Genomic DNA, 113,677 nt, shown 5'->3' on the forward strand with positions numbered 1-113,677 from the left:
AGGGCGAAGCCGCGTGCGAACGGATCGTCATCCGAGATCCTGAGCCGCTCCGTTCCGTAGACCCAGCCGCTCCCCGTGATTCTCGGCAGGACCGCCCTTCGTCCTCCCACTTCGGTTTCGCCAATAGCCTCCGCGAGAAATTCACCGCCGATGATGGAGCGCGACGTACGTCGGTCCCCCACCGATATCTCCCCACGGGTGAGAAGCGTAGCGAGGTTGGCGGAGCTTCCCGTGCCGCAGGGGGAGCGGTCGACTCTGCCCGGCCGCAAAGTCGTGCATGTCCGGATTGCGCCGTCCGGCTCCCTTTTCCTGAACATGACGTAGGCGATCTCGTCGATTCCTGAGAGCGTCGGATGCTCCACCTGGATCTGTTCTGCGAGCAGCGACTTCAGTTCAATCCCCGCCTCCGCCAGCTCGCGTGCATGCCCGGGCGCAATGTCGAGTTCGATCTGCTCGACGTCGACAATCGCATAATAGACGCCGCCAAATGCCACATCGACCTTGATGCGGCCCCACCGTGGCGTGTCGACCATCTTGTCCAGGAACTCCGCAAAGCTGGGTACATTGTCGAGACTGACCGAGAGGCAGCGGCCGCCGCGGCATGCCGCGCGCGCGATGATGAGCCCGGCCGGAGTATCGAGCCTCATCACCGTTTCCGGCTCCCGCATCGCAACTTTTCCACTCTCCAGCAGGGCTGTGACCACGCAGACGCAGTTGCTGCCCGACATCGGATGCGCCCGGTCGGCCTGCAGCACGATAAACCCCGCGTCGGCGTCCGCTCGCGTAGGTGCGATCAGCAGGTTGACGGACATCGCAACGTTGGCGCGCGGTTCGAAGGTGACGAAGCGGCGAAGGCTGTCATCGATGGTGTTGATGTGGTTCATCTTGTCGAGCATGGTCGCGCCGGGGATTTCGGGCGCGCCACCGACGATCACCTTGCCGACCTCGCCCTGGCAATGAACCTGAATGAGATCGATCGAGCGCGCCCAGTTCATTGAGCCGCCTCTGAAGGTTTCAGGTACCAGCCCCACGGCTCCTCGCTCACGAATTTGGTGATCTGTTTCGTCTCGAGATAGTTTTCCAGGCCCCAGTAACCCAGCTCGCGGCCAATGCCTGACTCCTTGTAGCCGCCCCATGGAGCTTCGGTGAATGTCGGCTGCGAGCAATTGATCCAGACGATCCCGGCGCGGAAGGCGACGGCTACCCGCTCGGCCCTGACGTCATCCTTCGACATGACGGCGGCGGCAAGCCCGAAGCGGGACTCATTTGCAAGCTCGATGGCTTCGTTCTCGTCAGAGAAAGGCCTGATGCACAGGACCGGGCCAAAAATCTCCTCGCGCCAGGCATCGCTGTCCAGGGGCACGTCAGTCAGGACAGTCGGCTCGAGAAAGTAACCCCTCTCGAAACCATCAGGACGGCGCCCGCCGCAGGCGACCGTCGCGCCGGCCGATCTGGCCGCCTCAATTGCCCCGAGGACCTGTTCGTATTGGCGCTTTGAAACGAGAGGCCCAAGAAGGATTCCATCCTCAACGCCATTGCCGATGGTGATCTTCTGCGTCTCCTCGACAACCCGCCGCAAGAGCTCCCCATAGATGCCATCCTGCACGAGAACGCGCGATGTCGCCGAGCAGACTTGTCCCTGATTCCAGAAAATGCCGAACATGATCCATTCGACTGCCTCGTCTATGTCCGCATCGTCGAAAACCACGAAGGGCGACTTGCCGCCCAGCTCGAGGCTGACGCGTTTAATGTCGCGGGCAGCGGCCGCCATGATCTTCGAGCCGACAGGACCGGATCCCGTAAAGGCGAGCTTGGCGACGCCCTTGTGATCGACGATTGCCTGTCCCGCCACCGAGCCGGAACCTGTAACGACGTTCAGCACGCCCGGCGGCAACTTTGCTCCGTCTGCGATGGCCGCAAGTTCCAATGCTGTCAGCGAGGTCAGCTCGGCCGGCTTCAGCACGACGGTGCAACCGGCGGCCAGCGCCGGCGCGACCTTCCATGCCGCCATCAGCAGTGGATAGTTCCAGGGGATGATCGCGCCGGCGACGCCAATCGGTTCCTTGACGGCCCTGGATGTGAAGCGCGCATCCGACAGCTCGATCGCCTCTCCCGGATCGTTGTCTCGCTGGTCGGCGAGCCCCGCATAATAGTCGAAGCAGCCAGCCGCATCCGCGATGTCCCATTCGGCCTCCGGTAAAGGCTTGCCGTTGTCGATGACCTCCAGACGTGCGATTTCCTGTTGCCTGGCTCGGATTCCGCCAGCGATCGCCCGAAGATAGGTGGCTCGTTGCGCTCCGGAGAGCTTCGGCCAGCCATCCTTGTCGAAAGCCCGGCGCGCCGCCGCAACGGCTGCGTCGACGTCTTCGGCGGTGGCGGCGGGCAGCTTGTGAATCACATCCTCAGTGGCGGGGTTGATGACGTCGAAGGTTCCGCCTTTGATCGGTGAAACCCACCTGCCGTCGATATAGAGTTCGCTGCGCATTTCGGCTCCTGTTCTTCGTTTCACCGCATCGTTTGTCAGAAGCGGTTCACACGGTACGGCTTGAGATCGATGGGTGGCTCTACGCCTGCGACGAGATCCCCGATCAGGCGCGCGGTGGTCGCCGCATAGGTCAGTCCCAGATGGCCGTGACCGGTGGCGTAAAGGACACCTCGGCGCTTCGCCGACGGTCCGATAACGGGAACGGTATCCGGCATTGCCGGGCGGTGTCCCATCCATTCGGAGGCATCATCCGCGCGAAGGTCGGGGAGCGCTTCCTTCGCGCGCTTCACCAGCACCTTTGCCCGCCGAAAATCCGGGGGCGCATCGAGACCTGCCATCTCCACGGTTCCGCCGACCCGAATGCCTCCCGCGGTCGGTGTGGCCATGAAAGCCCGCGCCGGCCAAATGATGGAGTGGCGCATCGACACACCCGGAGACATGATCTGGGTGTGGTAGCCGCGCTCGGTTTCCAGCGGAATCGGTTCGCCGAGGAGGCGTGAGAGCCTTCCGGTATAGGCCCCGGCGCAAAGCACGGTCGTGGCTGCGGCCATGCGCCGGCCGTCCTTCAGCCGGACTGCGGTGACGCTGCCATTGCCTTCCTCGAAGCCGACGACCTCACCCGTTTCGACCTTTCCTCCAAGCGCCTGGAATTTCTCGGCCAGCGCTACGACCAAGCGGTAGGGGTCGGCGACCGAACGGTTGTCCGGAAAAAGAACGGCACGACCAATCTTCGTGGTGAGCGCCGGCTCCAGATCGCGAATGGCCTCGCCTGCAAGGATGTCGTGCCGGAACCCGAAACGCTCGAGAACCTCTATATGCTCCCGGTCCGCCTTGAACTCGGCTTCGTCGGCATAGAGGCTGAGGCATCCCTCCGTGCTGAGCAGGCCGGAGAGCCCAGCGGCTTTCAGCAGGGGGTCGAGATCTTCGTATACCCGCCGGCAGAGAACCGCACCTGCGGCCTCGAGCGCTTTTACGCGAGACGGTCGGCTCGCTTCGAGGAAACGAAGGAACCAGGGAGTGAGCCTCGGCAGGTAGGAGGGCCGGATCCGCACCGGACCCTCGGGATCGAGCAGCCATTTCGGCATTTGCGCCCAGACCGATGTCCGGGACGCGGGCATGAACTCGGTGACCGCAATGCTGGCCATGTTGCCATAGGACGCGCCCTTGCCCGGCGCGTCCCTGTCGATCAGGACGACGGCGAATCCGCGCCGCTGCAATTCGAAAGCTGTGGCAACGCCGACAATGCCGGCCCCGATCACGGCGATATGAGACACGACATGCCCTCGCAGCGGGTGTACAGCGGGATATTCCGGGAACCCTTCCGGTTACCGGCTCAGGACCGGCGCCATTGCCGCCTTGAACTCGGCCTTTTCCTCGTTTGTCAGAGGCCCAAGCGGGGCACGGCACTCGCCGACCGGCGTGCCCTGGAGTTCGCAGCCATACTTGATCTTCTGCACGAACTTGCCGCTCTCCAGGATGTTCATCGCCCGGTAGAGAACAGCCATCTGCTCACGCGCTCTGTCGAGTTCACCGGACCGGAACGTGCGGTCCAGATCGCAGCAGGCCTTGGCCATGCAATTCGCCGGGCCGCATATCCAGCAGTCGGCGCCCCAGAACATGAAGTCGAGCGCAATATCGTCCGATCCGGAAATAAGGTCGATGCGTCCCTTGTAACGGGAGTAAATGTCGACGGCGCGCTGCAGAACGCCCGAGCTTTCCTTGATGCCGATCACGCGTGGATGGTCGGCTAGTGCATCCATCAGCTCGAAGGAAATCTCGACCCCGTCCTTGGGAGGATAGTTGTAGAGAACGAGGCTGACGTCCACGGCATCGAGCACGGCGCGATAGTGTTTCAGCAATTCGTCCTGCGTCGGGCGAGTATAGAACGGCGTCGCCAGCAACACGATATCGTATCCGATTTCCTTGGCGCGCGCCGTGTTTTCGATCACTTCGCGGGTCGCCGGCGCGTTGGTGCCCGCAATGAGCACTTCATCCTCACTAGCGAAATCCTTGACGAACCTCAGCACGTCTTCCCGCTCCTGGTTGGACATCGAGAAATATTCCCCGGTCGAACCGCAGGGCACCCAGCCGGTCACGCCTGCCGCTCGCAGGCTCAGCATGTGCTTCTCGAACGCCGGGAAATCGACCTTGCCGCCCGCATCGAACGGGGTGACGAGAGCAGGCATCACGCCTTTAAGTTTCATGGGAAGTCTCCATTTGCAGAATTCGGTTGGCGTCATATCGCGAGTTTCGCGAGGATGCGGCGTTCGATCAGCGAGACCGCACGCGTGAGCGGGAATGCGATGATGAAGTAGATCAGCGCGACGATGGTGAGGACTTCGACGGGCTGTGCGGTGTTGTTCGAAATGTTCTGGCCGACAAACATCAGGTCGGCCATGCCGACAGCGGACACCAGAGCGCTTTCCTTGAAGAGGCTGACGCAGTTCGACAGAAGCGTCGGAATGGCGCGCAGAACAGCCTGAGGAAGTATCACGTTCGTGACCTGAATGCGGCGCGGCAGGCCGAGTGCGATACAGGCGTCCAGCTGCTCGGGACCCACGGATTTCAACGAGGCCCTGAAAGTCTCGCTGGTGATCGCACCCATGTAGAGCGTCAGGGCGATCACGCCAGACGCCAGGTTGGACAGTTCTATCCCAAGGATCAGCGGCAGGCAGAAGAATATCCAGAAGAGCTGGATCAGGACCGGTGTGCCCCGGAAGAAGTCGACGTAAACGCCGGAGATAGTCCGCAGCATTACGCTTCGCGATGTGCGGGCGAGGCCCACTAGAAAGCCGAGTGTGCAGCCCAGGATCACGCAGATCAGCGTAAGCTTGAGCGTCATCCAAAGACCAAGAAGCAGCGCATCCTGAAACCGAAGAATGATGGAAAAATCCAGAGCCATGATACCTTCCTCAGCTCATCAGAAGCTGGCGTCGGCGCTCGAGATAGCCAACGATCTGCGTCACCGGGAAAGAGACGGCGAAATAGATGAGTGCGACCACCGTGAAAGTTTCGATAGGCCTGTATGTCTCGGTGGCAAGCGTCTTGCCCTGATACATTAGGTCCTGAACGGCTACGATGGCGACCAAAGCGCTCTGCTGGAAAATACCGATCCCATTCGTCAGCAGCACCGGTATCGACGCGCGGAAGGCCGTCGGCAGCACGATGTAGAGAATTCGCTGGAACGGGTTGAGACCCAGAGCGATTCCGGCGTCGATCTGCTCCCGAAACACGGCCTGAATGGAAGCGCGGTAGGCCTCGGCGTTGAACGCCATAAGGTTGAAACCAAGCGCCAGGATGCCCATCGTCATTGACCCGAGGAAGACATTGAACAGCATCGGCACGCAGTAGAAGAACCAGACGATCTGCACGATGGCAGGGGTGCATCGGAAGAACTCGACGAACAGCATCGCCGGCAGCCGGATCACGGCAATGGGGCTCATGATCAGCAAAGCCAGCAGGAAGCCGCCGACGATGCCTATGATGTTTGCCGCAGCGGTGAGTTCGAGGGTGACCATCAGCCCCTCCCACAGGGGAGCGAAGGAAATAGACTGGAAATCGAACGAATAGTTCATCTCCGTCCCCTACTGCCGGATGTGGAAGACGCGGTCGATGAAATCCCTGGTTCGCTCTTCCTTTGGAGAGCCGAGCACCTGCTCTGGCGGGCCGTCTTCGACAACGACGCCACCGGCACAGAAAATCACACGCGAGGCGATGTTCTTCGCGAACCACATGTCGTGGGTGACGATCATCATCGGCATTTTCTGCGCTGCAAGCTGAAGGATGACTTGCTCCACCTCGGCAACGAGTTCCGGATCGAGAGCCGAAGTCACTTCGTCGAAGAGCATCAACTTCGGATCGAGCATCAGCGCGCGGGCGATCGCCACGCGCTGCTTCTGGCCGCCGGAAAGCTGTGCTGGATAAGCCTTTGCCTTCGCGGCCAGTCCAAACCGGGTGAGTAGGCCCACGGCCCGCTCCGTAGCGTCCGACTTCCGCTCTTTGCGAACCTTGCAGGGCGCCAAGATCAGGTTTTCCACGACGTTCAGATGCGGAAACAGCGTGTAGTGCTGGAACACCATGCCGATGGACCGGCGCACTTCGGTGTCGATGTTTGTCTTCTTGTCGAGGCCATCCGACGAAATGTAAGGCTTGCCGCCGAACGTGATCGATCCGCGGTCGATTTTCTCCAGACCCATCATGACGCGGAGCAGCGTGCTCTTGCCGCCGCCGCTCGGCCCGATCACGACCAACCGCTCGCCGGGCTGCATTTCGATATCGAGTCCTTTGAGGACTTGCATCGCAGGCCCGTAGCTTTTGTGAAGGCTCTGCATTCTCACAAGCGGTGGAGTGATGGGAGCTGTCATTGACCAATCCTGAGAGCGAAAGTCAGAAGCGGAAAGGGCCGGGCCGGATCAATGCCCGGCCCAACCTGGTTTACTGGGCTCCTTTGAGCACTTCATCGACGGCCTTGCGGATCAGCGCGTCGACTTCGCCTGTGGCGACCTTCTCCTCGAGGAAGATGTTGACGACCTCAACGTCCGCTGCAGTCAGCTGATGAGGCAAGCCGAAGGCTACGCCTTGCTTTGCCAGCGCCGGCGTCGGGTTCATCGCAACCGCCCAGTCAGGATTGGATTGAGTGAAAAGCTGGTTGGTGTCTGATGCATCCACCAGGATATCGGCGCGCCTCGAAACGACAGCCAGACGGGTCTCGTCGTTGCCTGGCAGGCGCAGGATCGTCGCATTCTTCACCGCGGCCGAGATCGCCTTGTCCTGCGCAGTCCCGGACATCACGGCAAGCGTCACTCCCTCCTTGTCGATGTCAGCGACGGAAGCAGCACCCGCCGGTATCTTCGGGTTTTCTTTGTTGTAGGCTAGCGAGATCTGGTACTCCATTGCCGGAATGGAGAACTGCACGGCCATGGCACGCGCAGGCGTCCGGTTAAGCGCCAGCGAAAGATCCCATTTCCCGGCCTGAAGGCCAGCGACAATGTTGTCCCAGGTCGTGTCAACGAATTCCGGCTTCACCTTCAGGGCATCGGCAAATCCGCGGCAGAGATCGGCGAAGAAGCCCGAGTATTCCCCGGTGGCTGGATCGCGCATCACGTAAGGTGGAGCGACCGCCGCACCACAGCGCAGCACACCCGCCTTCTGGACGCCCTGCCAATAGCTGCCGCCGGTCTGGGCGAAAGCTGAAGTCGTTGCAACACCTGTAAGCAAGGCAAGCGCAGACAGCGCCCGCATGACGGGCGAAAGCATTTTCGAAAGCATCGTCATTCCCTTTTTTCAAGCGCAATGCGCGTGGTTCCACTCGTCGGCTTGGAGCCGCTCTTGTTCTTTTTTGTGTCGTCTACGTGTCGACAATAGAATTTATGTCGTCTACGTGTCGACAAAGTCAAGCGGAAAAATTACATTGCCGGTAGGCGGCGTGTGGCCCTATGTGTTCCCTCAGGTAGCGAAAGGGACCTAAGTGTCTGATCTGGAAGTGAGGCGAGCCAGGGGAACTGGCTGGAAGAGCGTCTACGAGACGCTCCGGAACGAAATTCTTTCCCTGGCTCTGCAGCCGGGGCAGCTTCTTGATGAGACGACCCTTGCAGAGCGGTTCGACATGTCCCGCTCCCCTGTCAGGGAGGCGTTGATCCGCCTGTCTGGCGAAGACCTCGTCGTCACGCTCTCAAACCGGAGCACGATCGTTGCGCCAATTGAGATCGCCACCTTCCCAAAGTATGTGGAGGCTCTGGATCTCGCGCAACGCATGAACACGCGCCTGGCAGCCGCATTGCGTACCGATGCCGATCTCAAGATTATCGCGCGGCGTCAGAAGGAGTTTGAAGCCGCCGTTCGGACTGGCAATCATCTCCAGATGTCCGAGGCCAACAAACAATTTCATATGGCAGTCGCCCATGCAGGCAAGAACCCATTCCTGGCGTCATTCTATGAGCGGCTGCTGAACCAGGGGCAGCGCATGCTGCACCTGCATTTCGAGTATCTGGAGCGGACGCATGAAGGCTATCTGCTGACCGACGAGCATCAGCTGATGCTCGAGGCCATCAAGGCGAAAGATGTAGAGCGGGCGGATGAACTGGCCCACGCCCACACGCGCCAGTTCCAGGACAACTTCATAAACTTCATGCGGGAAAACTACACGACGGACGTCACACTAGGGTCGCTTCAGGCGGCACAGTGATCTGGATTCGCGTATGAAATTTGGTTTCGTTGGAACCGGTGCGATCACCGAAGCGATGGTGACGGGATTCCTCGGCTCGAAGTTGGAACTATCCCAAGTCATTGTTTCGCCAAGAAGCGCCGAAACCGCCGCCCGTCTCGCTGCCCATCTCTCGTTAGTTCAGATTGCAAATGACAACCAGGCCGTCGTTGACGCCTCGGACGTACTCTTCCTCGCCGTTCGGCCACAGGTTGCTGAAGAGGTCATCAAGGCGCTTCGCTTCCGTCAGGGCCAGGCCATCGTGAGTGTCATCGCGGCAACCGACCGCAGCACAATCGGGAGCTGGATTGATCAGGATGTTGAACTCACCCTGGCGATCCCGTTGCCGTTCGTCGCTGATGGCGAAGTAGTAACCGCGATCTACCCGCCTAGTTCTCGGATGGCTTTCATCTTTTCCGCAACTGGCGGCACAATCCAGTGAAACGAAAGAAGAATACGACCTTCTTGCCGTCGCAAGTTCATGTCCGCCTCTCGAGCGGCGGTCACGGCGGCAGGTCAACCAGGTCACATGCTCAAGCTGCCGTCAAAAGCGCTGATGAAAATGTCGACTTCGTTTCGCGACCAGATCAGCGGCGGACGCAGCTTGAGAGTATTGGACGTCCCCTTCCCTATAAGGATGTTCCTGGCAAGCATGTCCTCGACAAGTCGATGGATTTGTTTCACTGCCGGTTCCTTTGTGAGACGATCAGTCACAAGTTCCACGCCGGTCATCATTCCCAGTCCGCGTATGTCGCCGATAATGGCGTGCCGTTCAGCCAGACGCCGGAGCTCCTGCCGGAGATAATCTCCGATGACGGCGCTCCGATCGATTAGGTTTTCTCGCTCGATGACATCAAGTACGGCCATACCGGCCGCGCATGCGACGGTATTGCCGCCAAAGGTGCTGAACAGAAGCGGATATGTGCCATTGAGAAACCGCTTCATCAGGGCCGAGCTGAGAATAACAACGCCGAGAGGGTGGCCGTTTCCGACCGGTTTGCCCATCGTTATGAAGTCGACATTGTCGTCCTTTAGCCCATTTGCCCTGAACCCCCAGAATGTCCCCATGCGGCCGCAGCCGGCCTGTACCTCGTCCGCAATGACGAAGCCGCCCGCGGAGCGAACCTTCTGCGCAACGAGGTTGAAATAGTTTTCAGGCGCCTGCAAAACCCCGCTCGAGCACAGGGCGGTGTCTACCATGAATGCTGCGGGCCTGTGGCCTCTTTCACTCAAGGTGGCTATCGCCCTGTCGGCGTCGGCTGCGTACCTTTCAGCGGCTTGCGGGTCGCTGGCGTAAGGCCCCCTGTACATATCCGGTGCCATCAAGGCTTCAATCTGTTTGGGATGCTCTTCTGCAGGAAGATGACGCCAGCTTTCATTGGAGAGCGCCGTCGTGAGTTCGGTGCATCCATGGTAGGCCTGATCGATGATCAAGCCGCCATCATGTTTGCTGAGCGACATGGCTATCTGCATCGCCAGGTCGTTGGCTTCGCTGCCCGAGTTGACGAAGATGCAGTTGTCAAGGTGATCGGGCAGGTCGGCAGTCAGACGCGCTGCGTACTCGACGGTCACGTCGCACATGTAGCGCGTATTGGTGTTCAGCGCGCTGGCCTGGCGGTAGATCGCTTTCGCCACATGCGGATGGCAATGACCAATCTGGGGGACGTTGTTGTAAACATCCAGATAGGCGGTGCCATCGGCGGCATACATCCAGGCGCCGTCAGCGCGTGTGATGTGCAGCGGCTTCTTGTAAAAATGCCATATCGGTCCCAGGTGGGCTTCTCGCTCATGCCTGAGCAAGTCATAGTCATCCGCGAGGCGCTCGCCATCGTTGCCCATAGCGCCATAGACCGGAAACCGGCACGCCTGACGAAGCCTGCGGACCGCCTGCGCGCGCCCCTGACCGCTCAGCAACGTCATCATTCGAGGATAGTGACTGGCGTCCTGGATGTGGCGGATCCCGGATTCATCCGTGGCTTCTCTCGCTTCCAGGATGACAGTGGCCATCGCGAGACGCAGGAGCATCGCATCGAAAATGAGATCAATCTCATTTTCTTCGAGCGGGTACGTCGAATCGAAGCCCGACGTAACGTCGCAAAGGTAAGCGATCGGATCGTCATCATATCTTGAGAATGTTTCGGAAGCAGTGACAATGTCGGCGACAATCGAATTATAGCCCATATCGCCGAAGTCGATGATACCCACCGGCAAGGTACTATTCCGGGGATCGACCAGGATGTTGCCGCCATGGGAATCCTGATGCACGAGTTGCCGGCGCGTCTTCAGCAATTGAGGAAGGGTAAACCGCTCGGCGCGGTCGAAAATTTCCCCGCACAACTGCCGACGCTTTGCGTCAGAAATCTTTTCTATCTGCGGGCGCACGGCCAAGGCGCGCGAAATGTCCCAGAGATGCACATTGCTGCAGGCATAAGGGTGGAAGAAGTCCCTGAGCGCATGGGCAAGCCGCCCCACCATCGCGCCGATATTGTAGCGGGCCTCGGCGGAAAACGCTCCCTCAACCTGCTCCATGACTTCCCCCGAAAGAAAAGTCAGCACACGGATCATATGTCGTGCGCCGAGCCCGTGCTCGATCCATTCATAGGCAGCGCCCGCGCGGGAAGGGACGACGCGGGGCACGGGAAGAGCCGGATCCCGCTCAAAGATATGGTGGAGCGCCTTGACCTGCATATCGACGACGCCTGCAGGCTCGCTTGCATTCGATATCTTGACGACGACGTTTCGACCAGCGACGCCCTCGATACGCCACGATAGATCGCGCTCGGAAGCCAGTTGCTTGTATGACCCCTCAATCCCGTAACGACGCGCGACCACCAGCCTTGCCGCTTCCAGCGAAAAATTGGGAAGATTGCGAAGAAGCAGAGCATCGGTGCTCATTCTGTACCCCCGAGGTCAACATCAGAACACTCGCCGCGGGAAGTCGGCCAGGTCGCTGCTGCAGATTGAGCGGGGAAGTCGGCAGGCGCATTTTGCCCTGAGCTTCTCCCAGCGATGCCAGAGCCTACCGCTCTGCCGGCTTGATAAGAATAACATTCAGAAAACCGATACATTGATCTTTACAAATGTATCCGGTGTGCCTTGGTAATCGCGTCGCGGACATAGGCAACGTTTGCCGCCTGTTCGCCAGCGCGTGTGGCGACCTCAATGTCGGCGAAATAGGCCTCATCGGCTATGGCAAGTCGGCGCAGACGCCCCTGCTGTTCGAACAAGCCTGCAAAGTGTATAGGCAGGACTCCCAAGTAGGCGCCGGACAGAACCATCAAAAGCTGCGCCTCAATATCAAATGTCACGCGGTTGGCGGCCAGGTTGTCGAAACGCTGGCGTCGCATACCGTACCAGTAACCTCTGTGAACCCACGGGTAGCCGTGGCATTCGGCGCGGGTAATCGTCTCTTGCTTTCGGTGAAACAACGGATGCGCCGACCCGCAAAAGACAGCATGTTCTTCCCGGTAGATAATCTCGTATCTCAGGCTTGCAACTTTGATATCGGAACCGCCTATTCCGATATCTATCTCGTTTTCAGCTACCGCCTTCGTTATATCGTTAGGCCGCATGATCTTGAGATTTAGTTCGATTTCCGGTGCGGTTTCGGAAAGCTCGGCAATTGCGTCAGAAAGCCGAAAATTTGGATCGGTCGCCATGCAGTCGACAATACCGACGCTGACCTTTCCCGCCAAGGCGCTTCTCAGGCACGAAAGCCGGGCAGAGTTGGCGTCCAGCATCTGGGTGATTTCTGTCCCTATTTCGTAAACCCGGCGCCCCTCTTCGGTGAGCGAAAAACCGCGACGCCCCCGTTCGCATAATTTCACGCCAAGCCGTCGCTCAAGCGCGGTCAAATGGTTGGAGATCGTTGGCTGGCTGAGCGAAAGCTCCATCTGCGCTGCAGATATGCCGCCATTGCGAACCACGCTTTCAAAGACACGAAACAAGTGGAGATCAGAACCGGATATCTTCATGAATGCAAATTGCACCAAATGCGCTGGACGGCAAATTCGTGGCGATACGCGTGGGGCGAAATCTGGGCCCGCACGCCACGGTCTCGAAGTTTCAGATCGCCACGACGGAGGATTGGAAGAACCGTCCGAGCGTTTGTCGAGATCATGTCAAACCTGACTACCGATGAGAGGGCAGGTCGCAAACGGATCGGTGCGAGTGCTCCGTAATTAGATGCTTACAGGATCTTTTCTGACCGCCCGTCGAGGTATTGACCCTGGATCCAGACAGTGATTGGATACGTGGATACAAAAATGTTTTTGGCGCCACATGCCCGCAGCCTTTTCCGCAGAGCCGCCACGAACATCCGCCACCGCAGAGGAGGAGGCATACCGCCATATACAGCGGGCGCTTCGTCTCGGTCGCTACAAGCCGGGCGAGCGGCTCATCCCCGAGGACATAGCCGCCGAGATCGGCATGAGCCGGATGCCGGTGCGGGAAGCATTTCGCCGCTTGGCCTCTGACGGGCTCGTTGTCCTGCGCCCCAATCGGGGATGTGTAGTCGCGGGCCTCACGGTTGACGAGCTCTACGAGACCTTCGAGATGCGTTCCGTTCTCGAAGGCCTCGCCGTTAGACTGGCGATGCCGCGTATCGACGAGGATGAGCTCGACGAACTCGATCGCCTGCTCGATCGCATGGAGCGCGCGGGCAAGAGCGGCAGCAGCGACTGGGTGGTCCGCCATCAGGAGTTTCACGGCCGCATCTGTGCGCTCAGCCAAAGGCCGAAACTCATCCACCAGATCTCAGCACTGCACGCGGTGATCGAACCCTACATGCGCATCTGGTTCGATGACGTCGATAAGCCGCTTTCCGCGCGAGAAGAACATGCGGCGGTGATCGCCGCGTTGCGCTCGGGCGATGCCGGTCATGCGGAGCAGATGATGCAGGATCATATTCTCGGCACGGCGCCGATGCTTGCCGAGTTCGTGACTCCGAGTCGGTGACGAACGCCAGCCGGACGAAAATAGCCTCGAACCGGCAGTGAGACCGGTTGCAGGCCGCGGGAACAGCTAGATCAGCCTACGAAAAGGGGAAAGCACATGAAAATTCGACATTGGGCCGCAATCACGGCAGCATTCAGCATGCTTGGCTTCGCCGGGACCACGCTCGCGCAGGAAGCTCCGAAGGCCATCACCATTGCCACCGAGGGCGCTTATGCTCCCTGGAATTTCACGACTGCCGACGGCAAACTCGACGGCCTTGAAGTCGAACTCGCCAACGATCTTTGTACCCGGATGAAGGTTCAGTGCACAATCATCGCACAGGACTGGGAGGGTCTCATCCCCTCGCTGAAGGTCGGCAAGTTTGATGTGATCATGGCCAGCATGTTCATCACGCCGAAGCGGCTTGAAACCATCGACTTCACCCAACCCTATGCTGTCGACCCATCGGGCTTCGCGGTGGCAAAAGACAGCGAACTCGGCAAACAGGGTGGTTCGACCGAGAAGTTCAAAGTGGAGGACGAGGCAACGTCCGCCGCCGCGATCGAGAAGCTGAAGCATCTGCTCAAGGGCAAGGTGGTCGGTGTCCAGGCAGCCACCATCAATCTCGAATTCGTCAAGAAATACTTCGCCGACACGGTGGAAATCAGGGAATACAAGACGACGGAGCAGCATGACCTCGACCTGGCGGCAGGCCGCATCGATGCAATATTCACTCAGCAGACGGCGCTTGCCGCAACACTGGCAAAGCCGGAATTCTCCAGTTTCACGCTCGCAGGCCCCGGCTTCGTCGGCGGCCTGTTCGGCCTCGGAACCGGCGCGGGCCTGCGCAAGGAAGACACCGAGCTCAAGGAGATGCTGAACGCCGCCATCGATGCGGCCATCGCCGACGGCACCATCAAGCGCATTTCTGAGAAATGGGTGAAGACGGATGTGACGCCGGTCAAGTAAGCGCGGGCGGACCCGCCCGATGCGGTCGGACATTGGCCGGTCGCATCGGGCGACGCGCTGAGGGCTTGGCTTCATATGATGGATGTCGCGCATATCTTGGGCTTCGGACATGGCGGCTGGGGCGCCGCTCTGCTTCTCGCTTCGGGCGTGACGCTATCACTGTCCGTCTTCGGCTTCCTTCTTGGTGCCGCTTTCGGGGCACTGGCTGCCGCCGGACGGCTCTCGTCCAGAAGCATCCGATCCTGGCTCGCCAACGCCTACGGCGTGGTGTTCCGGGGGATACCCGATCTTCTCACGATTTATCTGCTCTATTACGGTGGTAGCATCGCTCTGACGCAGATCGGCAAATTCCTCGGCAGCACCGGCTTCATCGGACTGCCGGCGTTTGCGACGGGCGTCCTGGCGATCGGAATCATTTCCGGCGCCTATCAGGCCGAGGTGTATCGCGGCGCCTACCAGGCGGTCGATCGCGGCCAGTTCGACGCGTGCATGGCGCTTGGTCTATCCAGCCTTCAATCGCTGCGTCTCGTCATTGTGCCGCAGTTGATGCGTCACGCTCTTCCGGGACTCGGCAATGTCTGGCAGCTGGTACTCAAGGATTCAGCATTGATTTCGGTGATCGGTCTCGTCGAACTGATGCGACAGGGACAGATCGGTGCCGGATCGACCAGAGAACCCTTCGTCTTCTACATCGCGGCGGGCGCGCTCTATTTCGTGATCGCCGCCGTGACCGGCTTGTTTTTCCGTTACAGCGAGGCCCGAGCGTGGCGGGGCATGGTCCACGCATGATAGACTTCGCCTTCTTTCTCGAGATCATCCCCACTCTCTTGTCCGGCCTGCCGATGACCGTGCAGCTTGCAGCGGCCTCGATCAGCATCGGCTTCGTCATGGCGTTGCTACTCGCACTCGCCCAACAAGGAAATCACCGGTTCGTAAGTTGGCCCATCCGGACCTTCGTCGCGGTCTTTCGCGGAACACCGCTGCTCGTGCAGATTTTTCTCATCTATTACGGCCTCGGCCAGTTCCGTCCGTCGCTCCAGGACATGGGTCTCTGGTGGCTGTTCCGCGAGCCCTACTGGTGCGCCATCATTGCGCTCAGCCTCAACACCGCAGCCTATGGCAGCGAGATCCTGCGGGGGGCGATCAAGGGCGTGCCGCACGGTCTGGTTGAAGCGGCCACCGCCTTCGGGATGTCGCGGGCTCTCACGCTGCGCCTGGTCGTGCTGCCTCTGGCCCTGCGCCAAGCGATCCCGAGCTACAGCAACGAGATCATCCTCATGATCAAGGGTACGTCGCTTGCATCGATCATCACGCTGATGGAGGTCACCGGCATCGCCCAGGGGCTGATCTCGCAAACCTATCGTGCCGTCGAGGTCTTCGTGGCTGCGGGTGCCATCTACCTTGCGATCAATTTCACAATCATCTCGGCGCTGAACGCGCTTGAAATCTGGCTCACACCCTACCGGGCGCGGGCCTGAGGCGTGCCTTGCGGCAATTACGCGGAGAGGGAAGGAAAATGCGCAACTTCGAAAAGCCGACGCGATCCGTTGCCGTGTCGCGCCATGCCATGGCGGCGACCTCGCACCCTTCCGCAACCCTCACGGCACTGCAGATCATGGAGGCAGGCGGCAATGCCATGGACGCCGCCATTGCCGCTTGCGCGGTGCAGTGCGTCGTGGAGCCCGGTTCGACAGGCATCGGCGGCGACTGTTTCGCGCTCTACGCGCCCAATGGCTCCGACAAGGTCATCGCCTATAACGGATCCGGCCGCACGCCGGCGGCTCTCACTGCCGACTGGTTCAATCAGCGAGGACTGACGGAGGTGCCACGCCAGTCGCCCGCGGCGGTAACGATTCCCGGGGCGATCGACGCGTGGACACGCCTACACGCCGATCACGGCCACCTCCCCTTTGCCGACGTGCTCGCGCCCGCGATACAGTTCGCCGAGGAGGGTTACGCGATCGCCCCCCGCGTTCACCGCGACTGGGCCCTTGAACAAGAACTGCTCGCGGCCGACGCGACGGCCGCCCGAATCTTTCTTCCAGGCGGACGGGCGCCAAAGATCGGCGAGGTTCACCGTCAGCCGGAGCTGGCGGATACGCTAAAGCGTATTGCTGCCGAGGGACGCGGCGCATTCTACGAGGGGCCGGTCGCCGAGGACATGGTGTCCTATCTAAACTCGCTCGGCGGGCTCCACACGATGGAAGACTTCGCGAGTGCGCGCGGAGAATATGTCACACCGGTCACCACCGATTTTCGCGGATACACGATCCATGAATGTCCACCGAACGGCCAGGGCATCATCGCTCTCCTGATCCTCAACATCCTGAGCCGCTTCGAAGCCAAGGGGGATCCACAATCTCCCGACCGGCTGCATATCGAGATCGAGGCGACACGCCTTGCCTATGCCGCGCGCGACGCATGGCTAGCCGATCCGGACAAGTCGGACGTGCCGGTGGACGAACTGCTGTCGGACGCACTGGCCGACCGACTTGCGGCGATGATCGATCTACGCCAAGCGCTGGTCGACCTGCCGTCTTTCGATATGCCGCGTCATCGCGACACCGTCTACATTTCCGTGGTCGACCGCGATCGGAACGCTGTGAGTTTCATCAACTCGATCTTCGACAGTTTTGGCAGCGGCCTCGTTGCACCGCGTTCCGGCATAATCCTGCACAATCGCGGCCAGAGTTTCTCGCTCAAACCTGGCCACCCCAACAGGATCGGGCCATCGAAACGGCCGCTTCATACCATCATCCCCGGCATGGTGACGCGTAACGGCAGGGTGGAGATGCCGTTCGGTGTGATGGGCGGCTACTATCAGGCCCTCGGCCATGCGCATGCGATCTCCAAGGTCCTCGACTACGGAATGGACCTCCAAGAGGCGATCGATTTGCCGCGCGTGATGCCGACCTCCCACGGAACCGCAGTAGAGGCAGAGCACACGATTGATGGCTCGACCAAAGCAGAGCTCGAACGGCGCGGCTTCACCTTCTCTCCAGCGGAAGATCCGCTCGGTGGCGCTCAGGCTATCCGCATCGACTGGGAAAACGGCACCCTGACCGGTGCATCGGAAGCGAGAAAAGACGGCATTGCACTGGGGTTCTAACAGGCATCGCCCCCGCAGAGGCGAAATGGCCCCAGGCTACTAGAAGGAATTGGCATGGCGCGCGCAATCCTCGTGATCGATGTCCAGAAGGTCTATACCGACCCAGCTTCGCCCTTGCATTGTGTTGGCAATGCCGAAGCGATTGCCAACATCAATGCGATCACGTCCGCGGCGGAGGCCACGGGTGATGACCGGTTTGGGTCGGGAGCAGAGTGTCGCCTTTTGGGAGAGAAAACTAACAAGCTGCCATTCCGCAGTCGACCCGCCTTCGGAGCCGCAGATGGCATGCCTGCGTTGCTGGCGGAGCTATTGCCCTGCGCGCCTTCGCCCCCGCGGAAAGAGGAGCCGCACGCATGAGCACCGTCCTATCGGAAAATCCTGACATCGTCCTGATCGGCGCCGGCGACGCGGACCGCACCGCAGGCGCGACACCTTCCCTCAAGCGGGACGAAACCCGCCCTTCCGCCGCCAGCGACACCGAAGAATCATCAAAACAGTCGCCGTCTTCAACCTAGTTAGCAACGAGATGGTTGCCCATCTCGGTGCATTTGTTTGCTGTATGCGATTGTGCCGATTTTCTCCGCCGCACCTTTGTTCAGGTGGCTCGAACACTGTCTTAGTTGTGACCTCCGAGCGTGTTTACATTCGCGCAGAAGTCCGTGTACGGCTGCTGAACTTGACCTGCGCATTCACCCTTCATTTGTGCCTGCTTTTCAGCCGGCATGGCAAAGAAGACGGCCTTGAATTCCTCCATGGGCTTCATTGTTTTCATGCTGGAATCGGTGAAGAATGGCTCCATGGTGTCCGGCTCATCCAGTGCGCCGGCCGACGCCTAACTACCAAAAATGGAAAGAGCAAATGTTACGCCGAGACAGATAGCTTTGATGTTCATTGGACATGTTCCCTCTGAGTTAACCGGTATCCCCAACGACAACCACGTTGGCAGCTATAAAATATACATCGATCTGGCCAACGTATTTCCTGTAGGCACCGGTTTTTGCTTGTTTGGATGTGTGGGGCGTTTGGCTTGAGCTCAAGCGACAATATGCGTCCTCGAAGATCGGAGGCGATCTGTGGGACTGCGGGCTGCGAGCGATTGAGTTTCGAGCTTTCCAGGTTATGCATGATTTTCCTTCCAGCGCTCCCCACCTAACTCAAATCAACTGCATTGCGCTATTAATATATTAGTGTGTCATGGAGTTGCGTATCCCTCAGCGGACTTTTGAGACGACTGGCGGCCTGATTAGTGGGAGGCTCTGGTCATCTGGCTTTTGCATCTATGTTTAGATGGGGTATTCGGCTTTGCCTTACGTCTATCGAGAACGGTGTTTGAGGTGATGCGCTTCAATCTGATGATAAAACGTGGTCTGGGTGAACAGGCCACAAGCATCAGGAAGGAAGCGCACTCGCAGGACGTATGATGGCCAAGGCTGGTCATGCTCCTATCCCGCGCGGAATTCTGGATGCTCGCCAGGCCACCGCCGTGGTGAACCGATACGCCCGAGAACATAGCGCAGCGGCGAAAGATCGAGCTCGCCGCGATGGAAGCGGCATCGCGAGAGAACGCGCGCTCCGACACACGCCGGTCCAGGTCTCGGCCCAGAAGATCGGCTAGGACATCGCCCCGCATGATCCGAATCCGGGGCACTTGCGTCCCATTCCCGCTCGCACCGACGCTCAGAGCCCGCAATTATAACGCGTGTGCACCAGAATCTGGGAGTGAGGCGGTTCGGCCGTCGATCCGTTGAGGTTGTCGCGTATCCACCTGACGGCGGCCGTCAGCTCACCGGCGAAGTCGTGCGAGATAACGTAGTCCATCACGCCTGACTCCAACAGCGCGCGGGAGTTGTTCGTCAGTTCGTGCCCCACAAAGACCGTTTCGCCGGCTTTTCCAACGGTTTCAAGCGCCTTGGCCACGCCGCGGTTCGCGCCCGCGACGTTGTAGATGGCGGCGGGATGATCGTTGGACTCAAAGAAACGGATGAGCTGCTCGCATGTGGTCTCCGGCCTGTCGTCCGAAATTACCCTTTCCTCGATCTTTAGGTAGGGGAAATCCGAGCGCAGAACCCTGCGGAAACCCATCTCCCGCTCTTGCTGGCATCGAAACGGCACGCTCATCACGATCAGGATGTTGTTTCGCTCCTTCGGCAAACCGTTCCCGATCAGCAGGGCAGCGACGCTTCCCGCCGCGTACTGATCGTTGCCGACATAGGTGCTCCGGCGAGAACTCGGCAGGTCCGTCGTGAGGCAGACGACGGGCATCCCGACCGAGCGCAGTTTGCGGATTGCCCGATTGATCGCCGGATGTTCCCGCGCCACGACGACGACGCCGTCGGCTTCGCTTCCGTCGTGTTCGATCCGACGGCCGAATGCGCTGGGCTCAAGCTGGCTCGTCGTCACGTAGTGCGCCTCGATCGAGGCGCCGGGAACCGACCGGTTGACCTCGGCGGTCGCCGCGGCCATCGCGGCATTGAAGGTCTCGCCGGATTCGCAAAACAGGCGCACCGAAAGCGGCGACTCGATTTCCGACCGTTCCTGCGACAGCTTGTCGAGCGCGCCAAGCACGCGCTGCCGCGTCTTTTCCCGAACGCCGTGGCGGTTGTTGAGGACGCGATCGACCGTGGCAGGCCCCACATTCGCGAGCGCCGCGATTTCGCGGACGGTTGGCCCCTTCCAAGTTCCCGACGCCCTTCGAATCGTCATTTTCTGCCTCCGATCGTGATGTCTATTACATCATCCGCTACCGCCACAGCGCCTGTAAAGCCTTATCATGAAAGGCGTCTGCGTCCTTCCGTGTTGCTCGACGGTTAATGAGGCAAATCACATCACAAATGTACCATTGATGTCCTTGAGTGATGCGATTTCAATCCAAATAATACCGTTGCTCATGGAGGAGCTAGCGGAGGAGAATCAAATGAACCTTACGTGTAAGGTGCTTGCCACCACCCTTTTGGCCGCCACTGCGCTCAGCAGCGTGGCGGTCGCCCAGGACCAGAAGCAATACCGCTTCGTGATGGTTTCCCATATCGGATCCAACGACCCGAACATGGGCTGGCTGACGAAGTCGATGGAGGAGTTCGAGAAGAAGTATCCGAACGTCAAGACCGAGTACATCTCGACCAACAACTACTCGGTCCAGGAGCATGTCCGTCTTCTCGAGCAGGCAATCTCGACCGGTCCTGACGGCATCGCCGTTCCGATCGTGAGTTCCGATGCTTTCGAGGGTCCGCTGCGCAAGGCGATCGACGCCGGTATTCCGGTGGTTGCCTTCAACATTCCGGATGCGCGTCCCGACGGCGAGCGCATTCCCTACCTGACCTATGTCGGCGGCGACGAATATCTGACTGGTAAGAAGCTCGGCGAATACGCGCTCGCCAAGGTCGAGGCTGGTGAGATCTCGAAGCCGACGCGTGTCGTTTGCGCCAGCCACGACTCCGCCCACCAGGGTCTCAAGGCCCGGTGTGCCGGGATGAGGGACGCGATGGAAAAGGCGGGCGCCAAGGTCGATGAGCTCTTCATCGGCGCGGAGCCCGCGACTGCCCGCAACACGTTGCAGTCGTTCCTGCAGGCCAATACCGACACGAACTACATCTTCACCGTTGCCGGCTGGTCATCGCCCTGGGCTTGGGGCGTCGCCAAGGACATGGGTCTCGACCCCGACGTTGATGGCAAGGGCGTGACAGTGCTGACCGTCGACGAAGGGCCGGTTTCTATCGAGGGCGTTCGCGCCGGCCATCTTCTCGCGACCAACAGCCAGGGCTTCTGGCTGCAGGGCTATGCGCCGATGGAATGGCTCTACTGGAACAAGGAGTTCGGCTATGCGCCGCAGTCGGACATCCTGACCGGGCCGGTCATCATCAACAAGGACAACGCCGACAACTGGGCCACGCTGGTCCGCGGCGTGTTCGGCGACAAGGCCTACGACGAGCAGAACACCTGGTAAGGCGTTCCTCCCGAGGCGGGACGGTCGAGCAACGAGGGAAGCTCGGCTGTCCCGCTCTCCTTAGCGAGGCTTGAGCCTCTATCCTGGCGCTCTGCAATGACTGTAAAACAGCTTACTCACACCCAGGGCCTCGGCGCGATCATCGGCGTCGTGATCATGCTTGCCGCGTTCACGATGATCGACTTCTCGGGCTGGTGGACCAGGCAGACCATCGCCAACGTCGTTCAGTTCACCGCCATCCTGGGCTTTGTGGCGATGGGGCAAGCACTGGTGATCATGTGCAAGGAGATCGATCTGTCGGTCGGCTCGGTCTACGGCCTGGCCGGAGTCGCCTTCATTACGCTGGAGCCGACGCTTGGCGTACCCGGTTCGCTGCTGGCGGCACTTGTCATCGCCGCTCTCGCAGGACTTATCCAGGCGATCGCGGTGGTGAAAGGACAGTTGCCCTCGATGATCGTCACGCTCGGCGGTCTCTTTACCGCCCGCGGCATCATCTATGTCTGGACGGGCGGCTCGGTGCACAATTTCTCCGAGGCTGCCCGCAATCATCCGGTGACCCGGCTGCTGGGAGGCGAGCTTTTCGGCATCGAGGCGGCCATCTTCTGGCTGATCGCCGTCGGCCTCGCGCTCAATCTGCTGCTCTGGGCCACGCCTTTCGGCAACCAATTGCTGGCGACGGGCGGCAGCAAGGAAAGCGCGGAATCTCGTGGGGTTCGCAGCGATCGGGTGAAGGTCGCGGCCTTCGTTCTCTGCGCGCTGCTCGCGGGATTTGCCGGCGTCCTGACCTTGTGCGACCGACCGCAGACGCACGTCACATTGGGCGAGCTGATGGAGCTGGAAGCCATTTCTGCTGCGGTGATTGGCGGCTGTCTGCTCGCCGGCGGACGTGGTTCTCTCGTGGGTGCCGTGCTCGGCGCCTTCATCGTCGTGAGCTTCCGCTACGAACTTATAGCGCTCGGGGCGCCGTCCTCCTGGTACATCACCTTCGTCGGCGTCGTGCTCATCGTAGCGGTCATCTTCAACCAGATCCTGGCCCGCCGCCTCGGGCACAGCGTTTGACGCGGGAGCAAGCTCACATGACAAACGGTCACCCCCTCATCCAGGTCAAGAATCTCGATCTTTACTTCGGCGCTTTCCATGCGCTCAAGAACGTATCGGTCGATTTCCATGCAGGCGAACTCGTCGGACTGGTCGGCGACAACGGCGCGGGAAAGACGACCCTGATCCGTGTACTGTGCGGCATGCATACCCCGACATCGGGCGAGGTCTATTTCGACGGACAGCGCGTCGAAAAGTTCCATCCCAAGCTCGCAATCGATCAAGGCATCGAGACGATCCAGCAGTCGGTGGGTCTGTGCGACAACCTCTCGATCGCGCGAAACTTCTACCTCGGCCGAGAGCCGGTCCGGCGCATACTCGGCATTCCATTTCTCGATTTCACGACGATGCGGGACAAGTCGACACGCGTGATCCGTCAGTTCGGACTCCGCGACAACGTCTCCGCAGACGATGAAGTCGAACGCCTGTCGGGCGGTGAACGCCAGTCGGTCAAGATCGGCCGCGCGGTCGAGTTCAGGAATCGGGTCGTCATCATGGACGAGCCGACCAACCATCTTTCAGTACGCGAACGCGAGCACGTCAACGAACTGGCCGTGCAGCTCAAGAAGCAGGGCTTGCTCGTGATTTACATCACCCACGACATCTTCCAGGTGCACAAGCTCGCCGACCGCATCGTCATCATGGAGAACGGCGAGAAGATCGAGGATGCCTCGACCAGCAAGATGACCGCCGAACAGCTCGAGGAGGTCATCCGTCAGGGCGGCCGCGTGGTCGAGAGGCGGGAAGCACTCTCATGAGCCTTGCCGCGATAAAACCGGTGGTGAGGCGGCACGCAGAGATCGGCATCCTGTTGATCGCCGTCGCACTGGTCGCATTCTTTTCAGCTACTTCCGATGGGCGGTGGGCGAACGCCTACAACTTCGCCACCATCCTCCAGGTAACCGCGACGCTCGGCCTGATGACGCTCGGCGTCGCACTGGTCATCGGCACGGGCGAGATCGACATTTCGGTCGGCTCCACCTTCGGCATGGGTGCACTCGTCTATCTCTGGCTCGCGTCGCGGATCGATCCCTCAGCTGCGGCGTTGGCGGCCGTCGCCGTCGGCGCCGCCATCGGCCTGCTTAACGGGCTGCTCGTCACCCGAACCGGCACGCCGTCGCTCATCATCACGCTCGGCACGCTCATGATCTTCCGCGGCATCGCCATCGCGCTTACCGAAGGATTTTCGTTCTCCATTCCCTACGCGGCGCGCAAGGGCTGGAGCTTTGAGATTCTGGGTGGCGGCGAATTCCTCGGTTTCAACACCGCTCTCTACTGGCTGATCCTGATTCTGGTGGTTTTGACCGTGGTGCTCACCGCCATGCCTTTCGGGAATAGGCTGCTTGCGGTCGGCGGGTCGGCGGCCAGCGCACATTCGCGGGGGATCCGTGTCGGTCGGATCAAGCTTTCTGCCTTTGTCATCTGCGGCGCGCTGGCCGCCTTCGCCGGCACCCTGGAAGCGGGCAAGCTCGGCTTCGCCGATGGCTCGATGGGAAGGCTCATGGAACTGCAGGCGATTGCATCCTGCGTTCTGGGTGGGTGCTTACTGGCCGGGGGGCGGGTTTCGCTGATCGGAGCGCTGCTTGGAGCCTTCGTTCTCTCATCGATTCAGTCCTACCTCGTGGTGGTGGGCGTGGCGCCGCAGTGGTTCCTGCTCTTCCTGGGGATCATCGTCGTGCTCGCAGCCTACGGAGATCAATCGCTCCGGCAGTGGGCGCTCAAGAAATAGAGGATTGCAGATGTCGATCAGGCTGGCGATCGTCGGCGCAGGTGTAATGGGCGCCGACCATGCCCGGATTGTCGCCGAGAACCTTCCGGGCGCGAAGCTGCAGGTGATCTGCGACGCCTCGCCGGAACGCGCACGGAAGGTCGCTGACGACTGCGGTGCGGTCGATGTCGCAACCGATTCCCTCGATACCATCAGGCGGAGCGATGTCGACGCCGTGCTAATCGCGAGTCCGGACGAAACCCACGCCCCCCTGTCGCTCGCTGCGATCGAAGCCGGCAAGCCCGCGCTGTGCGAGAAACCGCTGTCGCAAAGCACCAGGGAATGTCTCGCCGTGATCGAGGCCGAGACCGGCCGCGGGCGACGGTTCGTGCAGTTGGGTTTCATGCGCCGCTTCGACCCCTCCTATGCCGAGATGAAGGCCGCGCTCGACGCAGGTGCGCTGGGACGGGCGATCATGATGCACAACTTCCATCGCAACGTCGAAGCGCCGGCGAACTTCACCGGACAGATGGCCATCACCAACTCGGCTCCGCACGAATTCGACGTCGCGCGTTTTGTGCTCGGCGCCGACTACCGTTCGATCTCCGTCTTCCAGCCCTCGGTCGTGGACGCGTCGAAGACGGGCGCCCCAGTTTTCATGGTGCTCGAAACGACGACCGGCCAGCTCGTCAACGTCGAGATCAACAACAACGCCGCCTATGGCTACGACGTGCGGGGCGAGCTGGTCGGCGAGAAGGGCTCGGTCTTCCTCAACGGACCGATACACGCCCGCTACCACCTGTCCATGCAGTCGTTCGAACGCTATGCCGCTGACTGGCGGCCGCGTTTCGCCGAGGCCTACAGACTCCAGAACAGAGCATTCCTGGAATTCGTCCGTTCGGGAGTATTCCCTTCGGTCGCAGCGGACGCGTGGGACGGTTATTGCGCGGCGCTGGCCGCCGAATCCGGGCTCGCAGCGCTCGCTGCCGGCAGCCGGATCGCAATTGCGATGCAGGTCAAACCTGCCCTGTACCGACGATCGAAACAGCCATGAAAGACGCAATCTCCGCGACGCGGCCGGCTATCGCCTCTAGCTCTGGAACGGCCTCGGCCGCTTGCGTTCCGCCTTCGGATCTGACGGCGCTGAAACAACGGTTGATCGGCAATTCGCGCGCGTTGTCCAAGGTGGTCACCCGAATAGCCCGTTTCGCGCTGGAGAACCCAGCCGAGATTGCAATGAGTAATGGTCGCAAGATCGCAAATCTTCTTGCCGTTTCACCCAGTTCGGTGACGCGCTTCGCGACAGCGTTAGGCTTCCAGAACTATGCGGAGCTTCGCAGATTTTTCCAGCGAGAAGTTATTAAAGCCAGGCAAGCCAGGAACTGATCATGAAATTGGGTTTTGTATCCGACTCCCTTGCGCAATTGAGTTTTGAGGAAGTGCTCGACGTTGCTGCCGAACTCGGCCTAGACGGTGTTGAAGTCAACACAGGTAATTGGTCGTCGGCGCCGCATTTCGATCTCGAACGGATGAAGGCCAGTCCTCAAGCCCGAACGGCTTTCTTGAGGGCCTTCGCCGACCGTGGATTGGAGATCGTCGCGCTGAACGCCAACGGGAACCAGCTGCATCCCGTTTCGGGCGGCACCCAGTCAGCCTGCCTCGAGGAGACGATCCGCATTGCCGGCGAGATTGGCGTGAAGAAGGTTTGCCTCATGTCTGGCCTGCCAGGCGGCGCACCGGGCGAGAAGGCGCCGAACTGGATCGTCTCGTCGTGGCCGCCAGAGACGCAGTCGATCCTGAAATGGCAGTGGGAGGACGTGCTCCTGCCGTACTGGCATGGGCTTGCGAAACTGGCGAAGGCTAGTGGCGTCGATCAACTCGCCATCGAGCTGCATGGCAACCAGCTGGTCTACAACGTGCCGTCGCTGCTTCGCCTGCGCGCTGAGATCGGCCCGGTCGTGGGGGCAAACCTCGATCCGAGCCATCTGTTCTGGATGGGCGCCGATCCGATCGCGGCAGTCAATGCGCTGGGAGATGCGATCTTTCACGTGCATGCCAAGGACACGTTCCTCAACGCTCCGAAACAGGCAACGACCAGCCTCTTGGAGAACGGTTCGCTGATGGATATTCCGGCTCGTTCCTGGAGCTACATCACCCTGGGCTTCGGCCACGGCGAGGAGTGGTGGCGCTCCTTCTGCTACCGGCTGCGAATGGCCGGCTATGACGACTGGCTCTCGATTGAACACGAGGATGTCATGTTGTCCCGGCTCGAAGGGGTAAAGAAATCGGTTGAGCTATTAAGGATTGTGATGCCGATCGAGGTGAGCGACTACGCGCCGCCGGCTATCTAACTAGCCGTGATATGCAAATCAACCCCGTCTCCGTTCGCGAATGATTGCCGTTGTTTCCTGGACTCGAGATGTTGCGGGTCTGCGACCGGCCCAAATTCCACCATATCAACGTCGACGCCGCGGAAATCGCAGCTGGCGCAACCGCGGCCAATCGATGCCTTGGCATAGAATGAAAAGTCGCAGTGTCGTTGCAGCAGGGTAAGGTGGAAGAACTCTATACGCCGAGCGCGCAACTAACCTATTGATTCTGAATAGATTTTGGCGCACCAGACAGAATTCTAACCTGTGACCTCTGCCTTCGGAGCGCAAAGCTCAAAGCCGGTGCATAAGGCAGATGACCGGTCGCTCGGAAAGGCGTTTATCTCCAGGAGCTCGGTTCATACCTCGATAGGCGGCGCGAAAGTCCAGCTGCTGAAGTACGCGCCTTCCGAAGTAGCTGGCGCTCCCGTGGCTTCGTTGCCCCTGGAGTTCAGCAAGATGCTACCTACCATTCGCCATTCGTGCCCCCTTCCCCGAATGCGCCCGGTTTTTGCCCAAAGCGATCCGGACGAGTACTACGACAGTACAACCTAGAGGAATTGATTGTACTAAGTTGTTGAATATACGTTACTTTTCGCGACGTCCGTCCAGTCCATCATAGGTGCAATGCAAATCGCCTGTCTAAGTATTTCATTCCGTTGCACTTTTTTGCTCTCAGTGGGCCCAATTCCCCACTGGATCGACTGATAAGGTAATTGCCATATCATATCCAAGAGCACGCTGAACAGCGACACAAACGTCTCCGACGCGGAACTAGAGCCCGCATTTGGCCACCTGAGTGTGCACGGTCACCCGAGGCGGTATCCCGCTGAACGGCGCACGTTCGATCGCGACCGGATTACGTTGGGGAACGGTCGGCGGGGCTTCACGCGTCTCACCGCGCATCACCAAGGTTTGGTTTGCCGTGTCGGCGCTTCGAGTATGTCCCGTCTAGTGCAACGGATGCGTTCGAGGCGGCATGCCCTCATTGATGACCAGTGTGGCTTTGGGCCAAAGGACCGCCCGATTGGTCAGCTTTGCGCCTAAAATCGGTCTTGGAGTTCCGCCGTCGCCCGCGAACACGAAGGATGGGCCTTGGCCAGGGGTGGCGTGCCTATCGAGCGATAATCGGACGCGGGCCGAACTGACTACGACCCTGATCTATTCGGCTCGGCTCAGCACACTGTGCGAGCGCTACAGGTCGGTTTCGGCTCAGGAGGGGCGAAAGAAGCAGTACTGCGGAAGATCGTGCTGGGTTTGCGGTAGACCGGAGGGCCCTTCTGCCCGAACGACCATGTATCGCGGCACATTCTGCCAAACGCCTGCGGCTATGCTCGGCTAACACGGCAGATTGACAGGAACCAAGGACATGGATCGCTTCCGGCCGAAATACGTGACTTTTGATTGCCACGGCACGCTGATCAATTTCCAAATGGCGGGAGCCGCTCGGGATCTGTTCGGTCATCTTCTGGATGGGCCGCGCATGGACGAATTCATCAGAAACTTCCAGGCCTACCGCCTCGATGAGGTGTTGCAGGACTGGAAGCCCTATGCCGATGTCGTTCACAACGCACTGGAGCGCACGTGCCGCCGCAACAACGTCGCATTCCGTGCCGAAGACGCTGAAACGATCTACAACCGCATCCCGACCTGGGGACCGCATCAGGACGTTCCCGAGGGCTTGGCTAAACTAGCCAAGGAAATTCCGCTGGTTATCCTTTCGAACTCCATGATGGCCCAAATTCCGTCGAACGTGGCAAAACTCGGCGCGCCATTTCATGCCGTCTACACCGCTGAACAGGCGGGGGCTTACAAGCCGCACTTCAAGGCGTTCGAATATATGTTCGACATACTGGGATGCGGCCCGGAGGACATAACTCACGTTTCCTCGTCTTTCCGCCACGACCTGATGTCTGCCTATGACCTAGGGATCATGAGCAAGGTCTGGGTTAATCGCGGCCATGAGCCGGCCAACCCTTATTACGAGTACACCGAAATCCGCGATGTGACGGAGCTACCGGGCGTTTTCGGGATCTGAGGGCGAGGATGGGGCGCGGGTTTATTGGCTGGACCGCTCCACCTCTCCCATGAAGAACACCATATTCAGCAGGCGAGGATCTTTCGAGTTCGGTGCTTGTAGTCATCTGGTCTCCGATGAAGAAGCAGGTCAGCCCAATGGCTCCATGGCTGCGGGACGCGACCATCTGCCTTGCGCGGCAGCCTCAACCGAAGCCTATTTTCGCACTGCCGCCGCAATCCTGGCCATGCGGCCGGCTTCCGCGGAACCGGACATGTCGGCGGCATTGCTTAAGCGTCACTACGGATTGGCGGGATCGATCGCGACATTATCCTCCGAGGTCGAGCGCACCGTTGAGGTCAACCTGTCGCACGGCCGCCGACTGATCCTGAAGACGTCGACAAGACCGGAGGCGGTCGACAGCTTTCGTTTCCAAAGCGCCACCTTGGCGGGATTGCAAGGGGCCGCGGGCTTCGTTGCACCCGAAGTGCTCCGCACCAGCAGCGGCGCGTTGATGTTTGAGGAAGAAGGGGTATGCGGGTACTTGCAGACCCGGATCGAAGGCGTTCCGCTGCACAAGGCGGTGCCCACTCCGGACCTGCTTTTTCGAACTGGCAGCGCTCTGGCCCGGCTGGACTTGGCCCTTGCGCAAGTCAATGTGCCCGCGGCCCTCCGCCCCGTTCTTTGGCATGTCGGGTGCTGGTCGCGGTTGATGGAACTAGCGCAATACCTCCCGTCCGGGAGCATTGCCGACAGCGTTCGCGTCGCGATGGCGGACTATGTGGAGTTTGTTGAGCCACAAATCTCGAACGTGGCGTGGCAGGTCACCCATAATGATCCCAGCCCATTCAATATGATGACGACTGCCCAGGGAACGGGTTTCATCGATTTTGGCGATGGCTGCTGGAGCCCCAGGATCCAGGATCTGGCGATCGCGGCAAGTCACGCCGTGACGGATCCGGACCTTTCCTTTGGGTGGGGCCGAACATCTTATCGCCGGCTATGCCTCGGTCATGCAATTTCGGCGCTGGAAGCAAGACTGCTCGTCGGATTGATGCGGGCGCGACAAAGCGCTTTGATCCTGGTCAATTACTGGCGCTCCCACCTTTTTCCGGTCGACGCCCAGTACATCAAAAAGAACGTCGCGCGTGCCGAGCATGGCCTCTCCATCCTGACGCCACTTGGTGTCGCATCGGGCGAGGCGGCAGTCCAGGCGGCAATGTCGTCGTCCTGCTGCAACGCCATATCGGTTCGCCCGACAGGGCACGGTCGCCGAACCGCGAATTGATCAAGATACTCGTTCAGATAGGCAGCTGCACATGTCCACCGATCTCATGCCGAATCGCTACAGACCTGGCGAAACCGATCTTGACAGGCGCGAGTCCGAGCTAATTGCTCGCCGTGACGACGTTCTGGGGGCCTCTTATCGGCTCCAGTACCGCCGGCCCGTGCACTTCGTTCGCGGCGAAGGCATGTGGCTCTACGATCCCGACGGGCGGGCCTATCTTGACTTCTATAATAACGTGCCGTCTCTCGGCCATTGCCACCCGGAAGTAAACGCCGCAATGGCTGAGCAGGCGGGCCGGATAAGTGCCAACACGCGCTATCTCGAGCCAAAACTTGTCGACTATGCCGAGCGATTGGTCGATACTTTCGCAAACGAGCTCGACCGGGTGGTCTTTACTTGCACGGGGAGTGAATCCAACGATCTGGCCCTGCGTATCGCGCGATTTGCGAGCGGCAAGGAAGGCGTGATCGTTTCCTCCTATGCGTATCACGGCACGAGTGCGGCTACCGCCGCGGTTTCGCCGAACTTGGGCGACGCCGTCAAGCTCAGCCCGTTCGTGCGCATGGTATCCCTACCCGAGCCGGCGGGCGTGCCGGAGGCCCAGGCTGCGGACTTTTTCGAGGCACAGATTCGATCAGCCATCACGGATCTGAACCGTCGTGGCATAGGCGTTGCGGCCCTGCTCATCGACAGTATTTTTTCCAGCGATGGCGTATGGGCAGATCCTCCTGGTTTTATTGCCGGCGGAGCTACGGTGGTGCGGGAGGCAGGTGGCCTCGTCATTGCCGACGAAGTTCAACCGGGCTTCGGGCGAACTGGCTCCCATATGTGGGGCTTCGAGCGGCACCGGATCGTTCCGGATCTTGTTACCCTCGGCAAGCCGATGGGCAACGGATTTCCAATTGGCGCCGTCGTTGGTCGCAGGGCCCCGATGGAGCAGTTTGGCGCCACCGCGCGCTACTCGAACACGTTCGCCGGAAACACCGTTGGAATAGCGACCGCGGACGCCGTGCTAACGATCCTGCAGCGTGACCAAATTCCCCAAAAGGCGCTTGCCATGAGCCAGCGCCTCCGAGCCGGACTGGAAAAGATCGCAAAGCAGCATCATGGAGTTCGTGCGATCCGAAACGCCGGTCTTTTCTTTGGCATCGACATGGGGCCTGAGGACGCACCGGCTGCGGGCCGGCGCGCAATGGCTTTGGATGTGGTCAACGCGATGCGGGATGACGGCGTACTTATCAGCACGACAGGGGCCAATGAGGATGCACTTAAAGTGCGCCCTCCGCTCGTCTGCCAAGCCGAGCATGTGGACCTCTTCCTTGCATCCATGGAGCAAGCGCTCATCAAGGTCGCAGGCTAGACCGCATACCGCAATGTGCGGAAGCGCTCACCGAAGGCAGCCTGTTGGAATAGATGGCGCCACTGGCGCGCGTCCCTGCGCCTGGCGAGAAGACGCCTAGAAATAGCCGAGGATCGATTTGACCTCGAGATACTCCAGCATGCCCTCGAGACCGTACTCGCGTCCGTTTCCGGATTGCTTGAAGCCGCCGAACGGCGCGTGGGGGTCCCACGTCGGGTAGTTGAGATGCACCTGCCCGGCGCGGAGTTGCGACGCGACGTCCTTGACGACGTCCATGTCTTTGCCCTGCACATGCGCCCCGAGGCCATAGACGGTGTCGTTGGCGATGGTGACGGCCTCCTCTACTGTCTCGTAAGGAATGACGCAAAGAACCGGGCCGAAGATCTCCTCCTGGGCAATACGCATGCCGGTGCGCACCTCGGAAAAAATCGTCGGTTTGACGTAGAATCCGGCATTCAGACCGCCGGGACGGCCCTGTCCGCCGGCGACGACCTTCGCGCCTTCCGAAATGCCGACGCCGATCATCGTCTGAATCCGGTCGAACTGGGCGCCGTTGGCGATTGCGCCATGGGTGGTGGTCGCCGCGAGAGGATCACCGACAACGATATCGTCCGCGGCGCGCCTGGCAATCGACTCGATCTCGGAAAGCTGCGCGCGCGGCACGATCATACGCGTCGGCGCACTGCACGACTGGCCGAGATTGCGGAAGGCGGCGGCGATGCCCAGCGAGACGGCGCGATCGAGATCGGCGTCCGGGAGGATCACATTCGGCGACTTGCCGCCGAGCTCCTGCGCGACGCGCTTGACCGTCGGCGCTGCCGCCTGGGCCACCGCGATGCCCGCGCGGGTGGAGCCGGTAATCGAGATCATGTCGACGTCCGGATGGGAGGCGAGAGCCGCACCGACGCAAGGGCCGTCGCCATTGACGAGGTTGAAGACACCGGCCGGGAAGCCGGCTTCTTCGATCGCCTCGGCGAACATGAGGGCGCTCAACGGAGAAAGCTCGCTCGGCTTCAGCACGACCGTGCAGCCTGCGGCGAGCGCCGGCGCGACCTTGGCGGTGATCTGGTAGAGTGGCCAGTTCCACGGTGTGATCAGCGCGCAGACCCCGATCGGTTCGCGAGTGACGGCGGTGTGACCGCGCTGCTCGACGAAGGGGAAGGCCGTCAGGACCTCGCGAGCGACCCGCACATGGGCGATCGCCAGCGGCACCTGCGCGGTGCGCGCATATGCGATCGCCGCGCCCATTTCGAGGGTCAGGCATTGCGCAAGCAGCTCGGTGCGAGCCTCGAGCAGCGCCTGCAGGCGATCGAGCAAATCCGCGCGGTATTCCGGCTCGGTCCGGATCCAGGTGGCGAATGCCCGGCGGGCCGCGGAAACGGCCGCGTCCACGTCCTCGCCATTTCCGAGCGGAAATTGCGTCACCACTTCTTCCGTCGCCGGATTCGTGACGGCGGCCTGGCCAGTGCCCCTGGGCGCGCGCCATTCGCCGTCGATGAAGAATGTGCCGAGGCGGCCGTTGCGAGACAGGTGCTCGAGGGGCGTGGTCATGTCACGAGGTCCTTCATCCGATAGTAGGCGCCGAGGATTGGCAGGAACCAGGGACGCCCGAAATATCCGGGGATCGCCGGCCAGTCGAAATCCTTCAGGGGTTGAGATTGGGCGCCCGTCCATGACCTCGGCCATGATCGAAACCCATCAGCGTCGACATATGCGCGCCGTGCCCGCTATAGCTCATCGAGTAGTAGATACCGTTGCGCACTCCGGCGCGGGGCAGGCGGTCGCGCGTCATGTCGACAAGCCGCCCCAGCAGTAGTCCACCCCGGTGCCGGCCAGTTCGGGGTAGACGTCAACCATCGTCGCCTTCAGGATCCGGCCGCTCTTCTGGTCGGACTGGGGATTGGAACCCGCGAAGCGCGCCCGGCCGCCGAACAGCAGGCGGTTGTCCGGCGTCAGCCGCCAGTAGACGACGAGGTTGCGCGTGTCGACGACATTGCGACGGCCCGGCATGAGGCGCTCGATTTTCGAAGGGGACAGCGGTTCCGTCACGATCAGGAACGCGCCGACCGGCACGATGCGACGGCGGATCCATCCGAGCGGACCGACCTGGGAGATGCCGCTCGCCAGCAGGACCGGGCGCGCGACGATCCTGCCCTTGGAGGTCTCGACCTCATGCCCGTCGGCGACCTTGCGCAGAGCCGTGATGGGTGCGTGTTCCTGGATCGCCGCGCCGCGCCGCGCCGCCGCGATTGCTAGGCCGCGTACGAAACGACCGACATGCATGTTGGCGCTCTTGGGAAAAAGCAGCCCCCCGTGGTAACGGTCGGTGCCAACCTCGCTGCGCAGGTCGGCGCGGGCTATCATCCGCTTTTCGGGATCGACATTGGCCGCCAAGACTTCCTGGCTGCGCGCCAGCATGTTGTAGTGCTTGGGCTTGGCGGCAAGCTTAAGCTTGCCGACCCGGGCGAAGCTGCAGTCGATCCGTTCTTCCTGCACCAGCCGCTCGACCATGTCGACGCCGGCATCGAAGGCCTTGTACATCGCGTTGGCGGCATCCTTGCCGTACTTGCCGGCCATGACCCCGTAGTTCTGGGCAAAGCCGTTGTTGCACATGCCACCATTGCGGCCGGATGCGGCGTTGCCGATCGTTTGGGCCTCGAGCAGGGCGACCCGGGCCCCCTTTTTGGCAAGGGCCAGCGCTGCGGAGGATCCGGTCAGGCCGCCACCCACCACGGTCACGTCGTAATGGCCTTCGAGGGGCTTGGGCGAACCTCGATCGAACGGCTGGGACGTATCAAGCCAGTAGGACGTCAGTTTCATCTTTACACCACCTGAGCGTCAGCTTGCATCGACGCCATGCAAAGCGTGGAGATCGGAACTTCTACCAGCCGCGGATCCGCTCCCACCGCGCGTCGATCTCCGGACTTCCTCCGTTGACGACGCTGTAGAAATCGTGCTGGCCGGCCATCGCGCAGGCGTGGTTTGGCAGGATCCGCACCCGGGCACCGACCCGAAGGTCTGGCATGCTCTTGGGGGAGCCGCTGCGGATCGCCAGGATGCCGTGTTCCTGGCTGGCCTGTGACACGATCACGTCTTCGAGCACGCGACCCGCCTCGTCGCATACCAGGCCGTAACCCTGATCTACCCGCTGGCTCGCGGTGCCGCGATCGCGCGAGAGCGCCATCCACCCCGCGTCGACAAGCACCCAGCCCTTCTCTGGCTTAACGCCGATCACCGTGGCCAGCACTGAAATCGCGATGTCGTCGACGGCACAGACCCCGACTCCGTGCTGGACGAGGTCGAAGAACATGTAGACACCGGCGCGCAGTTCGGTGACGCCATCGAAATTCTCGGCGAAGTGTGCGGTGGGCGTCGAGCCGAGGCTGACGATCGGGCAGGCATGGCCTCGAGCGCGCAGAATTTCGGCGGCTCGCACGGTGGCCGAACGCTCGTTCTCGGCTGCCCTCACCAGAGCATCGGGCGTGCTCAAACGATAGGACTCGCCCGCATGGGCGAGGACGCCGACGAGGTGGGCGCCCGCCGCGACCACCCGGTCGGCGACCTCGATGAGCTTGGGATCGTCCGGCTTCAGTCCACCGCGATGGTCGGCGCAATCCAGTTCGATGAACACGGATGGAGTAACGCCCGTGGCCTTGCGCACATCGGCCAGGGCATCGGCCTGTTCTACGGTATCAAGCAGCAGCTTCAGGGCGACGCCGGTGCGGCGGCAGAGCTCCGAGGCACGCCGAGCCGAGGCCGGCGACAGACCGACCGCATAGGTCATGTCGCGATAGCCGTGGTCAGCGAAATATTCCGCCTCGGCGATGGTAGAGACCGTGATCGGGCCGGGTTCTGTGGGGAAGACCTGTCGGGCGACGTCAATGCTCTTGGCCGTCTTCATGTGCGGGCGCAACACAACGCCAAGCTTCCTGGCGTGGTCGGCGAGACGGTTTATGTTGCGCTCGAGCTTCCCGCGATCCAGCAGCAGCGACGGTGTGACAAGGCCATCGATCTTTTGGACCGGTTCCAGCGATTTCGCGTTCGTTTCCATGTTCTCGATGTTCCTCAACACTAACCGAAGGACTGGTTCGCCAGGGCGTACATGCAGGCCGCACCGTCGGGCATTGGTCGCCGCCCCTTGACCATGGCGGTGGCTCCGCCGACCCTGACAAGGCCCAGGCTTTCCAGCCAGTCGCCCAATCCATGCTCGGCATAGACGTCGATGCGCACGAACTGGCCGTGGAGCCTCGAAAGCTGGTCTAGGATCAGGCGTTGCGCGTCTTCGGCGCTTTCCGCGGCCACTGGGCCGACAACGTAGCCGCGCCCGAACTTCCTGGCGATCGCGTAACCGGTGACCCGTCCACGGCGGTCGATCACCACCACGTCGCCCACATCGGCAAGCGCAGCGACCATCGGCCCGCGAGGCATTCCGGTGGCCCGTTCGTCGAAGGCGCGGAGTGCCGGCAGGTCTGATACCGTCGCCGGCCTGATGTCGGCGCAGGCCTTCGCGGGTACGGGGACGTTCAGTTGGCCCTGGTGCTGAAGCACGGTGCCCCAAACGGTGAAGCCGCGTCGCCTGTAGAGCGTCAGCCCATCTTCGGTCGAATTGAGCAGCACGTTGCGACCTTCCGTCGCCTCAAGCAACGCGTTGAAGAGCCGCGAGCCATTGCCGCCGCCTTGCGCGCAGCGGGTGACGATGATCATCCCGGCCGAGGCATAGGCCTGCCCGTAGTTCCACCACATTGCCGACCCGATCACCTCGCCTGAGCGCTCAAGGACAAGGCCCTCGCCCACCCTGGCAGCAAACTCCCAGTCCTCGCTGCGGTAAGGCCAGCCCATTTCCTGCGACAGCTTCAGCGCGCCCGGCACATGGCTGATCTCGAACGCGGTCAGCTCGGTCGGATCGCCGACGATGTCATTGTTAAGCCCAACGGCCATGCGCAAGACGCCTTCGATTTACCCAGAGATCGAACCTCAAGGTGGCGTCCGGCGCACAGATTTCGCTGCTGTTTTGCCCGTTCAGATCAGCGAGACTATTCGTTTTGAGCCATTCCTCGGCATACCAAACTGCGCAAAGCGGGCGAAGTATATCCGGCGCCTCGTATCGCCTCGCTTTCATCGTTTGGCGATCCGTGTTGCGCCCGCACGGTTCACAACGGACGCGATCCAAGCCCCCGCAATCGCACAGTCGCAACACGCCCCAACGATGAACAGCTTGTTGCTCAGGAGGTATTCGGGATGATCTACATCAGCGAAGAGGAGTCAGCCGCCCTGGTCACCCATGAACTGGCTTTCGACGCCGTGCGGAGAGCTCTCGTTGCTGCCGCTTCGAAACAGAGCCTGGTCTTTCCCGCGGTTCTCGGGCGTGCACGGGAGGCGACCAATACCTTCTCAATCAAATCCGGTTCGTCGGACGAGCTGACCGGAGTCAAGATCGGCTCCTTCTGGTCGGGCAATCCCGCGCGCGGCCTGCCCCGCCACAACTCCACCGTCGTCCTGCTCGACCAGGAAACCGGACGCCTCGGCGCCGTGATCGAGGCGGGCAAGGTCAATGCCTATCGAACAGCCGCCGCCGACGCGGTGGCGGCCGACCTTCTTGCCCGGAAGGACGCCAAGGTGCTGGCGATATTCGGCGCCGGCAACCAGGCGGGTTTCGAGGTCGCGGCGCTGGCTCGCATCCGTCCGGTCGAGACGGTATTGGTCGTGGCCGGACCTTCACCGCGACGCGACGCTTTTGTCGAGCGTATCCGCGCCAAAGACCTCGCGGCGCGCGCCGTCTCGGCCGAAGACGCCGTGCGTCAGGCGGACATCGTGGTCACTGCAACCCCCTCGCGCGAGCCACTGTTTCAGGCCCATTGGGTGCGTGACGGCGCGCACGTCGTCAGCATGGGATCGGATGCGCCCGGCCAGCAGGAATTGCCGACAGAATTGCTCTCGAAGGCAAGCCTCTTCTGCGACTTGCCTTCACAGTCCGTCCAGATCGGCGACTTTCAGCACGTGCGCGACGAAATCGACGCCGGCATGCTCGCCCTAACGGCAATCGGCGACGTCATTGAATACCGGGCGCCGGGACGCCGCTCCGACGAAGAGATCACCGTCTTCGACAGCTCCGGCATCGCCCTGCAGGATCTCTACATGGCCGAGGCGCTGATCCGCGCTAAGGCATCCCACCGCTGATCTGGCGCACGAGGGATTTGACCGACATCTACTGCATACCTGCTTAGCCAAACCAAATCTTGCATTCTGCTTCCAGCCATCGAGCAAGATCGTGGGCTTTCCCAGACAGTTCCGTTTCTCCTGTCCCATATGAGCCCGTAGTGGCTTCCGTCGGGATCGAAGCCGACCGGTGCGATGAGCCGCTCTTTATCTATGTCGTCGGTTGCGAGGACTGTCGGACTGAGGGCAACGCCCAACCCCGCCGATGCGGCTTCAACGATCAGAAAGTGATGGTCGTAGAAGCGAATTTCCGTTGGGGCGCGGCACCGAGGGGTGGAGGGTTGGTGCGCGTAGGCCTGACTTCCGGCTGATCTTCAGATAGCGGCGATGTCCAGCTTCGAGCCGTCGACCAGACGCGACAGGCGGAACGGTGTAGGATCGACGCAAGGCGTGTCGTTTACGACAAACTCTGCGGCCAGATAGCCAAGCCCCGGGCCCAAACCGAAGCCGTGGCCCGAGCAGCCCGCCGCGAGGACGAGGCCTTTCACCCCGTCCACCTGCGACACCACAGGCACTGCGTCCGGCGTGCAATCGACGAAGCCGCCCCAGGCGCTATCGATCTCTATATCGCCGAGTTGGGGGAAGGTCTTCCGGACACTCTCCACCACTTGGCTTACCAGCCATTTCAAGGGTGGAGGATCCAGCACGCGATTCTGTTCGAAGATCCGATCGTTGCTGGTCAGCAGCGCCGGCATGGAATCCGGTCCCGAAAGGAACGATTGGCCGATGCCGAGCCTGACGTTCTTCAGGCGACGCAAGAACTGCGGCATGAATTCCCGGCTGTAGCGGATGGCCTGGGGCGTGATTTCGAGGTTCGCCTTGCCGCTGATCGCAAGCGTATAGCTGCCGTCCAGTCGGCGCGTGATCGTGCAGTAGGGCGTGGAGACCGCCTCGCCTATGTTGATTGTCGGGGTGGAACGCAGCGCGGTCTGCCGGATGCTCGCTTGGGGGAAACTGATCCCGAGCGGCCTAAGGAAGCGCGAGGACCAGGCGCCAGCGGCGCACAGCACCGCGCTGGTTCTGATGTAGCCCTTCTCCGTGTGCACGCCCGCAATCTTGCCATTGGCCAAGTCGAGCGCCCGCGCGGCGCATTCCTGGTGGATCGTGGCGCCCAGAGCTCTGGCCCCATCGGCGATAGCCGGCGCGGCGAGCGCAGGTTCGGCCTTACCGTCCCGGTCCGAATAGGTCCCGCCGACCCATTTGTCGCGCGCTTCGGGGACGCGCTCGGCCACTTCCGCCCGGCTCAGCACGCGGGTGTCGACTTCGTACTCCCTGGCGACCTCGCGCCACCTTTCCCAGCCGGCGAGCACAGCCTCGTCGTGGGTTGCATAGACGAGACCGCAGCGTCGAAATCCAAGGTCCCGATTGATATCGCGCGTGAGCTCGTCCCACAGTCGCATGGAGATCACCGAGAGCGGCAGTTCGCGCCGATCGCGGTTCTGCTGGCGGCACCAACCCCAGTTTCGGCTCGATTGTTCACAGGCGACGTGGCCCTTCTCGAGCAGAGCCACAGAGAGGCCACGCTTCGCCAAGAAATAGGCGGCCGTAGAGCCGAGGATGCCGCCGCCGACGATGACGACGTCGACCTCGGACGGGAGACGCTCATCGCTGTAAATGCGTTCGACTCGGGGCGACATGTTCCAACCAACCTCGGCTGCCAAGAATGCGGAAGCAAAGTTCCGATCAGCCCTTCATCGCATCGTGCGTTAGAAAGAATGTGCCGAAATCATCCAGGACTTCGCCAGATATGCGGGTTTTTGATCGCTTGATCGATACGAGCTGCTCAAGCCCAATCCGAGTGCCAGTTCCGCGCAGGGCGGCACCTGCTCGCGAGTCCGTCGGATCGCTTGAGGGTCTTGAGCCTGCGAGCGAAGTTGTGAGCGGCAACGAAGTCGGCGAGGTGTGACCTGAAGAGGCAGGCGCGAAGCAAAAGTCCGACTTGGCCAGGTCGAACGAGGCGGCAACCCTGCCGAGAAACGCAAGCTCGATCGCGCAGTGATTACCGTCAAGGAACTCGGCACCCTGGATGTCAGCATCAAGCGCGGCAGATCGATCGCCTCCTGGAGGTCGATTCCGTAATCGAGAACCTTGGAGATGGACATGGCAGAGCGCCTTATAGTAGCCACCATCACGCCGAATGATATTTCCACCCTGCGCCGGTCCTCAGGTTCCAGGGTTTCGCTTTGCCCGAACACACGAAATTGGCAAGCGCGTCAGCGCCGCTATGACCTGCGGCGTCTTGCTCGCCTCCGGCGACCCGTGGACGAAGCGGCGCCCAAGGACGTCCAGCCTGCGATAGCCGACCTTGTCAAGATTTGTATCAAGTGACCCGGCCGCAACCTATTGGAGGAGCGGCTTCCAGACGTGGGTGTGGTTCCGCTCCACAAGAATAATGTCGAAATCCTTGCGGCCGAGCCGTGCGCCGAGCCGGCGAACAAGCTCAAGACCTCCAGCTCCACCGCCAACGACGACTAAGTGTTTTCATTTCCTTACCCAGTCCGCAGTGGAATGCCTCAACGCGACTACCCGCCTGTCGGTGGCGGGCACGATCAAGCTTTGGATTCGACAGCCCCAAATCAGCGTCATCGTCGCCCTCAGCTTGGGTAGATCGCGCTACTCTGCCTGCTATTCATACCATCGCTGGCAACCTTGGAGGCCGCCTCGCCCTCACCAGTCCATTACCACCTTGCCGGAATTGCCGATGCGCATGGCGTCGAAGCCAGCCTGGTAGTCGTCGATGCCAATGCGGTGGGTGATCACGCCGCTCACGTCGAGCGGCCCCTGCACCAGCGCGATCATCTTATACCAGGTCTCGAACATCTCGCGGCCGTAGATGCCTTTCAAGGTCAGCATCTTGAAGATGACCTTGTTCCAGTCGATCTCGAAGCCGGTCGGCGCGATGCCGAGGATGGCGATCTTGCCGCCATTGTTCATGGTGTCGATCATGTCGCGGAAGGCATGCGCCGAGCCGGACATTTCGAGGCCGACGTCAAAGCCCTCGGTCATCCCCTCCTCGCGCATGACGTCGCGCAGCTTCTCCTTGGAAGCGTCGACGACGTGATGGATGCCCATCTTGCGGGCAAGGTCGAGGCGGACCGGATTGATGTCGGTGATGACGACTTTGCGGGCGCCGACGCACTGAGCGACCAGGGCGCCCATGATGCCGATGGGGCCGGCGCCGGTGACCAGGACGTCCTCGCCGACGAGATCGAACGAGAGCGCGGTATGCACGGCATTGCCAAGCGGATCGAAGATCGCGGCAACCTCGTCCGGGATGTCGTCGGGGATCGGCACGACATTGTGCTGAGGGATGGCGAGGTATTCGCCGAATGCGCCCGGCCGGTTGACCCCGACGCCCAGCGTATTGCGGCACAGATGCCCCCTGCCCGCGCGGCAGTTGCGGCAGTAGCCGCAGACGATGTGGCCTTCGCCCGAGACGCGCTGGCCGACCTTGTATTCGCTCACCGCCGCGCAGACGGCGGCGACCGTGCCGACGAACTCGTGGCCGGTCACCATGGGTACCGGCACGGTCTTCTGCGCCCATTGGTCCCAGTTGTAGATGTGCACGTCGGTGCCGCAGATCGCCGACTTCTTCACCTTGACCAGCACGTCGTTGGGACCGATCTCGGGGATCGGCACGTGCTCCATCCAGATTCCGGGCTCAGCCTTTGCCTTAACAAGGGCACGCATCATATTGGACTACTATTCCTCAGGAAATAACGCCGAGTTCCTTGCCTACCTCGCCGAACGCTATCACCGCGCGATCAATGTCGGCGGTGGAATGCGCCGCCGACATCTGGGTGCGGATGCGCGCCTGGCCCTTCGGGACCACCGGGAACGAGAAGCCGATGACGTAGATGCCCCGCTTGAGCATCCGCTCGGCCATCTGCTGCGCTAGGGTCGCATCGCCCAGCATGACCGGGATGATCGGGTGGTCGGCGCCGGCAAGCGTGAAGCCGAGTTTCGTCATTGACGAGCGGAAGCGTCCGGCGTTCGTGTAGAGCTTTTGTCGCAGCGCGTCGCCCTTCTCGACGATGTCGAACACCTTCAGCGAGGCGGCCGCGATGGCCGGCATCAGCGTGTTGGAGAACAGATAGGGCCGCGAGCGCTGGCGCAGCCAGTCGACGACCGGCCTGCTCGCCGCCGTGTAGCCGCCGGAGGCTCCGCCCAGCGCCTTGCCGAGCGTGCCGGTGATGATATCCACCCTGCCCTCGACACCGCAATGCTCGGCCGAGCCGCGGCCGTGCTCCCCGACGAAGCCTACGGCGTGGCTGTCGTCGACCATCACCATCGCGTCGTACTCTTGCGCCAGATCGCAGACGCCCCGCAGATTGGCGATAATGCCGTCCATCGAGAATACGCCGTCGGTGGCGATCAGGCGGAAGCGGGCGTCCTTGGCGTCCTCCAGTCGGGCGCGCAGTTCGACCATGTCGTTGTTGGCGTAGCGGTAGCGCCGCGCCTTCGAGAGCCGTACGCCGTCGATGATCGAGGCGTGATTGAGCGCGTCGGAGATGATCGCGTCTTCCTCACCGAGCAGCGTCTCGAACAGCCCGCCATTGGCGTCGAAACAGGATCCGTAGAGGATCGTGTCCTCCATGCCGAGGAAACCCGAGATCCGCGCCTCGAGCTGCGTGTGCTCCTCCTGCGTGCCGCAGATGAAACGCACCGAGGCCATGCCATAGCCATAGCGGTCGAGGCCTGCCTTGGCGGCATCCCGCAGTTCCTCGCTGTCGGCGAGCCCCAGATAGTTGTTGGCGCAGAAGTTCAGCACAGCCTCGCCGCCGACCTCGATCTGCGCCGACTGCGTCGACGTGATCACGCGCTCCGACTTGTAGAGGCCTTCCGCTTCGATCTGTGAAAGAAGCTCGCCAAGGTGACTTTCTAGAGTTGACGCCATGATATCACTGCCATTGTTGTGGTCTTGCTCAAGCGATCTCTCCTCGAAGCACTCGCAAGATGCGCTCGAAGTGGCTGGGATCGTGCGCGTTGAGGAGCGCACCTTCGCGAGGCAGGTGCAGATCCCAGAGACGCGATAACCAAAAACGAAATGCTCCCGCCCGCTGCATTGCGGGAAGCAATGCGCATTCGGCCGGAGTAAGCGCGCGGACGGACTTATAGCCGCCGAGGAAAGCGGCGGCCCGCTCGTTGTTTTGACGGCCGGTGCAGTCATCGACGCACCAGTCGTTGAGGCACACGGCGATGTCGAACAGCAAGGCGTCGCATCCCGCGAAGTAGAAATCGAAGACGCCCGTCAGGTGCTCGCCATGAAACAGGACGTTGTCGCGAAACAGATCCGCGTGCACCGGCCCTTTGGGGAGTTGCTCGTAGGTGAAGGACGCCGCGATCTCCTTCTGGAAGGCCAGCTCACTTGAGAGCAGCGAGCGTTGTGCGTCGGAAATGCAGCGGCTGACCACCGGCGCCGCCTCGTCCCACCATTCGAGGCCGCGCGGATTGGGCTGGTGTCGCGGGTAGTCGCTCCCGGCGACGTGGATGCGCGCCAGCATCTCGCCGACCGCGCGACAATGCGGCTCTGCCGGCACCATCACGCTCTCGCCAGAAAGCCTGTTGACGACCACAGCGGGCCGGCCTTTCAGCACGTGAAGGATTTCGCCATTGCGGTTGGCAACAGGATCAGGGACCGGCAATCGCCGCGCCGCAAGGTGCTTCATGAAATGGAGGTAGAATGGCAATTGCTCGAATGTGAGCCGCTCGAACAATGTCAGCACATACGCGCCGGCTTCGGTATCTACGAAGTAGTTCGTGTTCTCGATGCCGGTCGAGATGCCGCGAACGGAATGCGGCCCGCCCAGACCCAGCGCTCGCGAGAACGCTGCGACTTCGTCAACGGACAGCTCTGTATAGACAGCCATGGCGAGAATCGGTCCCGATACGCGTTTCTTCAGCCGGCGGCACGCTGCACGATTTCGGCGATGTAGCTCGTCACGGTTTGTGCATCGGCGGGAAGGACTTTGAACCGTTTCGGCAAATCCTCTATGCCATCGAACTGCCGCGGTCGATCCGGCTCGCGGTCCAATGCCTCCCTGATCGTTCCCGCAAATTTGACCGGCAGGGCCGTCTCCAGCACGAGCATTGGGGTCTCCGGAACGGAGTGCTTGCGCGCGACCTTCACCCCATCTGCCGTATGCGGATCGATCAGCGTGCTGGAACGCTGCCAGGTGTCACGGATCGTCTCCAACCGGTCGGCGTGGGTGCTCTTGCCGCTGCGGAAGCCGAAACGATCTGCCGCGTTCGCGAAGGCGGGATCACTACTGAGATTGAAAAACCCTTGTTCCCTGAGTTGGCCGTCGAACAGGGAACTCGTCCGACCTGCATCGCGCCCGATCATGTCAAACACGAAACGCTCGAAATTCGAGGCCTTAGAGATGTCCATGGAAGGGCTTGAGGTTTCATGGGTATCCGCGCGGCCCCGCACGCGATACAGACCGGTGCGGAAGAACTCATCGAGCACGTCGTTCTCGTTGGTCGCGACGATCAGACGGGATATCGGAAGCCCCATCATGCGCGCGACATGACCGGCGCAGACGTTCCCGAAATTGCCCGAGGGAACGGCGAAGTCGACCTTTGACGAATTCTCTTCCGTCACCTGAAAAAAGGCCGAGAAGTAATACACCACCTGAGCCACGAGTCGGGCCCAGTTGATCGAATTGACGGTGCCGATCCGGTGGCGCCGCTTGAAGTCAGCATCGCCGGACACGGCTTTGACGATGTCCTGGCAATCGTCGAACACCCCTTCGATGGCGAGGTTGTGGATGTTCTCGTCCTGCAGGCTGAACATCTGGGCCTGCTGAAAAGCGCTCATGCGCCCATGCGGCGACATCATGAAGACGCGAATGCCCGTCTTGCCGCGCATCGCATGTTCCGCCGCGCTGCCCGTATCGCCACTGGTGGCGCCGAGGATGTTCAGTTCCTCACCCTGGCGGGCCAGTTCATATTCAAGAAGATTACCAAGCAACTGCATGGCCATGTCCTTGAACGCGAGCGTTGGGCCATTCGACAGTTCCGCGACGTGAAGACCCGTTTCAAGCGCGCGCACCGGCACGATCCGGTCAGTCCTGAAAACCTCGGGCGTGTAGGTGCTCGCGCAAATGGCCTTGAGATCGGCGGGCGGAATATCGTCGATGTAGAGCGACAGGATTTCGAAGGCGAGGTCCGGGTAGGACAGGCCCCGCCACCGATCCAGCATGGCGTCATCCACAAGCGGGTAGGTCTCGGGCACATAGAGCCCGCCATCCGGCGCCAGACCTTCAAGCAGGATCTCGCACAACTTCCTGCGTTCGGGATGACCGCGCGTGGAGATGTAGTACATGTGATACTCTTCCTTGTAGCCGCGACACTCAGCCGTCGCCGCCGCGCCGCGTGGTCAATGGGCAGCCGGGCTTTAGGCGTCAGCGGCGGGCACGCCACCAGGCGATCTTGTCCTGCAGCGCATAGCCCTTGATGATCGCCGGCAAGAACCAGGGATCGCCGCTATAGAAAGGGATGGAAGCTGGCGGTCGGAAGTCGAAAGCCGTGCCGGCGTCTTGCGCGCGACCCATCAGCTTGTAGGCGGCACGCGTGCCGACCCACGGTGCCCAGACCACGCCCGAACCGCAAAAGCCGGTGGCATAGACGATGTCATCCTTTTCAAAGATGCGGGGCAGCATGTCGCGGTTCATGGCCACGTTGCCGAACCAGCTGTACGAAAGGCGAACCTTCTCCAGCTCCGGGAAAATTTCTATCAGACCGTTACGCAGGCGGAGCGTCGGGGCTGTCGGATCGCTGTTGCCGCGGGAGCTGTCTCGCCCACCGAGCAGAATGCGCCTTCCGTTGGGTGAAGGACGATAGTAGAAGCCCAGCTCCCGGTTCTCGCCCATCATCATCAGCTTGGGCATCAGCCGCGCCATCAATTCAGGCGGAAGCTCCTCGGTGACGATGATCCGGCTGCGGACGGGAACCAGGCGGCGACGCAGGAAGGGCGCGCCGCCATCGGTATATCCGTTGGTGCAGACCAGCACCTGCCGAGCCTGCACAGTCCCGGCCGATGTCGCGACACGGAACCCGGACACATCTTTCTCGATGGAAATCACGGGCGTTCGTGAGTGGACCGTCAGCCCGGAAGCCAAGGCCACCCGCAGGAGCTCGGCGTGCAACTTGGCCGGGTGCAAACCGCCAATGTCCATCCGAACCGTGCCGCCGCGGTAGAAGTCGGTGCCGATGTAGTTGCACTGCTCGGCATGCGGAACAGCGTAGGATTCGATCCCCAGCCTCTTCGCCAGCGCCTCGGCGCCGCGGGCCATCTTCTCGTACTGGTCGTATCCGAGAGCACCCATGAACCGGCCGACCAGCTGGAAATCGCAGTCGATCCCTTCCGTCTCGATGAAGTCGTAAAGGAACTCGCGGGCGATCTTGCCCTCGGCCTCGATCGCGATCGCCTTTGCCTCGCCGAAGCGCCTGGTGATCGTCGCATAGTCCGGTCGAATGCTTCCGCTGGTGATCCCGCCGTTGCGCGACGAAGCTCCTTCCCCGGGGTTCATCGCATCGAAGGCCGCAACTGACCGTCCTTCACGCGCCAGCACCAGCCCGGCGGACAGCCCGGCATAGCCAGCGCCGACGATTGCCACATCGAGCCGCTTTGCCAGTGGCTGCGACGGCAGCGGCCTGACAGGTGCGGCTTCCCACCAGTAGGGCGTGTTCTTATCGGCGACTTTCTCCTCATGCACGTGCGCTACTTCCCGTTGCGTTTTTAGGATCTGCAGTGGGTCGCGTTTGCTGACGAAATCAGACACGGTCATCTCGCACGTCGAGCGCATCGCGCAGTCCGTCACCGATGAAGTTGAAGCTGGTTACGGCGATGGTGATGGCGGCGCCCGGGATGATCGCCAGCCAAGGCGCGCTCGCCAGATACTGCTGGGCGCCCTCCAGCATGTTACCCCAGCTGGCCAGCGGCGGCTGAATGCCATAGCCCAGGAAGCTGATATAGGCTTCCAGAAGGATCGCGTGCGCAACTGTCAATGTGGCGGCCACAATGATCGGTCCCATGGCGTTGGGCAGGATCTCCCGGAACATGATGTGGGCGCCGCTCAATCCCAGCATGCGCCCAGCCAGGACGAACTCGCGCTCGCGCAGAGAGCGGACCTCGGCCTCGACAATTCGAGCCACTTCCATCCAACTGGTGACCGCGATGATCACCGTGACCATGGCCGGGCTCGGCTTCAGTGCCGCGGCCAAAGCGAGCAGCAGGAAGATTGACGGGAAAGACAGGAAGCCATCGACGGTGCGCATCAGCGCCGCGCCGATCCAGCCGCCGCGATAGCCCGCGATTACGCCGACGAGCGTTCCGATCAGCGTCGACAGCAACATGGCGAAGAAGGCCACCGCCAGCGAAATCCTTCCCGCCATGAGCAATCGCGCTGCCAGATCGCGCCCCAGCGGATCGGTCCCGAGATAGTGGTCGCCGGTCAGCGGCGGGGAAAACCGGGCGCGCAAATCGATGTAGAGCGAATCATAGGGCAGAAGATGCGGGCCGAAGACGCATGCCAGCGTGAGGAGCATGATCATCGCCACCCCCAGCAGCGCCAGATGATGACTCGTGAAACGGCGCACGGTGCGGCTACGCCACCAGCGGCTTGGTCCTGTATTTGCGACGAGAGCGGTCATTTCGGCTGCCTCCTGTCAGGCGTAAGGTTGCGCGCTCAACCCAGACGGATGCGCGGATCGACGATGGCCACCGCAATGTCGGCGATCAAATTGCCCAGAATGACGAGGATGGCCGAGAACATCAGCAGTCCCATCACGACCGGGTAGTCGCTGTAGCCGAGGCTATCGAGGAACAGCCGCCCCATGCCTGGCCAGGTAAACACGGTCTCTGTCACCAGTGCGCCAGTCAGGATGCTGGGAAGTTGCACCCCTGCCAGCGTGATCATTGGCAAAAGCGCATTGCCAACAACGTGTTTCATTATGACTCGGCGCTCGCTCAAACCCTTGGCCCGGGCGGTCTTGACGAAATCCTGGCTGATGGCGTCGAGGGTGGAGGTGCGCATGTAGCGGCTCCAGATCGCCACATGCACCAGCGACAGCACGAGGCTGGGCAGGATAAGGTGGTGGAGATAGTTCAGCACCGAGCCGTCGCCGATGGTGTACATATTGCCCGCAGGCACCCAGCCCAGCTTGAGCGAAAAAATGTAGATGCCGACGAGCCCGAACCAGAAGGTCGGGATCGACAGCGCGACCATGGCGCCAACCGTCGCCAGATGGTCAAACAGCGAGTAGCGGTGCGTAGCGCCGCGGATGCCGATCCAGGTGCCAATGGCGATTGCGATCGCGGTGGATGTGCCCATCAGCAGCAGCGTGGCAAAGACGTGCCGGCCGATCACCGAAAGCACCGGCGCCCCATCGCGGAAGGAGTTGCCCCAGTCGCCCTGGAGAAGCCGCCAGGCCCAATCGAGATATTGCATCCACAGCGGCCGATTGAGCCCTAGTTGCTCTTTCAGGCGATCGAGATCGTCCTGCGTCATGCCGGGATCGAGCCCGAATTGCGCCAGTGGCCCCCCCGGTAACAAGTTCAGGACAACGAACCCGATGACCGACACGATCAGGAGCAGGATGAGGCTCTGCGAGAGCCGGTTGAGCAGGAAGCCACGCATTCAACTCTCCCCTTTCAAGACGCCGGTGACACGCCGCCGCCCTAAGGCGGCGGCGTAAGTATGTCAGTCCTTCCAATGCCATCCGGCGGCATGCCAGGATGCGACGCGGGTGTTGGAATTTGCCTCGAAACCCGCCAGCCCTTCCTTGCGGCCGAACACATTGGCGTAGGCAAACAGAGGCAGGAACGGCAGATCCTGACGAACAATTTCCTGAACACGCAGATAGATGGCGCGCCGCTCTTCCCGATCGAAGGTGCGGGTACCCTTGTCGAGCAGCGCATCAACCTCCGGGTTGGAGTATTGGCCTGTGTTCGAGCCCTTTCCGCCCTTCGCGACGATCGCCTTTGTGTGCAGGCGGTTGGTAACGTCGGGGTCGCCCGCGATGACATTGGTTACACCGGAGATGGCTGACTCGAACTGCGATTTGAGCCAGAAATCGCCCCACATGACGGCGGCCGGCAGGTTCGAAATGGTCATCTCCACCCCGATCTCGGCGAATGTCTGCTGCAGAAACTGCTGCGTCTGCTCGCGCAGGTGGTTGCCGGAGGTGGTGGAGTTGGCGAAAGACAGACGCACCCCGTCCTTCACCCGTATTCCATCGGCTCCGGGTACCCAGCCGGCCTCGTCGAGGATCTGGCGCGCGCGCTCGATGTTGAACTCCTGCGCCGGCAGGTTCGGATTGTAGTAGTAGGAATTCTGCGGCATGAAGGTCTCGGTGGGGTTGTGGACCCCGTAATAAAGTCCTTCGAGGATCGCTTTCCTATCTATTGCGGCGTAGAGCGCCTGGCGAACCGCAGGGTCCTTGAATTGCGGCTTCTCAAGATTGAGATAGATCGACTCGACCGATGCTCCGCGCTCCAACATGACCACGCGATCCGGTAGTGTGCTGGCTTCCGCATAGTTGTCGGCGGTTATGAATGCCTGGTCGACAAGATCAATGTCGCCGCTCTTGAACTGGGTGTAGAGCACCGTCATGTCGGGGATGTATTTGAAGACGAGCCGCTCCAAATAGGGGCCCTCCCCTGCATAGTCCGTGTTCGCGACGAGTTCGATGTGATCGCCGGCAATGCGCTGCGCCCACTTGAATGCGCCAGTGCCGACAGGCGCCTGATTGAAGGCGGCGGCGTTCGGGTCGGCCTCTTTTTCGAGGATGTGCTTGGGCACCATGAAGGTTTCGGCGAGAAACGACAGGTAAGGGGCGAAAGCCTCCTCCATCCGCCAGGTGAGCTCGGTCGGCGAGACCACCTTGATGTCGCGCACCAGCGAATGACCCGCCGTCCGCCACGCGCGGAATTTCGGATTGGTGATGAGCTCAAGCGTGAACTTCACATCCTCGGCCGTGAAGGGTTGGCCGTCGTGCCAGCGGACGTCATCACGCAGGCGGATGCGCCACAAAAGTCCATCCTCCGAAATGCCGCCGTTGTCTTGGCTGGGCACTTCGACCACAAGATTGGGCTGAAGAACGCCCTTGGGGTCCATGCGAACGAGTGCATCAAACACCGAGAAGTGCACGGCGTCGTCGCACTCGGTATGCGGCATCAGTGGATTGAAGACGGTGGGTTCCTGCGAAAATCCGACGACGACGCGGCCGGTCGGGCTCGCTGGAGGGTTCTGGGCGAAGGCGGGTTTGCCCAACAGATTGGGCGCAATGAGGCCTGCGGCCCCGCCTATCGCCATCAATCGAAGGGCGTGGCGCCGCGAGTAGTTCGATTTGGAGTTCGTACGTTCAGTCATTGGAATTCCCCTTGTTCTGGCGGTGTCCGCCGTGGCTCTTACCCGTTTGCCGCAACCGGGCGGGTCGGTCCCGGCTGCTCTCCAGGAATCGCCGCCACCAGCTCACGCGTGTAGGCCGATTGCGGGTCGAGGAAGATTTGCGAGGGCGGTCCGCGTTCAACGATCCGCCCTTTCTGCATCACCGCGATTTCGTCGCAGATCTGGCTGGCAACGCGCAGATCGTGGGTGATGAAGATCATCGATACGCCGGTCTCTCGCTGGATCTGGTCGAGCAGCTTCAGGATCTGCGCCTGGATCGACACGTCGAGCGCCGACACCGCCTCGTCGGCGATCAGCAGCTTCGGCTTGAACATCAGCGCCCGGGCGATGCCTATGCGCTGGCGCTGTCCGCCGGAGAATTCGTGCGGGTAGCGGCCAAACGCGCCCGCATCGAGCCCGACATGGGCCAACAGGGCCTTCGCCTCTTCACGCGCTTGCGCATAGGCCGTCCCGTGCGCGACCGGGCCAACCGTCAGGATGTGGCCGACAGTCGCGCGCGGGTTGAGCGACGCGAAGGGGTCCTGGAAGATCATCTGAATTCGGGGGCGCAGTTGGCGGAACTCGGCCTCGGAAAGCTTCGCGATCTCCTGCCCCTCGAACACAATCCCGCCGCCGTCGCAGTCCAGCAGCTTGATCAGAAGCCGGCCCAGCGATGATTTGCCGGAACCGCTCTCGCCAACGACGCCCAGCGTGCGCCCGGGCGCCAGATCGAACGAGACCCCGTTAACGGCGGGCACGACGCGCTCCTTGCCGAACAGCGCACTGCCGCTGCGATAGGTCTTCACCAGGCCCTCGACCTTCAGGATCGGCGTCTTGTCGGCCGTTTCCAGAGGAACGCGGTCCTCGCCGGTCAGGCGCGGGACGGCCGCGATAAGGCGCCGGGTATAGGGATGGCCGGGCGACTTCAGGACCTGTTGAGCGCTACCCTGTTCGACGATGTGGCCTTTCTCCATAACGACGACGCTGTCTGCAATCTCGGCCACCACCCCGAAGTCATGGGTGATGAACATGACGCTCATTCCCTTGCGTCGCTGAATCTCGCGGATCAGTTCTAGAATCTGCGCCTGGGTGGTCACGTCGAGCGCCGTCGTCGGTTCATCCGCGATCAGGATGGTGGGCTCGAGCGCCAGCGCCATGGCGATCATAACCCGCTGCCGCTGCCCGCCAGAAAGCCGGAACGGATACTGATGATACATGAGTTCGGGGTCGGGCAGCCCGACCTCGGTCAGCAACTCGACAGCGCGGCCACGACGGGATTTCGGGGTGCCGACGCCATGTGCCGCCATCACTTCGTCGATCTGCGCGCCCACCGTCATCAGCGGGTTGAGTGCCGAGAGAGGATCCTGGAAAATCATCGACACAACCCGACCGCGTAGGCTGCGCAGTTTGTCGGGCGACAAACCTATGATGTTCATCCCATCCAGCTGGATGGCGCCCGAGGAGACGCGGATCACCTTGGGCAGTAGCCCCATGATCGCATTGGCTGTGACAGACTTTCCCGATCCGGATTCGCCGATGATACACAGGATCTGACCGCGCTTCAGATCAAAGGAGATGTTCTCGACGGCATGGGTCCGTTCCATGCCTTCCGGCAAATTCACCGTGAGGTCGCGTATTGAAAGCGCCACATCGTGGGGAGCTACAGCCTGGATGCTTGCGACCATCGAGATCACCTCCCCTTTAAACCGAACGGGTCCACGCTGTTGCGGACCGCATCATCGCCCTTTGAGCAGAAGCGCCTCACCGGAGCGGCCGTCGTCTGGCCATCTCGGCGCTTCGCGCCCTGAGGCTGCGAGAAACGGATTCTGCTCATCCTGGCGGCTCCCTTGATGAAATCCGGTCCGTGTACCGGACACTGTTCCCTTTTGTTGGAGAACTCTCCGAAGGCGTAAGCCCTGCCTATCGGAAGTCCTCTGGAGCTTGCCTGCCATGAGAGGTTGCTCCGTTCTTTCAGCCAGTTTGACTGTTTTGTTTCCGCAGAGTCATCGAAAACTTGGCCCTCGGGCGGCAGGAACTTCTGAAAAGAACGTCCAGTTCGGCATTTCACTCTGCAGCTGTTCGGGGCCCGCGACATGATCCGGCAATCATATCCTTCATGCGGTAATACGCGCCCACGACGGGCAGGAACCAGGGCTTCCGGCGTGCATCGAGACCGTGTGCCACGCAATGCGGTCGAGCGGAACGGTGTTCGTGCGGCCCATCGCAATGTAGGCCAAGGCGCTGCCGATCAGGGTCGGCAACTGTGTGCCGCGCGCCCTGAACAGCCATGCCGTAGATGACGCGACTGCATGAAGTGTACTCCTGCTTGCCCCGGTACCAGCAAGCTTTTCGCGCAACAATTGCCCGTCCTAGAGGCCGCTAACCGCACGATATTCCGTCCAGGCACAAACTTCGCGGCCTACCTCTGTAGGGGGCAGGTTAGGATGCTTCAAATTACCGGAGTCCCCATCCATGCACGCGCCGCTCATGCACATCGATTCCAGCCCATCCCTGCCTCGCGAGGCGGACGTCGTCGTCATCGGCGGCGGCGTGGTAGGCGTATTCACGGCATATTATCTCGCACGCCGCGGCGTCAGCGTTGCCCTGCTGGAGAAGGGGCGCGTTGCCGCCGAACAGTCCAGCCGCAACTGGGGCTGGTGCCGCCAGCAGAACCGTGACGCGCGCGAGTTGCCGATGGCAACCAAGAGCCTCGATCTCTGGGAAAAAGTGGCGCAGGAGACTGGCGAAGACACCGGCTTTCGCCGTTGCGGGCTGCTCTATTTGTCGCAGAACGACGATGAACTCGCAGGTTGGGCAAAGTGGCGCGATTTTGCAAGGACGGTCGGCGTCACGACGCATATGCTGAGTGCGGAAAAGGCCACCGAACGGGGCAAAGCGACCGGCCGCAAGTGGAAGGGCGGCGTTTTCTCACCGACCGACGGAACGGCAGACACCTCGAGGGCGGTACCTGTAGCCGCGCGAGGGATCATGGCGGCTGGCGGCTCCGTACATCAATATTGCACGGCTCGCGGCATAGAGTTGAGTGCCGGCCGGGTCAGCGGCGTCGTTACAGAATCGGGAACCATCCGGACAAGGACCGTGGTCATGGCCGGAGGCGCGTGGGCTTCTTCCTTCTGCAACCAGCTTGGTATTCGTTTCCCGCAAGCTGCCGTGCGTCAGTCCATTCTAGCCGTAGCGCCGGGCGCAAATGGCCTGCCGGATGCCCTGCATACCGCGCGCGTCTCGCTGACGCGGCGCGGCAACGGTGGATACACTCTGGCGATCAGCGGGCGGGCGCGAGTCGATCCAACGCCGCAGCAGCTCAGGTTCAGCCGCGAGTTCGTGCCCATGTTCGCCCGCCGCTGGCGCAGTCTGGCCCCGGGAGCGTTCGAGGGCTGGCGTCAAGGTCATGAAAGCCTGAGGAAATGGGTACTTGACGACGTGACACCAATGGAACGGAATCGGATTCTCGACCCCAAACCTGACATGAGGCAGATTCGCCTGACATATCGACGAGCCTGCGAATTGATGCCCGAACTCAAGCGCGTCGCGATCTCCGATGCCTGGGCGGGTTATATCGACAGCACGCCCGATGGCATTCCCGCGGTCGGTGAAATCGAGGGGATTCCGGGTTTTATCCTGGCGGCGGGATTCAGCGGTCACGGCTTCGGGATCGGCCCCGGCGCCGGGCATATGATCGCCGACATCATCACGGGCAGCGAGCCGATCGTCGATCCACGTCCTTATAGGCCGGAGCGCCTGAAGACCGCTGCGTGGGGCAAGGTCGCTGAATTCTGAGAAGACCGATTTGCCAACGTCCAAACGGTCGCACACGAGATCGAGGCAGCGACGCGGCCAGCACTGAAAACAGGGAAAGTGACGATGCGCGAATATGAGATTGCCGCCATTCCAGCCGACGGGATCGGGCCAGAGGTCATTGCCGCCGGTCTCCAGGCGCTTGAGACACTTGAAGAGCGTTGCGGCGACTTCAAGCTGCGCGTCAAGCACTTCGACTGGGGCTCAGACTACTACAAGGCCCATGGTCGGATGATGCCCGAAGATGGTGTGACGCAACTGAAGCCTTTCGACGCTATCTTCTTTGGCGCGGTCGGTGCTCCCGATGTGCCCGACGACATCACTCTCTGGGGCCTCCGGCTGCCGATTTGCCAGGGCTTTGATCAGTACGCGAACGTGCGGCCAACCAGGATACTGCCGGGCATTGCTTCTCCGCTGGCGGGCGTTGGCCCTGGCGATCTCGATTGGGTGATCGTGCGGGAGAATTCCGAGGGCGAGTATTCGGGCCACGGCGGCCGCGCCCATCGCGGCCTCCCCGAGGAAGTCGGAACCGAGGTCGCGATCTTCACGCGCGTCGGCGTCACCCGCATCATGCGCTATGCATTCCGGCTGGCGCAGTCACGGCCGCGAAAGCTCCTGACAGTTGTTACGAAATCCAACGCGCAGCGTCACGGCATGGTAATGTGGGACGAAATCGCCGCCGAGGTGGCACGGGAATTCCCGGACGTCACGTGGGACAAGATGCTGGTTGATGCTATGACGGCGCGTATGACGCTGAAACCACGGAGCCTCGATACGATTGTCGCCACCAATCTTCACGCCGACATATTGTCGGACCTTGCAGGCGCGCTTGCGGGCAGCCTCGGTGTAGCACCGACCGCCAATATTGATCCCGAGCGGCGCTACCCCTCGATGTTCGAGCCTATCCACGGCTCGGCATTCGACATTGCCGGCAAAGGTATCGCCAACCCTGTCGCCACCTTCTGGACCGTTGCCCAGATGCTTGACCATCTGGGCGAAAGCGAAGCGGCCGACCGGCTGATGCGCGCTGTGGAATCGGTGACTAGGGAAGGCGTGCTCACGCCGGACGTTGGTGGCACCGCGACCACGCAGGAAGTAACGGACGCCGTTTGCCGGACGATCCGCGGTTCGAACGTGTGACAGGTTTCTGATGAAGCTCGACAAGATCGACATCAAAATTCTCTCCGAGCTGCAAAAGAACGGGCGCATATCCAACGTCGAGCTTGCCGAACTGGTGTATCTGTCGCCGAGCCCCTGCCTGATGCGGGTCAAGAAGCTTCAGGCGGAAGGCTTCATCACCGGCTATTCCGCCCAGATCGACGTCTCCAAACTCGGGCAGACGTTGACGGTCTTCACCGAGATCACGCTCAGGAACCATCGGCAGAACGACTTCGCGCGGTTTCTTGCCACCGTCGAGAAGATCGATTCCGTCATCGAATGCCATCTTGTTTCAGGCGGCTACGACTACCTGGTGAAGTTTGTCACAGCGGGAATCACCGAATACCAGACGGTCATGGAGCGCCTTGTCGAAATGGACATCGGCATCGACAAATATTTCAGCTTCGTCGTGCTGAAATCCCCTATCGTGAAATCTCACCTGCCGCTCGACGCCATATTCGACAGATGAGGAAGAGGCTGCCCCGCGCATGCGGCGGCAGTCTGGACGATCATCTTTTCATCGCCGCCCGCACGTCCTTGTCTTCGAGGGTTTGATCCAGCGTCATCCGCGTGCGTTCGAGGATTCCATCGATATCGTCCTCCGTGCAGCAGAGCGGCGGCGCATAGCCCAGGATGCCGCTGTTGAAGGCGCGGATGATGAGGCCGTTCGCCCATGCGCGGTTGAAAATACGGCGACCCGGATCGGCTGCCGCCGGCAGCGGCGTCTTGCGCTCCTTGTCGGTGACCAACTCGACTGCGGCCAGCATGCCGCGACCACGAATATCGCCAACCAGCGGGTGGTCGGCGAGCGAGCGAAGGCCTTCCATCAAGCGCTTCCCGGCCTTCCGCCCGTTCTCGAGCAAGCCCTCTTCGTAGAGTCGCAGGCATTCCAGCCCCACCGCCGCGCTCACGGGATGGGCTGAATAGGTGTAGCCATGGCCGACAGGCGCTTTGCCGGCTCCGTCCGCGATCGTATTGTAGACATGGTCCGACATGAAGACTGCGCCCATCGGCACGTAGCCCGAGGTCAGTCCCTTCGCCGTGGTCATGAAATCCGGCACCACATCGTCCTCGTCACAGGCGAAGAGCGGGCCGGTGCGGCCAAAGGCAGTGATGACTTCGTCGGCAACGAACAGGATGTCGTGTTCCTTGCACACGGTGTGCAGGGCCTTCAGCCAGCCCGTCGGGGGAACGAGGACACCGCCCGAACCCTGAATGGGTTCAGCGTAGAAGGCCGCAACGCAGTCCGCGCCGAGTTCCGCGATCTTGGCGCGCAGGGCCGCGACCGATGCGTCGATAATCGTCTGCGGATCGGAACCGACCGGATTGCGATAGGCATAGTGCGAGGGAATCTTGTGCTGCCAGTCGTAAGGCACGCCGAAACCCGCATGGAAAGCGGGGATCGCGGTCAGACCGGACCCTGCCGTCGAGGATCCGTGGTAGCCATACTCGACCGAAATGAACTGGTCCTTTTGCGGCGTACCCTTGGCATGGTAATAGTAGCGAATGAAACGGATCGTGCTGTCGACTGCGTCGGAACCGCCCAGCGTGAAATAGACATGGTTCAGATCGCCGGGCGCCAGTTCGGCAAGTCTGGCAGCAAGGCGAATGGCAGGCTCGGATCCCAGCCCGAAATATCCCGTCGCATAGGGAAGCTCCCTTAGCTGCTTGGCGGCGGCTTCAACGATGCTTTCCTGGCCGTATCCGGCGTTTACACACCATAGACCGGCGAATCCGTCCAGAAGGCTTTTTCCGCTTGCATCGGTCACCATCGCGCCCTTGGCGGATTTGAGCACCCGCACGCCCGTCTCCTCGTGGCTCCGATAGCACGAAAACGGGTGAACCAGATGTGCGCGATCGAGTTCGATCAGTGAGTTTGCCAGCATTTCTTCCTCCGATTCAACCGAGTGCCTGATTTAACCGAGCGCCTGACTGACTAACGCATATGTGCGATGATGCGCTGGTTTGCTTTCTTTGTGTTCTTTGTGCGTGGCCATGGAGCGTCGCATCGTAATCCCACCGCCGACGTGCGCGAGCCCGCGCCCGGCGAGCCAGTCAGCAAGATCCGTTGAGAGGTCGGTATCGACACGGACGAACTTGCCCTGATGATGGGCGAGCAGAAAGTCGATCAGTGCCTTGGCCTCGGCACCGTTTCTCGCCACCACCGGCCCGATGACCAGCCCCCGGCCGAATGGCCGGATGGCGGAAAAGGCCTGGATATCGCCTTCATCGCCAATGACAGCGAACTTCGCGCGCTCGAAAAGCCGCTTCATCAGTGCCGAACGGTCATGGCCAAATGCCTCGCGATCCAGCACCTCGAGGCGGGCAAAATCGCCGCTCTCTGCCCAGGATACACGGGCCGGCGCCGAAACTGCCAACGCCTCGCCCTGATGCTGCACGATCTCGCCAGTCGTGACGAAGCCCAGTTTCTCATACAGCGGCAGGCCTTCCCGTGTCGCCGTCAGGCAACAGGTGCGCTCACCCGCCTTGGCAAGCGCCTCTTCCATCATCTTTCGGCCGAGTCCGCGGCCGCGCATGGCCGCATCGACGATCACCATGTTGATGGCGGCGGCATTGTCGCCGTAGGGGGTCATCATGATGGTCGCAACCACGCGTTCTTGTTCCAGAGCGACGATCCCCCGGCTGACCGACTGGGCCAGCTCCCAATCCTCGCGACGATGCGGCCATTCAACTTGGCGAGACAACTCGACAGCGCCTTCCAGGTGCCCCGCTGTCATCTCTTCAAGGATGATCTGTCGTGTGGTCATGATGTATTTCCAGCCTTCGTCTTCAGGTGCTAACGGTAGACCACCAAAGACAGCAGTTCCTCCCGACCGGCAGCCATGCGCGACGCGTTTTCACTATCGTTCGCCGCTCGCGCCGCATCTTCTGCCGAAGCATGGCCGACAGGCCGCGCTGCTCCCAAAGCTCGAAAAGACACCTGGCGCAACACTCTGCCAAACCGGCGATGCAATACGAAACGATCTGCTTCAGGTCGCGGCGAATGCGGCCGTTAGTCTTCCAGATCTCCGACTATGGTGATTGTGGTACAGGCACGCTGTGCCAAGAAAACCAGGAGGATTGTCGCAATGTCGACGTTCAGACCGAAATACATCACCTTCGACTGCTACGGTACGCTCACCAATTTCGATATGGCCGGCGCGGCGCGGCGCGTCTACGGCGAGCGCCTCTCCCCAGAGGCAATGGCCGGCTTCGTCGAGGCTTTTAGAGGCTATCGCCTTGACGAGGTGCTGGGGCCATGGAAACCCTTCCTCGAGGTGGTGCAGAATTCCATCGAACGCAGCTGCAAGCGCATCGGTATCCAGTTCAAACCCGAAGACGCCCAACGCATCTATAACGAAGTGCCGACCTGGGGTCCGCACCCCGACGTCCCGGCGGGACTGGCCAAGGTCGCCAAGGAAATCCCACTGGTGATCCTGTCAAACTCCATGAACAGTCTGATCATGTCTAATGTGGAAAAGCTCGGCGCGCCCTTTCACACCGTCATCACCGCCGAACAGGTTGGCGCCTATAAGCCGCTGATGAAGGGCTTTGAATACATGCTCGACAAGCTCGGCTGCGGCCCGGAGGACATCACTCATGTGTCATCCTCCTTCCGCTACGATCTGATGACCGCCTACGATCTCGGCATCAAGAGCAAGGTCTGGGTGAACCGCGGCCACGAGCCTGCAAACCCCTTCTACGAATATACCGAGGTCAAGGATATCGGCGGGCTGGCCGCCGCGGTCGGCCTGGAGCCCGTTCGGGAAGTTGCTTGAGGCTGGCGCGCCCCCGGCAATCACGGCCTTCGAAGTATCTAAATGAAAAAGGGGCGGTTCGACCGCCCCTTTCTGATTCTGGTGCCGCTGTTTCGACTTCCGGAAAAGCCTCTAGTTCAACCCGCCGACATGGAGCGTCTTGACCTCGAGATACTCTTCGATGCCGAGCTGCGATCCTTCCCGTCCCACGCCTGACTGCTTGACACCGCCGAAAGGCGCAACCTCGGTCGAGATCAGGCCGGTATTGAGCCCGACCATGCCGAACTCCAGCGCCTCGGCAACACGCCATGACCGCTTGAGGTCGTCGGTGTAGAAGTAGGCGGCAAGGCCGAACGGCGTACCGTTCGCAATCGTGATGGCCTCTTCCTCCGTCTCGAAGCGAAAAAGCGGCGCCACCGGACCGAAGGTTTCTTCCGATGCCAGGAGCATCTCGGTCGTAGCCTCCCCCAGGACGACAGGCCGTGCATATTGCCTGCCGTCGGGCACTGCCTCGCTTTGGGCGAGGATCTGCGCGCCTTTCGACTTCGCATCCGCTATGTGACGCTCGATCTTGTCGATCGCGGCCGCATTGATCATCGGGCCGATCTCAGTGCCTTCGTCGGTCCCCGCGCCAACCTTCATCCGCGTGACGCGCCGGCTCAGCTTTTCGGCGAAAGCGTCGTAAACGCCTTCCTGCACGAGAATCCGGTTCGCGCAAACGCAGGTTTGACCGCCATTGCGGAACTTGGATACGATCACCCCTTCAACTGCGTTATCCAGATCGGCGTCGTCAAAGACGATAAAGGGGGCGTTGCCGCCAAGCTCCAGGCTCAGCCGCTTGATGCTATCGGCCGCGCCACGCATGAGTAGCGCACCGACGCGGGTCGACCCGGTGAACGAGATCTTGCGCACCGTCTCGTTGGCCATCAGTTCTTTGCCGATCTCTCCCGGCATGCCGGTCACGATGTTGATAACGCCTGCCGGGATCCCCGCCCGCTCCGCCAGGACGCCGAGCGCGAGCGCCGAAAAGGGTGTGAACTCCGACGGCTTGATCACCACCGTGCAGCCGGCGGCAAGGGCGGGCGCCACCTTGCGCGTGATCATCGCATTGGGGAAATTCCACGGCGTGATGACGGCGCAGACGCCGACTGCTTCCTTGAGAACCAGAAGGCGGCGATCGGCGGTGGGTGACGGAATGGTCGAGCCACCGATCCGGCGCGCCTCCTCCGCAAACCATTTTACAAAGGATGCGCCGTAGCGGATTTCCGCCGACGCCTCGGCAAGCGGCTTACCCTGTTCCAGCGTCAGCAGAAGCGCCAAATCCTGCTCGTGCTGGCGAATGAGGTCGTGCCATCGCTCCAGCAGTCCCGCACGCTCGGCATGGGTCTTCTTCTTCCAGCTTTTGAATGCCTCGGCCGCAGCAGCGATCGCCGCCCTGGTCTCGTCGCCGCCCATGTCGGGAACGGTGCCGAGAACATTCAGGCTGGCAGGGTTGGTGACCTCGGCGACGGCCTTTGTGTCCGCTTCCCGCCAGACACCGCCAATCAACGCCTGCTGGCGGAACAGGTCCGTATCGTTAAAGGTGCCAATCCTCGTGATCGCATTCATGGTCTTTTTCCTCTGCCCTTTCAGTTCAATGCCGCAAGCACGGCTCGCGTGATGGTTTCAGTCCGGTCCTTGCCTGCGATCGTGCCTATGCCTTGCGCCGTTATGGACTCGATTGCCGACATCACTTCTGCCGCAGCATGCCGCTCGCCCAGATGCTCGAGCATCATCGCACCGGACCAGATCGCGGCGATCGGATTGGCGACGCCGAGATGCGCGATATCGGGCGCCGACCCATGGACAGGCTCGAACATGGAAGGTGCGCTGCGATCGGGATTGATATTGGCCGAGGCAGCATAACCCAGCCCGCCCTGGATCGCCGCTCCGATATCGGTGAGGATGTCGCCAAACAGATTCGAGGCGACGATTACGTCGAGGCTTTCAGGCGCCAGCACCATGCGGGCAGCCATGGCGTCGATGTGGTAGTGCGAGACCTCTACATCGGGATAGTCTTTCGCTATCTCGCGCGTCACCTCATCCCAGAAAACCATGGAATGTTTCTGCGCGTTGGATTTGGTCACCGATGCGAGCTTATTGCGGCGCGCCCGCGCCTGTTCGAAGCCGAAACGCATGATCCGTTCGACACCCGCACGCGTGAAGATTGCTGTCTCAATCGCGACCTCATTGGCCGTGCCGGAATGGACGCGCCCGCCGGCGCCGGAATATTCGCCTTCCGTATTCTCGCGTATGCACAGGATGTCGAAGCCATCGGATCGGAGGGGCCCCTGGACGCCCGGCAACAGCCTGTGCGGTCGTATGTTGGCGTACTGCGTGAACCCTTTCCGAATCGGCAGGAGCAGTCCGTGTAGCGATACTGAGTCAGGCACTTCCGCGGGCCACCCCACAGCGCCCAGGTAGATTGCATCGAATTTTCGAAGTGTCTCGATGCCGTCTGGCGGCATCATTGCGCCGGTTTCCAGGTAGTAGGCGCAGGACCATGGGAAGCGTTTGCCATCAAGGGCGAAACCGCCCCGTTTTGCCGCCGCCCGCATCACCTGCCATGCCGACTCGGTCACGTCCTTGCCGATGCCGTCGCCGGGGATGAGCGCTATGTCGTAGGTCTTCATTTGATGGAGGTCCTCATTCGCACTAGCGTTTCATCAGAACAATAGTGGACCGCGCGCCGCATTTTCGGTCGAGGATGAGCCGCCCAACAGCGTCGAATCGCATCAGGCGGAACTTGGAAAGTCGTTTGTTCTGGAACCGCCACGCGCTCTATTCGGCCGGACCTTGAGCATTGAACTCAGTCATACACGCAGACGTAGATCTTGCGCACGGTCTCGATCGTGCGCCAGACGCCGACGAAGCCGGGCTTCATCACGAAGCTGTCACCGGCGCGATAGGTCTTCGTCTCGCCCCCCTTCTCCTCGATTTCGATCACACCCGAAATGATGTGGCAAAACTCGTAGGTGGTGCCCTTGATCGAATGCGTCTCGCCGGGGGTCGCCTCCCAGACGCCGGTCAGAACCTTCTCACCTTTCGAGGCATCCTGCGCCCAGGTCTTGAAGGATGGAGTGCCGGAAATGAGCCGCTCCGGCAGCGGCAAGGCCTCCTTGGGCGTGAAGGCGGGATTTGTGTCAATCGTGGTCAGCAGTGACATGTTGGGTTTCCCTGTTAATAGCCGAGTGTCCGATCGACGAGGCCGATCAGTTCTTCGCCGGCGCGGTGGCGCCGGACGTTGTCGACGGCGGCTTGCGCCGCCGTATGCGGTTGTGTCACCGAGGCAATGTGCGGCGTTATCATCACCTTCGGATGCGACCACAGCGGATGGTCTTGCGGGAGCGGCTCTGGATCCGTGACATCAAGCATCGCCGCAGATAGGTGACCGGTGTCGAGCGCGTCGATCAGCGCGGCCTGGTCGAGTTGCGGACCCCTGCCGACATGCAGCAGCCGCGCCCCGGCGGGCAGTAGGTCGAAGAGCTTTGCATCGAGCATGCCGCGCGTTTGTTCCGTCAGCGGCAGCAGGCAGACGAGAATATCCGTTTGCTTCAGAAAGCCCGCGAGTTGGTCCGCGCCATGAAAACAGGCCACCCCCTCTATCCGCTTTTCGCTGCGGCTCCACCCGGCAAGCGGAAACTGGAACGGCTTCAAGCGCTCTATAGCCGACTGCGCCAGCATGCCAAGGCCGAGGAAGCCAACCCGGCGCTCGGCCGCCTGTCGAGCGGCAATTGGTTGCCAGAGGCACCTCTTCTGCTGCTCGAGATAGGCGGGCACCTCCCGGTGGAGCGCCAATACGCCGAGCGCGACGTATTCCTGCATCATGCGGATGATGCCATCCTCGACCATCCGCACAAGCTTCACATGGCTTGGCACCACGTCCTGCTTGAACTGGTCGACGCCCGCTCCGATGGAAAACAGCACTTCCAGATTGCGGTAGCGCGAGATCTCGTCCGGCACCGTCCAGGTAATGAGATAGCGCACCTTCTCCAGCTCCATTTCCTCGCCGGAATGGAAGAATTCCAGCTCCGGGAGCTCGCGCGCGAAGATCTCGCGGAACACCGCAGCACGCGCGGCATCGGAATTGAAAAGAAACGCCATGGAACCCACCCCTTCCTTCAGGCCGCGAGACGCGCGCCGAGCCCGTGGATCATCTTCCGGCAAGCGGCGAGTTCACCGGTCTCGATATATTCGTCGGCACGGTGAGCACGGCCGATGTCGCCGGGGCCGCAAATGATCGCATCGATACCGGCCTGCTGATAAAGCCCGGCCTCCGTGCCGTAACTGACCGCTGTGTGCGGCTCCTGCCCCGTCAGCTCGGTCAGAACCGCCGCTAGCTCACTCCCCTTCGCGGGTGCAAGGGCGGGATAGGAACTCAGCTCGTGCCAAATTACCTCGAAGCCGCTGTCGCGCAGGGCAAAAAGCCCAGCCTTGACCGGCTCAAGCAGGGAGGATGGAGAAACGCCCGGCACGGCACGTACCTCGATATCGGCAGTGCAGTGGCCAGCGATGACGTTGACCGCCTGTCCACCGGCGATGACGCCCACCTGCAACGAAGAATATGGGGGTTCGAAATCTTGATCGAGCGGTCCGTCGGCAAGGGATTGGCCATAGGCCACGGCGTGCGTGATGACGCCGGCCATGGCGTGCACGGCATTGAGTCCGAGATCGGGGCGAGACGAATGGCCGGATCGCCCGACCACCTCGAGCCGCGCGGCGGCCTTCCCCTTGTGCGCGCGCACCGGCTGCATCCGGCTCGGCTCGCCGACTATCGCGCCAAGCGGCCTCTCGCATAGGCCTGGCAACGCAGCTAAGAGATGCGGCACGCCACGGCACCCCGCCTCTTCATCGTAGGAGAATGCGAGATGAATTGGCTGCCGCAGGTTCATCGCCGCAAGTCCTGGGAGCGCGGCCAATGCGCAGGCGAGAAAGCCCTTCATGTCGGTGGCGCCGCGGCCGTAAAGCCTGCCGCCCTCGCGGCGCAGGACAAACGGATCCGAGCTCCATTCCGGCTCGCCGGCCGGCACGACATCCACATGTCCCGAGATGATGTAGCCCCGACCCTCGCGCGGGCCGATCGTGACGAAGAGGTTGGACCGGTCGCCCTCGGGACCAGGAAGAACCGTCACCTCGGCTCCCGCTGCCTGACAGTAGTCGCGGATCCAATTGACGATCGCGCCGTTTGGGGTGCCCACAACAGAGGGAAATGCAATCAGGGTCGCGAGGATTTCTTCCACGTTCATGGCGGTCCGCTCTGCTTGCACATTGTTACCGGGTGCGACCAGCCTATCCGTAGGCAGCAGTGTTCCCTGCCGAATCGCGTCGTGCTTTGGCTGAAGATTGCGAAAAAACGCCTCGAACCAGCGAAACCTGCTGGCTTTCCAGTGTAAAGCTGCGGCAAATGAGGCCTGTCGTGACATGGCGTCGACGACGGAAACACCACATGCCTGCGACGCTGGGCTTTGGTTTGAAGGAGCCGATCGACCGAGATGCAGAGATCAGTGCGCCTGAATTCCTTTGAACTGGTTGCGCGGGACATCAATGATGTCGACGTTGAGTTGCTGCATGCACTATCGATTTCTGTCCGCTGGCCGCATCGCCCCAAGGACTGGGATTTGTTGCGCCGCGCCGGCCACGGCATCGTCGCCGTTGACGGAATTGGGCGCGTCTTCGGAAGCGCGATGTGGTTTCCCCACGGGGACGATTTTGCCACCATTGGTCTTGTGATCACGACGCCCCGCGCACAGGCGCAGGGAGGTGGCCGATGGCTCATGGAACAGGTCCTTGAGCAGTGCGGGGATCGCAATCTGGCTCTGAATGCAACTCATCCCGCCTATCCTCTGTATATTTCGCTCGGCTTCACGAGCGAGGCGATCGACTATATGCGCCAGGGACAGGTCCCCCAAACACTCCCGCCGATGCCAGCTCTCGATGGTGAACTAAGTGACCTGCCTAGCGACAGGCTCGGCGACATCACCGCGCTGGACGCGCGCGCATTCGGGACAAACCGTGCAAGGCTGCTTGCGTTGCTCTCAGAGGGTGCGTCAATATCCACATTGAGCCGTGCGGGCGAGGTCGTTGGCTATTCCATGTGTCGCGAGTTCGGGCGCGGCTATGTGATTGGTCCCATTGTGGCTCGAAGCGACCAGGATGCGGTCCATCTCACTGCCGTTCATCTGAAGAAGCTGGCAGGTCAATTCGCGCGCGTCGATACGCGCGAAAGGGATGGCGCATTTGCCGAGTTTCTCCAGCAGAGCGGCCTCGGCATTGCCGAGACCGTGACGACAATGTCCAAAGGCCGCCGCTTTCTGAACCGGGAAAGCAACGAGCCTTGGGTCTATGGATTGGCCGGCCACGCCTTGAGTTGAATGCAAGCACACTCCGGCCTCAAGCAGCGGTCAGAGGTGTAGGTCGATCAGAGCGCTCAAATTGAACCGAAGGCCCGCAAACCGGCGTAATGCGGTTGCCGTCATGCGGCCGGGACGACATCCGCTTCGAATCTCCGCCGAATCCCGGGTTCGGTTTCCGCTGTCGGCATAATGATCGTCAGACGCCCATCCGCCACGCCATTCACAACAACGTGGCCAATGCCGCGCGAGGACGGCTCGATGCGCGTAGTGACGTGATAAACGTCCCGCAGCAGATCGGATGTGATGTTCGGCGATGACCCGCATGCGACCAGCCGGCCGTCTGCGATTACCATCGCCCTGATCAGTGCGCGCAGGACGTGATTGAGGTCGTGCAGGGCGATCAGCACGACCACGCCTCGCGCCCCGGCAAGTTTCCCGCTGAGCCTGAGCACTTCTATCTGCCGCGAGAGATCGAGTGCTGATGTCGGTTCGCGCATCAGCAGGATCTCCGGCTCGCGCACCAGCGTCGGTGCTAGGCAGGCGAGTTGCCGCTGGCCGCCGGAAAGCTAGCCGGTATTCCTGAAGGCGATGTCGACAATGCCTAGCGCAGCCAGGATCTCATCGATATAAGCCAGATCATCGTCGCCTACAGACCAGTCCTTTCCCTGCTTGCGGGCTTGGCGCGGTGTTTCGAAACAGAAACAAAGAAGAGCGCAAACCCGTGTGCACGGCGTGTGCACATCGTTATATAAGCAATGACTATCCGCCCCATCCATCATCGGTGCCACGGCAAGTTTGTGGATTATCTTCTTCATTTGATCGTGTTTTTTCTGTCTCGGTCCGTCCAATGCCCGGTTGGAATGATTGAGCAATTTGACAGACGCGCGTGCTCTAACGTGACCCTTATGCGATTTACCGCCGCAATTGGAAGCCAACTGGCCATGGTAAGCGCCCGCTACGCGCCCCGGCATGCCAGCGGCTGACGCGCTCGATCTCGGCCGCGCTCGGATGAACTTATCCGCGATCTCACCGATGTTCACGGCGGGCCTCCTTTTCCTCGCTGTTCTGCTCCTCACCACCGTCAGGACGATTGATAGTCACCGTGCACGCTATCAGGGTGTTCCAGTCCGGGCCGTGTTCGATGATGTTATGAAGCTCGGAAATCTCTTCAAGATAATGTTCGATCGTAATCGGGCCGTTCTGGTGGCCGTAGACAAGAACCGCTTTCCAGCGCTTATCACCATGCAGCGTTACCACGTTACTCATGCCTAATATCTCCTGCGATCATCGAACAAATCCGGCTGGATTGCCGTGGCCAAAAAGTAGCGGAACCGACCGGCATGCAGCCGGTTGAATCGGCATGACGAGTCGTCCTCTGACAACCCGCAATGCAGGCTACATTATGAGCATTCTGCAGAGTACCAAGAAAGCTGTCGAGCAGGTAACCGGTGTCGCAAGACCGGGCAGGCAAGAAGTAGCCGATCTTATAAGGCGGCGAAAAGCAAATGAGTTTTGGTTCAAGGATGATGGCCTGGTGCCCAATCATCCGTTTTGGCCGCTTGTCGTCTATCGCAGCGCAGTGAGGCTGCCCGAAGAATTTGATCCCGCAGCCGTCCTGGAGGAGCTTTTTGAGGCCAACGGCTGGGGGGACAGCTGGCGAAATGGCATCTACGACTATGTTCACTACCATTCGCGAATACATGAGGTGCTCGGAGTTGCGGCCGGAACGGCCAAAGTCCGATTTGGAGGCAAAAAGGGACGAACCCTGTCACTGAAGGCCGGCGACGTCGCGGTTCTTCCGGCCGGCACCGGGCACCAATGTCTTTCGGCGTCCGACGATTTTCTGGTTGTCGGCGCCTACCCTCCATTTGGGACCTATGACGAATGCACGACTGCCCAGGAGCATGATGGCGCGCTGGCCATGATCCGGAAGGTAGGTCGTCCACGCAAGGATCCCGTCTATGGGAGCAAAGGGCCGCTTCTGCAAAATTGGAAGAAGACCTGAACTAGGCCCAGATCGATCGAAGACCCACAAGCACAGAATGCACGAGCGTGGGAGTGCGCAGCGCAGGCTAGCGGCCGAGCGCCGCATTGCAATCAACTGTCCGTCGGCGGCAGGTGAACAACCATCCGCTGTCGGCATCACGGCCGGACGGCCGGTGTCTCGACCAGAAGGCCGCGGGCCCGCTCCGTCAGGTGGAGCTCCAGGTCGAGGGGCTCGGCCCTGACCCCGATCATGCAGTTGCGCAGGCGCCGCTGCAGCGAACCGACCGTCTGCCACTCCAGTCTGAAGAGCGGGTAGCCGGTCGGATGCGCCTGCGGGATAACACTGCCGCCGAGCCGTTTGCCCCAGTCGTCGTCGTGGCAGGAGGCGCAGGAGAGCTCGAGCTGGCCTATGCGGCTCTGGAACAGACGCCGGCCGTTGTCGCGGAACGGCGCGAGCCGGGCGTCGGTCGCCGGTGTGATTGGCATGCCGCGCGACTGATGCGCCACATAGGCCGTCAGCGCGAGCAACGCGTCAGACTCCGGCGCGAGCGGCTCGGCCTGCTGCCGCTCCGCGCGGCAGGAGTTGATGCGCCCGGCAAGGTCGATCGGCCGTTCCGTCGCCGCGTCAAAGGCCGAGTAGCGCGCGGCAACGCCGCGCATCGTCTGGCTGGCATCGTCATGGCAGCCGGCGCAGGCGACATCCGCCCTGCCCTCCGCCTGTTGCCAGAGCTGCTCGCCCTGCAGCACCCATAGCATGCCCGGGTTGCTCATGTCGTCGGCCTGCAGCGCCTGCGTCTCCGGCGTCATGAAGTCGACGCCAGAGCGCTCCTCGCCGTCTTCGATTCCGGCGGCCGAGACAATGCCGCAGATGGCGGCGGCGCCGACGGCTGCAAGCGGCCAGAGCGCATGCATCAGTTCACCGTGATCATGGCCGACGCCGTTTGGATCTTCCCGACATCGTCGGTCCAGGTGAAGTCGATCGTGCCGCTCGTCGTGGCAACGAGCGTGAAGGCAATGAACGGATTGGCCGACACCGCTGGAAAGAGATCGGCGGAAAACACCTCTTCGCCGTTATAACTACAGGCGAAGCGGCGGATGATGTCGCGGGGGATGTTGGAGCCGTTCGGGCCGATACGATAGCCGGTTTCCATCGGATGGGCGATCATCGCCTTGATCTCGACGACCTCGCCCTGCCTGGCCATTTTCGGCACATTGACGAGAGCGCGCGCCATTATGAGAGATCCTCGATGCAGGCGGCCAGCGTGACGATGGCGCTCGCCCGGCTCGACCAGAAGCTGCCGTCGCTCATCTCCGCAACGGCCACCACCACCTGAGAGGTCGCGAGCCGGATCCGCGTCGAGACGGTGGCGCGGCCCGTGCGCGGCCCGAGGTGGAAAATTGCGACATTCGCCTCCGGGTTCTTCTCGTTGAAGACCGCGATGCGCCGGACATAGTCGTCCGCGGTCATCGGGGCCTCGGCGGCGACCGTGATCCCGACCGCGTTGCCGTTCTCGACCAGGGGTGGCAGATCGAGCCGGATGCGGCCGTCGAGGACGTCGGCTCCCCCGGTGAAGGTCCGGATCGCGTGCTCGAGGCTCGGACGGGCAACAGCCCAGCGCGGCAGACTGATCACCAGCAGACCAGTCATGCCGGCCCGAAGAAACTGCCGCCGTCCGGCCAAGCCTCCGTAAACTCGAAGCGGGTCTTCGTGCATAATCACCCCTTCAGCGTGGTGAGATAGGCGCCGATATCGAGGATATCGTCGCCGCTCAGGATCGGCTTGCTGCGCCAGACGGTGGCGACACGCCGGCCTTGCTCATCCTCGACCCGATAGTAGGAAGGCATGATCGTGTTCGGCACGAGCCGCTTCATGTCGACCACGCGCAGCCGGATCTGGCCTTCCGATAGCCTTGCCCCGACGCCGGTCAGGTCGGGCGCCAGCGTGCCGTGCAGATGCGCGTCGGGAAACGGCCCGCTGTGGCAGAGCGTGCAGAGGCTGCGCTGCCGGTCCGAGATCAGCGCGGCGCCGCGCGCCGGATCGCCCTTGCCGCCGACCAGAGGCTCCATGATCGCATCGCCGGTTACGGCATAGGATCCCACCTCCTCGCCGGCACCGGGCGAGGCTGCAAGCAGCAAACCCTTAAGAGCGAGGCAAGCCATCCTCGTCATCCGAACACTTCACTGGTGATCGTCCGGAACCAGTCCTCCGCATAGGCCGCCTCCAGTTCGCGGACGGAAAGCGGCGCTTCGAGCGGGCTGGTGCCGCCCGCACCTTCCACCTCGGCAAGCAGGCCGTCGCGCGGCTGGTAGACGCCGGCGATGGAGATGCCGTAGCCGGGCGCGACCAGGCTGTAGCAGGTGTTGATGAGCTTCGGCTGCGCCGGCTGCCGCTCCCTGACCAGGGCGGCTACCGCCGCAGCGCAGGCTTTTGCCTGGGCGTTGGCGCTGAAGGCGGATTTCGGCATCGCTCCGCCGATCGCCGCGTCGCCGATGACGTGGATCCCCGGCTGCAGGCGGGACTCAAGGTGACCGGGTCCATCGGGCACCAGCCCGTCTGATCCGCGACACCGGCCGACTGCGCGATCCTGCCCGCGCGCTGCGGCGGGATCACGTTGGCGAGATTGCCGAACTCGGTCACCAGCGTCCTTGTCGCCGGGTCGACTTCCGTCACCCTGCCGCCCGAGGACAGCGGCACCCATTCGATCAAGCCGGGATAGAGCTCTCGCCAGGCCGCTTCGAACAGCCGCTGCTTCGAAAAGGCGTCCTTGGCGTCGAGGATGATCAGCTTGGAGCGTGGCTTGCTGGTCTTGAGGTAATGCGCGATCAGGCTTGCCCGCTCGTAGGGACCGGGCGGGCAGCGGAACGGATTGGCTGGCGCGAAGAGGATGATGACCCCACCGTCCGGCATCGCCGCCAGCTGGTCGCGCGGCAGCAGCGTCTGTGGCCCCGCCTTCCAGGCATGCGGCATGATCTCCGCCGCCGCCTCGTCGTAGCCCGGCAACGCGTCGAAGCGCAGGTCGACGCCGGGCGCCAGCACCAGCCGGACGTAGCCGATGTCTGTACCGTCATCCAGCCGAACGCGCCGGCGCTCGGCATCGACGGCGACAGCGCGCCTGCGGATGAGCCCGATGTCGCCGAACTGATCGTAGCTGAAGGTCTGCGCCTCGATGTCGCGCAGCCCTGTAAGCACGGCATTGCTGAACGGACAGGCCAGATAGGCGGTCTCTGGCTCGATCAGCGTCACGGCAAGGTCGCGATCCAGCTGTTTCAATGCGCGTGCGCAGCTTGCCCCGGCAAAGCCGCCGCCGATGACGATCACACGGGGCTGCGCCTGTGCGCGTACCTGCGGCGCGCAAGGACGGCCGCGGCGACGCTGGCCGCCGCACCGCCGATCAAGGCTCTACGGTTGGGCATGTCGCGCCGCCTCTGGTTTGGCGAGCCATTCGGCGATGGCGCGCGTCTCCTCCTCGGTAAATCCCCTGGCGATCCGGTCCATGACCGTCGCCTTGCGCTCACCGGAACGGAAGGCTTGCATCTGGGCGACGATGTCGTCCGCCGCATGGCCGTCGAGCGAAGGCATGGCTGAGCCGAGCGCCGCCGGCCCGTGACAGCCGGTGCATGCCGTCGCACCGGGCGCCGCGTCGGCCCACGCCGGCGCACTGGCGACGAGCGCCGCAAGCAGAACAGGCACGAAAGATCGTCCGCCGCGCCTGTTCTTCGAGCGCCTCATGTCATGCGAGGTCATGGTTTTTCAACGGCAGCGTGCGGATGCGCTTTCCGGTGGCGGCGAAGATCGCATTGAGGACGGCCGGCGCGGCGACAGCGATAGTCGGCTCGCCGACGCCGCCCCAGAAGCCGCCGGACGGCAGTATGATCGTCTCCACCTCCGGCATCTCGGCCATGCGCAGAACCTCGTAGCTGTCGAAGTTCTCCTGCTCCATGCGGCCGCCATTGACGGTGCACTCGCCGTAAATGCAGGCGGAAAGGCCGTAGACGAAGGAGCCCTCGACCTGCCGCTCCACTTGTGCGGGGTTGACGACGTGACCCGGATCGGTCGCCGCCACGATACGATGGATCTTGAGCTGCCCGTCGATGACCGAAACCTCCGCTGCCGCCGCGACATAACTGCCGAAGCCCATGATCTGCGCCAGGCCGCGATGAACGCCTGCCGCGGGCGGGGTGTCCCAGCCGATCCGTTCGGCAACCGCCTCCAGCACGGCGAGGTGTTTTGGATGGTTGGCCATCAGCTTGCGTCGGAAGGCGAGCGGGTCAACACCGGCCGCATGGGCGAGCTCGTCCATGAAACACTCGACGTAGAGCGCGTTCTGGTTGAGGTTCACGCCGCGCCAGAAGCCTGGCGGGATCGGCGGGTTGCGCATCGCATGGTCGACAAGCAGATTGTCCACCGCATATCCCAGCGTGCCTTCCGTGCCGCTGAGGACGAGACCCTGAAAGACCACCGGGTCCATACCGTTCTGCATGCCTTCCGGCCGCACCGCGGCAAGGATCGACTGGCCGGATATGCGCATGTGCAGAGCGGTCAGGTTGCCGTCCGCGTCAAGCGCGCCCGTCAGCCGGCATCGGGTGGTCGGGTGATAGGCGCCGTGCAGCATATCCTCTTCGCGCGACCACATGAGCTTTACGGGCGCTCCCGGCACCTGCTTGGCAATGCTGACCGCCTGGCGCACATAGTCCTGGAAGTTGCCGCGCCGGCCGAAGCCGCCGCCGAGATGGATCTTGTGCACCTCGCATTGCTGCACCGGGAGGCCGGCGGCCTCGGCCGCTGCAGCCAGACTCGCCTCGCCATTTTGGGTCGGCACCCATACCTCGCAGCGCTCCGGCGTGTAGAGCGCCGTCGCGTTCATCGGCTCCATGGTCGCGTGGTTCTGATAGGGGTAGGCATAGGTCGCCGTGACCGTCCGGCCGGCGGCGGACAGGGCGGCACCCGCGTCACCTTGCTCGGCGCCAATGAAGGCATCATTTGCGGCGAGGCCCTCTTCCAGCATCGCCGCGATCGAGGCGCTGGTGACCTGCCTGTTCGGACCTTCGTCCCAGACGACCGGCAGGGCATCGAGAGCGGTCTTCGCCCGCCACCACGTGTCGGCGACAACGGCAACGGCGGTTTCGTCGACCTGAACGACGGTGCGCACGCCGGGCATGCCTGCGACCGCCGCCGCGTCGAAGCTCTCCACCTTGCCGCCGAAATACGGGCAGGCCCGGATCGCCGCGTTGAGCATGTTCGGCAGCTTGAGGTCGACGCCGTAGATCTGGCTGCCGTTAAGCTTGTCGGCCGTATCAAGCCGCGGCAGCGGCTTGCCGGCTATAGTCCAATCCTTCGGGTCCTTCAGCGTGACGTTGGCGGGCGGGGTCATCCGCGCGGCGGCGGCGGCCAACTGTCCATAAAAGGTGGCGCGATCTGATGCTGCATGCGTGACCACGCCCATCCTTGCGGTGCATTCGCGGGCCGGCACGCCCCATTCGGCGGCCGCGGCGGCAATCAGCATCTCGCGCGCGATAGCGCCACCGATGCGCACATATTCGTGCGATTCGCGGATGCCGCGGCTGCCACCGGTCGAGAAATTGCCCCACACGCGGTCGCGCGCGAGGTTCTGGGCCGGTGACGGATATTCGGTCGTGACCTTGGACCAGTCGCAATTCAGCTCCTCGGCGACGAGTTGCGCCAAGCCGGTCAGCGTGCCCTGCCCCATCTCGGAGCGGGCGATGCGGATGACCACCGTGTCGTCAGGCCTGATTACTACCCAGGCATTGATCTCCGGCGCCGTCTCGGCGCCCTCGGCAAGCGCCGGCTTGATGAACGGCACGTTGAATCCGAGGGACAGACTGCCGGCCGTGGAGGCCACGCCGATGATGAAGCTGCGGCGGGAGATGGAAATTATGGCGTTCATGGCTGTTCTCCTCAACCGCGTTGCGTGGCTTCGCCGCCTTTGGCGGCCAGCTTGATCGCGGCGCGCACCCGGTTGTAGGTGCCGCATCGGCAGATATTGGTGATCTCGGCGTTGATGTCCTCGTCAGCGGGGTTCGGGTTCTGCATGAGCAGACCCGCCGCAGCCATGATCATGCCGGCCTGGCAATAGCCGCATTGCGGCACATCGAGCGCCAGCCAAGCCTGCTGGACCGGATGTGAACTGTCCGGCGAAAGCCCCTCGATGGTGGTGATTTGCTGGTCGGGCTCGACCGCGCTCACCGGAAGCACGCAGGAGCGCGTGGCGACGCCGTCTATATGAATGGTGCAGGCGCCGCAGGCGGCAACGCCGCAACCGTACTTCGTCCCGGTAAGCCCGATCTGCTCGCGGATCACCCACAGCAGCGGCGTATCCGGATCGACCTCGATGTCATGGGGCGTGCCGTTGATGATCAATCTGGCCATTGTGCAATCCTTTCGATCAAAGGCTGGCGAGGACCGCCGTCCGGATGCCGCGCGGAAAGGCCTGGCGGCAAAGACCGGAAGTCCGGGCTAGCGACGAGGCCAAGTTAGGCGGAAGCTGTCGCAGAACCTTGTCCCGACGACCGGCAGTTCATCGCAAGCTGTCGCAGGCGCAGCGCTCTGATACACTTCGTTACACTTCTCACGTTTTGTTGATGCCCTGCGCGATTGCTGCGATGGCGTGGAAGGTGATCATCCGTGTAGACGCAAACTAGATATCGTCGATACTGACCGACCATTCAGCGGCGGCTTTGGAGCATTGCATGGAAGTGGCGCAGCACATCGCGGTCGTCGACGACCACAGGGACATCCGCGACCTCGTCGGGAAATACCTCACCCAGCAAGGTTATCGCGTCAGCGTCGCCGACAGCACGGCCGCGCTCAAGCGGCTGCTCGACCGCAGCCTGCCCGATCTCATCGTCCTCGACGTCATGATGCCTGGCGAGGACGGAATTGCCGCCTGCCGGCACGTGCGCGGGACGGTCGACGTTCCGATCATCTTCCTTACCGCCATGGCCGAGGAGGTCGACCGGATCGTCGGCCTGGAGATCGGGGCCGACGACTACCTGACCAAGCCGTTCAATCCCCGGGAATTGCTGGCGCGGATCAAGGCCGTGCTAAGGCGCGTCCACAGCCTGCCGCCGCAGCGCGGTCGTCTCAAATCGAACGCGCTTCGGTTCGACCGCTGGACGCTGAATGTCGGCCGCCGCGAGCTGGTCGGGCTCGACGGCGTGGCGGTCGCGCTCAGCACGGCCGAATTCCGCCTTCTCACCGCCTTTATCGAGCATGTCGGGATCGTGCTCAGCCGGGATCAGCTGCTCGACCTCACCGTCGGGCGCTCGGCCGACGGTTTCGACCGGGCCGTCGACAACCAGGTGAGCCGGCTGCGCAAGAAGATCGAGGCGGACCCGAAGAATCCGATGCTGATCAAGACGCACTGGGGCGGCGGCTACTGCTTCACCGCGGAGGTGGCCCAGGCATGATGCTGTTCTGGAAACGCAGCCTGGCGGCCCGCTTCCTGATGCTGGTGCTGCTTGCGCTCGCCCTGTCGCAGGCGATCACCTTCCTGATCTCGTGGGACGAGCGTGGGCAGGCGCTGCAGGCGGCGGCCAAGGGCGAGTTCGTCAGCCGCACGTCCTCGCTTGCCATTTTGCTGGACACGACGCCGCCCTCGCTTCGACCCGACATCCTCACCGTCAGCGGCACGGCCTATACGCGCTTCTGGACCTCGCACGACGGACCGAGCAATCCCCTCGCCTGGCAACAGGAGGCGTTGACCCAACTCGCCAAGCCGCTGCCCGGCATTGCCGCCAAATATGCCGCCTACATGAACGGGCAGGCATCGAACGCGGTCGCTGCCGCCGACCCTTCGGTGCCGCCGCGCATACTGGACCTGTCCGGCAGTGGCAGCCCGTTCACCCGACCTGCCAAGTTCCTTTATATGGACGGCGCCCCAAACGGCATGGGGCTTTCCGTCCGCCTCGATGACAGCACCTGGCTGAACGCCGCCTACGCCAAGGTGATGCCGAGCGCCTTCTGGACGACGCAATCGGCGATATCGCTGGCGCTCACCGCACTCATCCTGTCCGCGATAGCGATTTTTGGGGCGCAGGCAATCGCGCGTCCGCTGCGACGGCTCGCCAATGCCGCCGAACTGTTCGGCCGCGGCGAGGCGGTGCCGCGGCTGCCGGAATCCGGGCCGGACGACATCCGCCAGACCGCCGAGGCGTTCAACCGCATGCAGGAGCGCCTGCAGCGCTTCGTCGAGGACCGCACGCGCATGCTGGCGGCGATCAGCCATGACTTGCGCACGCCGCTGACCTCGCTCCGGCTGCGCGCGGAGTTCGTCCAGGATCACGATCTTCAGGAAAAGATGCTGAAGACCATCGAGGAGATCCAGACGATGACGGAAGCGGCGCTCGCCTTCGCGCGCGAGGACGCAGCAGTAGAGGAGACGCGAACCGTCGATCTTTCGGCGCTGGTCGGCAGCCTCTGCGACGATCTCGCAGAGCTGGGCCAAAACATCACCGTCAGCGACGGGCCCAAGGTGCTGTATCGCTGCCGGCCGGACTCTCTGCGCCGGGCGATCCGCAACCTCGTCGAAAATGCCGTCCGCTACGGCGAGCGGGCCAAGGTAAGCCTGGTCAGGAGTGCCGACAGCCTGGACATCGTGATCGAGGACGCCGGACCCGGTATTCCGCCAGGCGATATGGAACAGGTGTTCGCCCCCTTCTTCCGCCTGGAGCAGTCGCGCAACCGGGAGACCGGTGGCGTCGGGCTCGGCCTGTCGATTGCCCGCGCCATCGCCCGCCACCACGGCGGCGACATCGTGCTGGAAAACCGCAGCAACGGCCTTCGCGCGGTCATCAGGCTGCCGCTGATCGACATGGCCAAGCAGCTTGCCCCGGCGCCAGTGCCCGAGACGAGCCCTCCGACCGGACTGCGATCCTTGCCGGCTTGACCGAAACCCATCCCCCGATCGGAACTCCCGCGCTGTTGCGCCGTGGTCGATCGATGTCGTCGAAACGAAGGGAAAGTCGTCACCCGTATCCTCCCCGGTGCCTCCCCGACCCAGCCGCCGCCGTCGCTGTTGAGTGGCTGGTCCTGCCGGAAGCTTCCGGCCACCAGCAAAGCCCCTCCCTTCAACGTTCCGCAGAGGTCATCCAATGAGCCATTCACAAGCCACGACACGCAACCAATTTATTTCCGTTGGAGTAGCGATCGCATCCCCGGCCACGTCGATCACGCGAGCGCGTATGTCCCTGGCTGCGCTTCTGGCAGCCGGCGGCCTGCTGTTACCGATCGCCGCTTCCGCGCAGCAGGCCGACGGCGAGCGGCTGTTCCGGCAGCGCTGCGGGGCCTGCCACAGCCTGGAGCCCGGCCAGAACAGAGCCGGTCCGCATCTTTCGGGCCTCATCGGCCGACAGGCCGGCAGCGTCGAGGGCGCTCGCTATTCGGCCGCGCTGCGGGAGTCCGGCATCGTCTGGGACGGTGGTACCCTCGATACTTTCCTTGCGGCTCCGCGCCAGAGGGTTCCGGGCACGTCGATGACAGTGGGCGTTCCCAATGCTGCCCAGCGCGCCGCCATCATCGGCTATTTGGAAGGTGTGGTCGCGCAATAGTGTCCGCTGATGAAACCAAACGTGCGTGCGGAGCCCTGTTCAATCGACCTGCCCAGAGTATCCGCGAAGCTGTGAGTACCGGCGGATCTGCTCAGGGGTAAGCAATTCGGCCATCTTGAGATGGTAGCGCAGGTGCGCTGCCCGTAGCGCGCCTTGCACGTCGGCGATGGTTTTTGTCATCTCAGCGAGGTGCGCCGAAATTATCTTCCGTTCGGAAAACAAGCGGTCCAGTTCGGTCTCTTTCTCGATGATGCGTCTTCCGAGCGGGATGGTTTCTGCCTTCATCTGATTCAGCAGCGCGTTGGTCCGCGACGCCTGATCATCGGTGAGGCCAAGAGCATCCCGGAGTTCGAGGACATGGGATGGACCCGGATAGGAATTGAGTTCGGCCGCCAGCGCCAGACCCATCCCTCGCCCCGCCAAGAGATCAGCTATCTGCTCGCCCGATAGTGCTTTCACGCTGCGTTTCTCCATCCCGGAATAGGACGAAGTGGCTGGACCCTTTCCTTCAGCGGCCTGGTGATGGTTGATGCTGCCATGCTGCTGTGCCAGCCCGTGAGGGACGGCAAGCAAAATCAGCATGAGGGACAGCACGGCAATGGGGATGCAGTTCATCGAGCGATCTCCGGCGCTTCTTCTTGCGACGTTTGACACAGCCGCAAGAACTGAAACATGATTGCGATCATGTCGGACCTTCTCTTCGACCGATTCCTTGAACTCGCGGAACGCGAGCGATCTCTCCCTGCCGGCAGCGTCCTGTTTCGTATGGACGACCCGGTCTTGTCGCTCTTCCTGGTAACCGCGGGAGAACTGCGCCTTGTCCGGGCACTTCCTGACGGATTCCAGCTGACGTTGCAGCGTGCCGGCTCGACTTCGATCCTGGCCGAGGCTTCGCTGTTTGCGGATCGATACCATTGCGATGCGTTGGCAGCCGAGGAATCGATGGTGCGCGCCGTGCCGATCACCAGGGCGAAGGCGGTGCTCGAAAGCGATCGCGCGCTGGCCTCCGCACTACTGCGACACTTGGCAGGCGAGGTCCACCGGACACGGACGCGGGCCGAGATATTATCCCTGAAATCTGTCGCGGCGAGAGTTAGTGCCTGGATGGCATGCAACGGCGGCGTCTTGCCACCCAAGGGACGCTGGCATCATGTTGCGTCGGAGATCGCCGTTACGCCGGAGGCGTTTTATCGGGAGCTTGCCCGTCGGCGATGATGTGCTGCCACAATGCGGCTCATCGTGCGGACGATTCCCGCCGCGCGAAGACGCGGTTCAGGTCGTCGTGGCGATGGCGCATGTCGTCCGGCCAGCGCGACTTGATATAGGGCAAGGCCGCGATGATATCGGCGTCCGTCAGGATTCCCCCGAAAGCCGGCATACGCGTTTTGTAATCCTTGAGGTTGGCGGCTTCGGCGACGCCGAGTTTCGTTATCCTGAACAACAGTGTGTCCGGGTGGTGCCAGGTGTGACCGTTTTCGTCGTGGGGCGGGGCCGGAAGAAATCCATCCTTGTCCTGCGCTTTCCAGCCCGATTGACCTTCGAGGTTCTTGCCATGGCAAGAGGCGCAATGCGCCACGTAAACGGCCTCGCCGCGCGCGATGACACGGGCATCGTCGGGCTTGAGGATCCCGCCCGACCTGCCGCCGAAAACAAGAACCGCGCAGACCGCCACCAAGGCGGCGAGAGCAAGCACAAGCGCCAGCGCCAGCTTTCCAGTCATCCTACGATCCACTGTGTCACCGCATCAACGACCGAGTTCGGTCCAGTTGACGCCGCCGTCGGTGCTGGCCAGGATGTCACCTTGGTGAGACGCCACGAATATCCGATCCTTGTCGGCCGGATCGACCGCGAGATGCAGCAGGATTCGGTCACTCAAGCCGCTGGAAAGAGGCACGAAGTTCAGAGCAGCCTCCGCGGACCGGACAAGTCCTCGTCCCACCACGAACGCGTAGACGGAACCGTCGGCCGTCACCTCAACGAGACTGACGGGCGCGCCATCGACGACCGTTTCCCAGGTCAGGCCCCCGTTCCTGCTGACCGACAGGCCTCCTTCCGTCGCGGCGTAAATCGTCTCGGCGTCCTTTGCCGATGCGGCAAGGTCGATCAGCTTTTCCGGCAGCGGTCCAACCACCGACCATGTCTTCCCGGCATCGCGGCTCACCTGTAGGCCGCCGTAGGCGCCGTAGAGAACCTGAGGATCGGCCGAGCTGACCGTCAACTGGTGGAAGTCGACCGGCCCGTCTGCACCCGGCGCGATCTGCGTCCATGTCGCGCCGTTGTCGGTCGAGGCGATGAATCCGAGATTACCGCCGCCTGCGGGGTGGCCGCTGGCGTAAAGCGACCTCGGGTCGGATGGGTCCGGAGTGAATCCCATGAAATCCTGCACCGGCGAAATGAGCTCTGCCTTTCCGTCCGACCCGGCGCGAAAGAGACCATGGTGCGTTGCTATCAGGAGCTTGCCGGAATTCTCCCTATCTACGGCCAGCCCGTGGATGTGCGTATGCTCCTTCAGTTGCGAAACGGAGACGGCCTCGGCTCCTGCAGCCGATCCGGTCGAGGTGGCCGCAATCAGACTCGCGACGAGAATTCCCAGGAGTTGTTTCATCTCGTCGCCTCCAACTTCGCCCTAAGCGTCATGACGGGCATGATATCAGAACCGGGATTGCGCTGCATCCGACAAGTCTGCGCAGCCCAGCCCGCCGTCTGACCGACGCGGCGCTGGGCCGCGGAACTGGGCCGCGCAATTACGCCGCCGGTGTTACGCCGCCTAGTTCGGACATCGGCCGCATAGGCTGCCTGCGAATTTTCCGACATCGGATTATTTTTCAACCCGCGGCGCTGGTCCCGGATCACTTGATGCCGGTGACCGTTATGCGTCCGTTGACACGGTCGGCTGTAAACTCGATCGCCTGCCCCGCCTTGACCTTCTCGAGCATACCGCCCTCCGCGACGACGAACACCATCGTCATGGCGGGCATATCGAGATTGGTCAGCGGCTCATGCTTGATCGTCAGTTTCTTCTGTTTGGCGTCGACCTTGATGACTTCGCCCTTCACGTATTCCTGCGCGAGCGCGCTTCCGCCGATGGCGAGCATGAGCGCGAGTGTCGAGAGTGCCTTTACCAATAGTGTCATGATCTGCTTCCTTTGCAGTTTGGCGGTCAGTTGGAGACGGTGATATCGCCCTTCATGCCGGAATCGTAGTGACCCGGGATCAGGCAGGCGAAGCCGAATTCGCCGGCGTTGGCGAACGTCCAGATGATCTCGCCTCTGGCGCCGGGCGCCAGCCGGATTGAGTTGGGATCGGCGTGCTCCATCTCGGGGAACTTCTCCATCAGCGCCTTGTGCTCCATGATCCCCTTATGGACGTCCATGACAAATTCGTGGTCGACTTGGCCCTTGTTGACGAATTTCAGGCGAACGGTCTCGCCCTTCTTCACCCTGAGGACGGCCGGTTGGAACAACATCGTCCCGTCGTCCTTCTCCGACATCGAGATGTTGACAGTCCGCTTTGCCTTGCCAGCTTCACCAGGGTTGCCGATCGGCATCGTGGCGGCTTTGTCGCCATGGCCTCCGGCATGGGTTCCACCGGCAAGTGCTGTTCCCGAACTGACCGCCATTAAGACGGTCGCTGCGATTATGTGTTTCATGCTGCACTTTCTCTCATTGTTGAGGTTGAGGGGTTTCGGTTTCTCATCCCTGTTTGCCGTGACCGCCGTGCGCTGCCGGAGCCATCGTTTTTGCGTCGCCTAATTTCGTCGGAGCGGGGACATCGCCCTTCCATTCGTAAGCCACGGTTCCCTCCGGGTGCTGGTACCAGCCCGGATCGGCGTAATCGTTCGAGGCAAGGCCCTCGCGAACCTTCACGACCGAGAACATCCCGCCCATCTCGATGGCGCCGAATTGGCCCCAGCCGGTCATCATCGGGATCGTGTTGTCGGGAAGCGGCATCTCCATCTCGCCCATGTCGGCCATGCCGCGGTCACCCATGGCCATGTATTCGGGCTGGACCCGGCGGATTTTATCGGTGAGCTTCGAGTTGTCGACGCCAATGAACGTGGGCACGTCATGGCCCATGGCGTTCATTGTGTGATGCGACTTATGGCAATGGATCGCCCAGTCGCCCTCGTATTTGGCATCGAACTCGTACGCCCGCATCGCACCGACCGGAATGTCGATCGACACCTCGGGCCAACGCGCCTCCGGGCGGACCCAGCCGCCATCGGTGCAGGTCACCTCGAAGTCGTAGCCATGCATGTGGATCGGATGGTTGGTCATAGTCAGATTGCCCACCCGGACCCTGACCCGATCATTCTTTGCTACGGGAAGATGGCTGATCCCTGGAAAGACCCGGCTGTTCCATGCCCAGAGATTGAAATCCGTCATCTCCATGATGCGCGGGACGTACGACCCCGGTTCAATGTCGAAAGCGTTCAGCAGGAACACGAAATCGCGGTCCACCCGCATGAATTTCGGCTCTTTCGGATGAATGACGAAGAAGCCCATCATACCCATGGCCATCTGGACCATTTCGTCGGCGTGCGGGTGGTACATGAAGGTGCCGCTCTTCACGAGGTCAAACTCGTAGACGAAGGTCTTGCCCGACGGAATTCCCGGCTGCGTCAGTCCGGTCACGCCGTCCATGCCGTTTGGCAGGATCATGCCGTGCCAGTGGATGGTGGTGTGCTCGGGAAGCTTGTTGGTCACGAAGATGCGCACACGGTCGCCTTCGACCGCCTCGATCGTCGGACCGGGAGATTGACCGTTGTAGCCCCACAGATACGCAGTAGTTCCGGGCGCCAGCTCCCGCTCGACCGGCTCGGCGACAAGGTGAAATTCCTTCACGCCGTTGTTCATACGATGCGGAAGGGTCCAACCATTAAGGGTCACCACCGGCTGGTAGTCGGGCCCGCTCGTCGGGAAGATCGGCGGCTGCATGTCCGGTGACTCCATGACGGCCGCATCCGGCAAGCCCATCGCCGAGGTTTTGGTCCATGCAGTGGCGCCGGCGAGCAGGGCTCCCGCGCCTAGCAACTGGCGTCTTGAAAGCATTTTCTTCTCCTTGAGTTCAGTGGCCTTCGGCGCCCGCTTCGGCCGCGGCCGGTGCGTCGCCGCCCCCGGACGCGCTTGCGCCGCCACCGTGGATGGCGGTTCCGAGATTGACGTAGGCCAGCCAAAAATTGCGCTTGGCATTGAGGGAAAGCATGATCGAGCTGATTTTCGCGCGTGTGTCCGCCAGCAGCTCGAACGTGTTGGTGATCATGCCGTTGTAGGTGAGGACCGACTCCGCCTCGATCTTTGTTCGCAGCGGCACAACATTGTTCTGATAGTGCCGGGCAATGTCGTAAGTCGAACGGTAGGCGTCATAGGCCGATCTAGCCTCCGACCGGATGTTGACCGCCTTTTCAGCCATCCGGTTTGCAGCTTGCATATAGGCAAGCTCGGCCTTGCGCAGGCGTGCCTTGCCGGTGTCGAGGATCGGAATGACGAATTCGAGCTCGAGAGTGGGTGAGACACTCGTCTCCGTTCCGCCCTCCTCCGCCTCCTCGCGTTCCACCTCCACGCCGGAAAGCAGTTCCAGATCGCTGACGTAGCGCGTCGCCTCGGTCAGACCGTAGGATTTGGCCAGCGCTTCCAGCTCGAGTTTCGCGATCTCGAGGTCGACGCGATTTTTTAGCGCCTCCGCCTCGATCGCACGTTTGGCCTTGGCCCTTTTCGGCAAGGCTGGAAGCATGTTGGGGACTGAGTAATCGAGGTCCGGTCCCCATAGACCCATCAGTCGGGTTAGCTCTTCCTTGGCGGTGCGGGCGGCAAGCCGCGCCTCCGCCGCTTGACCGGTGATTTCGGCATAGAAGACGTGTTCGCGGGCTTGGCCGGTCTTTGTGAAGGCGCCCGTCTCGCCAAGTTTTTGAGCGAGTTCGGAGGCAGCGTCAGCGGCGGCTTGCGCCTTGTTCAGATACGAAACGCTCTCCCAGGCTGAGACAGCATTGATCCAGGCCCGCCGCGTGTCCGCGGCCAGTCGTAGCGTTTCTTCGGCGGCGCGGAGCTGGGCCTGACGGAAGCGTGCATCCGCGACTGCGACGCGCCGCTTGTGTGTCGCCAGCGCAAGGATGTTGCTGACCACAGCTCCTTCAATCGTCCGCACAGGATCGACGCCGATCATGCCGACCGAGATCGTTGGATTGACGAGCATCGATTCCTGCCACATCTCGGCCGCCGAAAGGCCGATCTCGGCGTAGGCAGCCTGCAGGCCCTTGTTGTTGAGCAAGGCGACCTGCACTGCGGTGTCCGGGCCGATCGTCTTCTTCTGGACGAGGCGCTTCACGCGCTCTGAAACCGCCCGCGCTTCCTCGCTGGATTGCACCCACACGGTTTTCTTGCCGATCACGGATTCGGCGCGCGCCGCGACCGTCGTGAAGCCGGCCATCGGGGCTGAGATGCCATCAAGGGGCCCGCTGGTCGTGCATCCGGCTGCGATCAGCGGGATGGTTACCACCACAGCTATGGTCAGGGGCCGGCGCTTCATGATCCGGCTCCCGGGTTTGCAGAGGAGCGTTCTTCATTGAGACGCCGCCAATTCTGCGGATCCACCGGCTCCCGGTGGCGATAGTCGACGACGACCGGGTGGTAGTGTGCATCACGGACGCCGATTGCGGGATCGGCCGGATTGAAGGCGGGAAGGATGTCCGGCGGCGTGGTTGCCGCACATCCGGCAACTAACAGCGATGCGAGCATCGCGGAGCTTGCGATTTTCATTGTAGACCTGAAGCTTGACGTATGCGTTTGGCAGCGCGGGAACGGATTCCCGACGCTGCGCGAACACCCCGAAAGGGCGCGTCAGCTCAGATGTTTGGGGGGCCTTATGAGCGCAGTGTATTCGCCAAGCGGTAAGGTGACGTCAACGACGGGTGCAAAGCAGCGGGAGACAACATGCTCCAAATCAGGGCAGTCGACCGGCACCGCATTTGTCGGCGCGCAATGGACTTCACAGCTCTTGTCGGAGGATTGCTTGTCGCCGTGATGATGCTCTGACGTGTCCGCTTCGTCCGCCGTGGCGCCGTGATGGCCCATGTCATGTGTCTCGGCCTGTACACGCACCACGGCGTCAAAGCCCGTGGCGTTGGCTGTGGTAAACAGTCCAGGCTGGAGAGCCGACATGACCAGGAATACGACCGCCAGCATTGCTCGGACCGGTATGTTTCCCAATATCGAGATTCGACCCACATTCGTCATCGTGCCCTTGGGACAATTGTTCGCGTGATTTGTCAAGTTCGCGTGCGTAAAGTTTGTTGCCAGCAACCAAAAGTGAACGCAGCTGCCTGCTGCGATATCTGCCATTTCGGTTTTACATCAGGCCCAGGACCACCCCGGCGACAACCAGATAACGCGAAATCTTCGCGAGGGCGACGATTGCGACAAAGCTCCATAGCGGCTCGCGCAAAGCCCCAGCCACCACGGTCAGTGGGTCACCGACGATCGGCATCCAGCTTAACAGAAGCGACCATCTTCCATAGCGGTGATACCATTTCGTGGCGCGGTTGAGCGTCGCGGGACGCAGCGGAAACCAGGGCCTGTCCCGGAAGCGTTCGATCCCTCGACCAAGCCCCCAGTTCACCACAGAACCCAGGACGTTGCCCAGGCTGGCGACAACAACCAGCATTGCGGGCGAGAAGGAATCCATGGCGAGGAGCCCTGCAAGTGCGGCCTCCGACTGCGCCGGGAGAATGGTCGCCGCAGCGAAGGCAATAGCAAACAGGCCGCCGTAGATGGCAAGGATATCCATCTATGTTTCGCCTTGCGGAGCGGGCTTCAGGGTTGCACATCGATTACGACCATCAGTCCGCCACCGCCCTTCTCTTCGACATTGTTGTTGGTCGTATGATGCCCGATATGGCAGTGGATCAGCCATTTTCCGGGCCGACGTGCCTGCCAGACGACATCGTAGCGTTGCCCTGGTCCGACGTTGACTGTATCGGCGAGGAACCGCGCCGACTCCGGGATAGTCTCGCCGTCGCGGGCGACAACTTCGAATGGACCGCCGTGGATGTGCATCGGGTGGATAAACCCATTGTTGGTGCCGATGAAGCGCACCTTCAGAGTTTCGCCGACTTTCATCCTGATCGTGTCCGTCGAAGGATAGGCGCGGCCGTTTATGGTGAAGTAATTCGGCTGTCCGCCGTCCATCGGCATCGACGGAAAAGTCAGCCCCTCCCGCATCAGCCATTCCTGAAGCTGAATAATATAGTCGTGGTCTGCCGCAATCTCGTCCTGGGGATTGGCGGGATCGATGATGAGTGCGCCGTAGAGTCCGAGCGCCTGCTGGCGATCGACATGGTCATGCGAGTGATAGAAGTAGGTCCCCGATTGGCCCGCCGTGAATTCATATCGGTAGCTGCCGCCGGGCGGGATCGGCTCCTGCGTGATCTCGGCCGGGCCATCCATTTCGTTCGGCAGGATCAACCCGTGCCAATGGAGCGTCGTACTCTCCGGCAGCCGATTCGTCACATTGATGCGCACCAGGTCGCCTTGCCGGATATGCAGCCGCGGGCCGGGAACCTGCCCGTTGATCGCATAGGCGTCGACTTTCACGTCCGGCAGGATCGCCCAGCGGATGACCGAGGTTTCCAGGTCGAACACCTTTACCCCGTTCTCCATCCTGGCTTCCAGTTCCCGGTCGCCGCGAACTTCCAAGCCATGGCTGGCCGTGATCAGGCGAGGATGCACGGCGGCCATGTCCAGCATCGCTGCAGCCGGCGTGTCGCGGTCCATGATCATGCCGGGCGGCATGATGGCGCCGCCTACGTCTCGCGCGCTGAGGGTGAGGTTCACCCAGTTGGCCGGAGCGATCATGCCGAGCGCCAGTGCAAGTACGGACACGCCGCCCAAGGCCGCGAGTTGCGGCACAGTTGCATCCGGTTCCATGCCGTGACCGCCATGCATACCACGCGACCCGCCTCCCCGATTGCCGTGGGAGAAGTCATAGCTGGATCCATGATGGCCGGCTCCGGAGTTATCGCCTGGGTTGCCATGTCTGGGGTTGCCGTGTTCGTCAAAGCGCGCGTCAGCGTGACTGTGCCCCGCCATCCCGACTTCCGCGCCGCCATACGCGTGCTCGCGCCTGCCTTCCCTGGCCTTGTCGAATTCCGGTACGCGTTCGGTCATCAGCCCGTGCTTCAGGCCTCGGGCCACCATCCATACGTTAGAAGGATATGCGGTGATGAAGCCGACGATCACGCCGAACGACATGACACCCCAGAACAGGAGCTCGGTCGGCTCCATGGCCCGCATGTCGCTGCCCATCATGAGGAAGCTCATGACCGGCGCCATGCCCGCCATCATGAAATTCATGCTGATGAATTCCGGCATGAAGCTCTTGCGGACATTCTCCCAATAGGTGCCGCCCATCATCGATTTCATGAACAGCGACTGGAAGATGAACAGGCCGAAGGCGAATCCGGCAACATACTCAACGATGAGATCGATCCACATTGGCAACCCGAGCGCGGCGGTGATTGCCGCCGCGAGGATGATGCCGGTGGCGTCTCCGGCGACGCAGTGGATCGTCGAGCCGACGCCTTGCTTCCACAGCGGCTTGGTGAACGCCTCGTGTTCGCCCGGCCGCGGCTCCTTGTCGGCCAGCACGTAAATCAGCAGCCCCAGCGGCCCCATATAGAGCGTGACCAGGATGAACCCCCATTTCATCACCACGGGTTCGGGGTTGTTGCGGAACTGGTCCCACGCAACATAGGCCGTGCTCAGGCCCGCCAGAACGAACCAGACTGCGAGGAAGTAGTCGACGGGCTGTACGAACATTGCAGGATTCCTGTCGGTTTTCTCTCCATTGACCTAGGGCGGCGGACTGTTTCGGCCGCCTTCTTGAACGCGCCGCGTCATAGCCCACCTGCGTAGAACTCCCGAGATGATGTTGGCGGCGAAACCACGCGATAAGCCTTCCAGTTGCTGGAAGGTCAAGAGTTGCCGTTCAGCTGTGGCCGATCCGTCGTTCCAAGCAAGGCACGAAGTTCCACGGGCATTCTCTGCTGCTTGACTCTTCGTTTTTTTCGCGGCACTTTCGATCAATAGGTCAGACCAATTTACCGATCCGAGGTCAGCCGGATGATTCTGTTGAAGTAGAACTGGGTGACAATGCCGATCCAGGCCGTTGAACCGCGTCGACTTTACCGACAGATCGCCGATCAGCTCAGGCAGCTGATCGACGCCGGCGAGTTCGCAGTCGGTGATCGCCTGCCGACCGAGCGCGAACTGGCCGATCAGCTTGGCATCTCCCGCCCGACTGTCCGTGAAGCGCTGATCGCCCTCGAGGTCGAGGGGCGCATACGCATTCGCGTCGGCTCCGGCATCTACGTCACCGACCGGCCGCGTGCCGAGGTTTTGACCGCAGAGATGGATGAAGGCCCGTTCGAGTTGTTGCGGGCGCGCGAGTTCCTCGAAGGGGCGATCGCCGCCGAAGCCGCCCTCCATGTTCGGCCGATTGACATCGAACACATGGACGACGTGCTGCGCCGCATGGAGGACATACTTCACCCGACCAAGATGACGATCGCGCTCGACCGCGAGTTCCATACGATGGTGGCGGGCATTCTCGGAAACGCCGTCCTGGTGCGCTGTATCGGCGAGCTTTTCGACCAGCGCATGAACCCATATTTCGAACGACTGTCGAGTTATTTCGAGAACAGGGATTCCTGGCGAGCCGCGGCGGAGGAGCATCGCGCGGTGCGCGACGCGATCGCGGCGCGCGAGCCGGAACGGGCCAAGGCCGCCATGCAGGAACATCTGCGTCAGTCTCAACTGAGATTCTCACGCAATTTCGGTGAGAAATCCGCGGCCAGGGAGGTCGCGGGATAGGAGTCGGCCGACCGGGAGGATCCTGTCGGCACAGTCAAATCCAATCACAGGGAGGAATATGATGTTGAGAAAATACGTCGTTCTGCTCGGCACGATCGCCGCAATCGCTCTGCCCATGGCTTCGGCCTCTGCACAAACCGCGCTGAAATGGGCTCACGTCTACGAAACGTCCGAACCCTTCCACACCGAGTCCGTGTGGGCGGCGGAAGAGATCAAGAAGCGCACCGACGGCCGCTATGCAATCGACGTCTTCCCGGCCTCGCAGCTCGGCAAGGAAGCCGACATCAACCAGGGGCTGACCCTCGGCACGGTTGACATCATCATCTCCGGATCGAGCTTCGCCGCCCGCGAATTCCCGCCGATCGGCGTGACCTACTTCCCGTTCACTTTCCGCGACGCCGATCATCTGCTCGCTTACACCAAGAGCGACAAATACAAGGAGTTGACCGGCGGCTACGAAGAGGCGTCCGGCCATCACATCACGGCGACCACCTACTACGGCACCCGTCACACGACCTCCAACCGGCCGATCGAAAAATGCGCCGACATGCAGGGCCTGAAGATCCGCGTGCCTGATGTGCCGGCCTATCTCGCCATGCCGCGCGCCTGCGGCGCCAACACCGCGCCGATCGCCTTCGCCGAGGTCTATCTCGCCTTGCAGCAGGGCACGGTGGAAGCGCAGGAAAACCCGCTGACGACGATCGACGCCAAGAAGTTCTACGAAGTGCAAAAGCATATTATCCTGACCGGACACATCGTCGACCATCTCAACACGATCGTGTCGCAATCGCGCTGGTCGCAATTGTCGGACGAGGACAAGGCGATCTTCACCGAGGTGATGCAGGAAGCCGCCGCGCGAGCGACAAAGATCATCGTCGATCGCGAGAAGGCCCTGGTTGAGACCTTCAAGGAACGCGGTCTCACCGTCACCGAAGTCGATCGCGCCGATTTCGAAAAGAACGTGATGGAGAAGGTGACGTTCGAGGAGTTCGGCTACCGCAAGGAGGATTGGGAGGCGATCCGCGCCGTCAAATAACCTGCATCAATCCCGGCCCGGCGCGACAAGCGCGTCGGGTCTGCTGAGCCCGCTGTCCCAACGGTGTCCGGAGCTTGCCGATGACCCAAGAGGTCCACACCCAGGTTACCCCCGAAGAACTGGCGCATGCATTCGAGGAAGAAACCGCGCCCGTCGATCTGTCGCGATACGCGGTGGAAGACTGGCTCACGCTCGCCGTGTTCTGGGGCATGTCGTTCTGCGTGTTCCTTCAGTTCTTCACGCGCTACGTCATGAACAACAGTTTTGCCTGGACCGAGGAGATCGCCATCAACTGCCTCGTCGTCGTGGTCTTCCTGGGCTCGGTCATGTGCACACGCACCACGCGCCACATCCACGTCGACGTACTTTATCATTATCTCCCCGCTGGGGTGGGGCGCTACCTGGCGCTTGCGGTCAATCTGATTACCATTTGCTTCTTCGCCTATATGTCCTGGCTCCTCTGGCGCTATGTCGGGATCGTCCACCGTGAGCGGATGGTCACCATCAACCTGCCGCGCAACGTCGTCTTCTACGCCGTCTTCGCCGGTTTCGTGCTGATGATGCTGCGCGCCATCCAGGTATTCATCGGCAACATCCGCCGTGGCTACTCGGCGCTGGAGCGCCCCGCCGCGTTCGACGGACTGGGGGAATAGGCCATGCTGCTTCTGATCGGAGCGTTTCTCGTCCTGATGCTGGTCGGTGTGCCCGTCGCTGTGTCGATGGCGGTGTCGTCGCTGCTCTATCTCGTCTTCTATGGCGTGGCGCCCGACATCATTGCCGCGCAGCGCATGATCGCCGGTGTCGAGAGCTTTCCGCTGCTCGCCGTGCCGTTCTTCATCTTCGCCGGCAATCTCATGAACATCGCCGGCGTCACCGGGCGGATCTATTCCTTCGCGCTGACGCTTGTCGGCTGGATGAAGGGCGGTCTCGCCCAGGTGAACATCATCGGATCGGTGGTCTTCGCCGGTATGTCGGGCGCAGCCCTTGCCGATGCCGCCGGTATCGGCACCATCGAGATCAAGGCGATGCGCGACCACGGCTATCCCGTGGAGGCGGCCGTCGGCGTCACCGCGGCGTCCTCGACGCTCGGTCCGATCTTCCCGCCGTCGCTGCCCTTCGTCATCTACGGCATGATGGCCAACGTCTCGATCGGCGCGCTGTTCATGGCCGGCATCCTGCCCGGCGTCGTCATGACGGTGCTGATGATGGTGACGGTCGCGATCTTCGCCCATCGCCGGGGCTGGGGTTCGGACACGCCGTTCAAGTTGAACCGGCTCGCCGCCGCCTCGATCGAGGTGGCCGTCGTATGCTGCTTTCCGCTGGCGGTTTATGTCCTTGTCGAGATGGGACTGTCGCTGAATATTGCCGTTGGCATCGCGCTCGTCGTCCTGATCGCCTGCGACTGGTATTTCGATTTCTCCGCCGTCATGGCGCTCATGACACCCATCATCCTGATCGGCGGCATGACCATGGGCTGGTTCACGCCGACCGAAGCGGCCATGGCCGCCGTCATCTGGTCGTTGTTTCTCGGGCTCGTCCGCTATCGCACGATGACACTCGCAGCCTTGGCCAAGGCCAGTTTCGACACGATTGAGACGACCGCGTCAGTCCTCTTCATCGTCACAGCAGCGTCGATCTTCGCCTGGTTGCTCACGGTCAGTCAGGCGGCGCAGCTCTTCTCGGTCTTCATCACATCGCTGACCGAAAACAAATGGGTGTTCCTGATCCTGGTGAACATCCTGATGCTGGTAGTCGGCTGTTTCCTCGACACGATCGCCGCTATCACGATCCTTGTTCCGATCCTCCTGCCGATCGTGGTCCTCTACGGGATCGATCCTGTGCATTTCGGTCTGATCATGACGCTTAATCTGATGATCGGTCTCCTCCATCCGCCGCTCGGCATGGTGCTGTTCGTCCTCTCGCGGGTCGCCAAGCTGTCGGTCGAGCGTACGACCATGGCAATTCTGCCCTGGCTCGTCCCGTTGGTTGTCGCGCTGATCCTGATCACCTTCATCCCCGCCATCACGCTGTGGCTGCCGACGCAAATGGGACTGATCCGATGACCGACAGCGCAGTCGCCGCGACGCTGTTCGGCCCCGAGGATCTGCGTGTCGCCGAGCATCCGCTCGGCCCCCTCACGCCGGGAATGGTGCGCGTGCGTTTCGGCGCAGGCGGCATCTGCGGTTCGGACCTGCATTATTTCCGTCATGCGCGGACCGGCGATTTTGTCGTCACATCGCCGCTCGTGCTTGGCCACGAGGTCGCCGGAGAGATTGTCGAAATCAGCGCGGACGCGCCCGGACTTGCCGTCGGGGATCGCGTGGCAGTCAACCCGTCGCGCTGGTGCGGACAATGCGCGCGATGCGTCGAGGGCCGCGCCAATCTCTGCGAAAACATCTATTTCATGGGCTCGGCTTCGAAAACGCCGCATATGCAGGGCGGTTTTGCCAGCGTGTTCGATGCCACGCCGGCGCAATGCGTCAAGGTTCCGCATTCTATCGCCTATCAGGCCGCGGCACTCGCCGAACCACTCGCCGTCAGCCTGCACGCGGTGGCGCGGGCCGGCGGCATTGCCGGCCGCAACGTCATCCTGTTCGGCGCCGGCCCGATCGGGCTCCTGACAATGCTCGCCGCCGGGCTCAAGGGATGTGGCGAGCTCACCGTCGTCGACATAGCAGAGGCGCCACTCGCCTTCGCCAGCAAGCTTGGAGCAAACAGGACGATCGACTTGTCCAGCGGCGACGAGGAGCTCAAGGCGCTCGCGTCCGACAAGGCGATTGATGTCGCCTTCGAGATTTCAGGCACGGCAGCGGGCCTCGCGGCGGCGATCGACAGCGTTCGGCGCGGCGGCACGGTCGTTCAGGTCGGCAATCTGCCGGGTGGTCAGATCCCGGTGGCGGCCAACGCGGTGATGGCCAAGGAAATCAATCTGCACGGCACGTTTCGTTTCGACGCGGAATTCGATCAGGCGGTCGATCTCATCGTCGGCGGAGATATAGACGTCCTGAAGCTGGTGACCGCCGAACGCCCCCTCTCCTCGGCCCGCGATGCCTTTCGCCTGGCTGCCGACCGCTCGCAGAGCGTCAAGGTGGTGCTGACCGCCGACTGAGGAGTTTTTCCCCGGGGCCTCCCACCAGCTGTTATCAACCGTTGCAGTCTCAGCGCGCCGGCCCGGTTTCCTTCCTGTCTGCCTGCTTACGCGCCCGCGCAAACTGCAGCCCGGCGACGCCGGCGGTCGCAGCGAGCGCCAGGCCGATCGGAATGAGGCTCGAGGGCTGGTCGGCCTTTCTGAGCACCGCCACCACGTCATATCCGACATCCAGCCCGATGCGCTTGGCGTAGGAGCCGAAATCGACATTGCTGATCATCAGCGCGTCGCCCGCTTGCGTGATTGTAAGTCCAATGCCGCGCAGGCGCTCCAGCGGCTCGCCCGGCTCGCCGAGCGGCACATTGACGGTTTTGCGTACATCTTCGCCCATGAGGTCGACACCCTCGACGACGAAATTGATGCGGCCATCGGCCGGCGTCTGCGCGACCGCCGACAGGAACTCGCTCGCCGGCAATTCCTCGTAAGGCGGCGACACCTGGTTGAGCCACCAGTCCGGCCGAAACAGCGTGAAGCAGATGAGAAGCAAGGCAGCACTTTCCCAAAGTCGGCTTTTCGTCACGAACCAGTTCATTGTCGCGGCTGAAAACAGCAAGATGGCAATCAATGAGACCGTCGCCACCCAGATCGTCTGGGGCCAGGTGTCGACTCCGATCAGCAGGATCGCCGGATTGAAGATGAAGACGAACGGCAGGATCGCCGTGCGCAGCGAATAGAGCGCGCCCTGGAAGCCGGTGGCGATCGGGTCTTCCTTGGAAATCGCCGCCGCAGCGAAGGCCGCCAGCCCGACCGGCGGGGTGATGTCGGCCATGATGCCGAAGTAAAAAACGAACAGGTGGACCGCGATCAGCGGGATCGGCAGTCCGGCCTGCGCACCGAGATCGACCACCACCGGCGCCATCAGCGTCGCCACGAGGATGTAGTTTGCGGTGGTCGGAATACCCATGCCGAGCACAAGGCTGATCGCGGCGATGAGGATCAGCATAAGGATGACGTTGCCGCCGGAGATGAACTCGACGAGCTCCGTCATCATCAGGCCGAGACCGGTCAGCGTGATCGTGCCGACGACGATGCCGGCGGTGGCCGTGGCGATACCGATGCCGATCATGTTGCGGGCGCCGAGCGCCAGCCCGTCGATCAGGTCGTCCCAGGCGGCACGCACTGAGGTGGCGAGGTTTTCGTTACGGAATACCGCCATCAGCGGCTTGCGAGTGGCGACGATACCGAGGATCGACAGGGTCGCCCAGAACGCCGAGAGGCCTGGCGACATCTGCTCTACCATCAGGCACCACAGAAGCACCGCGATCGGGATGAGGAAATCGAGCCCGGTCCGCGTGACGTCCCAGGCGCGCGGCAGTTCCAGGATCGGCGCGTTCGGATCGTCAAGTGCGAGGTCCGGATAGCGCGAGGAATACCAGACCGAGGCGACGTAGAGAGCTACGCCAGCGATTGCGAGCACCGGCGCCGCAGTCCCGCCAAAGACGGCCTGGATAGCAACGATGCTGTAATAGACTATACAGACAGCGAGAATGCTGCCCGACAGTCCCAGCCCCATCCGCAGCATCCGTTCTCTTGCCGGCGTCGGACGCTGCGGGATCGTCTTCAGGTCCATCTTTATCGCTTCGAGATGTACCATGTAGAGCAGCGCGAGATAGGAGAAGACCGCCGGCAGCAGCGCGTGCATGACGATCTCCGAATAGGGAATGCCGACATATTCGACCATCAGGAAGGCGGCCGCGCCCATGACCGGCGGCATGATCTGGCCGTTGATCGAGGCTGAAGCCTCGATGGCGCCCGCCTTGACGCCGGAAAGGCCGGTGCGCTTCATCAACGGGATGGTGAAGATGCCGCCTGAGACCACGTTGGAGACGGACGAACCGGACACGACACCGTTGAGAGCCGATGAGACCACCGCGACTTTCGCCGGGCCGCCACGCAGATGGCCGAGCAGCGCGATGGAGATTTGCATCATCCAGTTGCCGGCGCCTGCCTTTTCCAGAAGCGTACCGAACAGGACGAAGAGAAAGACGAAGCTGGTCGATACGCCAAGTGCAATCCCGAAGACGCCTTCGGTGGTCAGCCATTGATGGTTGAGAAACTTATTGAGTGATGCGCCGCGATGTTGAATCACGTCCGGCATGTACTGGCCGGCAAAGGTGTAGAAGATGAAAACACATGCCACGACCACCATTGGAAGGCCGAGCGCGCGGCGCGTCGCTTCGAGGAGCAACAGGATGCCAACTGTGCCGGTAACGAGATCGAGCGTGGTTGGCTGGCCGGGCCGTCCGGAAAGCTCGACGTAGAAGAGAAAGAGATAGGAGCCAGCAAACCCCCCGACCGCGGCCAGCACCCAGTCGAGCAGCGGCACACGATCGCGGGGCGAGGATCTCAGCGCCGGATAGGCCAGGAACGTCAAGAACAGCGCGAAGCCGAGGTGAATGGCGCGCGCTTCCGTATCATTAAGGATGCCGAAGCCGAACACGAACGGCAAAGGCGAAGCGTACCAGAGCTGGAAAAGCGACCAGGCAACTGCAACCCAAAGCAGGATTCGAGCGACTGTTCCGCTCGGATGCCGGCCACCCGTATCAGCCTCCGCGACCAGTTGCTCGAGTTCTTGGAGATCGACGCTGGCCGGTTGTGCCTTCACTTCGCTCAATGACGCCTCCTGTTGCGGATGGGTCCGGCAGGTCCGCTGGATCCGCCGGGCTGTCGTCAGATCACGAAGCCTACTTCAGCCAGCCCTTCTCCTTGAAGTATTTTTCAGCGCCCGGATGCAGTGGCGCGGAATTTCCTTCCGACACCATCTTGGCCGGATCGAGATTGGCAAAGGCCGGATGCAGCGACTTGAACTCGTCGAAATTTTCGAACACCGCCCTGGTCAGCTGATAGACGCTCTCGTCAGGAACCTTGGCCGAGGTGACCAGCGTGGCGAGCACCCCGAAAGTCTCGGTATCGTCGGGATTGTTGGCGTAGAGCCCGCCCGGGATCACCGCCTTGGCGTAGTAGGGATTTTCTGCGACCAGCTTGTCCACGACTTCTCCGGTCAACGGCACCAGCTTGGCAGCGCAGGTAGTGGTCGGATCCTGGATGTTCGCGGAGGGATGGCCGACGCCGTAGAAGAACCCGTCGATCTTGCCGTCGCAGAGCGCCGGGCCGTGCTCGTCAGCCTTCAACTCCGATGCGAGCGAAAAGTCGGCCAACGTCCAGCCCATCGCGCCGAGCAGACGTTCCATGGAAGCGCGTGTCCCGGAACCGGGATTGCCGACGTTGAAACGTTTACCCTTGAAGTCCTCGAATTTCGTCACGCCGGCATTCGGATGCGCCAGGACCGTGAACGGCTCCGGATGGATCGAGAAAACCGCACGCAGGTCGGTATGGGCGCCACCGTCCTTAAATGATTCCAGCCCCTTGTAGGCATTGTACTGGACGTCGGACTGCGCCATGCCGAAGTCGAGTTCGCCTTCCTTGATCGTGTTCACGTTGAATGCCGATCCGCCGGTTGATTCCACCGAGCAGCGGATGCCATGCGTCTTACGATCCTTGTTGAGCAGGCGGCAGATAGCGCCGCCGGCGGCATAATAGACGCCGGTGACGCCACCGGTCCCGATGGTAACGAAATTCTGCTGCGCCATTGCGCTGGCCGAAAACAGCAGCGCGGCCGACAAGGCGGCGATCTGCGCTCCGTGGCGTGCAGTCCGGGCATGTTTCATCTGGTTCTCCCTTGGTACTTTGCGTGCCGTCGCGCCGTCCGGTGTTTTAGTGTCAAGGCACGTCGATGCATGCTACGATTGTTGCGCTTTATCAATCAAGGGAAATGCTTGTTACAATGTATACGCGGGAGATGGGTTTCGACGCGCTTCTGGCGCGCATATTGACCGAACTCCCCGAATTGAGCTCAGAACTGCGCAAGGCGGCGCGATTCCTGGTCGATCATCCTGACGAGGTGGCGCTGGTTTCCATGCGGGTTCTGGCCGCGCGATCAGAGGTGACGCCGACGACCTTCGTGCGATTGGCGCGGCGCCTGGGCTTCGGTGATTGGGCGGCGCTGCGCAAGCCCTTCGAGGACCGGCTGCGCTCCGGCAAGGCTCCTTTCGCGGCAAGGGCCGATGCGCTTGTCAAGCGCGGGTCGGAAGCGATTTTCGCGGAATCGCTGAGAACGACGGTTGCCAATCTGGCGGCGGCCGAAGCGGCCAATGGCAGCGAAGAAATAGCAACGGCTTGCGCGATACTGGAGAAGGCACAGCGCATACGTGTCGCCGGGTTCCGAAGCTGCCGCGCGCCCGCCCACGCGCTCGTCTACCTCTGCCGGATGTTTCGGCGCGACGTCACGCTGCTCGGCGGCGACGGCGGTGCGATGGAGGCGGAACTCGCAGCGCTTGGAAAGAGGGAAGCGGTCGTCGCGATCGGCTTTTCGCCCTATTCGCGTGAACTCGGGCCGGTGATGGAGGCTGCGCAACGACACAGCGTTCCGATTGTCGCGATCGTCGACAGCATGGCTGCTCCGATCGCGCGGCATGCCGATGTTACCTTGCGATTCTCTACCGACAGCCCGTCCTTCTTCCCGTCGGTAGCCGCAGCTATGGCTATCGTGGAAGCGCTGGCTGCAACGATGCTGGCGCGCAGCGGGCCGGCCGCCGCGGCTCGTGTCAGGGAGACGGAACTGGAGTTACAGGCGTTCGGGGCCTATCTGCCGGAATGAGGGGCGCTGGCGCTATGCCACCGCAGCGTCTATCGCGTCGCCGAGTCGTTCGACAATCGCGTCGATTGCTGCGGCGTCTACGATGAATGGCGGCGCAAGCAGCACATGATCGCCGCGCACGCCGTCGATCGTGCCTCCCGCGGGATAGACGAGCAGTCCGCGTGCCATTGCCTCGCGCTTGATCTTCGCATTGAGCTTCAGCTTCGGGTCAAAGGGCGCCTTGGTCGAGCGATCCTCGACCAGCTCCACACCCATGAAAAGGCCGCGCCCGCGAATGTCGCCGATATGGGCATGGTTGCCGAACCGCTCGCCCAGTCGCTGCGAAAGATGTGCTCCCATCGCCCGAACATTGGCGAGCAGATCGTCGCGAGCGATCACCTCCTGGACGGCAAGAGCTGCCGCGCAGGCCATCGGGTGGCACATATAGGTGTGGCCGTGCTGGAAGAAGCCGGAGCCTTCGGCGAAAGCGTCGAAGATGCGGCGTGAAAGCAGCACCGCACCAATAGGCTGGTAGCCTCCACCGAGGCCTTTGGCTATTGTCATCAGGTCGGGCGCGACACCGTCCTGCTCGCAGGCATGAAGCGTCCCGGTGCGGCCCATGCCGCACATCACCTCGTCGAGGATGAGGAGCACACCGTAGCGGTCACAGATTTCGCGGATGCGCCTGAAATAGCCGGGAACGGCGGGCACCGCCCCTGCTGTCGCGCCGACGACAGGTTCCGCGACGAAGGCCATGACGGTGTCCTGACCGAGTTCGAGAATTTTGTCCTCGAGCGCCTGGGCGGCGCGCAGGCCGTAGGCCTCCTCACTCTCACCGGCCTCCTGGTAGCGGTAGGCATAGCATGGCTCGATGTGGTACGTGTTGATCAGCAACGGGCGGAATTGGGCACGGCGCCACTCATTACCCCCGGCAGCGAGAGCGCCGAGCGTGTTGCCGTGATAGCTCTGTCGACGGGCAATGACGTTTCGCCGCTCGGGCTTGCCAGTCTCGACGAAAAACTGCCGTGCCATCTTGAGCGCCGCCTCCACCGCTTCGGAGCCGCCGGACACGAAATAGGCGTGGCTAATACCTTGTGGCGCCCCGGAGACGAGCTTGTCGGCCAATGTCTCGGCCCGCTCGTTGGTGAAAAAGCTGGTGTGGGCATAGGCGAGCTTATCGGCCTGTGCGTGGAGCGCGGCCGTCACGTCGGGATGGCTGTGGCCGAGGCAGGACACCGCCGCGCCGCCTGACGCGTCGATATAGGCGCGGCCATCGCGGTCGAAGAGTTCGATACCCTTGCCGCCTTTCGCGACGGGCAGGGTCGCATGGATCTGGCGATGCAGGATGTGTGTCATGCTTTCCTCGATTGACGATGGCGCGGTTTGGAGCGACCCTATCATGCAACATATGTTACATAGTGCGCAATACTGAAACAATTGGACTGCACCTATGACCGTCGACAGGGACGTGACCGGCCCCGGACTTATCGCGCCGACGGCAATCGCCGTTGCGCCGAATGGTGGACGGCGTGGCAAGGAAGACCACCCTGCCCTGCCGATCAGCCCCCAGGAACTGGCCCGGACCGCCGCCGCCTGCCTCGAGGCGGGCGCCGCTATGATCCATGCGCATGTCCGCGATCGCGACGGCGGCCATTTGCTCGACGCGCACGCTTATCGCGAGACGACGAAAGCAATACGCGATGCGGTGGGCGAGCGGCTGATCATCCAGATCACCAGCGAAGCGGTCGGCCGATACCAGCCGGCCGAGCAGATGGCGGTGGTGCGCGCTACCCGCCCTGAGGCGGTTTCGCTGGCGCTGCGCGAACTGGTGCCAGACGCTGCCCATGAGACCGCTTTCGCGGAGTTCCTGTGGTGGCTGAAGAGCGAGCGGATCGCCCCTCAGATGATCCTCTACGCGCCCGAAGAGGCTTCGGCCCTAGCCGCCATGCAGCAGCGCGGGCTGGTGCCTTTCGACGACATCCCGGTGCTCTATGTGCTCGGCCGCTACACGCCGGGACAGGTTTCGCGACCGGCCGACCTGCTTCCCTTCTTTGCGCATGACCGTCCGCGCTTCGCGCACTGGATGGTCTGCGCCTTCGGTCGGGAAGAAACCGCTTGCGTTACGGCCGGTGCGCTGCTGGGCGGTCATGCCCGCGTCGGCTTCGAGAACAATTTTACTCTGGCCGACGGTACAACCGCCAAGGACAATGCCGCGCTCGTAACGGCGAACAAAGGCGCGCTGACTGCTTGCGGCGTAAGGACCGCCCAAGCCGACGACCTGCGCGCCGCTTGGTCGATCCAGCGTTAACCCCCGCCCGCACGCCTTGAACGGCCTCGTCGGTTCGTCACATTTGTCAAAAATCGCTTTGCTACGCTGCAACCGAACTCTTTGGCTGACGTTAAGGTTGCAATGGGCGCTGGGAGGCCTTTATGCAGACATACCTCGTCGAACAAATGGAGGGCGATGACGTGATCGCGGTGCGTATCATCAACGCGCCGAGCCCTTTCAAAGCCGCCGCCATGTCGACAGATCGACATGTTACCCTCCGAACGTGGGAAAAGGATTGGATCCGAGTAACCGACGAGAACCGGGGACATATCTTTGCATACTGCTTTGTCTCCGACGGAGACTCCGACACCAGCGGGCGTGGCCCGACAAAAGCACCAGGTAAACCAAGAAAAGCCCAAAAAACTGATCAGAGAGCCGGGTAAGCTCAAACCCCTGGATCTTTGCTCCTAGCTGTATCGCGCTAATTTCCTGACGACTTCGCGACCACTGACAGCGGCTACTGCCACGCCGATTATCGCCCAGGACCGCGACAGCACGAATAAAGCCAATGGCGGCGGCGCTGGCCGGTTGGCAGGCGCGATCGCCTGTGCGCCGTGAGCCCCCTGTCGACGCGAAGCGTCCGCAGCACGAGATGACGCCAAACTGAGCAACCGCGGCCGTTGGCGAAGATCGCGGCATCATCAGAATGATCGATGAAAAGATTTCGGCCGGGGGCGATAAGTGACCTTAATCTTAGCGTGAGCCACTCATGTCTCCGGCATATTTGGGATCAGAAAAGGCACGTCTGGATCTAGGGGCGGATTGTCAGCCAGCGGCCTCCCGCAGGTGGTCAAACGTGCCGGATTACGCACTTGATCAGGGCGGTCCTGTACTGCGCCCTCATCAACGCATGGGCGTCGATTTTGCGAACGTTACCGTCTTCGATCACCTGAGAGACGTCACCAAGCAATATCCCAACAAACTCGCGATCAGCGACGGCACCACTCGTCTGACGTATTCCCAGCTTTTCCAGGCCGTCGAGATGTTGTCCCACCGTATTGCGGCCGTCGTCCCCAACGGGCAGGCGATCGGAATCCTTCAGGCCAACTCTGCCTGGTACCCGGTGGCTATCTTGGCGAGCATGGCGGTTGGGCGGCCTTCCGTGCCACTCAACACGAGAGATCCCTACTCGCGAACCAATGAGATAGTTGTTAGGGCGCGGCTCTCGGCGGTCATAGGCGACGGCAACGTTCGCCCTGTCGGTTTGGCTCAGGATGTCCACTGGATTGATGCGACTACCAGCATCACTCCGCAAGTGCAGCCGATACCCCAGTCCTGTTCCGTCTCGGTCGACGCGCCCGCGATAGTACTCTACACCTCAGGCAGCACTGGCCATCCCAAAGGCGTCGTCAACAGCCAGCGCAGTCTGCTGTGGCGGGTTCAGCAATATGTCGACGCATGCCACATCAATTCGGATGATGTTTTCCTGCCCTTGACCGCGCCCGCCACGATCGCCAGTTGCCGGGAGGTTCTCGCTGCCGTTCTGACCGGCGCCACCTTGCATCTCGCCGAGCTCGAAGCCATCGGCCTGCGGGCGGTCCAACGCCTGGTAGAATCCGAAGGCGTGACGGTGACCTATCTTGTTCCGGCCTTGCTCCGCGCACTCATGGCGGACAAACCTGCTGACACCTTCCGCTCGCTCCGAGTGGCCCGGATCGGAGGAGAGACGGTGTCATGGACCGATATCGCCCTACTGCGCAAGGTCGTTTCGAGCACTTGCCTCATCCAGATCGGTTACTCGTCAACCGAGACCACAGGGGCGCAATGGTTCTTACCGCAGGACTGGCCGGAGAAAGGCGCCTCGGTTCCGGTTGGCTGGCTGCTTCCAGGAATCGCGTTCGCGATTGTCGACGAAAGAGGCCGCCGCGTTCAGCCGGGCAAGAGCGGAGAGCTCCTGATAAGAAGCCCGTATGTCCTGCTTGGCCATTGGGAGAACGGCGCCGTCGTGCCGGCGGAATCGGATCCGGATGACCCGGATCTTCGGATCTTCGCGACGGGTGACCTCGTCGAACTTGACAGTCATGGCCTGTTGCGGATCGTCGGACGTAAGGGGCGCCAGATAAAGATCAATGGTCGGCCTATCGAGCCTGCCGAACTCGAACGGGTGTTGCGTAACGCGCCTGACGTGGAGGATGCCGTTGCAATCGTGACGGCGGCAAATGAGCTTGTTGCATTCGCCATTCCCCAGCCATGGGCGGGCCCAGCCTTTTCGGACGAGCTTCGCCAGCTTGTCAGAACGAAGCTGTCGCCGCCGCTGTGTCCCTTGCGGCTCCACACGATCGCCGGGATTCCGCGTCTGCCGGGCGGCAAGGTCGACATGACTACGCTTGCGGAGATCGATCTTTCAGCCAGGAAGATCGCCCCGGCCGCGCAGCCGTCCAATACGAGCGAACTGACCGTCCACCGGATAGTGCAGCATGCCTGGAACAATATCCTCAATACACGTGTCGCCGCAGGCCGCTGGGATGACGCAGGCGGAGATTCGCTGAAGCTGCTGCAATGCGTCATGGAAATCGAAAGCGCCATCGGGCAGGAACTCAGTCTCGAGGCCTTCACGGTCGGTATGAGCGCGGACGAAATGGTCAAGGCGGTCGTGTCGGCACAAGCAGGCGACCAGCGCGCGCGCGCGCAGGCGCACGACGCGCCAATTCTTTTCCTGTTCCCGGGCTCGGTCGGCTATGGCCCGAGCCTCGCTGCCTTTGCAGCCGCGATGGGCAAGGTCGCCCGAGTAGCCCCCATCAGGTACCCCGCCCTGGCTATGATATTGCGCGGCCAAAACACCGTCGCCAACATGGCCGACGCCGCCGTCGAGCAGATCCGCCGCGTCCAGCCTGCGGGTCACGTACGACTTCTCGGCCATTCACTCGGTGGCGCCGTCGCGTTCGAAGTCGCGGCGCGGCTGCTGGCCGCGGGGCGAACTGTGAAGTTCCTGGGAATCCTCGACACGAGTCTCCTCGGCGAGCGGAGCACCTATTGGGGGATGATTGTCCGCACATATCAGCGAATCCGGACCAACCGGGTGACCGCTGACCGGATGGTCTGCCGCTTCCTTGCAAAAGTCGCTGTCAAAACGGGCTTCGAGGCGCAGCTCGCCCGCATCCTCGATCGCTATGCCCAGGACGAGTTCAACGCGACGAGCTTCAGAACCAAACTGGAACTGCAGGGGCAGTTGCGGGGGCGAGCTTTCTACCAGTGGTTGGCCATACCCAGACCGACGCTGCCGATCACTGCAATCCTCTTCCGCTGCGCTCGGCCCAATATGCCTCTGGCCATAGGGTGGGATGGCGCTTTCGCGCATCTGGATGTGATTCCGGTCGTTGGCAGTCACTTCGATATGGTCACAGAGCCCTATCTCGCGACCAACCGCCCACTCATCGAGAATGCGTTGAAGCAAACCTATTCTGCGGCTGAGCTTCGCAAACGGGAGTACAGACCATCGACTTGATCTCACAATTCAGCATGGGCACGCTGGTGCTCGATGCTCGCGCGGAGGTCGATCGCATCGTTCAGATCCTGCGCGAGCAGGTTTTTGGCACGCTGCGGCGTCGTGGCGTGGTTGTCGGCCTCTCCGGGGGTATCGACAGTTCCGTTGTCGCATCGTTGTGCGCACGCGCGTTCGGGAAAGACAAGGTCTTGGGCATATTCATGCCGGAGCGCCATTCCTCCGGCGATTCGCTAAGGCTTGGCCGCAGCGTCGCAGCCCAGCTTGGCATCGATACGATCCTGGAAGACATAGCACCAGCACTTGAGGCCCTCGGCGCCTATCGCCGACAGATCGAAGCGATCCAGACGGTCGTTCCCCAATATGGCGACGGCTGGAAATGCAAGCTCGTGCTCGCGTCGGTTCTCGAGAGCAACGGTCTCAACATCACGCGCCTCACGGTTCAGGATCCCGAGGGCAAGACCGATACGGTGCGTCTGTCGCCGGCAGCCTATCTGCAGATCGTTGCTGCAACCAACTACAAGCAGCGCCTGCGCAAGATGACCGAGTACTACCATGCGGACCGCCTCAACTATGCCGTGGCAGGTACGCCAAACCGCCTGGAGCATGACCAAGGCTTTTTCGTCAAGCAGGGCGACGGAATTGCCGATCTGATGCCAATCGTCCACCTCTACAAGACCCAGGTCTACCAGCTGGCTGAATACCTTGGGGTGGATGAAGAGGTCCGGCGGCGGCCGCCGACCACGGACACTTTCTCCATGGCCCAGAGTCAGGAGGAATTCTATTTCGCGCTGCCTTACCATCTGATGGATCTGTGCCTCTACGGCTTGAACCACGGAATTTCTGTCGACGAGGTCGCGGCAGCTGCCGGCCTCACCGCGGCCCAGGTTCAGAAAGTCTTCAAGGACATCGACAGCAAACGGCGTGCCGCACGCTATCTTCACGCACGGCCTTTGCCGACCACTGCCATGGGCGAGGGCTGACCGGATGTGCGGCATCGCCGGAATCATCTCGCTAGGCGCCTACGCGGCGCCTCCTTCGCGGGAGGCACTGATGCGCATGGTGGGCGCACTCGCGCATCGCGGTCCTGACGAGCGCGGCCTCTACCGCGACAAACGCGCGGGATTGGCGCATGCCCGCCTTTCCGTCGTCGATCTCTCCAACGGCCAGCAGCCACTCGCGGATGCGGGCGACACGACTTGGATCGTCTTCAACGGCGAGATATTCAACTACCTCGATCTGCGTGAAAAATTGATCGCCCTCGGCCACCGCTTCCGCACCCATAGCGACACAGAGGTCATCGTCCATGCCTATCGCGCGTGGGGCGAGGCTGCCTTCGAGCGGATGAATGGGCAATGGGCGGTCGCAATCTGGGACTCGGTGGCGGGTCGTCTCGTGTTATCGCGCGATCGGTTTGGCATCTGCCCCTTGCATCTCTGCGAGCATGGGGGGCGCCTTTACTTTGCTAGCGAAGTGAAAGCCATTTTCGCGGCCGACATGAATATACCCCGTGCCTTCGATCCAGCCGGCATCGATCAGACTTTCACGCTCTGGACAGTCGTCCCGCCGCAAGGCGTATTTCAGGGGATCAGCGAACTCACCCCGGGGCACGTCCGCATTTACGAAAGTGGCACCGTTCGCGAGCGGGCCTTCTGGAAGCCTTGCTATCCCGAAATTTCCGATCCCCGCTGTGGAGAATTCACCGGCTCGCTCGACGACGCGGTGGACGACGTGCGCGGCGCCCTGGAGGCTGCGACGGCGCTCAGGATCGTGCAGGCCGACGTGCCAGTCGGCTGCTATCTGTCGGGCGGGCTTGACAGCTCGCTAGTCGCCGCGCTGGGAAGGCGCTACGCGGGCGAGCGGTTCCAGACCTTCTCCCTGCGTTTTGCCGACGCCGAGTATGACGAGACCCGTTTCCAGCGCCTGGTCGCCGGCGCGACCGGGAGCGAGCACCATGAGGTGGTGGTTTCGCGCAGCGACATCGCCGAGATCTTTCCCGAGGTGATCAACCACACAGAGCGCCCAATCCTGAGGACCGCGCCTGCGCCGCTGTTCCTGCTCTCTAGGCTGGTGCGAGAACACGGCATCAAGGTCGTGCTGACCGGCGAAGGAGCTGACGAAATGTTCGCTGGCTATGACCTGTTCCGCGAAGGCAAAGTTCGCCGCTTTTGGGGACGCCAGCCCGCATCGACACGACGCTCACGGCTGCTGGAGCGCCTGTATCCCTATCTCAGCCGCTCGCCGGTGCATCAGCAAGCAATGGCGCGCCAGTTCTTCGGGCGCGATATCCAGGCCTATGACACGCCCGGCTTTGCGCATGACACACGCTGGCGCACCACCAGCGCCATCAAGCGATTGTTCTCCGCCGACATGCGCGCCGAAACCGAGCGCCGCAATGCCGTGCCCGAGCTGATCGCCCGCCTGCCCGCTGAGTTTTCGCGATGGGGCTCGCTCGCGCAGGACCAGTATATCGAGATCCAGACGCTGATGTCGGGATACCTGCTTTCTTCACAAGGGGACAGGATGCTCATGGCCCACTCCGTCGAGGGGCGCTTCCCGTTCCTGGACGATGAACTCGTGACGCTCGCGAATTCGCTTCCGGCTGCCTACAAGCTGCGCGTCCTCAACGAAAAGCACGTGTTGAAGCGGGTAGCGGAACCGATCGTGCCGTCCGAAATCGTGGCCCGCAAGAAGCAGCCGTACCGAGCGCCCAACGCGCTCTGCTTCGTTGCCGACGATGCTCCGGCCTATGTCCGCGAAGCGCTTTCGGAGACGGCGCTGCGCGAGGCAAACGTTTTCGATCCGAAGTCGGTCACGCGCCTGCTGGACAAGTGTCGAGCCAGGGCGAGCGACGGCGATCTGTCCAACTCCGACAACATGGCGCTGGTCGGCGTGCTGTCGACCCAGCTTCTTCACCAGCAGTTTGTCGCAAGCCGCCCCGGTGGGGTCCGCCTGGGCGAGCTCAGCGTCGACGTTGAGCGCGAGCATCGCGAAGAGGTGCTGGCATGATGCATGGCGCCGTACCACTGCTGCATGACTACCTCACCCACGCCGCCAGCCGGGTCCGTGAGAAGGTGGCGCTGGTGTGCGGCGGGCAACGTGTCACCTATGGCGAGCTCGAAGCGCGCTCGAACGCCATCGCGCAACATCTGGCCGCGTCTGGGGTTGCACGCGGAGATCGCGTGGTGATCTTCGCCGACAACACTGTCGAGACGGTCGTAGCCTTCTGGGCCGTGCTCAAGGCGAACGCCGTGGTGTGCATCGTCAATCCGCTCACCAAGAGCGACAAGCTTGATTACCTGCTCAACGATTGCCGACCGACGGCACTGATCACGGACAGGCACCTGCACTCGATCTTCAGCGGGCCGGCACGCAACTGCCCGTCATTGCGCCGGGTGATCGTCTCCGGGCCGATCATCGAGGCCGAGCTGACAGGATTGCCGCACGCCGTGCGCTGGGACAGCGTGGTCGCCGCCGATGGTAGCGTACCGCCGGCGCGTCGGTGCATCGATATCGATCTCGCTGCCATCATCTACACATCTGGATCGACAGGCGAACCCAAGGGCGTGATGCTGACGCACAGGAACATGACTGCCGCGTGCACGTCGATCGCTTCATACCTGAAGCTGTGCGAAGACGAGGTGATCCTCAACGTTTTGCCTCTCGCCTTCGATTACGGCCTGTACCAGATGATCATGGCGTTTCGCACTGGCGCTCGGCTGGTGCTTGAACGCTCGTTCGCTTTCCCGGCGCAGATCCTCGGGTTGATCAAGGAGGAGAGGGTGACAGGTTTTCCCGGCGTGCCGACCATCTTCGCCGCACTCTCGGATCTCAAGTCGCTGAAAGACCATGATTTTTCGAGCATTCGCTACGTCACGAACACTGCGGCTGCCCTGCCGCTCAAGCACATTCTCATGCTGCAGGACCTGTTTCCGGACGCGCGCATCTATTCAATGTATGGCCTCACCGAATGCAAGCGCTGTACCTATCTGCCGCCGGAAGACCTTGAGCGAAAGCCATTGAGCGTCGGCGTCGCCATCCCGAACACGGAAATGTGGATCGTCGACGAGCATGACAAGCCGGTCGGTCCTGATGTCGTTGGCCAACTCGTCATCCGCGGGGCGACGGTGATGAAGGGCTATTGGGGTAAGCCGGAAGCCACGGCCAGAAAACTCAAACCCGGCCCGTTGCCGGGCGAGCAGGTCTTGTACACCGGCGACTACTGCCGGATGGACGCGGAAGGCTACCTCTACTTCATCGGTCGCGGCGATGAGATCATAAAATCGCGAGGAGAGAAGATAGCGCCGAAGGAGGTGGAAAACGCGCTGCTGGATGTTCCGGGTGTGCGGGAAGCCGCGGTCATCGGCGTTCCGGACGAGTTGCTCGGACAAGCTGTGAAAGCCTTCGTCGTGATCGAGCAAGGAAGATTCGTCGGCGAAAGGCAGTTGCAGAAAGAATGCCAGAGACGATTGGAAAATTTCATGGTTCCGAAGTCCATCGTGATCGTACCCAGCCTACCGATGACAGACACAGGCAAACTCAAAAAAACGGCCCTGTCATGAGGCGGTTTCTGGATGAAATTGATCAGCATTCATCTTTAGTATCAGTATCGGAGGAGGATTAAATGTTGTCTACCAAGGATAGAGCCGAGACCTGCAAGGACCAGATTCGCGCTTTCCTGGCGTCGAATTTCTACATAGCCGACGCGGATGCTCTGGAGAGCAATACGTCCCTTCTCGATCAAGGCATCGTCGACTCGACAGGGGTACTCGAGGTTATCGGCTTTATCGAGGAGACCTTCGGCATCACCGTGGAAGACAGCGAACTCCTGCCGGAGAACCTCGATTCTATCCAAGGAATTGCGCAATATGTTCTCCGCAAGCAAAACTGATTGCCGACATCTGCCCAGCGTTGTTTTACGCCGCCGACAGCGCTCCGAGCCTGCCGCAGTCGCGGCACGGCTCACGCTTGCGACGTGGTATGTCCCACAACCACCCTGCCCTCGCCGGCTTCGTTCGTGACCGCGCGGATGTTCTCGTAAGCCTTGGAACGCTCCAGCAGACTGATGACCTGCCGGTCCTGGCCGAGGCCGACCTCGAAGAGCAGGACGCCTCCGCGCCGCAAGTAACGCGGCGCGTCCTTGATCACCCGCATATGGATGCTCAGGCCGTAGGGGCCGGCCGCAAACGCTTCACGCGGCTCAAGCTCCGTCAGATGCGCGCGGTCACCCTCAAGCCGCTTTTCCGAAATGTAGGGCGGATTGCAGACGATCACGTCCATCGTACCATCAAGCTCCAAGCCCGAGAAAGCACTGAACAAGTCGCCCTGAAGCACGGACACGCGATCCGCCATGCCGTGATGGGCGACGTTTCGGCGCGCGACTTCGACGCATCCATCGGTAAGATCGCTCGCCCAGACACGCGCGGTGGGAGCGAAGTGCGCGATGGCGCACGCCAGATTGCCGGCCCCGCAGCACATATCGACGACGCGTGGCGCCGGCAGGTTCATTTGACTCAGAACATCAAGAGCGGTCGTGCCAAGCAACTCCGTCTCCGGCCGGGGAACGAGCGCACCGGGCGCGATGAGCAACTCCAGCCCCATGAAGGTGGTGCGGCCTTTGCTGTAGGCTTCGGCGACACTGATCTCTTCGCTCATGACAGACCCGCCTTCCTGACATTGCCGATGCCGTTGTCCGACAATTCCGCCCCAATTAAGTGTATCCCAAATTCATTAAATTCTCGATGGGCAAATCGAAAAACACTCGCCGCCTTAAGGTTTGAAGACATGATGCAACAAAAGGTGATCATGAGCACTCTCATCTGTCGCATGATTGGGAATATTGTCTCATCATTGGAAATATCCGGGCTTCCAGCCCGGTTATCCCCAGCCTTGCAAAGCCAATTCCCGAATTCTCGGTCCTGCGTCACGATTTTGCTACATTTTAATCAAAAGGCACATATGTAAGCAAAGCGTAATGTTTCAGTAGCTAACGGAAAGCAGCCGCTTCCCGCAAGGCAAGAGGGTTTACCCATCATTCGACATGACCAACACGTTCGCGCGCCAATTTCGCACGAAAGATCGCAGATCATGAAGTCAACGCAAGGGCGCTCGCCCGATCTACGCTCCGCTATGTTCGGTTCAATGCATGGACTGGTTGGCGTCGGCGTTTTCTCGGCAGTGATAAACGTTCTCGCCCTGACCGGCTCCGTCTATATGCTCCAGATCTACGATCGCGTGCTGCCTTCCCAGAGCATTCCGACTCTCATCGGATTTACGATCGGGATGCTTGGCCTCTACGCTGTCTATGGCCTCCTCGATTTCGTCAGGCTTCGCCTGTTGGTCCGCATCGGCAGCCGCCTGCACAGAGATCTGCAGCAAAAGGCGTTCGCTGCCTCGCTTTCCCTGCCGCTTACTGCTGGGCAGGATGCGAACCGGGTGCAGCCGCTTCGCGATCTGGACCAGTTGCGCGGATTTCTTTCCGGACTGGGACCGACGGTCGTCTTCGACGCACCTTGGATTCCGTTTTATATGGTGGTCATCTATCTGCTGCACCCTTCGCTTGGTGTGTTGGCAACCGTCGGCGCGGCTGCTGTCGTACTTTTGACGGTAGTCGCGGAAGTCGTTGCCCGCAAACCCGCCGCGCGTGCTTCCGAGACGCTCGTGGCACAGCGGATTCTTGCCGATTCCGGCCGCCGCAATGCGGAGGTCGTCCAGGCGATGGGCCTTTCCGCTCAGCTCGGTCGGCGCTGGAACGAGATCAGCCATCTTTACCTCAAGAACCAGGAACAGCTCTCCGATGTCGTCGGCGCAGCGAGTTCATTGTCGAAGACACTTCGAATGGCCCTGCAGTCCTCGGTACTGGGGCTTGGTGCCTACCTTGTGATCGGCGGCGAGGCTTCGCCCGGCGTGATCATCGCATCGTCCATATTGCTGGGCCGCTCATTGGCGCCGGTCGATGTGGCAATCGCAAACTGGAGAGGATTTCTGGCCACCCGGCGAAGCTATACCGATCTGGCGGCAGCGTTGGATGCTTTCGGTAGCCAGAAAGACCCTATGGAGCTGCCGCGCCCACAGACACAGCTTGCGGTCGAGGAACTGACGGTCGCGCCACCAAGTCTGCAGAGACCAACGCTCGTCAATGTAAGCTTTCGCCTGTCGAGGGGCGCGGGGTTGGCGATCGTCGGCCCGAGCGGCTCTGGCAAAACGACGCTCGTGCGTGCTTTGGTCGGGGCATGGAAGCCGCTTCGCGGAACAGTAAGGTTGGACGGCGCCTCGCTCGATCAGTGGAATTCGGAACTGCTCGGAACCCATATTGGCTACCTGCCGCAGGACGTTGAACTGTTCGACGGAACGATCGCAGACAACATTTCAAGGTTCGGCGGCAAGAGTGACGCAAAGGGCGTGCTGGCAGCCGCCAAGGCTGCGGGCGTGGACAAGATGATCATGCGTCTGCCGGAAGGTTTCCAAACGCGCATCGGTGAAGGCGGAGCGGCCCTGTCGGCTGGGCAGAGGCAACTCGTTGGGCTCGCCAGGGCGCTTTATGGCGATCCATTCCTTGTCGTTCTCGACGAACCAAATTCCAATCTGGATGCAGATGGCGATGTTGCCCTGGCCGGGGCAATCCTGGCCGTGCGCGAGCGTGGCGGCATCGCGATTGTTGTTGCGCATCGTCCGTCAGCTCTCGTCAACATCGATCAGGTGCTCGTCTTGTCGAATGGCATGCTCCATTCATTTGGCTCGCGCGAAGACGTTCTGGCAAATGTGGTCCGGCCCTTCCCGCGGCAAAATAGTGTCGTCCCGCTGCAACAAGGTGCAAGCGGCCATGCGTGAGGTCTTGCTCCGTGTCTGATGTGTCCCTGTCATCATATGCTCCGGTTGCTGGCGAAAGCCAACCGATCGGAGCGAAGCCAGAGCCGGATGGCCTCCGGACCAATCTGCTCTTGGGGCTGGCAGCATATTATCGTTCCGCTGCAGAAAGGTGCAGGCGGGCCTATGTGAGGTATTGTTCTAGCGTGACCGTGTCGTCATATGCCGCGGTCGCTGGCGAAAGCCAATCGTTCAAGACGAAGCCAGAGCCGGATGGCATCCGGGCCAATCTGCTCTTGGGCTTGGCAATCACCTTCCTGTTGATCTTCGGCGGAGGACTCTGGCTGGGCTTGACCAAGATTGCCGGCGCGGTGATTGCACCTGCCACTGTGGTGGTCGAAAGCAACATAAAGAAAGTCCAGCATCAAACCGGCGGCACTGTCGGCGGCATCTTCGCCAAGGACGGGGATCATGTGCAGGCCGGCGACGTATTGGTCAGGCTGGACAACACATTGACCCGAGCAAACCTGCAGATAATCAGCGAGGATCTCAATCGCGCCACCATTCGTCTGGCCCGGCTGGAAGCCGAGCGACAGGGTCTGCCGGAAATGCAGATTCCGCCCAGCCTTCGGGTCAAGATGGGCGACCCGCAACTGGCGACGCTTATCAGTGGCGAGCGGGCCGTGTTCGAAAGCCGTGCTGCGGCGCTGGCGGGCCAGAAGGCACAATTGCAAAGCCGCTCGAAGCAACTGGAACGTCAGATCGATGGCCTCAAAGCGCAGCAGGCGGCGATGGACGAGTCGCTGAATCTGCTGACGCTGAACCTTGCTGACGTCGAGTCTCTCTACTCCAAGAAGTTGGTCTCTAAAGAAAGGCTGAGCACCATCAGCTTGGAGAAGAGCCGGACTCGCGGCGAGTCAGGACGCCTTGTCGCGGCAATCGCCGAGGTTCAAGCCCGCATCAGTGAGACTGACCTGCAGGTGCTTCAGCTCGACGAGCAAATGCGGAGCGAGGTAACGAGCGAACTTCGCGAAACGGAAGCCAAGCAGACCGAACTCAATGAGCGCAAGGTAGTGGCGGAAGACGAACTCGCCAGGACAGATATCCGCGCCCCACAGTCGGGAACGGTACAAGAATCCGCGGTCCACACCATCGGAGGCGTGATTGCTCCCGGAGAAGTGCTCATGATGATTGTGCCCGATGCCGACAACCTGGTTGTCGATGCGCTCGTTTCTCCAGAGCGTATCGATGACGTGCGTCCAGGACAGCGGGTTTCAATCCGCTTTCCGGCTTTCGACGTAGGGACGACACCTGTTTGCCAAGGCTCGGTCAACCGCATCTCTGCAGATCTGATTAAGGATCAGCAACGTCAGCTTTCATACTTTTCGGCGCGCATCAATGTCGAAAATTCCACGACCTGTCTGACGGGAGCGAAAATACTCAAACCCGGCATGCCCGCCGAAGTTCACATACGCACTGACGAGCGCAATGTATGGTCCTATTTGCTGAAACCCTTTACCGACCAGGTTTCCAGAGCTTTCAGACAGTAACGCAATCGGCAATCGCGACAGAACAAGGTACAGCAGTCTATCGGACCGCAGCGTTCTCGAGACCGTTGCTGAACCTTACCTCTATCGTGTCACCCGGTGATACCTCGGTGTCTTCTCCGGCCGGCTGTTTGCGCCATTCCTCACCCATCTTGCGAATGATCGTGACCTGAGCCTGGATGGTTTCGCCGGCAACTGGCAGTGGCTGGGCGGACGCCCCCGTGGGCTGCAACTTCTGGCTGGCGGCGCGAAGTCTTGCGGTGATGTCGGCAAGACGCACGTTGGTGTCCTTCAGCTCAGTCAATAGAGCCATCCTTCTCAGGTTGTCATTGCGCTCGCGCTGCCTGAGAAAATCATCCTGCTGGCGTCGTGTTCTCATGAGCTCAACCGACGTTTCGAGCGCCCGGCTGGAAGAGAGAATCACACCGCGCCGGACATCGGCGAGTCTGTCGTTGGTCAGATTGCCTGCTTTATGCACTTTCGTTATTCGTGCCAGGTCGTCCTCGTCCGCTTTCACTGCCTCGGCTTCGGCCTTCTCGCGCTTGAGCAGGACCTCGATCTGCGCCGCAGCAGCCTTGGCACTTTGTTCAAGGTAGCTTTGCTCCTGCTGGAAGTTGTCCAGGGAAATCTTGAGCCCTTCTGCTTCAGCCTGGGCGATTGCCGACACGAAAGCGGCCGACAAGGGTGACCCTTGTGGTGGCTCCATGTCGAAATTCGCCTGGTTCTGAAGTTCGGCGCGCAGGCGGGCGCTATGAAAATAGTCTCTGGTGTACTCCCCCCAGGCCGATTCATAGTCGCGCCGCAGATCCACCGGATCTGGGCCAACCTGGTTTGCCCTTGCCCGCAGAAGGCTGAAACCGCCAGACACGGCGATCGCCTGCCGCACGGTCATGAGCGGTCGGTAAGCCTGCTGTCCGGGAGTGAGCACGTCGCCGGTCACGTAGATCGGGCGATACTCTGCTATCACGGCGGTGACGTCGCTCGGCTTGACGACGATCATTTGCTCCCGCCCATCGGGCAAACGCTGGTGAAATATCTTGGTAGTCAAGATCGTCTCCATGCGTGTCTGCAATTCGGCCGGAGTGAGGCCGCCGACCGAAACCATGCCGACTTCGGGAAGCGCGATCGTGCCGTCCATTTGAACCATGACACGTTGCGTTCGTTCCGGGATGGAGGCAATTCCTATCTCGACGGTATCGCCGGCGGAAATTCGATACGCGACCCGCGTCTCCGCTGCGGCGGCCATACCCACGGCAGCCAGCATACCAAGCGCGGCAAGAAGGATACGATTAGTGAAGACCATTGGTGACAATCTCCTTCCGGTTCAACGTCGACTCTTCCGGCCAATCGACACGGGAGACGAAGTCGTAGACTGGCCCGCCGGGCACGCCCCAGTTGCTCGACCAGATTACCTGCGAGCCGTCAGGGGACGGTGAGGCATGACTCTCGCTTCGATAGTCTAACTGAGTGCTTCTCGTTTGTGCGATGCGTCGGACGTCCCCGCTGCCATCGATGCGCAGCGCGATCACTTCCTGTGCATATGGCGCCCAGTCCGGGTGAGCCGATATCTCATCCGGATCGCCGCCATAGGTCAGGAACACCCAACCAGGCCTATCCAGCGCACGCAGGGATGCATGCATGGCTTCGCCGTATTTCACAAGTGGGGTGACCCTGCCGTCGGACAGCCTTCGCTTGATCACCTGATACTTGTCCGGATCGGACTTGCTGATACCGACATAGACTTCGCTGCCGTCGTCATCGACTGTCATATCGCCATGCCCGGGCCGGTGATGTTCCATCCACCTCTGGAGCAAAGTGCCCTCGACACTAAAAATGAAGCCCTGTTCGATGCCGCTTGTTATCTCCTGAAGGCATAGAATGTTAGTTCCGAGCGGAGAAATCGAGCAGGTGCCGTTGGTTCCGCCAATATGCTCAAGATCGATGTCCGGGAATTTCCGCCGTTGCTTGAGATCGTAAGCAAAGACCACCGCATCGCCATTCTTACGCACTGCGCGCACGGCTATGCGGTCACCGTCACGGCTTGGATTGCCCTTGCCCGGCCCGAAATGGAAATCGTGATACTCAGTCGAAACAAAC

Annotated in this window: 103 protein-coding genes and 4 pseudogenes (2 of these 107 cut by a window edge); 45 read left to right on the forward strand and 62 right to left on the reverse strand. The window is 61.6% G+C overall.

Annotated elements, in window-relative coordinates; genetic code table 11:
- From CIT31_RS24350 to CIT31_RS24385, 8 genes are all read right to left on the reverse strand, one after another.
- Positions 1-995: the 5' portion of a proline racemase family protein gene (locus CIT31_RS24350; protein WP_095520695.1), read on the reverse strand. Its footprint begins 40 nt before the window's first position; 995 of the gene's 1,035 nt are visible here — the first part of the coding sequence; it begins with the start codon at positions 993-995; its stop codon lies beyond the left edge, outside the window.
- The gene (locus CIT31_RS24355; protein ID WP_095520696.1) at positions 992-2,485 is read right to left on the reverse strand and encodes an aldehyde dehydrogenase family protein; all 1,494 of its coding nucleotides are present in this window, start codon (positions 2,483-2,485) and stop codon (positions 992-994) included. The genes CIT31_RS24350 and CIT31_RS24355 overlap by 4 nt, the downstream gene beginning before the upstream one ends.
- Positions 2,486-2,520: 35 nt before the next feature.
- Positions 2,521-3,759 carry an NAD(P)/FAD-dependent oxidoreductase gene (locus CIT31_RS24360; protein WP_095520697.1) on the reverse strand — a complete coding sequence of 413 codons (1,239 nt, stop codon included), beginning with the start codon at positions 3,757-3,759 and terminating at the stop codon, positions 2,521-2,523.
- Between the two features lie 51 nt (positions 3,760-3,810).
- Complete coding sequence (locus tag CIT31_RS24365; RefSeq protein ID WP_095520698.1) at positions 3,811-4,689, reverse strand: dihydrodipicolinate synthase family protein; 879 nt, start codon at positions 4,687-4,689, stop codon at positions 3,811-3,813.
- A 32-nt stretch (positions 4,690-4,721) separates the two neighbouring features.
- A complete protein-coding gene (locus CIT31_RS24370) occupies positions 4,722-5,387 on the reverse strand; it encodes an amino acid ABC transporter permease (RefSeq protein ID WP_095520699.1) in 666 nt (221 codons plus the stop codon).
- Positions 5,388-5,397: 10 nt separating this feature from the next.
- Positions 5,398-6,060 (reverse strand): amino acid ABC transporter permease, encoded by a 663-nt coding sequence (locus CIT31_RS24375; protein ID WP_095520700.1) that lies wholly within the window; start codon positions 6,058-6,060, stop codon positions 5,398-5,400.
- A gap of 9 nt (positions 6,061-6,069) precedes the next feature.
- Positions 6,070-6,849, reverse strand: coding sequence for an amino acid ABC transporter ATP-binding protein (locus tag CIT31_RS24380; RefSeq protein ID WP_095520701.1), 780 nt, complete (start codon positions 6,847-6,849; stop codon positions 6,070-6,072).
- A 70-nt stretch (positions 6,850-6,919) separates the two neighbouring features.
- Positions 6,920-7,753 carry a substrate-binding periplasmic protein gene (locus CIT31_RS24385; protein ID WP_095520792.1) on the reverse strand — a complete coding sequence of 278 codons (834 nt, stop codon included), beginning with the start codon at positions 7,751-7,753 and terminating at the stop codon, positions 6,920-6,922.
- Between the two features lie 199 nt (positions 7,754-7,952).
- Between CIT31_RS24385 and CIT31_RS24390 the strand changes: the two genes are divergently transcribed.
- Positions 7,953-8,669: a GntR family transcriptional regulator gene (locus tag CIT31_RS24390; protein WP_095520702.1), complete on the forward strand. Its 717-nt coding sequence runs from the start codon at positions 7,953-7,955 to the stop codon at positions 8,667-8,669.
- A 13-nt stretch (positions 8,670-8,682) separates the two neighbouring features.
- Positions 8,683-9,169 (forward strand): annotated as a pseudogene (locus CIT31_RS24395) (NAD(P)-binding domain-containing protein); the annotation flags it as partial.
- Between the two features lie 43 nt (positions 9,170-9,212).
- Here the strand turns inward: CIT31_RS24395 and CIT31_RS24400 are convergent.
- Both CIT31_RS24400 and CIT31_RS24405 read right to left on the reverse strand, forming a co-directional pair.
- Entirely contained in the window at positions 9,213-11,582 is a 2,370-nt protein-coding gene (locus CIT31_RS24400) for an aminotransferase class III-fold pyridoxal phosphate-dependent enzyme (protein WP_095520703.1), read from the reverse strand.
- Between the two features lie 179 nt (positions 11,583-11,761).
- A complete protein-coding gene (locus tag CIT31_RS24405) occupies positions 11,762-12,661 on the reverse strand; it encodes a LysR family transcriptional regulator (protein ID WP_095520704.1) in 900 nt (299 codons plus the stop codon).
- A gap of 307 nt (positions 12,662-12,968) precedes the next feature.
- Between CIT31_RS24405 and CIT31_RS24410 the strand changes: the two genes are divergently transcribed.
- The 7 genes from CIT31_RS24410 (at position 12,969) to CIT31_RS34400 (ending at position 18,215) form a co-directional block, all read left to right on the forward strand.
- Positions 12,969-13,643 carry a GntR family transcriptional regulator gene (locus CIT31_RS24410; protein ID WP_095520705.1) on the forward strand — a complete coding sequence of 225 codons (675 nt, stop codon included), beginning with the start codon at positions 12,969-12,971 and terminating at the stop codon, positions 13,641-13,643.
- Between the two features lie 96 nt (positions 13,644-13,739).
- Positions 13,740-14,591, forward strand: a complete 852-nt coding sequence (locus tag CIT31_RS24415; protein WP_095520706.1) for a transporter substrate-binding domain-containing protein — start codon at positions 13,740-13,742, stop codon at positions 14,589-14,591.
- 75 nt (positions 14,592-14,666) lie between these two features.
- Entirely contained in the window at positions 14,667-15,380 is a 714-nt protein-coding gene (locus CIT31_RS24420) for an ABC transporter permease (RefSeq protein ID WP_095520707.1), read from the forward strand.
- Positions 15,377-16,069, forward strand: coding sequence for an ABC transporter permease (locus CIT31_RS24425; protein ID WP_095520708.1), 693 nt, complete (start codon positions 15,377-15,379; stop codon positions 16,067-16,069). Before CIT31_RS24420 ends, CIT31_RS24425 begins: the two co-directional genes overlap by 4 nt.
- A 38-nt stretch (positions 16,070-16,107) precedes the next feature.
- Positions 16,108-17,700: a gamma-glutamyltransferase gene (ggt, locus tag CIT31_RS24430; RefSeq protein ID WP_095520709.1), complete on the forward strand. Its 1,593-nt coding sequence runs from the start codon at positions 16,108-16,110 to the stop codon at positions 17,698-17,700.
- A gap of 54 nt (positions 17,701-17,754) precedes the next feature.
- Complete coding sequence (locus tag CIT31_RS34685) at positions 17,755-18,057, forward strand: cysteine hydrolase family protein (protein WP_206073408.1); 303 nt, start codon at positions 17,755-17,757, stop codon at positions 18,055-18,057.
- Positions 18,054-18,215 (forward strand): hypothetical protein, encoded by a 162-nt coding sequence (locus CIT31_RS34400; RefSeq protein WP_165778543.1) that lies wholly within the window; start codon positions 18,054-18,056, stop codon positions 18,213-18,215. The genes CIT31_RS34685 and CIT31_RS34400 overlap by 4 nt, the downstream gene beginning before the upstream one ends.
- Positions 18,216-18,316: 101 nt before the next feature.
- Here CIT31_RS34400 and CIT31_RS24440 read toward each other — a convergent pair whose 3' ends face one another.
- Entirely contained in the window at positions 18,317-18,499 is a 183-nt protein-coding gene (locus CIT31_RS24440; RefSeq protein WP_342586951.1) for a hypothetical protein, read from the reverse strand.
- Positions 18,500-19,377: 878 nt separating this feature from the next.
- Positions 19,378-20,403 carry a LacI family DNA-binding transcriptional regulator gene (locus CIT31_RS24445; protein WP_095520710.1) on the reverse strand — a complete coding sequence of 342 codons (1,026 nt, stop codon included), beginning with the start codon at positions 20,401-20,403 and terminating at the stop codon, positions 19,378-19,380.
- A 211-nt stretch (positions 20,404-20,614) separates the two neighbouring features.
- Between CIT31_RS24445 and CIT31_RS24450 the strand changes: the two genes are divergently transcribed.
- The 10 genes from CIT31_RS24450 to CIT31_RS24500 all read left to right on the forward strand — a co-directional run bounded on the left by CIT31_RS24450 (position 20,615) and on the right by CIT31_RS24500 (position 31,483).
- Positions 20,615-21,643: a sugar ABC transporter substrate-binding protein gene (locus CIT31_RS24450; RefSeq protein WP_095520793.1), complete on the forward strand. Its 1,029-nt coding sequence runs from the start codon at positions 20,615-20,617 to the stop codon at positions 21,641-21,643.
- A 96-nt stretch (positions 21,644-21,739) separates the two neighbouring features.
- The gene (locus CIT31_RS24455; protein WP_095520711.1) at positions 21,740-22,702 is read left to right on the forward strand and encodes an ABC transporter permease; all 963 of its coding nucleotides are present in this window, start codon (positions 21,740-21,742) and stop codon (positions 22,700-22,702) included.
- A gap of 17 nt (positions 22,703-22,719) precedes the next feature.
- Positions 22,720-23,499: an ATP-binding cassette domain-containing protein gene (locus CIT31_RS24460; protein WP_095520712.1), complete on the forward strand. Its 780-nt coding sequence runs from the start codon at positions 22,720-22,722 to the stop codon at positions 23,497-23,499.
- Between the two features lie 53 nt (positions 23,500-23,552).
- On the forward strand, positions 23,553-24,470 hold the full coding sequence (locus CIT31_RS24465) for an ABC transporter permease (RefSeq protein WP_245316441.1): 918 nt from the start codon (positions 23,553-23,555) through the stop codon (positions 24,468-24,470).
- Positions 24,471-24,480: 10 nt separating this feature from the next.
- Positions 24,481-25,503 carry a Gfo/Idh/MocA family oxidoreductase gene (locus CIT31_RS24470; RefSeq protein ID WP_095520714.1) on the forward strand — a complete coding sequence of 341 codons (1,023 nt, stop codon included), beginning with the start codon at positions 24,481-24,483 and terminating at the stop codon, positions 25,501-25,503.
- The gene (locus CIT31_RS24475) at positions 25,500-25,835 is read left to right on the forward strand and encodes a MurR/RpiR family transcriptional regulator (RefSeq protein WP_095520715.1); all 336 of its coding nucleotides are present in this window, start codon (positions 25,500-25,502) and stop codon (positions 25,833-25,835) included. The genes CIT31_RS24470 and CIT31_RS24475 overlap by 4 nt, the downstream gene beginning before the upstream one ends.
- 2 nt (positions 25,836-25,837) lie before the next feature.
- The gene (locus CIT31_RS24480) at positions 25,838-26,800 is read left to right on the forward strand and encodes a sugar phosphate isomerase/epimerase family protein (RefSeq protein ID WP_095520716.1); all 963 of its coding nucleotides are present in this window, start codon (positions 25,838-25,840) and stop codon (positions 26,798-26,800) included.
- 1,387 nt (positions 26,801-28,187) lie between these two features.
- Positions 28,188-28,856 carry a haloacid dehalogenase type II gene (locus CIT31_RS24490; protein ID WP_095520718.1) on the forward strand — a complete coding sequence of 223 codons (669 nt, stop codon included), beginning with the start codon at positions 28,188-28,190 and terminating at the stop codon, positions 28,854-28,856.
- Positions 28,857-28,905: 49 nt separating this feature from the next.
- The gene (locus CIT31_RS24495; RefSeq protein WP_245316442.1) at positions 28,906-30,123 is read left to right on the forward strand and encodes a phosphotransferase; all 1,218 of its coding nucleotides are present in this window, start codon (positions 28,906-28,908) and stop codon (positions 30,121-30,123) included.
- Positions 30,124-30,154: 31 nt separating this feature from the next.
- Positions 30,155-31,483: an aspartate aminotransferase family protein gene (locus CIT31_RS24500; protein ID WP_095520719.1), complete on the forward strand. Its 1,329-nt coding sequence runs from the start codon at positions 30,155-30,157 to the stop codon at positions 31,481-31,483.
- A 96-nt stretch (positions 31,484-31,579) separates the two neighbouring features.
- On the opposite strand, the gene CIT31_RS24505 is transcribed toward CIT31_RS24500, so the two are convergent.
- The 4 genes and pseudogenes from CIT31_RS24505 to CIT31_RS24520 all read right to left on the reverse strand — a co-directional run bounded on the left by CIT31_RS24505 (position 31,580) and on the right by CIT31_RS24520 (position 36,421).
- The gene (locus tag CIT31_RS24505) at positions 31,580-33,034 is read right to left on the reverse strand and encodes an aldehyde dehydrogenase family protein (protein ID WP_095520720.1); all 1,455 of its coding nucleotides are present in this window, start codon (positions 33,032-33,034) and stop codon (positions 31,580-31,582) included.
- Positions 33,031-34,303 (reverse strand): annotated as a pseudogene (locus CIT31_RS24510) (NAD(P)/FAD-dependent oxidoreductase). The gene CIT31_RS24505 and the pseudogene CIT31_RS24510 overlap by 4 nt, the downstream one beginning before the upstream one ends.
- A gap of 61 nt (positions 34,304-34,364) precedes the next feature.
- The gene (locus CIT31_RS24515) at positions 34,365-35,534 is read right to left on the reverse strand and encodes an alanine racemase (protein WP_095520794.1); all 1,170 of its coding nucleotides are present in this window, start codon (positions 35,532-35,534) and stop codon (positions 34,365-34,367) included.
- A gap of 20 nt (positions 35,535-35,554) precedes the next feature.
- Positions 35,555-36,421 (reverse strand): GNAT family N-acetyltransferase, encoded by an 867-nt coding sequence (locus CIT31_RS24520; protein ID WP_165778544.1) that lies wholly within the window; start codon positions 36,419-36,421, stop codon positions 35,555-35,557.
- A 300-nt stretch (positions 36,422-36,721) separates the two neighbouring features.
- Here CIT31_RS24520 and CIT31_RS24530 point away from each other — a divergent pair, with 300 nt between their 5' ends.
- A complete protein-coding gene (locus CIT31_RS24530) occupies positions 36,722-37,660 on the forward strand; it encodes an ornithine cyclodeaminase family protein (RefSeq protein WP_095520722.1) in 939 nt (312 codons plus the stop codon).
- Positions 37,661-38,013: 353 nt separating this feature from the next.
- Here the strand turns inward: CIT31_RS24530 and CIT31_RS24540 are convergent, their stop codons facing one another.
- From CIT31_RS24540 to CIT31_RS24585, 11 genes and pseudogenes are all read right to left on the reverse strand, one after another.
- Complete coding sequence (locus tag CIT31_RS24540) at positions 38,014-39,336, reverse strand: NAD(P)/FAD-dependent oxidoreductase (RefSeq protein WP_095520723.1); 1,323 nt, start codon at positions 39,334-39,336, stop codon at positions 38,014-38,016.
- Between the two features lie 703 nt (positions 39,337-40,039).
- A pseudogene (locus CIT31_RS36135) lies at positions 40,040-40,159 on the reverse strand (hypothetical protein); the annotation flags it as partial.
- Positions 40,160-40,366: 207 nt separating this feature from the next.
- Complete coding sequence (tdh, locus tag CIT31_RS24545) at positions 40,367-41,389, reverse strand: L-threonine 3-dehydrogenase (protein WP_095520795.1); 1,023 nt, start codon at positions 41,387-41,389, stop codon at positions 40,367-40,369.
- 19 nt (positions 41,390-41,408) lie between these two features.
- On the reverse strand, positions 41,409-42,596 hold the full coding sequence (locus CIT31_RS24550; RefSeq protein ID WP_095520724.1) for a glycine C-acetyltransferase: 1,188 nt from the start codon (positions 42,594-42,596) through the stop codon (positions 41,409-41,411).
- 28 nt (positions 42,597-42,624) lie between these two features.
- Positions 42,625-43,569, reverse strand: a complete 945-nt coding sequence (locus tag CIT31_RS24555; RefSeq protein ID WP_095520725.1) for a homoserine kinase — start codon at positions 43,567-43,569, stop codon at positions 42,625-42,627.
- A gap of 29 nt (positions 43,570-43,598) precedes the next feature.
- Positions 43,599-45,026: a threonine synthase gene (gene thrC, locus CIT31_RS24560; protein ID WP_095520726.1), complete on the reverse strand. Its 1,428-nt coding sequence runs from the start codon at positions 45,024-45,026 to the stop codon at positions 43,599-43,601.
- Positions 45,027-45,105: 79 nt separating this feature from the next.
- Positions 45,106-46,320, reverse strand: coding sequence for an NAD(P)/FAD-dependent oxidoreductase (locus CIT31_RS24565; RefSeq protein WP_425350647.1), 1,215 nt, complete (start codon positions 46,318-46,320; stop codon positions 45,106-45,108).
- A 157-nt stretch (positions 46,321-46,477) separates the two neighbouring features.
- The gene (locus CIT31_RS24570) at positions 46,478-47,356 is read right to left on the reverse strand and encodes an ABC transporter permease (RefSeq protein WP_095520727.1); all 879 of its coding nucleotides are present in this window, start codon (positions 47,354-47,356) and stop codon (positions 46,478-46,480) included.
- Between the two features lie 35 nt (positions 47,357-47,391).
- A complete protein-coding gene (locus tag CIT31_RS24575; protein WP_095520728.1) occupies positions 47,392-48,342 on the reverse strand; it encodes an ABC transporter permease in 951 nt (316 codons plus the stop codon).
- A gap of 63 nt (positions 48,343-48,405) precedes the next feature.
- The gene (locus CIT31_RS24580; protein WP_095520729.1) at positions 48,406-50,076 is read right to left on the reverse strand and encodes a peptide ABC transporter substrate-binding protein; all 1,671 of its coding nucleotides are present in this window, start codon (positions 50,074-50,076) and stop codon (positions 48,406-48,408) included.
- A gap of 38 nt (positions 50,077-50,114) precedes the next feature.
- Positions 50,115-51,779 (reverse strand): ABC transporter ATP-binding protein, encoded by a 1,665-nt coding sequence (locus tag CIT31_RS24585; RefSeq protein ID WP_095520730.1) that lies wholly within the window; start codon positions 51,777-51,779, stop codon positions 50,115-50,117.
- A 787-nt stretch (positions 51,780-52,566) separates the two neighbouring features.
- Between CIT31_RS24585 and CIT31_RS24590 the strand changes: the two genes are divergently transcribed.
- From CIT31_RS24590 to CIT31_RS24600, 3 genes are all read left to right on the forward strand, one after another.
- On the forward strand, positions 52,567-53,892 hold the full coding sequence (locus tag CIT31_RS24590; protein ID WP_095520731.1) for an NAD(P)/FAD-dependent oxidoreductase: 1,326 nt from the start codon (positions 52,567-52,569) through the stop codon (positions 53,890-53,892).
- A gap of 84 nt (positions 53,893-53,976) precedes the next feature.
- Positions 53,977-55,050 carry a tartrate dehydrogenase gene (locus CIT31_RS24595; RefSeq protein WP_095520732.1) on the forward strand — a complete coding sequence of 358 codons (1,074 nt, stop codon included), beginning with the start codon at positions 53,977-53,979 and terminating at the stop codon, positions 55,048-55,050.
- A gap of 10 nt (positions 55,051-55,060) precedes the next feature.
- Positions 55,061-55,537 (forward strand): Lrp/AsnC family transcriptional regulator, encoded by a 477-nt coding sequence (locus tag CIT31_RS24600; protein ID WP_029352587.1) that lies wholly within the window; start codon positions 55,061-55,063, stop codon positions 55,535-55,537.
- Between the two features lie 40 nt (positions 55,538-55,577).
- Here the strand turns inward: CIT31_RS24600 and CIT31_RS24605 are convergent, their stop codons facing one another.
- Positions 55,578-56,954, reverse strand: a complete 1,377-nt coding sequence (locus CIT31_RS24605; RefSeq protein ID WP_095520733.1) for an aspartate aminotransferase family protein — start codon at positions 56,952-56,954, stop codon at positions 55,578-55,580.
- A gap of 30 nt (positions 56,955-56,984) precedes the next feature.
- On the reverse strand, positions 56,985-57,836 hold the full coding sequence (locus CIT31_RS24610; RefSeq protein ID WP_095520734.1) for a GNAT family N-acetyltransferase: 852 nt from the start codon (positions 57,834-57,836) through the stop codon (positions 56,985-56,987).
- Positions 57,837-58,157: 321 nt separating this feature from the next.
- Between CIT31_RS24610 and CIT31_RS24615 the strand changes: the two genes are divergently transcribed.
- Positions 58,158-58,847 (forward strand): haloacid dehalogenase type II, encoded by a 690-nt coding sequence (locus CIT31_RS24615; protein ID WP_095520735.1) that lies wholly within the window; start codon positions 58,158-58,160, stop codon positions 58,845-58,847.
- Between the two features lie 111 nt (positions 58,848-58,958).
- On the opposite strand, the gene CIT31_RS24620 is transcribed toward CIT31_RS24615, so the two are convergent.
- From CIT31_RS24620 to argE, 5 genes are all read right to left on the reverse strand, one after another.
- A complete protein-coding gene (locus CIT31_RS24620) occupies positions 58,959-60,434 on the reverse strand; it encodes an NAD-dependent succinate-semialdehyde dehydrogenase (protein WP_095520736.1) in 1,476 nt (491 codons plus the stop codon).
- A gap of 20 nt (positions 60,435-60,454) precedes the next feature.
- Entirely contained in the window at positions 60,455-61,498 is a 1,044-nt protein-coding gene (locus CIT31_RS24625) for a tartrate dehydrogenase (RefSeq protein WP_095520737.1), read from the reverse strand.
- 176 nt (positions 61,499-61,674) lie between these two features.
- Complete coding sequence (locus CIT31_RS24630; RefSeq protein WP_095520738.1) at positions 61,675-62,031, reverse strand: cupin domain-containing protein; 357 nt, start codon at positions 62,029-62,031, stop codon at positions 61,675-61,677.
- A gap of 14 nt (positions 62,032-62,045) precedes the next feature.
- A complete protein-coding gene (locus CIT31_RS24635) occupies positions 62,046-62,969 on the reverse strand; it encodes a 2-hydroxyacid dehydrogenase (protein ID WP_095520739.1) in 924 nt (307 codons plus the stop codon).
- Between the two features lie 17 nt (positions 62,970-62,986).
- Positions 62,987-64,111: an acetylornithine deacetylase gene (gene argE / locus CIT31_RS24640; protein ID WP_095520740.1), complete on the reverse strand. Its 1,125-nt coding sequence runs from the start codon at positions 64,109-64,111 to the stop codon at positions 62,987-62,989.
- A 246-nt stretch (positions 64,112-64,357) separates the two neighbouring features.
- On the opposite strand from argE, the gene CIT31_RS24645 reads away from it, so the two are divergent.
- Complete coding sequence (locus CIT31_RS24645; protein WP_095520741.1) at positions 64,358-65,236, forward strand: GNAT family N-acetyltransferase; 879 nt, start codon at positions 64,358-64,360, stop codon at positions 65,234-65,236.
- A 101-nt stretch (positions 65,237-65,337) separates the two neighbouring features.
- On the opposite strand, the gene CIT31_RS24650 is transcribed toward CIT31_RS24645, so the two are convergent.
- The 3 genes from CIT31_RS24650 to CIT31_RS33915 form a co-directional block, all read right to left on the reverse strand.
- Positions 65,338-65,715, reverse strand: a complete 378-nt coding sequence (locus tag CIT31_RS24650) for an ATP-binding cassette domain-containing protein (protein WP_133116203.1) — start codon at positions 65,713-65,715, stop codon at positions 65,338-65,340.
- Positions 65,716-65,784: 69 nt separating this feature from the next.
- Positions 65,785-66,258 carry a hypothetical protein gene (locus CIT31_RS33910; RefSeq protein ID WP_133116204.1) on the reverse strand — a complete coding sequence of 158 codons (474 nt, stop codon included), beginning with the start codon at positions 66,256-66,258 and terminating at the stop codon, positions 65,785-65,787.
- Entirely contained in the window at positions 66,245-66,484 is a 240-nt protein-coding gene (locus tag CIT31_RS33915) for a hypothetical protein (RefSeq protein ID WP_027151810.1), read from the reverse strand. Before CIT31_RS33915 ends, CIT31_RS33910 begins: the two co-directional genes overlap by 14 nt.
- 136 nt (positions 66,485-66,620) lie before the next feature.
- Between CIT31_RS33915 and CIT31_RS24665 the strand changes: the two genes are divergently transcribed.
- On the forward strand, positions 66,621-67,223 hold the full coding sequence (locus CIT31_RS24665) for a cupin domain-containing protein (RefSeq protein WP_095520745.1): 603 nt from the start codon (positions 66,621-66,623) through the stop codon (positions 67,221-67,223).
- A gap of 137 nt (positions 67,224-67,360) precedes the next feature.
- Here the strand turns inward: CIT31_RS24665 and soxA are convergent, their stop codons facing one another.
- From soxA to CIT31_RS24705, 8 genes and pseudogenes are all read right to left on the reverse strand, one after another.
- Positions 67,361-68,116, reverse strand: coding sequence for a sulfur oxidation c-type cytochrome SoxA (soxA, locus tag CIT31_RS24670; RefSeq protein ID WP_095520746.1), 756 nt, complete (start codon positions 68,114-68,116; stop codon positions 67,361-67,363).
- Complete coding sequence (soxZ, locus tag CIT31_RS24675) at positions 68,116-68,436, reverse strand: thiosulfate oxidation carrier complex protein SoxZ (protein ID WP_095520747.1); 321 nt, start codon at positions 68,434-68,436, stop codon at positions 68,116-68,118. The genes soxA and soxZ overlap by 1 nt, the downstream gene beginning before the upstream one ends.
- Entirely contained in the window at positions 68,436-68,918 is a 483-nt protein-coding gene (locus CIT31_RS24680; RefSeq protein ID WP_095520748.1) for a SoxY-related AACIE arm protein, read from the reverse strand. Before CIT31_RS24680 ends, soxZ begins: the two co-directional genes overlap by 1 nt.
- A gap of 2 nt (positions 68,919-68,920) precedes the next feature.
- Complete coding sequence (locus CIT31_RS24685; protein WP_095520797.1) at positions 68,921-69,364, reverse strand: cytochrome c family protein; 444 nt, start codon at positions 69,362-69,364, stop codon at positions 68,921-68,923.
- A 5-nt stretch (positions 69,365-69,369) separates the two neighbouring features.
- Positions 69,370-70,618, reverse strand: a pseudogene (locus tag CIT31_RS24690) (FCSD flavin-binding domain-containing protein).
- Positions 70,605-70,949, reverse strand: coding sequence for a c-type cytochrome (locus CIT31_RS24695; RefSeq protein ID WP_245316444.1), 345 nt, complete (start codon positions 70,947-70,949; stop codon positions 70,605-70,607). Before CIT31_RS24695 ends, CIT31_RS24690 begins: the two are co-directional and overlap by 14 nt.
- On the reverse strand, positions 70,936-73,110 hold the full coding sequence (locus CIT31_RS24700) for a xanthine dehydrogenase family protein molybdopterin-binding subunit (protein WP_095520749.1): 2,175 nt from the start codon (positions 73,108-73,110) through the stop codon (positions 70,936-70,938). Before CIT31_RS24700 ends, CIT31_RS24695 begins: the two co-directional genes overlap by 14 nt.
- Positions 73,111-73,121: 11 nt before the next feature.
- On the reverse strand, positions 73,122-73,592 hold the full coding sequence (locus CIT31_RS24705) for a (2Fe-2S)-binding protein (RefSeq protein WP_095520750.1): 471 nt from the start codon (positions 73,590-73,592) through the stop codon (positions 73,122-73,124).
- Positions 73,593-73,912: 320 nt separating this feature from the next.
- Here CIT31_RS24705 and CIT31_RS24710 point away from each other — a divergent pair, with 320 nt between their 5' ends.
- The 3 genes from CIT31_RS24710 (at position 73,913) to CIT31_RS24720 (ending at position 76,771) form a co-directional block, all read left to right on the forward strand.
- A complete protein-coding gene (locus tag CIT31_RS24710) occupies positions 73,913-74,632 on the forward strand; it encodes a response regulator (RefSeq protein WP_023798507.1) in 720 nt (239 codons plus the stop codon).
- Entirely contained in the window at positions 74,629-76,110 is a 1,482-nt protein-coding gene (locus CIT31_RS24715; protein ID WP_101918713.1) for an ATP-binding protein, read from the forward strand. Before CIT31_RS24710 ends, CIT31_RS24715 begins: the two co-directional genes overlap by 4 nt.
- A 295-nt stretch (positions 76,111-76,405) precedes the next feature.
- Entirely contained in the window at positions 76,406-76,771 is a 366-nt protein-coding gene (locus CIT31_RS24720) for a c-type cytochrome (protein ID WP_165778545.1), read from the forward strand.
- A gap of 39 nt (positions 76,772-76,810) precedes the next feature.
- Here CIT31_RS24720 and CIT31_RS24725 read toward each other — a convergent pair whose 3' ends face one another.
- Complete coding sequence (locus tag CIT31_RS24725; RefSeq protein WP_095520752.1) at positions 76,811-77,386, reverse strand: Spy/CpxP family protein refolding chaperone; 576 nt, start codon at positions 77,384-77,386, stop codon at positions 76,811-76,813.
- Positions 77,387-77,455: 69 nt separating this feature from the next.
- On the opposite strand from CIT31_RS24725, the gene CIT31_RS24730 reads away from it, so the two are divergent.
- Entirely contained in the window at positions 77,456-77,986 is a 531-nt protein-coding gene (locus CIT31_RS24730) for a Crp/Fnr family transcriptional regulator (protein WP_165778546.1), read from the forward strand.
- Between the two features lie 19 nt (positions 77,987-78,005).
- Here CIT31_RS24730 and CIT31_RS24735 read toward each other — a convergent pair whose 3' ends face one another.
- The 10 genes from CIT31_RS24735 to CIT31_RS24780 form a co-directional block, all read right to left on the reverse strand.
- Positions 78,006-78,491, reverse strand: coding sequence for a c-type cytochrome (locus CIT31_RS24735; protein WP_245316445.1), 486 nt, complete (start codon positions 78,489-78,491; stop codon positions 78,006-78,008).
- Positions 78,492-78,515: 24 nt separating this feature from the next.
- Entirely contained in the window at positions 78,516-79,376 is an 861-nt protein-coding gene (locus CIT31_RS24740) for a WD40/YVTN/BNR-like repeat-containing protein (RefSeq protein ID WP_095520754.1), read from the reverse strand.
- A 244-nt stretch (positions 79,377-79,620) separates the two neighbouring features.
- Entirely contained in the window at positions 79,621-79,905 is a 285-nt protein-coding gene (locus CIT31_RS24745) for a copper-binding protein (protein WP_065009385.1), read from the reverse strand.
- Between the two features lie 26 nt (positions 79,906-79,931).
- Positions 79,932-80,420, reverse strand: coding sequence for a cupredoxin domain-containing protein (locus CIT31_RS24750; protein ID WP_095520755.1), 489 nt, complete (start codon positions 80,418-80,420; stop codon positions 79,932-79,934).
- Between the two features lie 43 nt (positions 80,421-80,463).
- The gene (locus CIT31_RS24755) at positions 80,464-81,822 is read right to left on the reverse strand and encodes a multicopper oxidase family protein (protein ID WP_095520800.1); all 1,359 of its coding nucleotides are present in this window, start codon (positions 81,820-81,822) and stop codon (positions 80,464-80,466) included.
- Positions 81,823-81,838: 16 nt separating this feature from the next.
- A complete protein-coding gene (locus tag CIT31_RS24760) occupies positions 81,839-83,296 on the reverse strand; it encodes a TolC family protein (RefSeq protein ID WP_095520756.1) in 1,458 nt (485 codons plus the stop codon).
- The gene (locus CIT31_RS24765; RefSeq protein ID WP_095520757.1) at positions 83,293-83,526 is read right to left on the reverse strand and encodes a hypothetical protein; all 234 of its coding nucleotides are present in this window, start codon (positions 83,524-83,526) and stop codon (positions 83,293-83,295) included. The genes CIT31_RS24760 and CIT31_RS24765 overlap by 4 nt, the downstream gene beginning before the upstream one ends.
- 81 nt (positions 83,527-83,607) lie before the next feature.
- Positions 83,608-84,108: a hypothetical protein gene (locus CIT31_RS24770; protein ID WP_133116205.1), complete on the reverse strand. Its 501-nt coding sequence runs from the start codon at positions 84,106-84,108 to the stop codon at positions 83,608-83,610.
- A gap of 7 nt (positions 84,109-84,115) precedes the next feature.
- Positions 84,116-84,553 (reverse strand): YqaA family protein, encoded by a 438-nt coding sequence (locus CIT31_RS24775; RefSeq protein ID WP_095520759.1) that lies wholly within the window; start codon positions 84,551-84,553, stop codon positions 84,116-84,118.
- 26 nt (positions 84,554-84,579) lie between these two features.
- Positions 84,580-86,583, reverse strand: coding sequence for a multicopper oxidase domain-containing protein (locus CIT31_RS24780; protein ID WP_095520760.1), 2,004 nt, complete (start codon positions 86,581-86,583; stop codon positions 84,580-84,582).
- A 333-nt stretch (positions 86,584-86,916) separates the two neighbouring features.
- Between CIT31_RS24780 and CIT31_RS24785 the strand changes: the two genes are divergently transcribed.
- From CIT31_RS24785 to CIT31_RS24805, 5 genes are all read left to right on the forward strand, one after another.
- Positions 86,917-87,636 carry a FadR/GntR family transcriptional regulator gene (locus CIT31_RS24785; protein WP_095520761.1) on the forward strand — a complete coding sequence of 240 codons (720 nt, stop codon included), beginning with the start codon at positions 86,917-86,919 and terminating at the stop codon, positions 87,634-87,636.
- A gap of 61 nt (positions 87,637-87,697) precedes the next feature.
- Positions 87,698-88,672, forward strand: a complete 975-nt coding sequence (locus CIT31_RS24790) for a sialic acid TRAP transporter substrate-binding protein SiaP (protein ID WP_095520801.1) — start codon at positions 87,698-87,700, stop codon at positions 88,670-88,672.
- 80 nt (positions 88,673-88,752) lie between these two features.
- Positions 88,753-89,325 carry a TRAP transporter small permease gene (locus CIT31_RS24795; RefSeq protein WP_095520762.1) on the forward strand — a complete coding sequence of 191 codons (573 nt, stop codon included), beginning with the start codon at positions 88,753-88,755 and terminating at the stop codon, positions 89,323-89,325.
- Between the two features lie 3 nt (positions 89,326-89,328).
- Entirely contained in the window at positions 89,329-90,735 is a 1,407-nt protein-coding gene (locus tag CIT31_RS24800) for a TRAP transporter large permease (RefSeq protein WP_095520763.1), read from the forward strand.
- Positions 90,732-91,781, forward strand: a complete 1,050-nt coding sequence (locus CIT31_RS24805) for an L-idonate 5-dehydrogenase (RefSeq protein ID WP_095520764.1) — start codon at positions 90,732-90,734, stop codon at positions 91,779-91,781. The genes CIT31_RS24800 and CIT31_RS24805 overlap by 4 nt, the downstream gene beginning before the upstream one ends.
- A 49-nt stretch (positions 91,782-91,830) precedes the next feature.
- Here CIT31_RS24805 and CIT31_RS24810 read toward each other — a convergent pair whose 3' ends face one another.
- Both CIT31_RS24810 and CIT31_RS24815 read right to left on the reverse strand, forming a co-directional pair.
- Positions 91,831-94,323 (reverse strand): TRAP transporter permease, encoded by a 2,493-nt coding sequence (locus CIT31_RS24810; protein WP_095520802.1) that lies wholly within the window; start codon positions 94,321-94,323, stop codon positions 91,831-91,833.
- Positions 94,324-94,504: 181 nt separating this feature from the next.
- Positions 94,505-95,488 carry a TAXI family TRAP transporter solute-binding subunit gene (locus CIT31_RS24815; RefSeq protein ID WP_029352653.1) on the reverse strand — a complete coding sequence of 328 codons (984 nt, stop codon included), beginning with the start codon at positions 95,486-95,488 and terminating at the stop codon, positions 94,505-94,507.
- A 116-nt stretch (positions 95,489-95,604) separates the two neighbouring features.
- Here CIT31_RS24815 and CIT31_RS24820 point away from each other — a divergent pair, with 116 nt between their 5' ends.
- Positions 95,605-96,477 (forward strand): MurR/RpiR family transcriptional regulator, encoded by an 873-nt coding sequence (locus CIT31_RS24820; RefSeq protein ID WP_164759573.1) that lies wholly within the window; start codon positions 95,605-95,607, stop codon positions 96,475-96,477.
- Between the two features lie 12 nt (positions 96,478-96,489).
- Here CIT31_RS24820 and CIT31_RS24825 read toward each other — a convergent pair whose 3' ends face one another.
- Positions 96,490-97,812, reverse strand: a complete 1,323-nt coding sequence (locus tag CIT31_RS24825) for an aspartate aminotransferase family protein (protein WP_095520803.1) — start codon at positions 97,810-97,812, stop codon at positions 96,490-96,492.
- A 94-nt stretch (positions 97,813-97,906) separates the two neighbouring features.
- On the opposite strand from CIT31_RS24825, the gene CIT31_RS24830 reads away from it, so the two are divergent.
- The 7 genes from CIT31_RS24830 to CIT31_RS24860 all read left to right on the forward strand — a co-directional run bounded on the left by CIT31_RS24830 (position 97,907) and on the right by CIT31_RS24860 (position 107,118).
- On the forward strand, positions 97,907-98,764 hold the full coding sequence (locus tag CIT31_RS24830) for a beta-keto acid cleavage family enzyme (RefSeq protein ID WP_095520766.1): 858 nt from the start codon (positions 97,907-97,909) through the stop codon (positions 98,762-98,764).
- A gap of 122 nt (positions 98,765-98,886) precedes the next feature.
- The gene (locus tag CIT31_RS24835; protein WP_065009399.1) at positions 98,887-99,168 is read left to right on the forward strand and encodes a hypothetical protein; all 282 of its coding nucleotides are present in this window, start codon (positions 98,887-98,889) and stop codon (positions 99,166-99,168) included.
- Positions 99,169-99,494: 326 nt separating this feature from the next.
- Positions 99,495-102,230, forward strand: a complete 2,736-nt coding sequence (locus CIT31_RS24840; RefSeq protein WP_095520767.1) for a non-ribosomal peptide synthetase — start codon at positions 99,495-99,497, stop codon at positions 102,228-102,230.
- A gap of 14 nt (positions 102,231-102,244) precedes the next feature.
- Positions 102,245-103,210, forward strand: a complete 966-nt coding sequence (nadE, locus tag CIT31_RS24845; RefSeq protein ID WP_095520768.1) for an NAD(+) synthase — start codon at positions 102,245-102,247, stop codon at positions 103,208-103,210.
- Positions 103,211-103,214: 4 nt separating this feature from the next.
- Entirely contained in the window at positions 103,215-105,236 is a 2,022-nt protein-coding gene (gene asnB, locus CIT31_RS24850) for an asparagine synthase (glutamine-hydrolyzing) (protein WP_095520769.1), read from the forward strand.
- Positions 105,233-106,789: a class I adenylate-forming enzyme family protein gene (locus CIT31_RS24855; RefSeq protein WP_165778547.1), complete on the forward strand. Its 1,557-nt coding sequence runs from the start codon at positions 105,233-105,235 to the stop codon at positions 106,787-106,789. The genes asnB and CIT31_RS24855 overlap by 4 nt, the downstream gene beginning before the upstream one ends.
- A gap of 62 nt (positions 106,790-106,851) precedes the next feature.
- Entirely contained in the window at positions 106,852-107,118 is a 267-nt protein-coding gene (locus CIT31_RS24860) for an acyl carrier protein (protein ID WP_029352679.1), read from the forward strand.
- A 71-nt stretch (positions 107,119-107,189) separates the two neighbouring features.
- On the opposite strand, the gene CIT31_RS24865 is transcribed toward CIT31_RS24860, so the two are convergent.
- Positions 107,190-107,882: a N5-glutamine methyltransferase family protein gene (locus CIT31_RS24865; RefSeq protein WP_095520770.1), complete on the reverse strand. Its 693-nt coding sequence runs from the start codon at positions 107,880-107,882 to the stop codon at positions 107,190-107,192.
- Between the two features lie 432 nt (positions 107,883-108,314).
- Between CIT31_RS24865 and CIT31_RS24870 the strand changes: the two genes are divergently transcribed.
- Both CIT31_RS24870 and CIT31_RS24875 read left to right on the forward strand, forming a co-directional pair.
- On the forward strand, positions 108,315-110,057 hold the full coding sequence (locus tag CIT31_RS24870; protein ID WP_165778548.1) for a type I secretion system permease/ATPase: 1,743 nt from the start codon (positions 108,315-108,317) through the stop codon (positions 110,055-110,057).
- Between the two features lie 188 nt (positions 110,058-110,245).
- Positions 110,246-111,583, forward strand: coding sequence for an HlyD family type I secretion periplasmic adaptor subunit (locus tag CIT31_RS24875; protein WP_165778550.1), 1,338 nt, complete (start codon positions 110,246-110,248; stop codon positions 111,581-111,583).
- Between the two features lie 37 nt (positions 111,584-111,620).
- On the opposite strand, the gene CIT31_RS24880 is transcribed toward CIT31_RS24875, so the two are convergent.
- Complete coding sequence (locus CIT31_RS24880; RefSeq protein WP_095520772.1) at positions 111,621-112,883, reverse strand: polysaccharide biosynthesis/export family protein; 1,263 nt, start codon at positions 112,881-112,883, stop codon at positions 111,621-111,623.
- Positions 112,870-113,677, reverse strand: partial view of a hypothetical protein gene (locus CIT31_RS24885; RefSeq protein ID WP_095520773.1) — the 3' portion only. Its footprint extends 470 nt past the window's final position; 808 of the gene's 1,278 nt are visible here — the last part of the coding sequence; the start codon falls outside the window, past its right edge — the gene reads right to left on this strand; the stop codon is at positions 112,870-112,872. The genes CIT31_RS24880 and CIT31_RS24885 overlap by 14 nt, the downstream gene beginning before the upstream one ends.

Source organism: Mesorhizobium wenxiniae (assembly GCF_002284535.1).
Classification (GTDB): Bacteria; Pseudomonadota; Alphaproteobacteria; order Rhizobiales; family Rhizobiaceae; genus Mesorhizobium; species Mesorhizobium wenxiniae.

What these genes read in the sequence shown, in the direction of transcription:
- CIT31_RS24355 (WP_095520696.1), bottom strand. Translation starts at nt 2,485, where the DNA reads ATGCGCAGCGAACTCTATATCGACGGCAGGTGGGTTTCACCGATCAAA.
- CIT31_RS24365 (WP_095520698.1), bottom strand. Translation starts at nt 4,689, where the DNA reads ATGAAACTTAAAGGCGTGATGCCTGCTCTCGTCACCCCGTTCGATGCG.
- CIT31_RS24370 (WP_095520699.1), bottom strand. Translation starts at nt 5,387, where the DNA reads ATGGCTCTGGATTTTTCCATCATTCTTCGGTTTCAGGATGCGCTGCTT.
- CIT31_RS24375 (WP_095520700.1), bottom strand. Translation starts at nt 6,060, where the DNA reads ATGAACTATTCGTTCGATTTCCAGTCTATTTCCTTCGCTCCCCTGTGG.
- CIT31_RS24380 (WP_095520701.1), bottom strand. Translation starts at nt 6,849, where the DNA reads ATGACAGCTCCCATCACTCCACCGCTTGTGAGAATGCAGAGCCTTCAC.
- CIT31_RS24385 (WP_095520792.1), bottom strand. Translation starts at nt 7,753, where the DNA reads ATGCTTTCGAAAATGCTTTCGCCCGTCATGCGGGCGCTGTCTGCGCTT.
- CIT31_RS24400 (WP_095520703.1), bottom strand. Translation starts at nt 11,582, where the DNA reads ATGAGCACCGATGCTCTGCTTCTTCGCAATCTTCCCAATTTTTCGCTG.
- CIT31_RS24405 (WP_095520704.1), bottom strand. Translation starts at nt 12,661, where the DNA reads ATGAAGATATCCGGTTCTGATCTCCACTTGTTTCGTGTCTTTGAAAGC.
- CIT31_RS24410 (WP_095520705.1), top strand. Translation starts at nt 12,969, where the DNA reads ATGCCCGCAGCCTTTTCCGCAGAGCCGCCACGAACATCCGCCACCGCA.
- CIT31_RS24415 (WP_095520706.1), top strand. Translation starts at nt 13,740, where the DNA reads ATGAAAATTCGACATTGGGCCGCAATCACGGCAGCATTCAGCATGCTT.
- CIT31_RS24420 (WP_095520707.1), top strand. Translation starts at nt 14,667, where the DNA reads ATGATGGATGTCGCGCATATCTTGGGCTTCGGACATGGCGGCTGGGGC.
- CIT31_RS24425 (WP_095520708.1), top strand. Translation starts at nt 15,377, where the DNA reads ATGATAGACTTCGCCTTCTTTCTCGAGATCATCCCCACTCTCTTGTCC.
- ggt (WP_095520709.1), top strand. Translation starts at nt 16,108, where the DNA reads ATGCGCAACTTCGAAAAGCCGACGCGATCCGTTGCCGTGTCGCGCCAT.
- CIT31_RS34685 (WP_206073408.1), top strand. Translation starts at nt 17,755, where the DNA reads ATGGCGCGCGCAATCCTCGTGATCGATGTCCAGAAGGTCTATACCGAC.
- CIT31_RS34400 (WP_165778543.1), top strand. Translation starts at nt 18,054, where the DNA reads ATGAGCACCGTCCTATCGGAAAATCCTGACATCGTCCTGATCGGCGCC.
- CIT31_RS24440 (WP_342586951.1), bottom strand. Translation starts at nt 18,499, where the DNA reads ATGGAGCCATTCTTCACCGATTCCAGCATGAAAACAATGAAGCCCATG.
- CIT31_RS24445 (WP_095520710.1), bottom strand. Translation starts at nt 20,403, where the DNA reads ATGACGATTCGAAGGGCGTCGGGAACTTGGAAGGGGCCAACCGTCCGC.
- CIT31_RS24450 (WP_095520793.1), top strand. Translation starts at nt 20,615, where the DNA reads ATGAACCTTACGTGTAAGGTGCTTGCCACCACCCTTTTGGCCGCCACT.
- CIT31_RS24455 (WP_095520711.1), top strand. Translation starts at nt 21,740, where the DNA reads ATGACTGTAAAACAGCTTACTCACACCCAGGGCCTCGGCGCGATCATC.
- CIT31_RS24460 (WP_095520712.1), top strand. Translation starts at nt 22,720, where the DNA reads ATGACAAACGGTCACCCCCTCATCCAGGTCAAGAATCTCGATCTTTAC.
- CIT31_RS24470 (WP_095520714.1), top strand. Translation starts at nt 24,481, where the DNA reads ATGTCGATCAGGCTGGCGATCGTCGGCGCAGGTGTAATGGGCGCCGAC.
- CIT31_RS24475 (WP_095520715.1), top strand. Translation starts at nt 25,500, where the DNA reads ATGAAAGACGCAATCTCCGCGACGCGGCCGGCTATCGCCTCTAGCTCT.
- CIT31_RS24480 (WP_095520716.1), top strand. Translation starts at nt 25,838, where the DNA reads ATGAAATTGGGTTTTGTATCCGACTCCCTTGCGCAATTGAGTTTTGAG.
- CIT31_RS24490 (WP_095520718.1), top strand. Translation starts at nt 28,188, where the DNA reads ATGGATCGCTTCCGGCCGAAATACGTGACTTTTGATTGCCACGGCACG.
- CIT31_RS24495 (WP_245316442.1), top strand. Translation starts at nt 28,906, where the DNA reads ATGAAGAACACCATATTCAGCAGGCGAGGATCTTTCGAGTTCGGTGCT.
- CIT31_RS24500 (WP_095520719.1), top strand. Translation starts at nt 30,155, where the DNA reads ATGTCCACCGATCTCATGCCGAATCGCTACAGACCTGGCGAAACCGAT.
- CIT31_RS24505 (WP_095520720.1), bottom strand. Translation starts at nt 33,034, where the DNA reads ATGACCACGCCCCTCGAGCACCTGTCTCGCAACGGCCGCCTCGGCACA.
- CIT31_RS24515 (WP_095520794.1), bottom strand. Translation starts at nt 35,534, where the DNA reads ATGGAAACGAACGCGAAATCGCTGGAACCGGTCCAAAAGATCGATGGC.
- CIT31_RS24520 (WP_165778544.1), bottom strand. Translation starts at nt 36,421, where the DNA reads ATGGCCGTTGGGCTTAACAATGACATCGTCGGCGATCCGACCGAGCTG.
- CIT31_RS24530 (WP_095520722.1), top strand. Translation starts at nt 36,722, where the DNA reads ATGATCTACATCAGCGAAGAGGAGTCAGCCGCCCTGGTCACCCATGAA.
- CIT31_RS24540 (WP_095520723.1), bottom strand. Translation starts at nt 39,336, where the DNA reads ATGTCGCCCCGAGTCGAACGCATTTACAGCGATGAGCGTCTCCCGTCC.
- tdh (WP_095520795.1), bottom strand. Translation starts at nt 41,389, where the DNA reads ATGCGTGCCCTTGTTAAGGCAAAGGCTGAGCCCGGAATCTGGATGGAG.
- CIT31_RS24550 (WP_095520724.1), bottom strand. Translation starts at nt 42,596, where the DNA reads ATGGCGTCAACTCTAGAAAGTCACCTTGGCGAGCTTCTTTCACAGATC.
- CIT31_RS24555 (WP_095520725.1), bottom strand. Translation starts at nt 43,569, where the DNA reads ATGGCTGTCTATACAGAGCTGTCCGTTGACGAAGTCGCAGCGTTCTCG.
- thrC (WP_095520726.1), bottom strand. Translation starts at nt 45,026, where the DNA reads ATGTACTACATCTCCACGCGCGGTCATCCCGAACGCAGGAAGTTGTGC.
- CIT31_RS24570 (WP_095520727.1), bottom strand. Translation starts at nt 47,356, where the DNA reads ATGACCGCTCTCGTCGCAAATACAGGACCAAGCCGCTGGTGGCGTAGC.
- CIT31_RS24575 (WP_095520728.1), bottom strand. Translation starts at nt 48,342, where the DNA reads ATGCGTGGCTTCCTGCTCAACCGGCTCTCGCAGAGCCTCATCCTGCTC.
- CIT31_RS24580 (WP_095520729.1), bottom strand. Translation starts at nt 50,076, where the DNA reads ATGACTGAACGTACGAACTCCAAATCGAACTACTCGCGGCGCCACGCC.
- CIT31_RS24585 (WP_095520730.1), bottom strand. Translation starts at nt 51,779, where the DNA reads ATGGTCGCAAGCATCCAGGCTGTAGCTCCCCACGATGTGGCGCTTTCA.
- CIT31_RS24590 (WP_095520731.1), top strand. Translation starts at nt 52,567, where the DNA reads ATGCACGCGCCGCTCATGCACATCGATTCCAGCCCATCCCTGCCTCGC.
- CIT31_RS24595 (WP_095520732.1), top strand. Translation starts at nt 53,977, where the DNA reads ATGCGCGAATATGAGATTGCCGCCATTCCAGCCGACGGGATCGGGCCA.
- CIT31_RS24600 (WP_029352587.1), top strand. Translation starts at nt 55,061, where the DNA reads ATGAAGCTCGACAAGATCGACATCAAAATTCTCTCCGAGCTGCAAAAG.
- CIT31_RS24605 (WP_095520733.1), bottom strand. Translation starts at nt 56,954, where the DNA reads ATGCTGGCAAACTCACTGATCGAACTCGATCGCGCACATCTGGTTCAC.
- CIT31_RS24610 (WP_095520734.1), bottom strand. Translation starts at nt 57,836, where the DNA reads ATGACCACACGACAGATCATCCTTGAAGAGATGACAGCGGGGCACCTG.
- CIT31_RS24615 (WP_095520735.1), top strand. Translation starts at nt 58,158, where the DNA reads ATGTCGACGTTCAGACCGAAATACATCACCTTCGACTGCTACGGTACG.
- CIT31_RS24620 (WP_095520736.1), bottom strand. Translation starts at nt 60,434, where the DNA reads ATGAATGCGATCACGAGGATTGGCACCTTTAACGATACGGACCTGTTC.
- CIT31_RS24625 (WP_095520737.1), bottom strand. Translation starts at nt 61,498, where the DNA reads ATGAAGACCTACGACATAGCGCTCATCCCCGGCGACGGCATCGGCAAG.
- CIT31_RS24630 (WP_095520738.1), bottom strand. Translation starts at nt 62,031, where the DNA reads ATGTCACTGCTGACCACGATTGACACAAATCCCGCCTTCACGCCCAAG.
- CIT31_RS24635 (WP_095520739.1), bottom strand. Translation starts at nt 62,969, where the DNA reads ATGGCGTTTCTTTTCAATTCCGATGCCGCGCGTGCTGCGGTGTTCCGC.
- argE (WP_095520740.1), bottom strand. Translation starts at nt 64,111, where the DNA reads ATGAACGTGGAAGAAATCCTCGCGACCCTGATTGCATTTCCCTCTGTT.
- CIT31_RS24645 (WP_095520741.1), top strand. Translation starts at nt 64,358, where the DNA reads ATGCAGAGATCAGTGCGCCTGAATTCCTTTGAACTGGTTGCGCGGGAC.
- CIT31_RS24650 (WP_133116203.1), bottom strand. Translation starts at nt 65,715, where the DNA reads ATGCGCGAACCGACATCAGCACTCGATCTCTCGCGGCAGATAGAAGTG.
- CIT31_RS33915 (WP_027151810.1), bottom strand. Translation starts at nt 66,484, where the DNA reads ATGAGTAACGTGGTAACGCTGCATGGTGATAAGCGCTGGAAAGCGGTT.
- CIT31_RS24665 (WP_095520745.1), top strand. Translation starts at nt 66,621, where the DNA reads ATGAGCATTCTGCAGAGTACCAAGAAAGCTGTCGAGCAGGTAACCGGT.
- soxA (WP_095520746.1), bottom strand. Translation starts at nt 68,116, where the DNA reads ATGCATGCGCTCTGGCCGCTTGCAGCCGTCGGCGCCGCCGCCATCTGC.
- soxZ (WP_095520747.1), bottom strand. Translation starts at nt 68,436, where the DNA reads ATGGCGCGCGCTCTCGTCAATGTGCCGAAAATGGCCAGGCAGGGCGAG.
- CIT31_RS24680 (WP_095520748.1), bottom strand. Translation starts at nt 68,918, where the DNA reads ATGCACGAAGACCCGCTTCGAGTTTACGGAGGCTTGGCCGGACGGCGG.
- CIT31_RS24685 (WP_095520797.1), bottom strand. Translation starts at nt 69,364, where the DNA reads ATGGCTTGCCTCGCTCTTAAGGGTTTGCTGCTTGCAGCCTCGCCCGGT.
- CIT31_RS24695 (WP_245316444.1), bottom strand. Translation starts at nt 70,949, where the DNA reads ATGACCTCGCATGACATGAGGCGCTCGAAGAACAGGCGCGGCGGACGA.
- CIT31_RS24700 (WP_095520749.1), bottom strand. Translation starts at nt 73,110, where the DNA reads ATGAACGCCATAATTTCCATCTCCCGCCGCAGCTTCATCATCGGCGTG.
- CIT31_RS24705 (WP_095520750.1), bottom strand. Translation starts at nt 73,592, where the DNA reads ATGGCCAGATTGATCATCAACGGCACGCCCCATGACATCGAGGTCGAT.
- CIT31_RS24710 (WP_023798507.1), top strand. Translation starts at nt 73,913, where the DNA reads ATGGAAGTGGCGCAGCACATCGCGGTCGTCGACGACCACAGGGACATC.
- CIT31_RS24715 (WP_101918713.1), top strand. Translation starts at nt 74,629, where the DNA reads ATGATGCTGTTCTGGAAACGCAGCCTGGCGGCCCGCTTCCTGATGCTG.
- CIT31_RS24720 (WP_165778545.1), top strand. Translation starts at nt 76,406, where the DNA reads ATGTCCCTGGCTGCGCTTCTGGCAGCCGGCGGCCTGCTGTTACCGATC.
- CIT31_RS24725 (WP_095520752.1), bottom strand. Translation starts at nt 77,386, where the DNA reads ATGAACTGCATCCCCATTGCCGTGCTGTCCCTCATGCTGATTTTGCTT.
- CIT31_RS24730 (WP_165778546.1), top strand. Translation starts at nt 77,456, where the DNA reads ATGTCGGACCTTCTCTTCGACCGATTCCTTGAACTCGCGGAACGCGAG.
- CIT31_RS24735 (WP_245316445.1), bottom strand. Translation starts at nt 78,491, where the DNA reads ATGACTGGAAAGCTGGCGCTGGCGCTTGTGCTTGCTCTCGCCGCCTTG.
- CIT31_RS24740 (WP_095520754.1), bottom strand. Translation starts at nt 79,376, where the DNA reads ATGAAACAACTCCTGGGAATTCTCGTCGCGAGTCTGATTGCGGCCACC.
- CIT31_RS24745 (WP_065009385.1), bottom strand. Translation starts at nt 79,905, where the DNA reads ATGACACTATTGGTAAAGGCACTCTCGACACTCGCGCTCATGCTCGCC.
- CIT31_RS24750 (WP_095520755.1), bottom strand. Translation starts at nt 80,420, where the DNA reads ATGAAACACATAATCGCAGCGACCGTCTTAATGGCGGTCAGTTCGGGA.
- CIT31_RS24755 (WP_095520800.1), bottom strand. Translation starts at nt 81,822, where the DNA reads ATGCTTTCAAGACGCCAGTTGCTAGGCGCGGGAGCCCTGCTCGCCGGC.
- CIT31_RS24760 (WP_095520756.1), bottom strand. Translation starts at nt 83,296, where the DNA reads ATGAAGCGCCGGCCCCTGACCATAGCTGTGGTGGTAACCATCCCGCTG.
- CIT31_RS24765 (WP_095520757.1), bottom strand. Translation starts at nt 83,526, where the DNA reads ATGAAAATCGCAAGCTCCGCGATGCTCGCATCGCTGTTAGTTGCCGGA.
- CIT31_RS24770 (WP_133116205.1), bottom strand. Translation starts at nt 84,108, where the DNA reads ATGGCAGATATCGCAGCAGGCAGCTGCGTTCACTTTTGGTTGCTGGCA.
- CIT31_RS24775 (WP_095520759.1), bottom strand. Translation starts at nt 84,553, where the DNA reads ATGGATATCCTTGCCATCTACGGCGGCCTGTTTGCTATTGCCTTCGCT.
- CIT31_RS24780 (WP_095520760.1), bottom strand. Translation starts at nt 86,583, where the DNA reads ATGTTCGTACAGCCCGTCGACTACTTCCTCGCAGTCTGGTTCGTTCTG.
- CIT31_RS24785 (WP_095520761.1), top strand. Translation starts at nt 86,917, where the DNA reads ATGCCGATCCAGGCCGTTGAACCGCGTCGACTTTACCGACAGATCGCC.
- CIT31_RS24790 (WP_095520801.1), top strand. Translation starts at nt 87,698, where the DNA reads ATGTTGAGAAAATACGTCGTTCTGCTCGGCACGATCGCCGCAATCGCT.
- CIT31_RS24795 (WP_095520762.1), top strand. Translation starts at nt 88,753, where the DNA reads ATGACCCAAGAGGTCCACACCCAGGTTACCCCCGAAGAACTGGCGCAT.
- CIT31_RS24800 (WP_095520763.1), top strand. Translation starts at nt 89,329, where the DNA reads ATGCTGCTTCTGATCGGAGCGTTTCTCGTCCTGATGCTGGTCGGTGTG.
- CIT31_RS24805 (WP_095520764.1), top strand. Translation starts at nt 90,732, where the DNA reads ATGACCGACAGCGCAGTCGCCGCGACGCTGTTCGGCCCCGAGGATCTG.
- CIT31_RS24815 (WP_029352653.1), bottom strand. Translation starts at nt 95,488, where the DNA reads ATGAAACATGCCCGGACTGCACGCCACGGAGCGCAGATCGCCGCCTTG.
- CIT31_RS24820 (WP_164759573.1), top strand. Translation starts at nt 95,605, where the DNA reads ATGTATACGCGGGAGATGGGTTTCGACGCGCTTCTGGCGCGCATATTG.
- CIT31_RS24825 (WP_095520803.1), bottom strand. Translation starts at nt 97,812, where the DNA reads ATGACACACATCCTGCATCGCCAGATCCATGCGACCCTGCCCGTCGCG.
- CIT31_RS24830 (WP_095520766.1), top strand. Translation starts at nt 97,907, where the DNA reads ATGACCGTCGACAGGGACGTGACCGGCCCCGGACTTATCGCGCCGACG.
- CIT31_RS24835 (WP_065009399.1), top strand. Translation starts at nt 98,887, where the DNA reads ATGCAGACATACCTCGTCGAACAAATGGAGGGCGATGACGTGATCGCG.
- CIT31_RS24840 (WP_095520767.1), top strand. Translation starts at nt 99,495, where the DNA reads ATGTCTCCGGCATATTTGGGATCAGAAAAGGCACGTCTGGATCTAGGG.
- nadE (WP_095520768.1), top strand. Translation starts at nt 102,245, where the DNA reads ATGGGCACGCTGGTGCTCGATGCTCGCGCGGAGGTCGATCGCATCGTT.
- asnB (WP_095520769.1), top strand. Translation starts at nt 103,215, where the DNA reads ATGTGCGGCATCGCCGGAATCATCTCGCTAGGCGCCTACGCGGCGCCT.
- CIT31_RS24855 (WP_165778547.1), top strand. Translation starts at nt 105,233, where the DNA reads ATGATGCATGGCGCCGTACCACTGCTGCATGACTACCTCACCCACGCC.
- CIT31_RS24860 (WP_029352679.1), top strand. Translation starts at nt 106,852, where the DNA reads ATGTTGTCTACCAAGGATAGAGCCGAGACCTGCAAGGACCAGATTCGC.
- CIT31_RS24865 (WP_095520770.1), bottom strand. Translation starts at nt 107,882, where the DNA reads ATGAGCGAAGAGATCAGTGTCGCCGAAGCCTACAGCAAAGGCCGCACC.
- CIT31_RS24870 (WP_165778548.1), top strand. Translation starts at nt 108,315, where the DNA reads ATGAAGTCAACGCAAGGGCGCTCGCCCGATCTACGCTCCGCTATGTTC.
- CIT31_RS24880 (WP_095520772.1), bottom strand. Translation starts at nt 112,883, where the DNA reads ATGGTCTTCACTAATCGTATCCTTCTTGCCGCGCTTGGTATGCTGGCT.